The sequence below is a fragment of the Candidatus Binatia bacterium genome, from assembly GCA_036493895.1.
Classification (GTDB): Bacteria; Desulfobacterota; Binatia; order UBA1149; family CAITLU01; genus DATNBU01.
This window is the reverse complement of record DASXOZ010000028.1, coordinates 57,672-153,171: the sequence shown is the minus strand read 5'-3', so window position 1 is coordinate 153,171 and position 95,500 is coordinate 57,672. Positions and strand designations below refer to the sequence as shown.

The 95,500-nt window shown below is 66.9% G+C and carries 85 protein-coding genes (1 of these 85 running past the window's edge); 37 read left to right on the top strand and 48 right to left on the bottom strand.

The features are described from left to right. Nucleotides 1–44: 44 nt before the first annotated feature. Nucleotides 45–1,207, bottom strand: a protein-coding gene (locus tag VGK20_07970) for an IS3 family transposase (protein HEY2773975.1) whose coding sequence is annotated in 2 segments (ribosomal slippage) — nucleotides 45–949 and nucleotides 949–1,207 — 1,164 coding nt in all. Because the reading frame shifts where the segments join, the coding sequence is not laid out codon by codon here. Nucleotides 1,208–1,376: 169 nt separating this feature from the next. On the opposite strand from VGK20_07970, the gene VGK20_07965 reads away from it, so the two are divergent. Next, a complete protein-coding gene (locus tag VGK20_07965) occupies nucleotides 1,377–1,559 on the top strand; it encodes a DUF433 domain-containing protein (protein ID HEY2773974.1) in 183 nt (60 codons plus the stop codon). A 220-nt stretch (nucleotides 1,560–1,779) separates the two neighbouring features. Here the strand turns inward: VGK20_07965 and VGK20_07960 are convergent, their stop codons facing one another. Further along, a complete protein-coding gene (locus VGK20_07960) occupies nucleotides 1,780–2,277 on the bottom strand; it encodes a hypothetical protein (GenBank protein ID HEY2773973.1) in 498 nt (165 codons plus the stop codon). Nucleotides 2,278–2,554: 277 nt separating this feature from the next. Here VGK20_07960 and VGK20_07955 point away from each other — a divergent pair, with 277 nt between their 5' ends. After that, nucleotides 2,555–5,722, top strand: coding sequence for an efflux RND transporter permease subunit (locus VGK20_07955; GenBank protein ID HEY2773972.1), 3,168 nt, complete (start codon nucleotides 2,555–2,557; stop codon nucleotides 5,720–5,722). Here VGK20_07955 and VGK20_07950 read toward each other — a convergent pair. From VGK20_07950 to VGK20_07930, 5 genes are all read right to left on the bottom strand, one after another. Beyond that, entirely contained in the window at nucleotides 5,706–6,614 is a 909-nt protein-coding gene (locus VGK20_07950; protein HEY2773971.1) for a VOC family protein, read from the bottom strand. The genes VGK20_07955 and VGK20_07950 overlap by 17 nt on opposite strands. Before the next feature lie 137 nt (nucleotides 6,615–6,751). Then, nucleotides 6,752–8,329 (bottom strand): GMC family oxidoreductase, encoded by a 1,578-nt coding sequence (locus VGK20_07945; protein HEY2773970.1) that lies wholly within the window; start codon nucleotides 8,327–8,329, stop codon nucleotides 6,752–6,754. 39 nt (nucleotides 8,330–8,368) lie between these two features. Beyond that, nucleotides 8,369–9,157, bottom strand: a complete 789-nt coding sequence (locus VGK20_07940) for an aquaporin (GenBank protein ID HEY2773969.1) — start codon at nucleotides 9,155–9,157, stop codon at nucleotides 8,369–8,371. Nucleotides 9,158–9,198: 41 nt separating this feature from the next. Continuing rightward, on the bottom strand, nucleotides 9,199–11,967 hold the full coding sequence (locus tag VGK20_07935; protein HEY2773968.1) for a glucosidase: 2,769 nt from the start codon (nucleotides 11,965–11,967) through the stop codon (nucleotides 9,199–9,201). 120 nt (nucleotides 11,968–12,087) lie between these two features. Continuing rightward, the gene (locus VGK20_07930; protein ID HEY2773967.1) at nucleotides 12,088–13,203 is read right to left on the bottom strand and encodes a glucose 1-dehydrogenase; all 1,116 of its coding nucleotides are present in this window, start codon (nucleotides 13,201–13,203) and stop codon (nucleotides 12,088–12,090) included. 151 nt (nucleotides 13,204–13,354) lie between these two features. Between VGK20_07930 and VGK20_07925 the strand changes: the two genes are divergently transcribed. After that, nucleotides 13,355–14,731: a glycosyltransferase family 4 protein gene (locus VGK20_07925; GenBank protein HEY2773966.1), complete on the top strand. Its 1,377-nt coding sequence runs from the start codon at nucleotides 13,355–13,357 to the stop codon at nucleotides 14,729–14,731. Continuing rightward, entirely contained in the window at nucleotides 14,728–15,960 is a 1,233-nt protein-coding gene (locus VGK20_07920) for a glycoside hydrolase family 57 protein (protein HEY2773965.1), read from the top strand. The genes VGK20_07925 and VGK20_07920 overlap by 4 nt, the downstream gene beginning before the upstream one ends. 69 nt (nucleotides 15,961–16,029) lie before the next feature. On the opposite strand, the gene VGK20_07915 is transcribed toward VGK20_07920, so the two are convergent. After that, complete coding sequence (locus VGK20_07915; protein ID HEY2773964.1) at nucleotides 16,030–16,293, bottom strand: zf-HC2 domain-containing protein; 264 nt, start codon at nucleotides 16,291–16,293, stop codon at nucleotides 16,030–16,032. Between the two features lie 182 nt (nucleotides 16,294–16,475). On the opposite strand from VGK20_07915, the gene VGK20_07910 reads away from it, so the two are divergent. Continuing rightward, nucleotides 16,476–17,849, top strand: a complete 1,374-nt coding sequence (locus tag VGK20_07910) for an adenylate/guanylate cyclase domain-containing protein (GenBank protein ID HEY2773963.1) — start codon at nucleotides 16,476–16,478, stop codon at nucleotides 17,847–17,849. Between the two features lie 15 nt (nucleotides 17,850–17,864). Beyond that, on the top strand, nucleotides 17,865–19,466 hold the full coding sequence (locus tag VGK20_07905; protein HEY2773962.1) for an FAD-dependent oxidoreductase: 1,602 nt from the start codon (nucleotides 17,865–17,867) through the stop codon (nucleotides 19,464–19,466). A 45-nt stretch (nucleotides 19,467–19,511) separates the two neighbouring features. On the opposite strand, the gene VGK20_07900 is transcribed toward VGK20_07905, so the two are convergent. The 3 genes from VGK20_07900 to VGK20_07890 all read right to left on the bottom strand — a co-directional run bounded on the left by VGK20_07900 (nucleotide 19,512) and on the right by VGK20_07890 (nucleotide 22,899). Continuing rightward, a complete protein-coding gene (locus VGK20_07900; protein HEY2773961.1) occupies nucleotides 19,512–20,177 on the bottom strand; it encodes a sigma-70 family RNA polymerase sigma factor in 666 nt (221 codons plus the stop codon). Beyond that, on the bottom strand, nucleotides 20,174–20,422 hold the full coding sequence (locus VGK20_07895; GenBank protein ID HEY2773960.1) for an STAS domain-containing protein: 249 nt from the start codon (nucleotides 20,420–20,422) through the stop codon (nucleotides 20,174–20,176). Before VGK20_07895 ends, VGK20_07900 begins: the two co-directional genes overlap by 4 nt. Before the next feature lie 488 nt (nucleotides 20,423–20,910). Beyond that, nucleotides 20,911–22,899 carry a sigma 54-interacting transcriptional regulator gene (locus tag VGK20_07890; protein HEY2773959.1) on the bottom strand — a complete coding sequence of 663 codons (1,989 nt, stop codon included), beginning with the start codon at nucleotides 22,897–22,899 and terminating at the stop codon, nucleotides 20,911–20,913. Between the two features lie 140 nt (nucleotides 22,900–23,039). On the opposite strand from VGK20_07890, the gene VGK20_07885 reads away from it, so the two are divergent. Together VGK20_07885 and VGK20_07880 are read left to right on the top strand one after the other, a co-directional pair. Next, on the top strand, nucleotides 23,040–23,927 hold the full coding sequence (locus tag VGK20_07885) for a heme-binding protein (protein HEY2773958.1): 888 nt from the start codon (nucleotides 23,040–23,042) through the stop codon (nucleotides 23,925–23,927). Further along, on the top strand, nucleotides 23,924–25,627 hold the full coding sequence (locus VGK20_07880; GenBank protein ID HEY2773957.1) for an SMP-30/gluconolactonase/LRE family protein: 1,704 nt from the start codon (nucleotides 23,924–23,926) through the stop codon (nucleotides 25,625–25,627). The genes VGK20_07885 and VGK20_07880 overlap by 4 nt, the downstream gene beginning before the upstream one ends. Nucleotides 25,628–25,685: 58 nt before the next feature. Here VGK20_07880 and VGK20_07875 read toward each other — a convergent pair whose 3' ends face one another. From VGK20_07875 to VGK20_07860, 4 genes are all read right to left on the bottom strand, one after another. After that, the gene (locus VGK20_07875; protein ID HEY2773956.1) at nucleotides 25,686–26,159 is read right to left on the bottom strand and encodes a MaoC family dehydratase; all 474 of its coding nucleotides are present in this window, start codon (nucleotides 26,157–26,159) and stop codon (nucleotides 25,686–25,688) included. A gap of 42 nt (nucleotides 26,160–26,201) precedes the next feature. Continuing rightward, on the bottom strand, nucleotides 26,202–27,395 hold the full coding sequence (locus VGK20_07870) for a chromate transporter (protein ID HEY2773955.1): 1,194 nt from the start codon (nucleotides 27,393–27,395) through the stop codon (nucleotides 26,202–26,204). 5 nt (nucleotides 27,396–27,400) lie between these two features. Further along, on the bottom strand, nucleotides 27,401–28,042 hold the full coding sequence (locus VGK20_07865; protein ID HEY2773954.1) for a Fe-Mn family superoxide dismutase: 642 nt from the start codon (nucleotides 28,040–28,042) through the stop codon (nucleotides 27,401–27,403). A 223-nt stretch (nucleotides 28,043–28,265) separates the two neighbouring features. Beyond that, nucleotides 28,266–29,306 carry a chromate resistance protein ChrB domain-containing protein gene (locus VGK20_07860; GenBank protein ID HEY2773953.1) on the bottom strand — a complete coding sequence of 347 codons (1,041 nt, stop codon included), beginning with the start codon at nucleotides 29,304–29,306 and terminating at the stop codon, nucleotides 28,266–28,268. A 207-nt stretch (nucleotides 29,307–29,513) separates the two neighbouring features. Here VGK20_07860 and crcB point away from each other — a divergent pair, with 207 nt between their 5' ends. Together crcB and VGK20_07850 are read left to right on the top strand one after the other, a co-directional pair. Then, nucleotides 29,514–29,900 (top strand): fluoride efflux transporter CrcB, encoded by a 387-nt coding sequence (crcB, locus tag VGK20_07855; GenBank protein HEY2773952.1) that lies wholly within the window; start codon nucleotides 29,514–29,516, stop codon nucleotides 29,898–29,900. 34 nt (nucleotides 29,901–29,934) lie between these two features. After that, nucleotides 29,935–30,294 carry a DUF190 domain-containing protein gene (locus VGK20_07850; protein ID HEY2773951.1) on the top strand — a complete coding sequence of 120 codons (360 nt, stop codon included), beginning with the start codon at nucleotides 29,935–29,937 and terminating at the stop codon, nucleotides 30,292–30,294. Between the two features lie 30 nt (nucleotides 30,295–30,324). Here VGK20_07850 and VGK20_07845 read toward each other — a convergent pair whose 3' ends face one another. Next, nucleotides 30,325–30,774: a PTS sugar transporter subunit IIA gene (locus tag VGK20_07845; GenBank protein HEY2773950.1), complete on the bottom strand. Its 450-nt coding sequence runs from the start codon at nucleotides 30,772–30,774 to the stop codon at nucleotides 30,325–30,327. A gap of 276 nt (nucleotides 30,775–31,050) precedes the next feature. Here VGK20_07845 and VGK20_07840 point away from each other — a divergent pair, with 276 nt between their 5' ends. Next, on the top strand, nucleotides 31,051–32,376 hold the full coding sequence (locus VGK20_07840) for an acetyl-CoA hydrolase/transferase C-terminal domain-containing protein (GenBank protein ID HEY2773949.1): 1,326 nt from the start codon (nucleotides 31,051–31,053) through the stop codon (nucleotides 32,374–32,376). 643 nt (nucleotides 32,377–33,019) lie between these two features. Beyond that, on the top strand, nucleotides 33,020–35,185 hold the full coding sequence (locus VGK20_07835; GenBank protein HEY2773948.1) for a PQQ-binding-like beta-propeller repeat protein: 2,166 nt from the start codon (nucleotides 33,020–33,022) through the stop codon (nucleotides 35,183–35,185). Nucleotides 35,186–35,333: 148 nt separating this feature from the next. Here the strand turns inward: VGK20_07835 and VGK20_07830 are convergent, their stop codons facing one another. The 3 genes from VGK20_07830 to VGK20_07820 all read right to left on the bottom strand — a co-directional run bounded on the left by VGK20_07830 (nucleotide 35,334) and on the right by VGK20_07820 (nucleotide 38,709). Continuing rightward, nucleotides 35,334–36,794, bottom strand: coding sequence for an aldehyde dehydrogenase (locus VGK20_07830; GenBank protein ID HEY2773947.1), 1,461 nt, complete (start codon nucleotides 36,792–36,794; stop codon nucleotides 35,334–35,336). A gap of 116 nt (nucleotides 36,795–36,910) precedes the next feature. Continuing rightward, complete coding sequence (locus VGK20_07825; protein HEY2773946.1) at nucleotides 36,911–37,705, bottom strand: inositol monophosphatase family protein; 795 nt, start codon at nucleotides 37,703–37,705, stop codon at nucleotides 36,911–36,913. Further along, on the bottom strand, nucleotides 37,705–38,709 hold the full coding sequence (locus VGK20_07820) for a VOC family protein (protein HEY2773945.1): 1,005 nt from the start codon (nucleotides 38,707–38,709) through the stop codon (nucleotides 37,705–37,707). The genes VGK20_07825 and VGK20_07820 overlap by 1 nt, the downstream gene beginning before the upstream one ends. Nucleotides 38,710–38,877: 168 nt before the next feature. Here VGK20_07820 and VGK20_07815 point away from each other — a divergent pair, with 168 nt between their 5' ends. Beyond that, on the top strand, nucleotides 38,878–39,903 hold the full coding sequence (locus VGK20_07815) for a phosphotransferase family protein (GenBank protein HEY2773944.1): 1,026 nt from the start codon (nucleotides 38,878–38,880) through the stop codon (nucleotides 39,901–39,903). 2 nt (nucleotides 39,904–39,905) lie between these two features. Beyond that, nucleotides 39,906–40,319 (top strand): DUF6285 domain-containing protein, encoded by a 414-nt coding sequence (locus tag VGK20_07810; GenBank protein ID HEY2773943.1) that lies wholly within the window; start codon nucleotides 39,906–39,908, stop codon nucleotides 40,317–40,319. 94 nt (nucleotides 40,320–40,413) lie between these two features. On the opposite strand, the gene ahcY is transcribed toward VGK20_07810, so the two are convergent. From ahcY to VGK20_07735, 15 genes are all read right to left on the bottom strand, one after another. Continuing rightward, nucleotides 40,414–41,697, bottom strand: a complete 1,284-nt coding sequence (gene ahcY, locus VGK20_07805) for an adenosylhomocysteinase (protein ID HEY2773942.1) — start codon at nucleotides 41,695–41,697, stop codon at nucleotides 40,414–40,416. A 114-nt stretch (nucleotides 41,698–41,811) separates the two neighbouring features. Further along, nucleotides 41,812–42,966 (bottom strand): methionine adenosyltransferase, encoded by a 1,155-nt coding sequence (metK, locus tag VGK20_07800; protein ID HEY2773941.1) that lies wholly within the window; start codon nucleotides 42,964–42,966, stop codon nucleotides 41,812–41,814. A gap of 200 nt (nucleotides 42,967–43,166) precedes the next feature. Continuing rightward, the gene (locus VGK20_07795) at nucleotides 43,167–43,439 is read right to left on the bottom strand and encodes an HPr family phosphocarrier protein (GenBank protein ID HEY2773940.1); all 273 of its coding nucleotides are present in this window, start codon (nucleotides 43,437–43,439) and stop codon (nucleotides 43,167–43,169) included. Further along, nucleotides 43,436–44,329 carry an RNase adapter RapZ gene (gene rapZ, locus VGK20_07790; GenBank protein ID HEY2773939.1) on the bottom strand — a complete coding sequence of 298 codons (894 nt, stop codon included), beginning with the start codon at nucleotides 44,327–44,329 and terminating at the stop codon, nucleotides 43,436–43,438. Before rapZ ends, VGK20_07795 begins: the two co-directional genes overlap by 4 nt. Further along, the gene (locus tag VGK20_07785; protein ID HEY2773938.1) at nucleotides 44,326–44,823 is read right to left on the bottom strand and encodes a PTS sugar transporter subunit IIA; all 498 of its coding nucleotides are present in this window, start codon (nucleotides 44,821–44,823) and stop codon (nucleotides 44,326–44,328) included. The genes rapZ and VGK20_07785 overlap by 4 nt, the downstream gene beginning before the upstream one ends. Before the next feature lie 8 nt (nucleotides 44,824–44,831). Further along, nucleotides 44,832–45,371, bottom strand: a complete 540-nt coding sequence (gene raiA, locus VGK20_07780; protein ID HEY2773937.1) for a ribosome-associated translation inhibitor RaiA — start codon at nucleotides 45,369–45,371, stop codon at nucleotides 44,832–44,834. Nucleotides 45,372–45,411: 40 nt separating this feature from the next. Continuing rightward, nucleotides 45,412–46,908, bottom strand: coding sequence for an RNA polymerase factor sigma-54 (gene rpoN, locus VGK20_07775; protein HEY2773936.1), 1,497 nt, complete (start codon nucleotides 46,906–46,908; stop codon nucleotides 45,412–45,414). 47 nt (nucleotides 46,909–46,955) lie between these two features. Beyond that, on the bottom strand, nucleotides 46,956–47,675 hold the full coding sequence (lptB, locus tag VGK20_07770) for an LPS export ABC transporter ATP-binding protein (GenBank protein ID HEY2773935.1): 720 nt from the start codon (nucleotides 47,673–47,675) through the stop codon (nucleotides 46,956–46,958). An 11-nt stretch (nucleotides 47,676–47,686) separates the two neighbouring features. After that, nucleotides 47,687–48,424 carry an LptA/OstA family protein gene (locus VGK20_07765; GenBank protein HEY2773934.1) on the bottom strand — a complete coding sequence of 246 codons (738 nt, stop codon included), beginning with the start codon at nucleotides 48,422–48,424 and terminating at the stop codon, nucleotides 47,687–47,689. Further along, nucleotides 48,421–49,011, bottom strand: a complete 591-nt coding sequence (gene lptC / locus VGK20_07760; GenBank protein ID HEY2773933.1) for an LPS export ABC transporter periplasmic protein LptC — start codon at nucleotides 49,009–49,011, stop codon at nucleotides 48,421–48,423. The genes VGK20_07765 and lptC overlap by 4 nt, the downstream gene beginning before the upstream one ends. A 6-nt stretch (nucleotides 49,012–49,017) precedes the next feature. Next, a complete protein-coding gene (locus tag VGK20_07755; GenBank protein HEY2773932.1) occupies nucleotides 49,018–50,007 on the bottom strand; it encodes a KpsF/GutQ family sugar-phosphate isomerase in 990 nt (329 codons plus the stop codon). An 8-nt stretch (nucleotides 50,008–50,015) separates the two neighbouring features. Further along, on the bottom strand, nucleotides 50,016–50,858 hold the full coding sequence (gene kdsA / locus VGK20_07750) for a 3-deoxy-8-phosphooctulonate synthase (GenBank protein ID HEY2773931.1): 843 nt from the start codon (nucleotides 50,856–50,858) through the stop codon (nucleotides 50,016–50,018). Next, a complete protein-coding gene (locus VGK20_07745; GenBank protein ID HEY2773930.1) occupies nucleotides 50,858–52,549 on the bottom strand; it encodes a CTP synthase in 1,692 nt (563 codons plus the stop codon). Before VGK20_07745 ends, kdsA begins: the two co-directional genes overlap by 1 nt. Then, nucleotides 52,546–53,379, bottom strand: coding sequence for a 3-deoxy-manno-octulosonate cytidylyltransferase (gene kdsB, locus VGK20_07740; GenBank protein HEY2773929.1), 834 nt, complete (start codon nucleotides 53,377–53,379; stop codon nucleotides 52,546–52,548). The genes VGK20_07745 and kdsB overlap by 4 nt, the downstream gene beginning before the upstream one ends. A 231-nt stretch (nucleotides 53,380–53,610) precedes the next feature. Continuing rightward, entirely contained in the window at nucleotides 53,611–54,441 is an 831-nt protein-coding gene (locus VGK20_07735; protein ID HEY2773928.1) for a matrixin family metalloprotease, read from the bottom strand. Nucleotides 54,442–54,628: 187 nt separating this feature from the next. On the opposite strand from VGK20_07735, the gene gmd reads away from it, so the two are divergent. Continuing rightward, on the top strand, nucleotides 54,629–55,630 hold the full coding sequence (gene gmd, locus VGK20_07730; GenBank protein ID HEY2773927.1) for a GDP-mannose 4,6-dehydratase: 1,002 nt from the start codon (nucleotides 54,629–54,631) through the stop codon (nucleotides 55,628–55,630). A gap of 28 nt (nucleotides 55,631–55,658) precedes the next feature. Here the strand turns inward: gmd and VGK20_07725 are convergent, their stop codons facing one another. Beyond that, entirely contained in the window at nucleotides 55,659–56,369 is a 711-nt protein-coding gene (locus tag VGK20_07725; GenBank protein ID HEY2773926.1) for a sulfite exporter TauE/SafE family protein, read from the bottom strand. A 255-nt stretch (nucleotides 56,370–56,624) separates the two neighbouring features. On the opposite strand from VGK20_07725, the gene VGK20_07720 reads away from it, so the two are divergent. Genes VGK20_07720 through VGK20_07705 form a run of 4 tightly spaced genes read left to right on the top strand, consistent with a single transcriptional unit; the run spans nucleotide 56,625 to nucleotide 61,760 of the window. After that, a complete protein-coding gene (locus tag VGK20_07720; GenBank protein ID HEY2773925.1) occupies nucleotides 56,625–57,308 on the top strand; it encodes a CerR family C-terminal domain-containing protein in 684 nt (227 codons plus the stop codon). Further along, nucleotides 57,305–58,453 carry an HlyD family secretion protein gene (locus VGK20_07715; GenBank protein ID HEY2773924.1) on the top strand — a complete coding sequence of 383 codons (1,149 nt, stop codon included), beginning with the start codon at nucleotides 57,305–57,307 and terminating at the stop codon, nucleotides 58,451–58,453. The genes VGK20_07720 and VGK20_07715 overlap by 4 nt, the downstream gene beginning before the upstream one ends. Beyond that, nucleotides 58,450–60,147 carry a DHA2 family efflux MFS transporter permease subunit gene (locus tag VGK20_07710; GenBank protein ID HEY2773923.1) on the top strand — a complete coding sequence of 566 codons (1,698 nt, stop codon included), beginning with the start codon at nucleotides 58,450–58,452 and terminating at the stop codon, nucleotides 60,145–60,147. The genes VGK20_07715 and VGK20_07710 overlap by 4 nt, the downstream gene beginning before the upstream one ends. Beyond that, on the top strand, nucleotides 60,144–61,760 hold the full coding sequence (locus tag VGK20_07705) for an efflux transporter outer membrane subunit (protein HEY2773922.1): 1,617 nt from the start codon (nucleotides 60,144–60,146) through the stop codon (nucleotides 61,758–61,760). The genes VGK20_07710 and VGK20_07705 overlap by 4 nt, the downstream gene beginning before the upstream one ends. Before the next feature lie 17 nt (nucleotides 61,761–61,777). Here the strand turns inward: VGK20_07705 and hemW are convergent, their stop codons facing one another. From hemW to ruvX, 4 genes are all read right to left on the bottom strand, one after another. Further along, nucleotides 61,778–63,004, bottom strand: a complete 1,227-nt coding sequence (gene hemW / locus VGK20_07700) for a radical SAM family heme chaperone HemW (protein ID HEY2773921.1) — start codon at nucleotides 63,002–63,004, stop codon at nucleotides 61,778–61,780. A 181-nt stretch (nucleotides 63,005–63,185) separates the two neighbouring features. Next, nucleotides 63,186–63,794, bottom strand: coding sequence for a transcriptional repressor LexA (gene lexA, locus VGK20_07695; GenBank protein ID HEY2773920.1), 609 nt, complete (start codon nucleotides 63,792–63,794; stop codon nucleotides 63,186–63,188). Nucleotides 63,795–63,947: 153 nt separating this feature from the next. Further along, the gene (gene mltG, locus VGK20_07690; GenBank protein ID HEY2773919.1) at nucleotides 63,948–65,003 is read right to left on the bottom strand and encodes an endolytic transglycosylase MltG; all 1,056 of its coding nucleotides are present in this window, start codon (nucleotides 65,001–65,003) and stop codon (nucleotides 63,948–63,950) included. Nucleotides 65,004–65,172: 169 nt separating this feature from the next. Next, complete coding sequence (gene ruvX / locus VGK20_07685) at nucleotides 65,173–65,595, bottom strand: Holliday junction resolvase RuvX (protein HEY2773918.1); 423 nt, start codon at nucleotides 65,593–65,595, stop codon at nucleotides 65,173–65,175. 371 nt (nucleotides 65,596–65,966) lie between these two features. On the opposite strand from ruvX, the gene VGK20_07680 reads away from it, so the two are divergent. Next, complete coding sequence (locus VGK20_07680; GenBank protein ID HEY2773917.1) at nucleotides 65,967–67,352, top strand: peptidoglycan DD-metalloendopeptidase family protein; 1,386 nt, start codon at nucleotides 65,967–65,969, stop codon at nucleotides 67,350–67,352. Nucleotides 67,353–67,440: 88 nt separating this feature from the next. On the opposite strand, the gene VGK20_07675 is transcribed toward VGK20_07680, so the two are convergent. Next, entirely contained in the window at nucleotides 67,441–68,223 is a 783-nt protein-coding gene (locus tag VGK20_07675) for a 3'(2'),5'-bisphosphate nucleotidase CysQ (protein ID HEY2773916.1), read from the bottom strand. 278 nt (nucleotides 68,224–68,501) lie between these two features. Here VGK20_07675 and VGK20_07670 point away from each other — a divergent pair, with 278 nt between their 5' ends. Next, on the top strand, nucleotides 68,502–69,893 hold the full coding sequence (locus tag VGK20_07670; GenBank protein ID HEY2773915.1) for a hypothetical protein: 1,392 nt from the start codon (nucleotides 68,502–68,504) through the stop codon (nucleotides 69,891–69,893). A 39-nt stretch (nucleotides 69,894–69,932) separates the two neighbouring features. On the opposite strand, the gene VGK20_07665 is transcribed toward VGK20_07670, so the two are convergent. Both VGK20_07665 and VGK20_07660 read right to left on the bottom strand, forming a co-directional pair. Beyond that, a complete protein-coding gene (locus tag VGK20_07665; GenBank protein ID HEY2773914.1) occupies nucleotides 69,933–70,685 on the bottom strand; it encodes a DUF1566 domain-containing protein in 753 nt (250 codons plus the stop codon). A 74-nt stretch (nucleotides 70,686–70,759) separates the two neighbouring features. After that, entirely contained in the window at nucleotides 70,760–71,254 is a 495-nt protein-coding gene (locus tag VGK20_07660) for a hypothetical protein (GenBank protein HEY2773913.1), read from the bottom strand. A 146-nt stretch (nucleotides 71,255–71,400) separates the two neighbouring features. Here VGK20_07660 and VGK20_07655 point away from each other — a divergent pair, with 146 nt between their 5' ends. The 9 genes from VGK20_07655 (at nucleotide 71,401) to prfB (ending at nucleotide 82,061) form a co-directional block, all read left to right on the top strand. Continuing rightward, on the top strand, nucleotides 71,401–71,901 hold the full coding sequence (locus tag VGK20_07655) for a phosphatidylglycerophosphatase A (protein ID HEY2773912.1): 501 nt from the start codon (nucleotides 71,401–71,403) through the stop codon (nucleotides 71,899–71,901). Nucleotides 71,902–71,955: 54 nt separating this feature from the next. Then, the gene (locus VGK20_07650) at nucleotides 71,956–73,287 is read left to right on the top strand and encodes a competence/damage-inducible protein A (protein ID HEY2773911.1); all 1,332 of its coding nucleotides are present in this window, start codon (nucleotides 71,956–71,958) and stop codon (nucleotides 73,285–73,287) included. Nucleotides 73,288–73,456: 169 nt separating this feature from the next. After that, nucleotides 73,457–74,551 (top strand): recombinase RecA, encoded by a 1,095-nt coding sequence (gene recA / locus VGK20_07645; GenBank protein HEY2773910.1) that lies wholly within the window; start codon nucleotides 73,457–73,459, stop codon nucleotides 74,549–74,551. A 5-nt stretch (nucleotides 74,552–74,556) separates the two neighbouring features. Further along, entirely contained in the window at nucleotides 74,557–75,105 is a 549-nt protein-coding gene (locus tag VGK20_07640; GenBank protein ID HEY2773909.1) for a RecX family transcriptional regulator, read from the top strand. An 18-nt stretch (nucleotides 75,106–75,123) separates the two neighbouring features. Next, complete coding sequence (alaS, locus tag VGK20_07635; GenBank protein ID HEY2773908.1) at nucleotides 75,124–77,766, top strand: alanine--tRNA ligase; 2,643 nt, start codon at nucleotides 75,124–75,126, stop codon at nucleotides 77,764–77,766. Between the two features lie 25 nt (nucleotides 77,767–77,791). Further along, nucleotides 77,792–78,721, top strand: a complete 930-nt coding sequence (locus tag VGK20_07630) for a PhoH family protein (protein ID HEY2773907.1) — start codon at nucleotides 77,792–77,794, stop codon at nucleotides 78,719–78,721. A gap of 20 nt (nucleotides 78,722–78,741) precedes the next feature. Next, nucleotides 78,742–79,212: an rRNA maturation RNase YbeY gene (gene ybeY / locus VGK20_07625; GenBank protein ID HEY2773906.1), complete on the top strand. Its 471-nt coding sequence runs from the start codon at nucleotides 78,742–78,744 to the stop codon at nucleotides 79,210–79,212. Beyond that, a complete protein-coding gene (gene lnt, locus VGK20_07620) occupies nucleotides 79,209–80,867 on the top strand; it encodes an apolipoprotein N-acyltransferase (GenBank protein ID HEY2773905.1) in 1,659 nt (552 codons plus the stop codon). The genes ybeY and lnt overlap by 4 nt, the downstream gene beginning before the upstream one ends. Before the next feature lie 53 nt (nucleotides 80,868–80,920). Beyond that, a protein-coding gene (gene prfB, locus VGK20_07615; protein HEY2773904.1) for a peptide chain release factor 2 occupies nucleotides 80,921–82,061 on the top strand; the annotation gives its coding sequence in 2 pieces (ribosomal slippage) (nucleotides 80,921–80,998 and nucleotides 81,000–82,061; 1,140 coding nt in all). A 51-nt stretch (nucleotides 82,062–82,112) separates the two neighbouring features. On the opposite strand, the gene VGK20_07610 is transcribed toward prfB, so the two are convergent. Next, nucleotides 82,113–82,898 carry a DUF2071 domain-containing protein gene (locus tag VGK20_07610; protein HEY2773903.1) on the bottom strand — a complete coding sequence of 262 codons (786 nt, stop codon included), beginning with the start codon at nucleotides 82,896–82,898 and terminating at the stop codon, nucleotides 82,113–82,115. A 354-nt stretch (nucleotides 82,899–83,252) separates the two neighbouring features. On the opposite strand from VGK20_07610, the gene VGK20_07605 reads away from it, so the two are divergent. The 5 genes from VGK20_07605 to VGK20_07585 all read left to right on the top strand — a co-directional run bounded on the left by VGK20_07605 (nucleotide 83,253) and on the right by VGK20_07585 (nucleotide 89,330). After that, nucleotides 83,253–84,023 carry a DUF4336 domain-containing protein gene (locus VGK20_07605; protein ID HEY2773902.1) on the top strand — a complete coding sequence of 257 codons (771 nt, stop codon included), beginning with the start codon at nucleotides 83,253–83,255 and terminating at the stop codon, nucleotides 84,021–84,023. A 243-nt stretch (nucleotides 84,024–84,266) separates the two neighbouring features. Beyond that, nucleotides 84,267–85,493, top strand: a complete 1,227-nt coding sequence (locus VGK20_07600) for a PEP-CTERM sorting domain-containing protein (protein HEY2773901.1) — start codon at nucleotides 84,267–84,269, stop codon at nucleotides 85,491–85,493. Nucleotides 85,494–85,744: 251 nt separating this feature from the next. Beyond that, entirely contained in the window at nucleotides 85,745–87,502 is a 1,758-nt protein-coding gene (locus tag VGK20_07595) for a thiamine pyrophosphate-binding protein (protein HEY2773900.1), read from the top strand. A gap of 3 nt (nucleotides 87,503–87,505) precedes the next feature. After that, the gene (locus tag VGK20_07590; protein ID HEY2773899.1) at nucleotides 87,506–88,483 is read left to right on the top strand and encodes an SDR family oxidoreductase; all 978 of its coding nucleotides are present in this window, start codon (nucleotides 87,506–87,508) and stop codon (nucleotides 88,481–88,483) included. Continuing rightward, nucleotides 88,473–89,330, top strand: coding sequence for an SDR family oxidoreductase (locus VGK20_07585; GenBank protein HEY2773898.1), 858 nt, complete (start codon nucleotides 88,473–88,475; stop codon nucleotides 89,328–89,330). Before VGK20_07590 ends, VGK20_07585 begins: the two co-directional genes overlap by 11 nt. A gap of 5 nt (nucleotides 89,331–89,335) precedes the next feature. Here the strand turns inward: VGK20_07585 and VGK20_07580 are convergent, their stop codons facing one another. From VGK20_07580 to VGK20_07570, 3 genes are all read right to left on the bottom strand, one after another. Continuing rightward, complete coding sequence (locus tag VGK20_07580; GenBank protein ID HEY2773897.1) at nucleotides 89,336–90,541, bottom strand: aspartate aminotransferase family protein; 1,206 nt, start codon at nucleotides 90,539–90,541, stop codon at nucleotides 89,336–89,338. Then, on the bottom strand, nucleotides 90,538–91,929 hold the full coding sequence (locus tag VGK20_07575) for an acyl-CoA reductase (GenBank protein HEY2773896.1): 1,392 nt from the start codon (nucleotides 91,927–91,929) through the stop codon (nucleotides 90,538–90,540). The genes VGK20_07580 and VGK20_07575 overlap by 4 nt, the downstream gene beginning before the upstream one ends. Nucleotides 91,930–92,039: 110 nt before the next feature. Continuing rightward, complete coding sequence (locus VGK20_07570) at nucleotides 92,040–93,170, bottom strand: hypothetical protein (GenBank protein HEY2773895.1); 1,131 nt, start codon at nucleotides 93,168–93,170, stop codon at nucleotides 92,040–92,042. 98 nt (nucleotides 93,171–93,268) lie between these two features. Here VGK20_07570 and VGK20_07565 point away from each other — a divergent pair, with 98 nt between their 5' ends. Then, a complete protein-coding gene (locus VGK20_07565; GenBank protein ID HEY2773894.1) occupies nucleotides 93,269–93,622 on the top strand; it encodes a tetratricopeptide repeat protein in 354 nt (117 codons plus the stop codon). Nucleotides 93,623–93,688: 66 nt separating this feature from the next. On the opposite strand, the gene VGK20_07560 is transcribed toward VGK20_07565, so the two are convergent. Continuing rightward, the gene (locus VGK20_07560) at nucleotides 93,689–94,012 is read right to left on the bottom strand and encodes a hypothetical protein (protein HEY2773893.1); all 324 of its coding nucleotides are present in this window, start codon (nucleotides 94,010–94,012) and stop codon (nucleotides 93,689–93,691) included. Between the two features lie 197 nt (nucleotides 94,013–94,209). Between VGK20_07560 and VGK20_07555 the strand changes: the two genes are divergently transcribed. Then, on the top strand, nucleotides 94,210–95,004 hold the full coding sequence (locus VGK20_07555) for an SDR family oxidoreductase (GenBank protein ID HEY2773892.1): 795 nt from the start codon (nucleotides 94,210–94,212) through the stop codon (nucleotides 95,002–95,004). A 77-nt stretch (nucleotides 95,005–95,081) separates the two neighbouring features. Here the strand turns inward: VGK20_07555 and VGK20_07550 are convergent, their stop codons facing one another. Further along, on the bottom strand, nucleotides 95,082–95,500 hold the end of the coding sequence (locus tag VGK20_07550) for an O-antigen ligase family protein (GenBank protein ID HEY2773891.1). 1,195 nt of this gene lie beyond the right edge of the window; only the last 419 of its 1,614 coding nucleotides appear in the window; the start codon falls outside the window, past its right edge — the gene reads right to left on this strand; the stop codon is at nucleotides 95,082–95,084.

Genomic DNA, 95,500 nt, shown 5'->3' with positions numbered 1-95,500 from the left:
GTTTGGAATTAACCCGTTTCCGTGGATGGTTGTGGGCTGGGCTGCTACGCAGCCAGCCAGTTTCTCCTCTCGTACTCGGCCGGCGACATGTAGTCCAGTGACGAGTGCCGCCGGCGCGGGTTGTACCAGCCTTCGATAAAGTCGAAGACCGCCATCTTGGCTTCGGCCTGATTGCGGAACCGCCGCTTGTCGAGCAGCTCGCACTCGAGCGTCGCAAAGAAGCTCTCGCACATCGCGTTGTCGTAACAGTCGCCGACCGATCCCATCGACGGACGGACGCCGACTTCTCGGCAGCGAGCGCCGAACGCAATGGACGTATATTGCGTGCCCTGGTCGCTATGGTGAATGACGTCGAGCGGAGCTCTGGTCTGCACGGCCATGTCGAACGCATCCAGGATGAGCGACGTTCGCAGATGCGACGCCATTGCCCAACCGATGACGCGACGACTCCACACATCGACGACAACTGACAGGTACAGAAATCCTGACCACGTCGGAATGTACGTGATGTCTGCAATCCACAGTTTGTTCGGCGCATCGGCGGTGAATTCCCGTTCGACCAGATCCGGCGCCGGCCTCGCGTCTTTGTTGCGCTTGGTCGTATGGTACTTTTTTCGCCGGCTCGCGCCTTCCAAGCCGTTCTGCCGCATCAAACGGGCAACCCGCTTTCCGCCGACACGCTCACTGTGAACCTCGCGCAGCTCGAAGTGCACGCGCGGAACGCCGTAGGTTTCACGCGAGGCGAGGTGGATCGCCTTGATCTTGGTCGCGAGTTCCTCGTCGCGTCTGCGATGCGCAGACGGCGGACGAATGAGCCAGGCATAGAATCCGCTGGTTGAGACTCCCAGCGTCTTGCACAGCACGGCCACGCGATGCTCGGTCCGATTCGCCTTTACGAACCCGAACGCCCCCTCGGCGTCGAGTCGGTCTCCTGAGCGAACCAGACCGCGGCTTTTTTTAGGATCTCGCGCTCCTCGCGCAGACGCCGATTCTCCCGGCGCAACTCTCGGAGCTCGTCCTTTTCCGCCGTCGTCACGCCGTCGTTTCGATCGCCGGCATCGACTTGGGCTTGGAACAGCCAGTTACGGATCGTCTGCTCGCTCGGGTCGAACTCTTTGGCCAGCTCCTTGGCCGACCGGCCTGCCCGGGCCAGGGCGATGATCTGCCGGCGGTACTCAGGCGGATATGCCTGCCTCGTCTTGCCCATCGTGAACTCCTACTTCCCCACCGGGAAAGTGTCCACGAGACCGGGTCAACTCCATAATCGACAATGACGATCGGTGCCCACGTCATGCCGCTTAGTTGGATGAACACACAAGCGCCTAGGTGGAGCAGCGGAAGTACGAGCAAACGCCGATACACGAGGCTCGACGACGGTGGTGGCACACTCCAGTCACGGGAAGGCCGTGATTCGAGGGCTGCGCTATCCGGTCGAGTCCATGCTCGAATACTTGGCTGGCGGGGACTCGATCGACGACGTACTCGCCGGGTTCCCCAACCTGGAACGCGACGATTTACTCGCCTGCCTTCAGTACGCCGTGACGGCGATCAAGCTGTAGACTCTGCACGTCCCCCGCGACGTGAGGTAGTCGCCGACGGTCGCGTAGAACAAATATTTTCGGGGTCACGCGCCGGTCGTGGGGGCAACTCTGCGGGCACCCGGCGATTTCGTGACGTTGCCATCGTAATCGGAACGCGGCCTTACGCGCCGAATGCGATTTCAGGTGCGCGCCAAACCGCACCCTCACGCGATCGTGCCGTCTTCGGCCGGCTGAACCGCTAATTCGCGTCGCTGTCTGCGAGTGCGCGCATTGCGACCAGCGGTTGCACGAGTGCTCCCAGCGCTCCCGCGTAGATTGCCTTGAACCACAGGAACGAGTGCAGATCGAGGCTCGCGATGCCAGCTGTAACGAGCAGCCCCGTCAGCAGCGGAGCCGTGAATACCGTCACCACGAGTCCCATCACCAGGCCGCGCGCGAAGGTAGCGTCGGGAAGACTTCGCAGAACACGATACGATTCGGGCGGCCATCCCGGAGAGCCGACCCGGCCGTCGCGCAGATGCCAGCGGACGATGCGGGTGGCGATCAGGCAGGTGAGCAGCGGCAGGATAATCGTGGTTCCGACCATGTCGCCGAAAATACTTTGGGATCCCCACAGCGGAACCGTCTCGAGATGACGGAATGCGAGCCATGCGATCAGGCCATTGAGCAGGAAATTCACCACGGCCGACCCGGCAATGTGCTCGAGCAACAGGTAGTGGCGCAGGACGGGGGTCACCGCGGTAGTATCACCTCCTGCCGCACGAACGTCCAGAGTTCGCCAGCACGCGCTGTGGAGCTGCGGCAAAAGTCGCACGGCGTCCTGCGGAACTGAGGCGTGTCGCCTCTTTCACCACCAGGGCTTCCAGTAACGGATCCTCGCAATGGAACGATAATTTCTGGAAATATAGCTTTACTATCCGCCGCTCTCCGGGCACGAAGCCAGTCAGCGAAGCGTCGCCCGCCTCGTCGGGGTACGGCAGGGCTTCCTCCGCTCCAGGGTCCCCGAATTTTCTATGCTGAGGGCCATTGTCGAATTCTCGCTGCGGTTTCGCGGAGTCGTCGTCTCCGTCTCCTGCCTCGTGCTGGCTTACGGCGTGTATGTCGCCGACCAGGCGAAGCTCGACGTGTTCCCCGATTTCGTTCCGCCGCAGGTCACCGTGCAGACCGAAGCTCCCGGCCTGGCGGCAGAGCAGGTCGAAGCACTCGTCACCCGCCCGATCGAAAGCGCGATCAACGGTCTCGGCAGCCAGGAGTCTCTTCGCTCCGAGTCGTCCCAGGGGCTTTCTGTAATCACGGTCGTCTTCAAGGAAGGTACCGACGTCCTGCCCGCACGCCAGCAGCTGGCCGAGAGACTCGGTGAGATTGCAGGAAATCTTCCGGCCGGCGTGAAGACACCGAAAGTTTCGCCGCTGGTTTCGGCCACGATGGATCTGCTCAAGATCGGGCTGGTCAGCGACCGGCTCTCGCCGATGGAGCTCCGGACGTTCGCCGACTGGACGCTCAAACCTCGGCTCCTCTCGGTGCCGGGAGTGGCACGGTGCAACGTGTTCGGCGGTGAGGTGCGCCAGTGGCAGATCCAGGTGCTGCCGGAGCAGCTCCTCGCACACAACGTCTCTCTGGAGGACGTATTGGGCGCTGCGCGGCTGGCGAGCGGAGTGCGCGGCGCCGGGTTCGTCGAAACGGAGAATCAGCGGATTTCGATCCAGAGCGAAGGTCAGACGCTGACCGCGGAGGCTCTGGGCAACGTAGTCGTGGCTGCCGGAGCCGGCGGCGTACCGCTGAGACTGCGAGACGTAGCGAGGGTCGTCGAGGGCGCCGAGCCGAAGTTCGGAGACGCGCTCATCATGGGACGCCCCGGACTGGCGCTGACGTTGTCGAGCCAGGCGGGAGCGAACACGATGGAGGTCACCCGTGCACTGGAGGCGGCACTGGACGACCTCAAGCCGCTCCTGTTGCAGGAAGGGATCACGCTCTATCCGGCGATGCATCGGCCGGCGTCGTTCATCGAATCGTCCCTCACCAACATCCGTCACTCGCTGCTGCTCGGCGCGGTGCTCGTCTCCGTGGTTCTGCTCCTTTTCCTCGGGCATTTTCGTACGGCGCTCATTTCGCTTACCGCCATACCGCTGTCGCTGCTGACGGCAATTGTCGTGCTCGACCGGCTCGGGGTGACGCTCAATACGATCACTCTCGGAGGCCTTGCGATCGCGCTCGGGGAAGTCGTCGACGATGCCATCATCGACGTCGAGAACATCCTTCGCCGGTTGCGCGAGAACGTCGCGTCGGCTGCCCCGCGCCCGGTCGTCACGGTAATTCTCGACGCGTCTCTCGAGGTGCGCAACGCCGTCGTTTTCGCGACGTTCGTCGTGGCGCTCGTATTTTTGCCGGTGCTGACTCTCAGTGGCCTGCAGGGCAGCTTCTTCGCACCGCTGGCCCTCAGCTACCTGCTCGCGATCCTCGCCTCCCTCGTCGTTGCCCTCACGCTGACGCCCGCGCTCGCCGTCCTTCTTTTCGGACGGACCTCCGGTTCCGGACCGGACGCGCCTCGGCTCCAGATACGCTTGCGGAATGGATACGAAAGGGTTCTCCGTGGAGTCACGCGCCACTCGACCATCGTCGTCTCGGTGGTGGCGGTGCTGTGCGTGTTCGCGTTGTCCCGGCTCCCGTTTCTCGGCGGCGAGTTCCTGCCTGAATTTCGCGAAGGGCATTTCGTTGTCGGAGTAACTACGGCGCCCGGCACGTCGCTGCCGGAAATGTTGCGCGTCGGAGGACAGATTTCCGGGGAACTGCTGAAAAATAAGCGCATCGCCACCGTGGAGGAGCAGATCGGTCGCGCCGAGCAGGGTGAGGATCCATGGGGCCCGCACCGTGCGGAGTTCCACGTCGAGCTGCAGCCTCATCTTTCGGGTCGCGACATGGAGGCGGTGGAGAATGAAATCCGCGATGTATTCCGCGCGACTCCGGGGATGCAGGCAGAAGTGATGACGTTCCTCGGTGATCGCATCGGCGAGACCATCAGCGGGGAGACCTCGCCGGTCGTCGTGAATCTGTTCGGCGACGATCTCGATGCCCTCGACGCAAAAGCCGATGAGGTTGCCCAGGTACTCGGCACCATCAGGGGCGCCGCGGGGATCCAGGCAAAATCGTCGGGCTCGTTGCCGCGCATTTCGGTGCGATTGCGGGCCGAGAAGCTCACCCAGCTCGGATTTCGCCCTGTCGAAGTGCTCGACGCAGTGCAGACCGCATATGAGGGCACGGTCGTTGCGCAGGTCTATCGCGAGAGTCAGGTGTCGGACATCGTGGTCGTGCTCGATCCCGCGAGCCGCCGTGATCCCGAGGAAGTGGGCGCCCTCTCGCTCAGCAATCCTGCCGGTCGGCGAGTGCGCTTGAGTGACATCGCCGATGTGTCTCTCAGCAGCGGCCGCTTCTCGATTCTGCACGACGGGGGGCGGCGACGACAGGTGGTGACCTGCACGCCGGTCGGTCGCGATTCGCAGTCTTTCGTCGCCGAGGCGCGGCAGGTGCTCGCCGAAAAAGTGCAGTTGCCCGCCGGCATGTACATCGAATTTGCGGGCGCCGCCGAACAGCAACGTGCCGCGACCCGGGAACTTCTGGTGCACGGCGCGATGGCGGCGGTTGGAATCGTCATTTTGCTCACGGTCGTGCTCGGCAACTGGCGCAATCTTCTTCTGGTTCTCCTGAATCTCCCGATGGCGCTGGCGGGCGGTGTGGTCGCGATTTACGTGACGAGCTTCTTCTCCGCGAGGCACGGCGACACGCTGACCATGGGCGCGGTCGTGGGTTTCGTCACGGTGTTCGGCATCACGACGCGCAATTCGATCATGCTCGTCTCCCACTTCGAACGCCTCGTGGCACACGAAGGCCACGCATGGGACACAGCGACCATGATCCGCGGCGCCTCGGAACGACTGGTGCCGATCCTCATGACGGCGGCAGTCACCGCACTGGGACTGCTTCCGCTCGCGCTCGGCAATGGAGAGGCAGGTCGGGAGATCGAAGGACCGATGGCCATCGTCATCCTGGGCGGGCTGTTGACGTCGACCCTGCTCAACCTGCTCGTGTTGCCTCAGCTGGCACTGCGCTGGGCTCGGTGGGATCCGGTCGATCGCGAAGCCGGCTCCAGCATGGCCCGACGAGATCCACTCAGCGAAGCGCCGTAAGCTCGATCGCATGGCCATCATCGTCGCGCACGATCATCGCGCGAACCTGGCCGAGCGTCGGCTCGGTGAGCGTGACCGCTGCGGCGGCGTTTCCGGGCCGTGAACCCCTCCGGGTCGTGTCACCCGGCAACTCATCGACGACCACTGTGGTTTGCCAATACGCGATGTCGTTGGCGCGGATCGGTGTGCCGGGAACGCGGCCGTCGCGTGGCGCGAGGTACTCCAGCAGCTCAATGCCGGGCCCTTCGCGGGGCCTCAGTGTCGTGATGTGCAGGCGCGCGTGCTCGACGTTGTTCAGGTGTTCCTGCTCGGTACCGAAATTCATGCTCTCGCCGGCGACGACGAGGCCGAGCCGGTCGCGATAAAAGGCAAGCGCACGCGTCGTGCTGCCGACGACGATGGCGGTATGGTCGATGCCCAGAAACAACGGAGCGCCCGCCGCGCGGTCGGGGTGCCAGCGCGCCGCGCCCTTTCCCGGCGGGAATTCGAGCAGCTCGAGGAAATGCCCGTCGGGGTCGCGAAAATAGAAAGCGCGGATGCCGGCAGCAGCGGGAATCGATTCGGGAAGCCGCTGTGGCGACGTTGATGCGTATTCGGCTCCGGCGGCGCGCAGCCGCTCGTACGCTGCATCCATGTCGGACACGACGATCGCGACGTGCTGGAACCAGCGGTCGTTGGCGCGCGAGTCCTGCGGAAGCGGGCGGCCGCGCGGTGCAAGGTACTGCGTCAGCTCCAGCGTCTCGTCGCCTAGCCGGAGACGCACAACCTTGAACCGGACTCCGAAGACGCCGGTCAGCTTCTCCCATTCGGGCCCGGCGTTTTCGGTTTCGGAGAGCTTCTCGAAACCGAGGATGCCGGTGTAGAACGCGACCGAGCGGTCCAGATCGGCCACGGTGATGCCGATTCCTGCGACGGACTCCGCGGTGATAGCGAAGGCGCGACCGGGGCCGGCGGCGAGAGTTCCGGCAACCCACAGCGCCGCCAGAAGGCAGTGCCGTCGGCGTCGATTCGGTGCGTCTGTGCGCATCATCAGCCCAAACGGTCGAGCAGGTGATCGCCGACCCTCAAGGCGTTGGCCATGATGGTCAGCGCGGGATTCACCGCCGAGCTCGACGGGAAGAAGCTGCCGTCGACGACATACAGGTTGTCGAGGTCGTGGGCGCGGCAGTTCAGGTTGAGCACGGACCTGTACGGATCGGTGCCGAACCGCATCGTCCCGTTCTGGTGCGCGACGCCGGCGAGCGGAATTCGGCCGGGGATGTAGACTTGCAGCGGGATCAGGTGCTCTTCGAACTCGATCGCGGAGAGAATGCGCTTCAGCTCCACGCCGAGCCGCGCGTGGGCCTTCTCGTTGTTGGCCGTGTACGACAGCGTCACGCTGCCGCGGCCGTCGACGGTGACCCTGTTGTTCGGGTCGGGAAGATCCTCTGTCGTCATCCAGAACGGGACGGCATGTTCCGCCATTTTTTCGAGCGTCATCGTCGGCGCCAGGCGCGGCGCTCCGGCCCTGAGCGTGTTCGCGTCGAAGGATCCCATCAGCGAGATGTGGCCGAGCGGAAACTCGCGTCCTTCGCCGGCATGGTAGAAGTCGTTGAGCCCGATCGTCTTGTGGAAGCGCGTGTCGTGGCGGTGCCGCGACACCGCGAGAAACACCGAGTTCACGTGCGACATGTAGTTGCGGCCGACCATGCCGGAGCGGTTCGCGAGCCCCGCCGGATGCCGGTCGCTCGCCGAGCGCAGCATCAGCGCCGCCGAATTGATCGCGCCGCACGACGACACGACGATGCCGGCACGGTAGGTTTCCTCATGGCCGTCGCGCTCGACGATGACGCCGGTCACTTCCCTGCCCGATACCGAAGTTTCGAGCCGGACCACGCGCGCGCGGTCGAGCAGCCTGACGTTTTCGTGCTCGAGTGCGGGCTCCACGCAGATCACCTGCGCGTCGGCCTTGGCGCGCACCAGGCAGGGAAAGCCATCGCAGGTGTTGCAACGGATGCAGGCGCTGGCGCGCGGGTTCGCTTCGTCGAGCTGGATGCCGACCGGCATCGGGAACGGCCGGTGGCCGAGCCGTTCCATGCCTTCGCGGATCTCGTGGATGCGCGGCTCGCTCGAGATCGGCGGATGGAGATACGGCGCGCTGGCCGGCGGCTCGGTTGGATCGGCGCCGCGCAGGCCGTGCACGTGGTAGAGATGCTCGGCGCGCGTGTAGTAGCTCTCGAGATCGCCATAGGCGATCGGCCACGCCGGCGACACACCGTCGACGTGGCGCACTTCGCCGAAATCGGCCTCCCGCATGCGAATCAGCGCCGCGCCGTAGAACTTCGTATTGCCGCCGACCGCGTAGTGCGTACCCGGCTCGAACCGGCCGCCGTCCTTGTCGAGCCAGTGCTCGCCGCAGTTGTAGCGACCGTCGAGGATCACGGACTGCGAGTCCCAGTTCTGTTTCTCTCGCGGAATCCAGGTGCCGCGCTCGATCAACAGGATGCGCTTGCCCGACGGCGCCAGTCGCCATGCGAGTGTGCCGCCGCCGGCGCCGCTGCCGATGATGATGACGTCGTAGTGGGTCGATTCGCAGGCTTCGGAAGTTCGGTGCAGGACGGGACTCATCGGGTTCTCCTTTATTCATCGCCCTTGCGGGCAACGGTCTCAGTCGCAAGTTTGAGGTGCGAACACGTTCGGTGATGGCGTTTCAGCAGTGCGCTCGGCGGGGGACGAGTCGCGCGGGCGCATCATCCGGAGGTGAAGCTCCGCGGCAGCAAGCATCCCGAGCGGCGGCGCGACGAAGTAAATCCAGGCGCCGGTCCAGGTGCCCGCCACGACGGCAGAGGCCAGCGTGCGGGCCGGATTCAGGCTGGTGCCCGACAGCGGCGATTCGAAGACGATGAAGAACGCGAGCAGCGTCGCGCAGGCAAGGCCGCCGAAAGGCTGCAGCCGCGCCGACGACGAGCAGACGAGCACGGCGCTCATCATCGCGAAGCAGATCCCTGTCTCGCCCAGCAACGCGGCGCCGGGTCCTGCGGGGCCGGGGACCGTGACAGCATAGTGGACGAAAGGACTGGCAATGCCCGGCCCTGCAAGAGCCGCACCCGCCACCACGCCGAGCGTTCCACCCGCGAGCTGGGCGAAGGCGTACGCAAGCCCATCCGCGGTGCCGATGCGTCCGAGCCTCCAGAAGGTCAGCGTCACTGCGGGATTGATGTGTGCGCCCGAGCGTTTCGCCCACGGCGAATAGAAGATCGCCAGCGCCGTTGCGCCCATCGCCGCGCCCATCAGGCAGCGGCGAAGGAACGGGTCGGAAAGAGAGCGGCCGGCTGCCATGCGAAGCAGCGACGAAGGATCTTCCAGCAGCGTTGCGAAGACGCAGGCGGACAGCATGAAGACGCCGAGACCGGCTGCTTCGATCCAGTACGCACCATAGTCGGGTTGTCGCAGCATCGAAGTTTCGATGCCCGCTGCACGACGTGGTTACGGCGCGCCTATTTCACGGTGCGCTCGAGGCAGCGCGTGACGAGCGCCGTCCAGCCTGTCTGGTGGCTGGCGCCGAGCCCGCGTCCAGTCTCGCCGTGGAAGTATTCGTGGAAGAGCACGAGGTCTTTCCAGTGCGGATCGCTTTGATAGCGCGCGTCGTCGCCATGGCAGGGTCGTCGTCCGCTCTGGTCGGCGAGGAAAATCGACCCGAGACGGCGCGCGAGCTCGCGCGCGACCTGCTCGAGGTTCATCACGATTCCGGAGCCGGTCGGACATTCGACCTGGAAGGAGTCGCCGTAGAAATGGTGATAGCGCTCCAGCGCTTCGACCAGCAGGTAGTTGATCGGAAACCAAACCGGCCCGCGCCAGTTCGAGTTGCCGCCGAACAGCCCGGTGTCGGACTCGCCCGGCACGTACGTCACGCGGTGTTCTTCCCCGCCGAGGGACAACACGTACGGCTCGTGCTCGTGCACCTTGGAAACGGAGCGGATTCCCCAGGGCGAGAGGAACTCCTTCTCATCCAGCATGCGCGCGAGCACGCGGCCCAGTCGATCCCGTGACGGAATGGCCAGCAGCCGGTGACCGTGACGGCCGTCGTCGGGCGCGTCGTGCGAGCACATGTACGAAATGTTGCCGGCCAGGTCGCTGCGATTGTCGAGGAACCATTGCATGCGCCGCGCGAAGCCAGGCAGACGCTCGATCGCCGAGGCTTCGAGCACTTCGACGGTAATGATCGGCAGCAGGCCGACCAGTGAGCGAACCTTCAGCGGCCTGCCAGCGCCGTCGGTGTGGAGCTGGTCGTAGTAGAAGCCGTCCTCCTCGTCCCACAGGCCGTTGCCGCCGAGGTGGTTCATCGCGTTGGCGATCGCGACGAAATGCTCGAAGAACTTGCTCGCGACATCCTCGTACGCCGGATCGCCGGACGCCAGCTCGAGAGCCATCGACAGCATCGTCGCGCAGAAGAACGCCATCCAGGCCGTGCCGTCGGCCTGCTCGAGATAGCCGCCGGTGGGCAGCGGTTTCGAACGATCGAAGACGCCGATGTTGTCGAGGCCGAGGAATCCGCCCGAGAACAGGTTGCGTCCCGCCGTGTCCTTGCGGTTGACCCACCACGTGAAGTTCAGCAGCAGCTTGTGGAAGCAGCGCGCGAGGAAGACGCGGTCGCGGCTGCCCTTGTCGCCGGTCATCTTGTAGACGCGCCACACGCTCCACGCGTGGACGGGCGGATTGACGTCGCCCATCGCGAACTCGTAGGCGGGGATCTGGCCGTTCGGATGCATGTACCATTCGCGCAGGAAGAGCTGGAGCTGCTCCTTTGGAAAGTACGGGTCGACTCGCGCGAGCGGGATCATGTGGAACGCGAGATCCCAGGCCGCGTACCACGGGTATTCCCACTTGTCGGGCATCGAGATCACGTCGCGGTTGTAGAGATGGCCCCACTCCGTGTTACGGCCGCCTTGCCTGGACTGCGGCGGTGCAGGCTGCGCGGGATCGCCGTGGAGCCAGTCGCCGACTGCGTAATGGTAGAATTGTTTCGACCAGAGCAGTCCCGCGTATGCCTGGCGCAGCACGCGCTTCGCATCGGCATCGAGGCCCGGCGGCGTCAGGTCGGCGAAGAACGCATCGGCCTCGGCGCGCCGCGCCTCGAGCACGCGGTCGAAGTCTTCACCGAGCGCGACCGCCGGCTCGGCAGCTTCGTTGGCGACTGTCAGTCTCAGGTGCAGCACCTGCTCGCCGCCTGCGGGGATGGCGAGGTGGTAGCGAAAAGCCGCCTTGGTTCCCGGTCCATTCTCGATCAGCGCGGAGCGCTGCCCATCGATCACGTAGTCGTGGAACGCATCTTTGGCGTGAGCGGGGCCGGGCGACCCGAACAATTTTTGGGAATTGGTCTCGTTGTCCGTCAGAAGCAACTCGGGCGCCTTGCCGGCGACCGGCGCGCCCTGCAGCACGAAGCGGCCGAGGCTCGCGTGTTCGGCAACGAAGCGGCCGTCTTCGCGCTCGATCGCCGGTTTGGGCCAGTAGCCTTCGCCGTGGCGTCCCCACGACCAGGTGTTGCGGAACCACAGCGACGGCAGCACGTCGATCGTTGCCGGCTCCGGGCCGCGATTGGCGATCGTCACACGGATCGCGATGTCATCCGGGGACGCCTTGGCGTACTCGACGCGCACGTCGAAGTAGCGATGTTCGTCGAATACGCCGGTGTCGGCCAGCTCGAACTCGCCGTCGTTCTTGCCACGCCGCCGGTTCTCTTCGACCAGCCGGCCGTACGGAAACGCGGCCTGCGGATACTTGTACAGAGCCTCGAGGAACGAGTGCGTCGGCGTCGAGTCGAGGTAGTAGTAACATTCCTTGACGTCTTCGCCGTGATTGCCTTCGGGACCGGTGAGCCCGAAGAGCCTTTCTTTGAGAATCGGATCGTTGCCGTTCCACAGCGCCAGCGCGAAGCACAGCCGTCCCTCGCGGTCGCTGATGCCGAGCAATCCGTCCTCACCCCAGCGATAGGCACGCGAGCGTGCGTGGTCATGCGGGAAATAGTCCCAGCAGGAACCCCACGGCGAATAGTCCTCGCGCACGGTTCCCCACTGGCGTTCGGAAAGGTAGGGACCCCAGCGTTTCCAGTTGCGTGTTCGTGCCGCATCGTCGGCGAGGCGAGCTCGTTCCGCTTCGGCTTTCGGCGCCGATTTCGGCGAGACGCTTGCCTTCCCGTCACCTCGCGAGGCGCGGCGGGCGCCCTTGCCGGTGTCGTTGGAATCGCTCCTGGTTTTCTGGGTCTGCAATTTGCTCACCTCGCAAGGCGTTCGATGATGCTTGCGGCGCCCCGGTTACGCCATTGCCGGCAAGGCTTGCCGCAAGCGAAGCCGCCGGGGCCGCCGGCCCCGAGCCACGGCGGCGGGCTTTCAGCCGAACGTGAGGACATTCTTGATGCCGTCGGGCTTGCCGAGCAGAGGCTCGCGGTAGTCATCGACGCGTCGTCGCGACGAGATCAGGGAATGGACCGCACCCGGCCACAGCTCGCAGAAGCGGGCGAGGTCGCTGACCGCGTGTTCGAACGAAGTTTTTCCAGCATTGACCGTGCCGAATACGACCTGGTTTTTCAGCACGAGACTGCGCATCAGCACATCGGTATCGACCGGGATCGGACCCTTGCGGCCGGGCACTCCGGTAAACACGAAAATGCCGTTGGTGCCGAGCGAGCCCATCGCGTCGAAGGCCACGCTGGAAGCGCCGGCCGCCTCGTAGATCACGTCGATATTGCCGACCTGCTTGCCGAGGTCCTTGACCGGCGTGTCCGCGGCCGAGATGTAGTGCGCGCCGAAGCTTTCGACCAGACGCGATTTGGCCGATCCGTGCGGCTCGCGCGAGTAGACGAACGTATCGAAGTCGTTGGCCGCCAGCGCCATCGCGCCGAGCAGCCCTACCGGCCCCGCTCCGAGCACGACGGCGCGATGGCAATTGCCGCCTTTGGTGCCCGGCACTACCGGGCAGGCCCACGGCAGGCGCTGCTGCACCTGCCAGATCTGCTCGAGCGCCTTCTCGGCGATCGTCAGCGGCTCGACCAGCACGCCGACGTCGCGCAGGCTCTTCGGCAGCACGTTCATGTACCGCTCGTGATCGACGACGAGCTCGGTCATGTAGCCGTGCGCCTGCTTGATGCCGCGCTCGACGAAGTCGCCGGTATAGCAGAAGTCCTGGCGCGAGCTGGTGCAGGCTGCGCATTCCTCGTGATGACAGGGCCGGCGCACCGTCGGCACGACGAGGTCGCCCGCGTCCACCGTCGTCACGTCGGGAGCAGTCTCGACGACCTCGCCGAGGGATTCGTGACCGATCACCAGGTGCTCGCAGCCCTCCGGCGGCTGCCCGTAGTCGAAGCAGCAGATTTCGCGATCCGTGCCGCAGATGCCGACGTCCAGGATGCGAACGCGCACCTGGCCCGGCCCGAGCCGACTGGCCGGCTCGGCGATGTCCTGAAGCGAAATGGTGCGCGAAGTCGGGGAAACGGTGATGGCTTTCATGACCGCTCCGACGCCGCGGCGCGCCGATGGTTTCACGATTCGATGCTGTAACCGCAGCGGGCCGGCGTCATCGAAGTGCGTGTCTCCCCAAGACTCCCACCCCATCAGGCCGGCGTCCGCCCCGGGCGCCGGCTCCCGCCGCGAGCTTCGAGTGCTGAGCTTCGGCTGGGAATTCGCGCCGGTTCTGTCCGGCGGGCTCGGCGTAGCCTGCGCGGGCCTGGCCCGCGCGCTGGCCGACGAGGGAGTGGATCTGACCTTCGTCCTGCCGAAACTTCCGCGTCCCGTCGAAGCAGGCGGCATCCGCGTCGTCAGTGCGCGCGAGCTCGCACCGCAGCCCGAAGCGCCAGCGGCAATCGCCAGCGGCGTTCGCGATGAGCTGTCCGGCGACGCGCCATCCACCCATCAACAGGAGATCCGCTTCGAGTCGCTGCTTGCGCCCTACCAGACCCAGCAGTCGTACCACCATCTCTTCACGACTACGTCGGGCCGTGCGACAGCGGGCAGTGTCGCAGGTGGTGCGTCGACGTCTCCAGGCAGCGCGCGTGCGGATGCTTCCCTCTATGGAGGCGACCTGCTGCGCGAGGTCGAGAGGCTGGCTGCGGCCGCCTCCGCGATTGCGGCGACTACCGCGCACGACGTGATCCACTGCCACGACTGGATGACGTTCGCCGCCGGCGTCGCAGCGCGCAAAGTCTCGGGCAAACCTCTCGTGCTGCACGTGCACTCGACCGAGGGCGACCGCAGTGGCGGCGGCCGCGGCAGCGAGAAGATCCGCGAGCTGGAAGAAGCTGGACTCTGCGCCGCCGACCGCATCGTTGCGGTCAGCGATTTTACGCGCCGCGCGATTCTCGAGCAGTATCCCGCCGTCAGCCCCGACAAGCTGCGCGTCGTTCACAACGGCACCGAGCCGGCCCACGATGCGGCCGCCATTCGCGGACTTCCGCCTCTGGCCGGCGAGCGCCCCGTCGTGCTCTTCCTCGGCCGGCTCACCGCACAGAAAGGGCCGGAGTGGTTCCTGAGGGCCGCTGCGCTGGTGCGCGGGCTGCGTCCGGAAACGATCTTCGTCGTCGCCGGCAGCGGCGAGTTGCTGCCTGAGATGGTCGAGCGTGCCGCCGAGCTCGGTCTTGCCTCGAGTCTCTTCTTCACGGGCTTCCTCAGCGGCGACGACATTTCGCGCGCCTATGCGATGGCGGACGTGTTCGTGATGCCGAGCGTCAGCGAGCCCTTCGGCCTGGTGCCGATCGAAGCGATGCTTCGCGGGACGCCGGCGATCGTCAGTCGCCAGTCCGGCGTCAGCGAGGTGATCCGCCACTGCCTGAAAGTCGACTTCTGGGAGACCGAAGAGCTGGCCGACAAGATCATCGGCGTGATCGACCATGCGGCGCTCGCTTCCAGCCTCGGCGCTGCCGGAAGAAAGGAAGCGCTCAGGCTCGGCTGGCAAGCACCGGCCCGGCGCCTGCTCGAAGTTTTCGATGAGGTCGCCGCGGCAAGCGACGCGACGAGACCGGTAACGGGAGAAACACGATGACCAGACTGTGCCTCTATTTCCAGCTTCACCAGCCCCGCCGCCTGCGCCGGATGCGAGTATTCGACATCGGCAAAACAGCCGCCGCAGTGCGCGGCGCCGCCCGCGCGCAGCTCGCGTCATCGTGGTTCGACGCCGAGCTCGATCGCAGCATTCTCGATGGGATCGTCGAGCGCTGTTACCGGCCGGCGACTACCGTGCTGCTGTCGCAGGCGCGCCGCGCCGACGCTCCGCTGCGCGTCGCGTTCGGGCTCACATCGACGCTTCTCGCGCAGCTCGAGGAGGCGGCCCCGGACGTCATCGACAACATCGGCGAGCTGGTCGCGTGCGGGTCGGCCGAGATCCTCGGCGAGACCTCCCATCACTCGCTGGCCTGGCTGCTCGACACCGACGAGTTCGAGGAGCAGGTCGAACTGCATCGCGAGGCGATCCATTCGCGATTCGGCGTGAGGCCGGTGGTTTTCCGCAACACCGAGCTGCTCTTCGACGACGCCCTGGCGATCTGGCTCTCCGCTCGTGGTTATCGCGCGGTCCTCACCGAAGGCGCGGACCGCATCCTCGCCGGGCGCACCGCGACCGGCATTTATGCCAGCGCGCTCGCGCCGCAACTTCGCGTGCTGCTGCGCCACTACCGCCTGAGCGACGACGTCGGGTTCCGCTTCGGGCACGCCGAGGGCGGCAAGCCGCTGCGCGCCGAGACCTGGGCCGCGTGGGTGGCGGCCACCGGTGGCCAGAGCGTCAACGTCTTCCTCGATTTCGAGACGTTCGGCGAGCACCACGGCGCCGCGTCGCTGGATTTCCTGGCTGCGCTACCGGCCGCGGTCGCCCGCGCAGGGATTTCCATGCACCTGCCGCGGGAGGCAGCGCTGCTGCCGGTCGCCGGTCCTGTCTGCGCCGACGGCGTGATTTCGTGGGCGGACCAGTCGCGCGATGAGAGCGCCTGGCTCGGAAACGCCATGCAGCGCGCAGCATGCGAGCACCTCTACGAGCTGCTGCCGCAGGTCAAGGGCGCGCAAGACAGCGGCCTTCTCGAGGCGTGGCGATCACTGGCCGGCAGCGACCATGCCTACTACATGTCGACGAAAGGCTTCGGCGACGGCGAGGTGCACGCACATTTCCGTCCCTACGAAAGCCCCTACGAGGCCCATCTTAACTTCATGAACGTGCTGGCCGACCTTGCACTGCAGCTCGAGAGCGATGTCGCCGGGCAGCAGCGCAGACGCGCTGCCTGACGGCGGACAACGGCAGAGCCGCGCGCGCTGGCGAAGCAGCGCGCGCGGAAATCGCCTGAGTCGTGACGATCAGCGATCGTGGCGGATCGCGCGCAGGATCTTGTCCTTCAATTCTTCGGGGAGCGCGCCGTCGGCGACGGAGGGATCGTCATCGCGCAGCGCGTCTTTGGCATGGCCGATGGTCAGCTCGTAGTCGCGCAGGTAGCTTCTGCAGTCCTGGCAGGTCTTCAGGTGGCGGTCGAATCGGCCCCGTTCGCGCTCGTCGGTTTCACCCGCAACGTAGTCGGCCAGCCCGCGTACGAAGCACTTGCAATCGATTTCGCCGGGATCCACTCGATCGTCCTGGACGCAACGGACGTCCGGCGAACAGGCTAGCACGCGGCGCTCCGCGTCGGAATACGATCGGTCCGGTGGAAGTCGCAGTCCCGCACGGACAGTCTGATGCCGGGGCGGCCGTGTGGTTACACGGGTTGCAGGTCGCGTAACGCGGGCGTCGCCGCGGCGTCCAAGGCCGCGTGAAGCTGCTACAGACGTTTATCCGCGGCCGGGGCGCCGACAACCTTTCCGAACGAGTGCGCGAGGCGATCGCGCGTACCGAAGACGCCAACGAAATGCTGCTCGGGTGGGTGCAACTCTCCGTCGTCACGCTGCTCGGAGGGCTGTACCTGGCATCGCCGAAAGGGTTCGAGGCCAGCGACATTTCCTTCGAGCCGGTCCCGTGGGTGCTTGCCGGTTACGCGCCTCTGGTCATCGGCCGCCTGCTGCTGGCGCGGCGCCGAAGGCTCGGCCCGGCGATCCTTGCCGCGTCGGTCGTCACCGACATCGCCGTGCTGTTCCTGCTGATCTGGAGCTTCCACATCCAGTACTGCCAGCCGCCGGCGTTCTATCTGAAGGCTCCGACGTTCGTCTACGTGTTCCTCTTCATCGCGCTGAGGAGCCTTCGCTACGATTTTCGCTATCTGCTGCTGGCCGGAGCGACCGCGATCCTCGGGTGGACGGTCCTCGTCGCGTACGCGATCTGGCCCGGCCACGCCGAAATCACGCGAAGCTTCGTCGACTACATGATGGGGTATCGCGTGTTGCTTGGTGCCGAGCTCGACAAGGCCGTCTCGATCGCGATGGTGACCGGAGTGCTTGCGATCGGCACCGTGCGGTCGCGGCGCCTGCTGGCCGAAGCGGCCAGCGAAGGCCAGGCGCGCCGCGAGCTGACCCGCTTCTTCAGTCCCGACGTCGCCAGCAGGATCGTCACTTCGGCCGAGGCGATCCGGCCGGGCCAGGGCGAGCTGCGCGAGGCGACGGTGCTGATGATCGATCTGCGCGGATTCACCCGGCTGGCATCGATGCTTCCGGCAGACCGCGTGATCGAGCTGCTGGGCGAGTTCCAGCGCCGCATGGTCGCGGTGCTGTTTGCCCACGGCGGCTCGGTCGACAAGTTCCTCGGCGACGGGATCCTCGCGCATTTTGGCGCCGCCACCGAGTCCACGACGCATGCCGCCGATGCACTGCGGGCGGTCGACGACATCATCGTCGCCGCCGGCGAGTGGAGCCGCGCAGCAGCGCAGGCCGGGACCGCGGGCCTCGGAATCGGCGCAGCGTGCGCCAGCGGAGAGCTCGTCTTCGGCGCCGTGGGGGATTGCGACCGGCTCGAATACACCGTGATCGGCAATCCGGTGAACCTGGCGGCCAAGCTCGAGAAGCATACCAAGGCCGAGGGGGTGCGTGCTCTGGCGAGCGCAAGCACCTGGGAATCGGCGCTCGCCGCAGGCTACTCGCCGCCAGCGACGAGGCGGAAGCTGGCGCATCGCGAGGTGGCCGGTGCGGCGGAGCCCGTCGATCTCGTCGTGCTCGCCGAGCTCGAAATTCCCGACGAATCCGTCGCCGCTGCCTGAAATCGGAGAACAGCCATGGAACGCAAACGCATCGTCATTCTCGGTGGCGGCTTCGCCGGCGTCTACACGGCGCGACGGCTCGAGAAGAAACTCCGGCGTCTCGGTCGCGCGGCCGAACAGTACGAAGTCGTGCTGGTCAATCGCGACAACTATTTCGTGTTCCAGCCGATGCTGCCGGAGGTGATCTCCGGAAGCATCGGCATCCTGGACACCGTAAGCCCGCTTCGCCGGCTGCTTCCGGGAACGACCATCGTCGTGCGCGAGGTCGAGGAGATCGACGTCGAGACGTCGACGATTCGCACCAGCCCCGGCGTGCATCCGCACCCGAGCACGATCCGATACGATCACCTCGTCCTCGCGCTCGGCACCGTGACCGATTTCCGCGGATTGCGCGGGCTTCCCGAGCACGCGATGCCATTCAAGAACCTCGCGGACGCGCTGGCGCTGCGAAACCACGTGATCGGCGCGCTCGAAGAAGCGTCGGTCGAAGAAGAGCAGGAGTTGCGTCGCCAGCTGCTGACGTTCGTCATCGCCGGCGGCGGCTTCTCGGGCGTCGAGGTCGCGGCCGAGCTCAACGACTTCGTGCGAAGCGTCGCCCGCAACTACCCGACGATCGACCCGAAGGACCTGCGCGTCGTGCTGCTGCATTCGCAGGACCGCATCCTTCCCGAGGTTTCGCCGAAGCTGGCGCTGTTCGCGCAGAAAATCCTGGCGCAGCGCGGAGTCGAGCTGAGGCTCGGCACGAGGCTCGAGGCGGCCAGTGCCGAGGCGGCACTGCTGGCGGGCGGCGAGCGAATCGAGACGCGCACGCTGGTTTCGACGGTGCCGAGCTCGCCGCATCCGCTGGTGGACAGGCTCGTGCTCGCCAAATCCGACAACGGACGACTGCTGGTGACGCCGCAGCTCCAGGTGCAGGGAAGCCAGAAGATCTGGGCTCTCGGCGACTGCGCACTGGTTCCCAATGGCGAAGGCCGCACCTTCGCACCGCCGACTGCCCAGCACGCGGTGCGACAGGCCAACACGCTGGCCGACAACATCGTCGCACAGATCGCGGGCCGCCCGCTGCGCAGCTTTTCGTTCGGCGGGCTCGGCAAGATGGGAGCGCTTGGTCATCGCACGGCGGTTGCCGACGTGCTCGGCATTCAGGTTTCGGGCTTTCTTGCGTGGTGGCTGTGGCGGACGATCTATCTGGCCAAGCTTCCGGGCTGGGCAAGACGCATCAAGGTCGCGACGTCGTGGACGCTCGACCTGTTCCTGCAGCCCGACCTCGTGCAGCTGCGCGCCGGCTCTTCGGGCGGACTGCGTCACGAGCATTACGAGCCGGGCCAGGCCGTGTTCCAGCAGGGTGACGTCGGCGACAGCATCTTCGTGATCGTCAACGGCAGCGCCGAGGTGCTGCGCGAAGAAGGAGCACGCAACTCGCGGCTGGCCTGCCTCGGCGCCGGAGAGGTGTTCGGCGAGATGGCTTTGCTCGGCTCCAGCGTTCGCAACGCGACCGTGCGCTGCCTCGAACCGATGACGCTCCTGCGATTGCCGAGGCGCGACTTCCGCTTGCTCGACGCCTCGTTGCCGGCACTTCGGCGCAGCTTCGAGGAAGTCGCCGCGACGCGAAACTAACAGCCCGCGCAGCGACGGGAGCGAGTCCTGGGTCGGGCTCCTGAATCAGTGGACGGAGCAGGCCGCGACTTCGCCGGCCAGCTCCTTCTGCAGCATGGTCTTCAGCGCCTGCCTGGCGCGGTGAAGGCGGACCTTGACGGCGGCGATGGTGATACCAAGCGCGTCGGCCGCTTCTTCGGTCGACAGATCCTCGATGTCACGCAGCATCAGCACGACGCGGTGGATATCGGGAAGACGCTCGAGGCAGCGGCGCACGAGCACCCGCATCGTCTCGCGCTCCAGCGCGTCGGCCGGCGTCAGGTCGACGCGGTCGTGAGCCTCGACGATACGGCTGCCGTCGGAGGCAAATCGCGGAAGCTCGTTCTCGATCGAGATCTCCGGCCTGCGGCGACGGCTGCGCAGCCGCATCAGCGCGACGTTGACGACGATGCGATGCAGCCAGGTCGCCAGCCGCGATCTTCCTTCGAAGGCGGGAAGAGAGCGGAACGCGAGCAGGAAAGCTTCCTGCACGATGTCGCGTGCATCCTCCTCACTGCGCACCAGCCGGCGCGCGGTCGACAGCATGCGACCGCCGTTGCTCGTCATCAGCTCCTCGAAGGCGTCCTGGTCGCCGGCTCGCAGCCGCGCGAGAAGATCGTCGTCGGTAGCGAGCGGCGCCGCGTAGGCGGCGAGATCTTCGGCCGCGCTGTGGGAATATCTCGATGCGTTCATGAATCGACCTCCTCCAGAAGCTGCTGCACGAACGGAGAAGCACCGACCAGCTCGACGTCGTCGTCCTGGGCAGCGACCAGCGCCGATGCGCCGGACGCGTCGAGGAAGCCGATTCCGGCAAGGTCGATCACGACGCGACGTCGGTCGTGCCGGCAGGCACGGATGACGGTTTCGAGCTCGACCAGGTCGCCTCTGGTCAGGCGGCCCTCGAGCCGAAGTAGCGTCGCGTGCCTGTTTCCGTCCATTCGAGTGATCCTCAGCATTTTGTTCCGGGCTTACGCTGGGAACCGGCGGCAGTTACGTAGCTGTATTGCTGCCGGGCGCTCCGTGCGTCGTGCCCCTCCTTTCGTTTGCAGTCGTTTGAGTTGAGCAAGGCTCGTGCCGGGTTTGCGGCGAGGTCCGAGGCGCCGCGGAAACCTTTACGGATTAGTTACTTGCAGCTTTGCGCCCGAGAGGAGGCACGGTCCGGTCCGGGCCTGCCCACGAGCCGTCGCGGTAGGAACGACGAGATTTCGTGGGAGATCGCTGGCGTCGTGGGCGTCGTGGAGCGCGCTGGGTCGTGGGCGCGCAGGGCGCGCTGGTCGTGGGCGCGCAGAGCGCGCTGGGTCGTGGGCGCGCAGGGCGCGCTGGGTCGTGGGCGTCGTGGAGCGCGCAGGGTCGTGAGCGCGCAGGGCGCGCTGAGGCGTGTCCGCAAGGCACGCGGGCGGCTGCGAGGATGCAGGCAGCGGCGGGGTCAGCGCCGGCGCGAGATCCCGAGCCGCTTCAGGCGGCTGCGCAGCGTGTTGGGATGCAGCCCAAGCATTGCCGCCGCGCCGGCGCTTCCCTCGATGACCCAGCCGCAGCGCTCGAGGCTTTCTTCGATCCGCTGGCGCTCGAGCTCGCCGAGCGTGGGACCGGCCGCCGCCGTGAGCGTCGTCGTGCGCGCAGCGTCCTCGCGGTCGGCGCGCGGCGCCGACTTCACGGCGAGCAGGCTTTCGTCGATCTCGAGCACCGGTCCGTCCGAGACGATCATTGCGCGTTCGACGACGTTCTCGAGCTCGCGGATGTTTCCGGGCCACGGGTAGTCGCGAAGCCGCGCCATCGTCGCAGGGTCGACCTCGGTGAACCGGCGTCCGAGCCGCGCGCCGTAACGCGACATGAAGTAGCGAACGAGCAGCGGGATGTCCTCGCGCCGGTCGCGCAGCGGCGGCACGCGAACGACGAACACATTGACCCGGAAATACAGGTCGGAGCGGAACTTCCCTTCGGCGACGGCCGTCTCGAGGTCGCGATTGGTGGCAGCCACGACGCGCACGTCCACGCGCTGCGGCCGGGTGGAACCCACCGCCTCGAATTCGCGCTCCTGCAGCACGCGCAGCAGCTTGACCTGCACGTCGAGAGGCATCTCGCCGATCTCGTCGAGGAAGAGCGTCCCTTTGTCGGCAAGCGCAAAGCGACCCACCCGGCGCTCGGAAGCTCCGGTGAAGGCTCCTTTTTCGTGCCCGAACAGTTCGCTTTCGACGAGGCCGGCCGGCAGCGCGCCCGCGTTCACTTTGATCAGCGGGCGGTCCTTGCGCCCCGACAGATCGTGTACGGCGCGCGCGATCAGCTCCTTGCCGGTGCCGGTCTCGCCGAGGATCAGCACCGTCGAATCGGTGGGCGCCACTCGCTGCACCTGCTGCATCACCTGGCGAATGGCCGCCGAGGATCCGACGATGGTTTCGAAGTCGTGTTCGGCGCGGATCTCCTCGCGAAGGTACGCATTCTGCTGCTGCAGGCGCGCGCGTTCGCGCTCGGCCAGCACGCGCGCGGTAATGTCCACGATCATCGTGCGCGTGTGCTTGCCGTCCGGCTCGGGCTTGGACCAGCGCTGCACCCATACCGACTTGCCGTTGTCCTTGCGGCGGAGCTCGATCTCGATCGCGCTGCGCTGGCGTCCCTCCTGTTCGGAAGCGAGCGACTCGTGCACGCGGTCGCGGTTGTCCTGCTGCGGCGCGACGAGCGACATCCCGTAAGTGCCCGGCACGTCGCCTGCTGCGAGTCCGAGAAGCTCCATGAACGCCCGGTTCGCGCTGAGGAAGCGCGTATCGGTTTCCTCATAGACGTAGGCGATCGGTGCCTCTTCGAAGAGGTCGCGGAACTGGCGCTCGGAGAACCTCAGCTTGCGTTCGATCTCGATCCGCTCGAGCTCGGCTGCCGCGCGCGACGCGAAGATGCGGAACATCTGCAGCTGCGTCGCTTCGATCGGCATCGGCCGGCGATCGAAGACCGCAAGATGCCCGATGGTCTTTCCGTCGGCGTTGCACAGCGGAACTCCGAGATAGCTCTCGATGCGACGCTCGACCAGGGGCAGGTCCCTCGGGAAGATGCGGTAGACGTTGCTGGCGTGATGGCAGAGATTGCCGCGCACGACGTCTTCGCACGGCGTGCCCGTCAGGTCCCACGCGACGTTGTCCATGAAACGCCCGTCGCCGTAGAACGCGAGGGTCCGCACCCAGGCCGGCGACGAATCGAACTCGGCGACGAAAGCGAACTGGACGTCGATGGCCGCGGCGAGCGAGCGCACGAGCGATTGGAGAAATTCCCCGCCGGTGCTGCGCGAGGTTCCCTCGAGGATCAGCCGAAGCACGTCGGCTTCGCGCAGTCCTGCGAAAGAGCCGGCGGTGGCCGTGCTCGAAGCGACCAGATCCTGGCCGGCGAGCGATGGTTCGCGCTCGGCCTCGTCTTCCCCGTGCCCTCCCACGGCCCCGCAACGTATCATTGATGGTGCCGGGCTGGCGAGACGTGGCGCCGGGGGCGCCGGGCCGGCGTGGACGGCGTCATTCGGACCACTTCTGAAACCTCGTTGTTCCGGCGGCGTCGAACGTGCGGAGGGTTTTTCCAATGCCGCCACTGGTTCTGCAACGCCGGGCCGCACGTCACACTGCGCTGGTCACGGCACTCGTCACGATCGTCTTCGCCCAAGCCGCCGAAGCGCAGCTCGTAAGCCGGCCCGGTCTCACGCTCGCCGGCGCCCGGCAGGTAATCGACGCGGCCATCTCGCTGGCCAGGAAGAACAACGCACCTGGTGCGGTCGTCGCCGTCGTCGACGAAGGGGGCAACCTGATGGCGGTCGAGCGCCTCGACGGCACCTTTGCCGCCGGCGCGAACATTTCCATCGGCAAGGCGCGCACGGCGGCATTGTTCCGCAAGCCGACCAAGTTCTTCGAGGACGTCGTCAACAAGGGACGCACCGCGATGACGGCGCTCGTCGATTTCACGCCGTTGCAGGGTGGGGTGCCGATCGTCTCGGGAGAGACGATCGTCGGCGCTGTTGGAGTAAGCGGTGCGTCCAGCGCGCAGCAGGACGAGGAGATCGCGATGGCCGGCGCGGCAGCCATCGGCGGGACGAACGGCACGGAGCCGGTGCGGTTTTTCGACCGCGCCTCGGTCGACGCGGCGTTCGCCAAAGGCAGCGTGCTCCTCGACGGCGATGGTCGCAATTACATGGTTCACGCGAGCCGGCGCGACAAAGCCGGCATGGTCGAGGTCCACGATCTCGACACCGATATCATCTACGTGCAGGGCGGCTCGGCCACTTTCGTTACCGGCGGGACGGCGCAGGGCCTTTCGCGCACCGAGCCTTTCGAGCAGCGGGGCAACTCGATCGACGGCGGCCAGACACGACAGCTCGCCAGGGGCGACGTCGTGATCGTGCCGAGCGGCGTGCCGCACTGGTTTCGCGAGGTTCCCTCTGCCCTCGTCTACTACGTCGTCAAGGTGCGCCGATGACCCGGCGTGCTCTCCTGCCTTCTGCCGGCCTGCACAGCGTCTTCGCGTTGCGACTGCTCGCTACGGCACTGGTCGTGGCCGCGGTGCAGGCAGAGCCCTGCGCGGCATCGGATGTTCCCGCTTCTGCGCCGCTGGTCACGATCGATCTGGCCACCAAGGACGGCCTTGGCAAGCTTGCCGGATCCTGGCGATACAGTGATGCCGCCGTCGTCGAGACGGCTTTTCGCGGCGCGGGCGGCGACGGCCAGCCCGACGGTGCTCCGGTCACGACGTACGACATCTCGCCGCACGCAGGCGGCGCCGACTTCGACGATTCCGCGTGGCCGATGATCGCGCCCGAGTCGCTCTCGGTCCGGCGCGGAAACGGTCGTCTCAGCTTCGCATGGTATCGCCTTGCGATCACGATCCCCGATCGGCTCGGCGACGTCGCGACGGCCGGCACGACGGCGGTATTCGAGACTTCGGTCGACGACTACGCGGAAGTGTGGATCGACGGGGAGATGACTCGAACCACCGGACAGTCCGGTGGATCGGTGATCGCCGGTTGGAATGCGCCGAACAGGCTCGTCGTCGCGCGCCATGTGCATCCCGGCGAGAAGATCTCGATCGCCGTCTTCGGTGCGAACGGACCGCTGTCGAATCCCCCGACGAACTTCATTTACATGCGCACGGCGAGGCTCACGCTGTACCAGGCTCCCGCCGGAGCGGTCGCCATTGCTCCAGCCGAGGCCAACGTGGAGGTCGAGCGTTCGGATCCGGCCCTGGACGAGGTCGTCGGCCCCAATCCCAAGCTCTACAAGCTCGCCGATGGTTTCGAGTTCACGGAGGGGCCGGTGTGGTCGGCCGACGGTCGCTACCTGCTGCTGAGCGATCCGAACAGCAATGTGATCTACCGATATTCGCCGCCGGGAACGCTGGAAGTTTTTCGGCGCCGCAGCGGCTACGACGGCGCGGACATCGCCGAGTATCATCAGCCCGGCTCCAACGGACTGGCGATCGACGCCGACGGCCGGCTGGTCGTCGACGAGCATGGCCGGCGGCGGGTCTCCCGCATCGAGAAGGACGGAACAGTCACCATTCTGGCGGATCGCTACGACGGCAAGCGCCTGAACAGCCCGAACGACCTCATCTTCCGGTCCGACGGCGCGCTGTATTTCACCGATCCGCCGTTCGGCCTGCCGAAATTTTTCGAAGACCCGCGCAAGGAGCTGCCTTTCAGCGGCGTCTACCGGGTTGCCGGCGGCAAGGTCGACCTGCTCGTCAACGACCTTACGGGGCCGAACGGCATCGCATTCTCTCCCGACGAGAAATTTCTGTACGTCGGCGACTGGGACGACAAGAAAAAAGCGGTGATGCGCTACCCGGTGCTCGCCGACGGAAAAGTCGGCGTCGGCCAGGTGTTCTTCGACATGACGTCGGCGCCCGGAGAGGACGCAATCGACGGCATCGAAGTGGACGTCAAGGGAAACCTGTACGTCTCGGGTCCCGGCGGGTTGTGGGTGCTGTCGGCTTCCGGCACTCACCTCGGCACGATCGTGACGCCTCAGCACGTCCACAACATGGCCTGGGGCGATGACGGCAGGACGCTGTACCTTTGCGCGCGGCGCGGGCTCTACCGGATGCCGCTCGCCATCGCCGGCGTCAGGAGCTTCGGTACTGCAGCTTCAGCCTCCGCTCGAAGCGGCGCCGCTGCCGATTGATCCCATGGACGCACGCGAATGATGACGAGCAGCCGCAGCGCCGCAGCGGGCTGTGCCCTCACCCGTACATGATCCGCGTGATCCAGTCCGCCACCAGCGCCGGTTTCGACTCTCCTTCGATCTCCACCGTCATCGTGCGCGTGGCCTGCACCCATGGCTCCTTCAGCTCGACGCTGGCGAGCACGCTTCGGCAACGCACTCGTTTGCCGACCTTGACGGGGCTGACGAAGCGCACCTTGTCGAATCCGTAGTTCACTCCCATCACCATCCCGGCATAGCGCGCCGGATCTTTCGGGATCGAAGCGTCGAGCCAGGTCAGCAGCGAAAGCGTCAGGAACCCGTGCGCGATCGTGGTGCCGAACGGTGTCGATTTGGCAGCCTCCGGATCGACGTGAATGAACTGGTGGTCGTTGGTGACTTCGGCGAACTGATTGATGCGCGCCTGGTCGACCTCGAACCATTCGCCGACGCCCTCGTCCTGTCCGACGGCGGCAAGAAAAACGGCGTGGGCCTTTTCTGCGTTGGTGCTCATGGCGGCGGACGATACCGAGGGAAGCCGCCGGAGTCGACAGTTTCAGCCGGCCGCCCCGCGCAGCACGATGCCGACGACCCCCGCCGCGACGATGATCAGCGGCTCCGGAATTTTGCGCGCCTGGACGAGCAGCCCGAGCGTCGTGAGCGCAATGAGAATGCTCGGCACGTCCAGCAGCGTCCTTCTGGCCAGCACGAGCGCTGCGCCTGCGATCGCCCCGGTGGCCGCGGCCGTCACGCCGTTGACGAAAGCCTTCAGAGTCGCGTTCTCTGCAAAGCGCCGGAAATGCGGCGCCGGGATGATCGTGAACAGGTAGCACGGAAGGAACGTCGCGAGCGCCGCGACGCAGGCCCCGGCCGGCCCGGCCACCAGATAGCCGATGAACGCCACGGTGATGACGACCGGCCCCGGCGTGATCATCGCGACCGCGACCGCATCGAGGAACTGCTGGTCGTTCAGCCAGTGGAAGTGCATGACGACTCCGCCGTGCAGGAACGGCACGATCGCAAGGCCGCTGCCGAACACGAACGCTCCCGCCTCGGCGAAGTACCACGCGATCGTCCACAGCGTCGACGAATGCGCAGGTCCCGTCATTCCGGTCATCGACCACAGCGGAAGCGCAACGATCGCGTGCGTGGCAACGATGGTCTGTCCCCGGCGCGCCATCTCGAGCAGCATCACCGCGATGCCGCTCGCGAGGAACAGCCAGACGACTTCCGTTTCCGTCCACGCCGTGACGATCGCGCTCACCGCAAACACCGTCCACAGCACGAAGTCTCGGGCCAGCGTCAGCGTGACGAGCTTCTGTACGCTGCGCGCGATGATCGCGAGCACCGAGGCGCCGACGCCGTAGAACACCGCGCGCATCCACGGCAGCCCGCCGAATTGCACGTAGACGGCCGACAGCGCGAGCACCATCAGGAACGACGGAAAGACGAACGCGACTCCGACCAGTGTCGCGCCTGGAATCCCTCCACGAACCCAGCCGAGATAGATCGCGAGTTGTGCGGCCAGCGGCCCCGGGGCGAGTTGTGCCAGCGCAAGTCCCTGGCGGTAATCCTCCTTGGACAGCCAGCGCCGCTCCTCGACGAGATCGCGCTGCATGTAGCCGACCAGCGCGATCGGGCCGCCGAATCCGAGAGTGCCGAGCCGCAGGAAGTACAGGGCCAGCTGCCCGAGCGTGCACGGGCGCAGCTCTTCGGCGGCAACCGCGCCGGCCGCCTGCGACGAGGGCATCGGGCTCACGCCTTCGCGCCTCGAATCGCGGCCGAAGCGCTGCGCGCACGCTCGAGCCGCCGGTTGACCTCGTCCCAGGTGACGTTCGCGAAGAACGCATCGACGTATTTCGCGGCGGCAGCGCCGTAATCCATCTGGTAGCTGTGCTCGTACATGTCGAGCACGAGAAGCGGTGCGCCGAGCGCGAGCACTTGCGTGTGGTTTCCTCCGGCGACGGTGCGAAGCGCGCCGGTGTCGAGCTCATACGCGAGAATTGCCCAGCCGCTGCCGCCGCCGAGGCCAAGCGCCGTCTGGCGCATCTGTTCTTCCCAGCGCGCGGTGGTCCCGTAGGCGCCGGCGATCTCCGCTTCGATCGCGCCCGACCGTTTCCCGTTTCCGCCGAGGTTCGCGAAATACGCCTCGTGCAGCGATTTCGAGTTGCGAAACGCCAGCTCGCGGTCACGCAGGGCCGCGACGATCGGCGGCGGCGTTTCGGAGTTGATCTTCGCGAGCTCCTGCTCGAGGCGGTTCAAGTTGCGCACTGCGCCGCCGTAGTTGTTGTCGTAGTGCGACGAGATCAACCGCTCCGAAAGGCCGCCAAGCGATCCGGCGGCGAATGGCAACGGGACGGTCGCGTTGGTGCCCGCGAGAGCCCGGGGCGTACTCATCGCAGATGCTCCCGTGGCGGAATCATCGGCGGCGAAAGCGGAGCCCAAGTTGCCGGACCCGGCGGCGAGCGCGGCAGTGCCGGCTGCCAGGACGGCGAGCGCCTGGCGGCGCGTCAGGGACGCATCGGGCCCGCGCAGCGCTTCATCGTGAGGCGGCGCGTCCGGCCTTTGCGACACCGGTTCATGAGGCGTTCGATCGTCTTCGCGTGATGCAGTCATGGATTCATCCTTTTGTTTTCGCGAAATAGGCGAGCAGGCTCTCGAATACCGCGCTGCCGCGTTCCAGCCTCGTCTCGTCGTCCTGGTGCAGCGCCGCAATGCCGTCGATCTGCGCAGAGAGTCCCGCCGTCTGCGGGTGCCCGAACTTTCCGTCCTTCAGGTCCACGTCGTGGACCAGCTCGGCGACGCGCGCGAGGCCGGGAACCTGCAGCTCGAAGCGCGAACACAGCACTTCGAACGTACACAGGTCGCCTTCGTGCGTGTACTCGGCCTCGAACATGTCGAAGCGCAGCTCGCTCGGCTGGGACAAGTAGCCCTTGGCGGGCACGAACTTGAATCGGGCGCCGGCATCGATGAAGCGCCGGATCAGCCACGCGCTGCCGATGCGGTCCACCTTGATTCCCGTGCGAGTGACCCAGGTGCGCCCGCGCATCGCTGTGTCCTGCGAGGAAACGGCGTCGGGCGAGCGCTTGCGAGGCGGATCGATCGCATCGCGAAGCGATGCGACCAGGGCGCGAGCCGGCTCGCGCGCGGGAGCATCGAAGAAATCGATCGACAGGATTTCCTCCAGGCGACGCTGAAGACGATGCGCTTCCGCCTCCAGCTGGCGGTGGGTTCCGGCGTCGCCGTCGTGTTTTGCGCGTTTGAGGATCTGGCGCGCTTCGTCGGCGACGACGGCGTAGTCACGGTCCCTGGCGTCGCCGAAAAGCTTCTCCACGTCGCGGTCCGAGAGCCCATCGAGAAGATGGGCCGCCAGCAGTACGGCCTCGCCGCCGGCGCCGGTCACTTCGCGACGGATCCATTCGAAATCCTCGAGCGCCGAGTCGGTGCGCGGCAGCGCGTACACGGTGCTCTTGATCGCGACGGCGCCGACGCGCGCGAGGCGGCGGCCGACCTTGACGCGCAGGTAGTTGGGCAGCGGCGGAATCTGGTGAATCAGCAGCAGCCAGCGGGCCGTTTTGGATGCCGGTCCTGCAATGCGCGCGTCGCGCGAGCGCTGGGGGCCAGCGAGAGAGGGCGCGTCAACAGACCCGGCAGAACCCATACAGAAAAAGATACAACTGAATCATCCATAGCGTCAATAATGATGCAGATGCAGCACCCAAAGGGTGACCCCGGGGCCCCGGCTGGGGGCCGCAACCGCCCGTCGCTGCGATCGATCTGAAAACCTGATAGCAGCGCACACGGGCTCGCAGGCGAACGCTTCCGCCGTGACCGGCATGCCGGCGAGCGCCGCAAAGATGCGAACGCGATGAGTCGATTCCTGCTGATCTGTCTCGGTGGAGCGGCCGGTACCGGTGCGCGCTACCTGCTGTCCGGGTGGGTGATGGACGTGGTTGGTCCCGCGTTCCCATTCGGGACCCTGGCGGTCAACTCGATCGGATCCTTCCTGCTATCAATCGTCCTGTACGCCAGCGTCGAAGCGTCGGCGATTTCGCCGACCGCGCGCCTGGTGCTCGGAACCGGAGTCATGGGCGGCTTCACGACCTACTCGACGTTCAACTACGAGACGATGCGCTACCTGCAGGACGGTGCGTTCGGTGTCGCCGCGCTCAACCTGCTGGTGACGTTCGCGGGGTGCATGAGCGCGGGCATCGCGGGCTGGATGACGGCGCGGTCGCTGTTCGGCACGTTCTGACGATCGTGCCGGCACGCAAGGAGAAAGTGCTGCCATGCGAGTACTGACCGGCGAACAGGTTCTCGTCCGGATCTTCATTGGCGAGTCGGACAGGTGGCATCACCAGCCCCTGCACGTCGCGCTCATCGAGCGTCTGAGGAAGGAAGGCTTTGCCGGCGCGACGGTTTTTCACGGCGTCGCCGGCTTCGGCGCGCGCAGCGTGCTGCACACGACGCACATCCTGCGGCTTTCGGAGGACCTGCCGATCGTGATCGAAATCGTCGACACCCCGGAGCACGTCGAGCGGCTGACGCCGATCCTCGACGAAATGGTCGCCGAAGGGCTGGTCACGATGGAAAAAGTGCGGGTGCTCAAGTACGCGGCCGGAACCCGGCCGCTCAGCCCTGCATCCTGACGGCAGACGACGACTGCGTCGCTGCGCCGATCAGGGCGCTTCGCCCGAGAGCAGCACCTTGCGGGCCTGCGCGACGTCGCGGGTCTCGCGCAGCACCGACTTCTTCAACTGGTCGCGCAGCGGCCGCGCCAGCGCCGACACTGCCGTCAGCAGATCCGAGTTCGGCTCGTCGGGCGCGACGATCGCACAAAGGAGGTCGACCGGCATCGAGTCGATCGACTCGTAGAGAATCGGAGAGACCAGGCGCACGAAGATCGCGTGGGTCTTGCGCAGGCTGTGCAGCCTCGCGTGAGGGAGCGCGACGCCTCCGCCGACCCCGGTCGATCCGAGCGCTTCGCGCGCGAGCAGGGCACCTTCGATCGTCTCGGGCGCGGTTCCTGCCAATGCAGCCAGCAGCCCGGCGACATGGGAGATCGCGCGGGGTTTGTCGACCAGGTCGATATCGAGCAGCACGGCGCCTTCGGGCAACACGTCTTCCATCTTCACTTCACCACCTGTGGTCCCGCTGTGGTCCCGGATCGAAGTCTTGTAGCACACGCCCGGGCGGCGTGCGCCGTGCAGCAGCCGATTTCTTCGCGTCGCGGCGGCGGTCGGCGGGGGCCTTGGCCTCGCCCGGCGCCTGCGGCAGTCTCTTGCGGGCGGATGGCGACGTGAGCGCGAACGCTTGCGAGCGTATCCGATGAAGACGGCAGGGACGTCGCGGCCCGGCCGCACTGCCATTTGCGCGTCTGCCAGGCAGACGCGCCCGGGGAGCCGATGAACGCAAAGCTGCGCGAGAAAACGATTTCTGCGGAAGGAGCCGCCGCGCTGGTGCGGTCGGGGAACTGGGTGGACTACGGCGCGGCGCTGTCCCATCCCGACCTGTTCGATCGCGCGCTGGCGGCGCGCAAGGACGAGCTTCGCGGCGTTCGCATCCGTGCCTGCGTGTCGATGTCGCCGCGCGCGGTCGTCGAAGCCGATCCCGACGGCGAGCACTTCCTCTGGTTCAACTGGCATTTCTCCGCATACGACCGCGGCAAGAACTCGGACGGCCGCTGCAACTACATTCCGATGAACTTCGGCGAGGCGCCGTCGTACTACCGCCGCTTCCTCGACCCGATCGACGTCGTCTGCATCAAGACGACGCCGATGGACGACGAGGGCTGGTTCCACTTCGGCGCGGCCAACTGCCATCTCAAGGCCGTCACCGAAAAGGCCCGCATCCTCGTCGTCGAGACTTCCGAGGCGATGCCGCGCGTGCACGGCGAGCAGTGCGCCGTCCACATCGACGAAGTCGCGCACGTGATCGACGGCGGCGAAAATCCTCTGCCCGAGCTTTCGAACCCGCCGATCACGGAGGTGGACCGCAAGGTCGCGACGCTGATCGCCGGGCAGCTCGAGGACGGCTCCTGCGTGCAGATCGGCATCGGCGGCATGCCGAACGCCGTCTGCGAAATGTTGAAGGACTCGGGCCTGCGCGACCTCGGGATCCACACCGAGATGTTCGTCGACGCGATGGTGCACCTGATCGAATCCGGCGTCGTCAACGGGTCGCGCAAGCAGATGGACCGGGGCCACGTCGTCTTTACGTTCGCCGGCGGCTCGCGTCACCAGTACGACTTCCTCGGGCAATCGCCGGTGGTGCGCAGCTATCCGGTGGACTACACGAACCTGCCCGCGCAGATCGCGCGCAACGACCGGGTGGTATCGATCAACAACACGACGCAGGTCGACCTGCAGGGCCAGGCGGCTTCCGAAAGCGACGGGCACCGCCACCTGACCGGTACCGGCGGACAACTCCAGTTCGTCCGCGGCGCCTACATGTCGGACCGCGGCAAGTCGTTCCTCTGCCTGGCTTCCACCTACGAAAGGCACGGACAGAGAAAGAGCCGCATCGTGCCCACTCTCACGCCCGGCAACATCGTGACGACGCCGCGCACCGACGTGATGCACGTCGTCACCGAGTACGGCAGCGTCAACCTGAAGGGAAAGTCGGTGGCCGAGAGGGCTACCGCGCTGATCTCGCTCGCGCATCCCGATTTTCGAGAGGAGCTGGCGCGCCAGGCCCGCGAGCTGGCGCTGGTGCCGCGGCACTTCTGGTAACCGGCAGGCAACGGCCGCCGGCGCAACGTCGTAACATCCGGTGCGCCGGGCGCCCATCTTTGGGGCAGTGCAACGGGGAGACGAGGGAAGAAACACAAACTCCGGCAGATTTTCCGGGGTTTTGATGCCCGGCCCGCCGGTGAAAGCGGGACTGCCGGAGTTCGGTGGTGTTTGGGTCCCCTGTCAAAGGGGCGACCCAGCGATGTGCTGGAGCGCGGTCCTCCTAAGAGGACACCACCTCACAGTTCACCTTGGACAAATAGATCACTGGATCACCTCCTTTGTTATCGGCGGTGGAAGAGGAGCGGTCCCTGAAACCGCTGTCGCAGAAAGGACCGCCGGTGTCCCCCCTCGACCCCGGTCACCGGCGAAAACCGGCTATGGGGCCTGTGTACGCCCCGACCAGGCAAGCAACCGAGGTGCTCAAAGTACGCTCGCGATGATCGCAAGTCGAGATTTCCCGATGTGCGATCGGGACGGGGTCCGGGCGAAGGGCTCCGCAATGACGGGGTTTTTCGGGGAAAAGTTCCCCGGTGGAGTTAGGTTCTTGCATCGCCACTGCAAGCGCCGTTAGCTTGATGGAGTCCGGGGAGAGGGCGCGAGCATTCCGCACGCGTCGGACGGACCCGCCGCAGAGGACCACATGTCATACCGCAGAAGCATTCTCGCATTCGTACTGGCCTCCGCTGCCGCGATGACCGCCGGCCTCGCCCGGGCCCAGTGCCCGCCCGACTGTCCCGTCAAGGGAGGAGGCGACACCAACACCGACTGCTACGCCGAGCTGGCCAGCGATGCGCTGCACCTGAACTCGCCATTCCACAATCCGGCCAATCCGAAACCCGCCAAGACGATCCGCTGCTTCGACGGTGATCCGGGGTGCGACCTGGACGGAGTCGTCAACAACTCGTGCACGTTCGACGTCGACCTGTGCCTGCGCAACGCCGATCCTTCGCTGGCTTCGTGCACGCCCGGCGACGTCTCGGCAGTCACCGTGGTCGGCAAGGGGCTCGACTCGCTTCAGACGGCGGTTTCCGCGTTGCTGCCGGCAACGACGAATGTCTGCACGACGAACCAGTCCGTTGTCGTGCCCCTGAAGGGGCCGAGCGGGACCGGAGCATTCAAGGCCGCCAAGCTCTCGTTCAAGGTGACGGCGATCAGCGGCACGAGCGAGGACGACGACTCCTTCAGCTTCGTCTGCGTGCCCCGCGACTGGCCGGTCCACAGCTACGACCGCACCAATACCCGCGCCAATCCGCTCGAGACGGCGATCACGAAGGCCAACGTCGCCACGCTCGTGCAGAAATGGAGCTTCGTGCCGCCGACCCTCGGCAGCGGGGAGCAGCCTCACGGCAAGACGATTTCCTCCACCGTCACCGTCGGAGACAAGCTCGTCTACACGTCGTCGTGGAACGGCCACGTCTACGCGCTCAGCAAGAAGACCGGCAAGGTGAAGTGGGACTTTGCGACGCCGAACGGCGCGGCCCAAGACCCCGGCCTCGGCGTGCAGAGCTCGGTGACGATCCTTGCAGACGGGCGCGTGCTCGTCGGCGACAGCCTCGGGTTTGTCTACTGCCTCGACGGCAAGAAAGGGACCCTTCTGTGGACCGCTGATGCCGGCGTGGACGATCCGGCGGCGTCGCATGCGTGGGCGAGCCCGGTTGTCGTCGGCAATCGCGTGCTGGTGGGCATCGCGTCGCACAACGACGCACCGTGCGTGCGCGGAACATTGCTCGCGTACGATCTCGATACCGGCACCAAGCTGTGGCAGCAGTTCACGATGCCCGAGCGCATCTGCTTCAACGACACGGGCAACGAGTGCGCGGCCAACTCCGATTGCACGGCGCCAGGCTCGCCGTGCCTGCTGGGCACCTGCGACAGCCAGCCTCAACATGCGTGCATGACGAACGCCGACTGTCCGTTCACGTTCCTCAAGCCGGGCGAATGCGTCGATCCGCCGCCGGCGACTACCGGCCAGTGCTGGCTCGAGCGCTCGATCACCTGCACCTCCAACGCGGACTGCCCGGCGTGCGTGCCGGCCGTCGGAGGCGGAGTGACGGCGACGGCCAGCGTCTCGCCCGATGGCAAGGACGTCTACATGTCGAGTGTCGGCTGCCTGTCGAGGCCTTCGGTCGGCGACTCCGACAGCATCTTCAAGCTCGACGCTGCCACCGGTGCAGTCGAATGGGTGTACCGCACCGAGGGAATCGAGCAGTTCACGTTCTGGCCCGGAGGTCCGACGTACCACGACTACGGCTTCCTCAACGGGCCGATCCTGGCGGATGTCACCGAGGGAATGGGAACTCACGCCGTGGCCGTCGGCGGAGGCAAGGATGGAACGATGTACGCCGTGGACCAGCAGACCGGCGCGCTGGTATGGCACAACACGATGGCCTCCCCGCCTCCGTTTGCCGGGTTCGGTCTGTTCGACGGTGCGCTCGCTTACGACAAGACCACCGACCGCTTCCTGGCGGCGCTCGACGACATCTCGACGTACTCGGGGACCGACCACATGTTCGGATTCACGGGAGCCGACGGCACCATCGCGTGGTCCGACGAGATCGGCCAGAGCTGGAGCAGCGTCACGGTGGCGAACGGGATGGTGTTCGCCGGCACGTTGTCGGCGAGCGTTCTGTACGCGTACGACATCCAGAGCGGCGCGCGGCTTGCGACTCTGACGGTGCCGGCCGGCACCGTGATGGGCGGCGCCGCGATCGACAACGGCGTGATCTACGTCCCGTACGGCGATCCGTTCAGCAGCAATCTCGCCCACGGCGGCGTCGTTGCGTACGGGCTGCCGCCGGCGCCGTAGGGCGCCCTGCGATGCATGAAAAAAGCCCCGGCGGTGTCGTACCGCCGGGGCTTTTTTTTGCGCAGCGTCGCGGCTCGGGATGGGGGTCAGGCACCGACCAGCCATTCGCGTCGCCGACGAATGACGCGCGGCTGGTGCGTGGCCGTCCTTACTGCCTGAGCGCCGGGTCGTAGCCCCACGGCAGGTTCACCTGCTTCGACTCGAGATAGGCGCGCAGTCCCTCGGGACCGAGCTCGCGGCCGACGCCGGAGCATTTGAAGCCGCCGAACGGAGAGCCGAACTCCATCATGAAGCCGTTGACGGTGTAGACGCCGGTGCGCACGCGGCGCGCGACGTCGAGGCCGCGGCCCACGTCGGCCGTCCACACCGAGCCGGCAAGTCCGTATTCGGAATCGTTCGCGATCGCGACGGCGTCGTTTTCGTCGTCGAACGGGATCAGCACGAGCACGGGGCCGAAGATCTCCTCGCGCGCGACACGCATGGCATTGGTGACGCCGGTCAGCAGCGTCGGTTCCACGTACCAGCCCTTGCCGGGCGACGACGGCCTTCCGCCGCCGACCGCGACGCGGGCTCCCTCGTCGCGACCGATGGCGATGTAGCCTTCGACGCGATCGCGCTGGCGCTGCGTGACCAGCGGCCCGCATTCGGTAGTCGGGTCCATCGGGTCGCCGACGCGCATCGCGCCGACGGCGGCCGAAAGGCGCGAGGCCACTTCGTCGTAGCGCGATCGCGGCGCAAGGATGCGCGTCTGTCCTACGCAGGCCTGGCCGTTGTTCATGATCGCGCCGCCCATCAGGCCGGGAATGGCCGTATCGAGGTCGGCGTCTTCCATGACGATGCACGCCGACTTGCCGCCGAGCTCGAGCGTCACGCGCTTGAGCTGCTCGCCGCACAGCGAGGCGATGCGGCGGCCGGCAGCCGTCGAGCCGGTGAACGAAACCTTGTCGACGCCTGGATGGCGCACGAGGTATTCGCCGACCTCGCGGCCCGCGGTAACGATGCTGACGACGCCCTCGGGAATGCCCGCCTGGATGCACGCGTCGGCCAGGATGTAGGCGTCGAGCGGTGTCTCGGGTGCCGGCTTGACGACGATCGTGCAGCCGGCAGCAAGCGCGGGAGCCAGCTTCAGCATGATCGTGAACAGCGGGACGTTCCACGGCACGATTGCGGCGACCACGCCTACCGGCTCGTGCCGCACGACGCAGGGTCCCATCATTCCCTGCCGGAGCTCCTCGAACGCGAAGTCGCGCGCGAGGCCGGTGAAGTAGTCGAGCACCATGTTGGCCGCCATCGCCTGGCCGAGGTTCGAGAAGCTGATCGGCGAGCCCATCTCGCGCGTGATCGTCTCGGCGATCTCTTCGCTGCGCGATTGCAGGATCGCCGAAAGCTGCGCCATGTGGGCGGCGCGTTCGGCGGCGGCCATGCGCGGCCACGGCCCTTCGTCGAACGCCCTGCGCGCCGCGGCCACCGCGGCGTCGACGTCGGCTTCGCGGCCTTCGGGAACTCGCGCAATCGCCTCTTCGGTATGCGGGGAGATCACGTCGATCGTCGACGACGACGACGGGGAGCGCCACTGGCCGCCGATGAAAAGCTTGTCCTGGGTCTGCATGCCGTTGTTCTCTCTCCAGTCTGGGGTGCGCATTTCGCGCCGCCGGGGACGAAATCCGCCCCTGCTTACGTCAATCCGGTGTCAGGTGAAACGTGTTCCAGTCCGGGTGTTCGGGATCAGGCGTCGAGGGCCTGGACCGCGGCGAAGTGGATCCGCTCGTCGCCGGCCATGACGACCCGGCCGTCGCTTTCGAATCCGAGCGGCTTTCCGTTCCAGTCGGTGATCCGGCCGCCGGCGCCGTAGGCAATCGGGACCATCGCGGCCCAGTCGTGGAGCCCGAGACCGGCTTCGACGACAAGGTCGATCCAGCCGCTGGCCGCCAGGCCATAGTTGTGGCAATCGCCGCCGAACAGCGGGTACTTGACGAGCGGGCGCAGCCGCTCGTAGGCCACCGATTCGTCGCCGCGGAACATGTACGGCGAGGTCGAGTACATCAGCGCGTCTTCCAGGCGCCCGCAGCGACGCGTGTGGCAAGGCATGTCGTTGTGGGTCGTCGGCCTGTTCTCGATTCCGACCCAGCAGTCGTCGACGGCCGGACAATGGATGATGCCGACGACCGGCGTGCCTTCGCGGCACAGCGCGATCAGCGATCCGAACAGCGGGCGCCCGCTCACGAAGGCCTTGGTGCCGTCGATCGGATCGAGGACCCACACGTAGCTGGCATCGGGTCGGTCGCTGCCCTCTTCTTCGCCGATGATGCCGTGGTCGGGACAGGCCTTGCGGATCTGCTCGCGCATCAGCCGCTCGCACTCGCGGTCGGCGATCGTCACCGGAGTCTGGTCGGGTTTGGTTTCGGTGACGAACTCGTTGCGGAAGTAGCGAAGGGAGACGGCGCCCGCAGTCTCGGCAAGCTTGCGGGCTACCGCTGCGTAGCTCTCGAGGTCGCGTTCGGCCGACGGACGTCGCGGCATCAGTCGCCCATGAACGCGATCTGGATGCCGCCGAGTGGAGCCGGCATGCCGGTGATGCGACCGCCCTGCACCGCGCGATGCGGTTCGCTGATCTCGACGCTCGCCATCTTGAGGAACGTGACGGTGGCGTCGATGTTCGCGCTTCCGAACGCCACGCCCCAGGGGCCGCCGGTGATGCGGGTGCCCTGCGCGGCATGGGAAGGTTTACCGTCGCCGCCTTCCGCGGGCTTGAGCGGACCGACGATCTCGAGCAGCGAGGTGCCGGCCTTGAGGAACGCGTAGTAGCGCTCGTTCATCGCCGAGGTGCGCCCTTTCAGGCCGAAGTGCTTCTCGTAGACCTGCGCGGCGGCCTTGGATGCGCTGACCTGCAGCACGACGTGGTCCAGGCGCGTGATCGAATTGGCATGCGACGGCGTCGTGGTCTCCACCGTTTTTTCGAGCCACGTCGCGGCACCCGGCGTCAGCTCCGTCGGGATCTGCACGAGAGCGTCGCCCCAGTCTTCGCACTCGGCGTGAAACTCGCTTTCGGCGAGCTGGCCGATGGCGAGAGCGGAGCGGTGGGGCTCGCGGCACGCCCACGTCCATCCGAACAGGCCTGCACCGAAGATCAGCCGCTCGCGCACGAGGTCGACCACGGTCGTCGGTTGCGCGTGCGTGTCGACGGCGAGGAAGCGGATGCCGCCGCCATCGAGGTCGACGTGTGCAGCGTTGCAGCCCTGCCAGGCGTAGGTCTCGCTCACCGCGAACCCGAGCTTGCGCCACGCCTTGACGGTCGGCCCGAGCGACGGCACGGCGGCCAGCGCGTAGCCGATCGAATCGACGACCTGCTCGGCAGGCACGCGTCGCGACCTGGAGTTGCGGTCGGTCTTTGCGGTTTTTTCGGGCTTTGCAGGCGTTGCCTGCGGCTCCGGCTCGGTGGCGGCTGCTGCTGCGGCCTCGGCGGCCTGCTTGGCCTCGGCTTCCGCAGCCTTGCGCTTGCGCGACTTGAAGAACGGCAGTTTCATGCGGCCAGAAGTCCGCCGGATGCCCCCGTGTTCCCCGAATACGCCGTGCGCGGGAGAGCCGATTGACTGGAGGGATGTAACTCTTTACCCACCGCAAAGACAAGGCGGCCCGTGTCGCCGCGCCACGAGCGCGAGGCACGCAGGCCGCGCCACCGCTTGCGTGAGGCCGTGAACGACGAAGAGCTTCGCTCCGCCCTGGAAGGCTTCCTGAGGAAGCGCAGCGAGCCCGGGACGAAGGTCTGCGCGCTGCGCCAGCTTTCCGGCGGCGCTTCCTGCCGCGTCTACGCGTTCGATTTCGAGCTGGACGGAAAACGCGACAGTCGAGTGCTCCGGCTCGATTCGCCCGGTGCCACCGCTGGTACGAGGAAAGAGGAGTTCGCGCTGCTCGCTCTGGCGCGGCGCGCGGGGATGACGGTACCCGCTGTCCATGAATGCGGAACCGAAGAAGACGGTCTCGGCGGCGCGTTCTTCGTGATGGACCTCGTGCGGGGCGAAGCGCTGGCACGCCGTCTCCTGCGTGACCAGCATTATTCGCAGGCGCGGGCGCGACTGCCCGGCCAGCTCGCGACCCAGCTGGCGCGGCTGCACGCCATCGACGTTGCCGATCCCTCCATCGCCTTCCTGCACGCTCGCGCGGCCGGCGGATCGGGGCCCGAGCGCTTTGCGCGGGCGGAAACCGGCAGGTACCGGCAGATCCTCGATGCGTTCGGCGATCATCCGTATCCGCTGCTTCGCCTCGTGGGCCGCTGGCTCGATCGCCACGCGCCGGCGGCCGGAGTGCCCGCGCTGGTGCACGGCGATTTTCGCGTCGGCAACGTGATGTTCGACGAGACCGGCCTTGCGGCGGTGCTCGACTGGGAGCTGGCCCACGTCGGCGACGCGGTCGAAGATCTCGGCTGGCTCTGCGTGCGCACGTGGCGCTTCGGCAACGATTCGCAGCCGGCGGGCGGCCTGTGCTCGCGCGAAGAGCTGGTGCGCGCCTACGAGAGTGCGGGCGGCCGCGAGGTGGATCCGGTGGCGCTGCGCTGGTGGGAGCTGTTCGGAAACTGGAAGTGGGCGATCATCTGCCGCATGCAGGCAGAGCGGCACAAGACCGGCAAACGGCCCGACCTCGAGCTGGCGGCCATCGGGCGGCGAATCGCCGAGACCGAGAAGGAAATCCTGGCCCTTCTCGACGAAGCGGAAGGACGCTGACGATGCAGGACAAGCCGACGGCGATCGAGCTTCTCGAAGCCCTCGAAGCGTTTCTGCGCGAAGAGGTCGCGCCGCACGTCGAAGGCGGCCTTCGCTTCAAAGTGCTGGTGGCGACCAACGTCGCCGGCATCATCGCAAGAGAGCTCGCGCTGGCGGGGTCGCAAGACCGCGCGCAGCGCGAAAGACTGACGGCGCTGCTCGATCGGGCCGGCGCACGGGATCGCGGGTCGCGCCCCGACAAGCCGGCCGCATCGAACGAGGACACGGCCGCGGCGGTCCGTCGCCTGTTCTTCGAGCTGTGCGAACGGATCGACGGGGGAGAAGCGGATGAAGGTCCGTGGCGAGAGCAGGTGCTTGCCCACCTGCGCGCCTGCGTCGCCGAAAAGCTCGCGGTCGACAACCCGAAAGCTCGCTGACGCTTTTTCGCGAGCGCGACGGGCGGGCTTTCCCGCAGGTCGCTGTGGCACAGCTTCGACGAACGCTGCCCGGCCGGGCCGGGACAGCTCGCGTTCAGGACGTGCCGAACTCCCACGACGACAGGTACTTCTTCTGTTCTGCCGTCAGCTTGTCGATCGTGATGCCCATCGCCGCGAGCTTGAGCGCCGCGACGTCTTCCTCGATGCGGCGCGGAACCGCGTGCACGCGCACGTCGAGCTTGCCCTTCTGCGCGCTCTTCCACGCCCACTCGGCGGCCAGAGCCTGGGTCGCGAAGCTCATGTCCATCACGGAGGCGGGATGGCCTTCGGCTGCTGCGAGGTTGACGAGGCGCCCCTCGGCCAGCAGGAAAATGCGCTTGCCGCCGGCGAGCACGTACTCGTCGACGCAGTGGCGCACGTTGCGGTTGATCTTCTTGGCCATCTTCGCGAGCGCCTTGACGTCGATCTCGATGTCGAAGTGGCCTGCGTTCGAGATGATCGCGCCGTCCTTCATCAGCGGGAAGTGCTTCTCCGCCATCGTGTGCATGTTGCCGGTGACACTGACGAAGATGTCGCCGAAGCGTGCAGCCTGGGCCATCGGCAACACGCGGAAGCCGTCCATCGCCGCCTCGAGCGCCTTCATCGGGTCGATTTCGGTGACGATGACCTGAGCGCCCGCGCCGGAGGCGCGCGAAGCGACGCCGCGGCCGCACCAGCCGTAACCGACGACGACGAACACCTTGCCGGCCACCAGCACGTCCGTGGAGCGGATGATCGCGTCGATCGTCGACTGGCCGGTGCCGTAGCGGTTGTCGAACAGGTGCTTGGTGTCGGCGTCGTTGACCGCGACGACGGGGATCGTCAGGCGGCCGTCGCGCTCGAGAGCCTTCAGCCGGATCACGCCGGTCGTCGTCTCTTCCATCGACGCAACGACGCGCGAGGCGTGCTCCTTCATGTTCGTGTGCAGCAGCGACACGAGGTCGGCGCCGTCGTCCATCGTCAGGTTCGGCTGGCGCTGGACGCCGAGCTGGAGGTGGCGGTAGTAGGTCTTGGCATCCTCGCCGCGGATTGCCCAGGTGGGGATCTGGTCGTGGATCGCCAGCGTCGCCGCAACGTCGTCCTGCGTGGACAGGGGATTGGACGCGCACAGCGCGACGTCGGCGCCGCCCGCCTTGAGCGTGCGCATGAGGTTGGCCGTCTCGGCAGTGACGTGCAGGCACGCCGTCATCTTCGCGCCCTTGAGCGGCTTCTCCTTGCGGAAGCGCTCGGCGATGAGGCCGAGCACCGGCATGTCGCGCCCGGCCCAGTCGGCGCGCTTTTTGCCGGCTTCGGCGAGCTTGGGATCCTTGATGTCGGAGGTTTCGCTGTGTTTGGCCATGCTGCCCTTGCGCGCGTTAGCCCCGCCTGCCGGGGTCGTGGATGAGGTCTCGCGGGACTCGCGTTCGTTTCGTAGCGTCACTGGAGCACTCCGTAGGTGCGGAAGTTGGATCGGTCAGCCGAGGCGCGCGGCGAGGTCGGTTCTCTCCCACGGAAAGAAGCCGTTGTCGCTGTCTCGTCCGAAATGGCCGTATGCCGCCGTCTTGCGGTAGATCGGCCTCTTGAGCTGGAACAGCTCGATGATCGAAGCCGGCCGGAGGTCGACTTCGTTGCGAAGCTTCTGGGCGACGATTGCGGGTGCGACCTTGCCGGTGCCGAACGTGTCGACGTGCACCGAAACCGGCTGCGCGACGCCGATCGCATAGGCGATCTGCACTTCGCAGGCGCGTGCCGTTCCCGACGCGACGACGTTCTTGGCGAGGTAGCGCGCCATGTAGGCCGCCGAGCGGTCCACCTTGGAGGGATCCTTGCCGGAGAACGCGCCGCCGCCGTGGCGGCCCCAGCCGCCGTAGGTGTCGACGATGATCTTGCGGCCGGTCAGGCCCGAGTCGCCCGACGGTCCGCCGACGACGAAGCGGCCGGTCGGATTGACATGATAGACCGTCTCCGAGTCGAGGAAGCGGGCCGGAATGATCGGCTTGATCACCAGCTCCTTCACGTCCGCAGTGATCTGCTCCAGCGTGGCCGACTCCTTGTGCTGCGTGGAGATCACGACCGTGGCGACGCGGACGGGCTTGCCGTCGCGATACTCGACGCTGACCTGGGACTTGGCATCGGGACGCAGGTACGAAAGCTTCCCGTTGTGCCTGAGCTCGGCCAGTTTGGCGACGAGGTGGTGCGACAGCGAGATCGGCAGCGGCATCAGCTCGTCGGTCTGGTCGCACGCGTAGCCGAACATCAGGCCCTGGTCGCCGGCGCCCTGCTCTTCGTGGAGCCCCTGGCCGACCGTCACGCCCTGGGAGATGTCGGGAGACTGCGCTACCAGGCGCGTGATCACCTCGACCGAGTCGGCATCGAAACCCTCGGTGCCGACGTAGCCGATTTCGCGGACTACCTGGCGCGCGAGCTTTTCGTATTCGACCTTCCTGCTGCTGGTGATCTCGCCCGCCATGACGACGAGGTTGGTCGCGCACAGCGTCTCGCATGCGACGCGGCTGTTCGGGTCACCGGCCAGGTGCGCATCGAGCACGGCGTCGGAAATCTGGTCGCAAACTTTGTCGGGGTGACCCTCGGAGACGGATTCCGAAGTGAAGATGAACTCGTCGGCCATGGCCGGCCTACGTACAAGGCGCGGGGTGGGGGGTCAAACGGCCGATTGCAGCAGTGGAGCGAGGTTTTTGATGTTTCAGCAGGCGGGATCGCGAGGCGGGGAGCTTCGAAGGGCGGGGAGCTTCGAGAGTGGTGTCTGGATGTTCGCCGCTCGCCGGCTCGCGGCTCACGGCTCGCGGCTCACGGCTCACGCCTCACGCCTCACTCGGCGAAATTGCGGGCGATGAGGTCGCCGAGCACGGCGACGGCCTGCTCGGCATCGTCCCCTTCGGCCTCGACGACGATGCGGGTGCCCTTGCTCGCCGAAAGGGTCAGCAGGTCGAGCACGCTTCGCGCGTCGGCTGCGCTCGATCCGGCCCGGATCGAGACCCGGCTCGAGAACGGCGTCATCGTCCGTACCACCATTGCCGCTGCTCTGACGTGCAGTCCGAGCTGGTTGCCCACGACGAACTCGGCGCTGGCCTTCTGGCTCATATCGACTCCTTCGCAACGTCCCGGTGTCGCACGATCACGGTGGCCCCGTGCTGGCGAAGCTGGCGCGCGCATTCTTCGGCGATCGCGATCGAACGGTGGCGACCGCCGGTGCAGCCGATGCCGATCGTCAGGTAGGCGCGTCCTTCCTCGGCAAAGTGCGGAAGCAGGAAGCCGAGGAAATCCACCAGGCGCGCGAGGAAGGCGCGGGCCTGCTCGTGGTCGAGTACGTAGCGCGCGACGGGCTCGTCGAGGCCCGTCAGCGGTCGCAGCTCGCCGATGAAATGCGGGTTGGGCAGGAAGCGCACGTCGAACAGCAGGTGCGCGTCCGAAGGGCTGCCGAACTTGAACCCGAAGCTCTTGATCGTGATCGACGGCCCCTGCCAGGCCTCGCCGCCTTCGGCAAAGGAGCGAAGACGGCGCTTGAGGTCGTGTACGGTGAGCGCGCTGGTGTCGACGACGATGTCGGCGGCGCGCTCGAGCGGGGCGAGCAGCTCGCGCTCGGCGCGGATCGCCTCGTGCAGGTCGCGGCCGGCGCCGAGCGGGTGCACGCGGCGCGTCTCGGAGTAGCGCCGGATGAGCGTGGCGTCGTCGGAATCGAGGAAGACGACGGTGACGCGGTGGCCGGCTTTTTCCAGGGCTTTGCGCACCGACGGCCACGCGCCGATGTAGCCTTCGTCGCGCACGTCCATGCCGAGGCCGACGCGGGAGCGGGCACCGTGGGAGCCGGCAAACAGCGCGACGAACTGCTCGACCAGGGCGCTCGGAAGGTTGTCGATGCAGTAGTAGCCGAGGTCTTCGAGGACGTTGATCGCGGTGGAGCGTCCGGAACCGGACATTCCGGTCACGACGGCGACGTCGACGCGCGAGGGCTGGTCGGCCGGCTGCGTCATCGGCAGTCCTTGATCGCGCCGTGCGCAGCGTCGTCCAGTTCCCGTTCGCGCCGCTCGATCACGTCCATGACGTCGCGCTCACTGGCGGCCTCGAGGATGCGCCGTCGCGTCGCGGCGTCCCCGAGCACGCGCGCGACGTGGGCGAGCCAGGCGACGTGGTCGCCGTCGCCGCCGACGGGCGAGACGAGCACCATCAGCAACGTCGTCGGCCTTCCGTCCATCGAATCGAAGTCGATGCCGCGCGGCGCACGGCCGAGGCCGGCGGCGCTCGGGCCGCCCGTCTTCGGCCTGGCGTGGGGGATCGCGATGCCGTCGGCGATCGCGGTGCTGCTTTCTTCCTCCCGGCGCACGAGCTCGGCGACGACAGCGTCGCCGTCGAATTCGGGCCGGCGCGCGACGATGGGCGCGGCGATGCGCGAGAGGACGTCTTTCTTGGCGCCGCCGGCGACGTCCAGGACGATGCAGCTCGGATCGAGGATCGTCGACAGGCGCACTGCGGGCCTCAGGCCGTGGGAACGATCAGTCCGTAGTGTCCGTCACGGCGCCGGTAGACGACGCTGATGGCGCTGGTGGCCGAGTTGCGAAAGACGAGGAACTCCGAGTGGCTCAGCTCGAGTTGCATCACGGCGTCGTCGACGGTCAGCGGCCTGGCCTGCAGGGTCTCGGTCTCGATGACCTTGGTCGAGCCGCTGTCGTCGTGGCTCGAAACCACGTCGACCGGGATCATCGTCGCGATCTCGTGCAGGCTCGCGCGGCCCTTGCGGTCGTTGATGCGGTCCTTGTGCTTGCGAAGCTGGGCCTCGACCTTGTCGACCGCGAAATCGATGCCGGCGTAGAGGTCGGAGTTCTCGGCGTGCGCGGCGATGTCGAACTGCGAGGCACGGATGTGGATCTCCGCCGTGTTGTGCTGGCGGTGGCGGTTGGACGCCAGGATGACGTGCGCCTCGACGGCGTTCTTCAGGTACTTCGAGACGATGCGCTCGACCTTCTCGGCGGCATAGCCGCGCAGCGCGTCGCTGACGTCCATGTGTCGGAATGTCACGTTGACTTGCAAAGAATCGGTTCTCCCTGTGCGACCGGGTTCACCTGCGGCGCGCGTCGTTGGCCGTCAGCGCCACCATCCTCTTTCGCTTGGAAGAGGGAAGGATCCCCAGGCCTTCGCGGTATTTCGCCACCGTGCGGCGCGCGATGTCAATGTTCTCCTTGCCGAGCTGCTCGCAGATGTACTGGTCGCTGAACGGCTGGCGCGGGTCTTCCCTGGCGACGATGTCGAGGATCTTGCGGCGAACACTTTCGGAGGACACGTCGTCGCCCGAGCTCGAATGCAGGCTGCTCGTGAAGAACCACTTCAGCTCGAAAATCCCCTGCGGCGTGTGCACGTACTTGCCGGAAGTCGCGCGGCTGATCGTCGACTCGTGCATGCCGATGTCGTTGGCGACGTCCTTGAGCACCATCGGGCGCAGCGCGGACACGCCTCGCACCAGGAATTCCCGCTGGAAGCGCACGATGCTCTCGACGACCTTGCGCAGCGTACGCTGGCGCTGCTCGATCGACTTGATGAGCCAGCTTGCCGCGCGCACGCGCTCCTGCAGGTAGCCGGTAGCCTCGCCGCCGCCTTCGCGTCCCTTCATCATGCTGCGGTAGTACGAGTTGACCTGCAGGGCGGGAATTCCCTCGTCGTTCAGCGCGACCTGGAAATCGTCGCCGATGCGCACGATGTAGGCATCGGGCGTGATGTAGCGCGTCTCGGTGCCGCCGAAGCCGCGGCCGGGGCGCGGGTCGAGCGAGCGGATGATCCGGTGTGCCTCGATGATCTCGGCCACCGTCGTGCCGAGCTCGCGCGCGATTTTCTCGTATTTCTGGGACTCGAGCTCCTTCAGGAAGCGGTCGGCCACCGCGATGACGTAGTCGTCGCTCTCGTAGCCGATCAGGCGCAGCTGCACGAGCAGGCATTCGCGAAGATCGATGCTGCCGCAGCCGGGAGGCTCGAGCTCCTGGACGATCTCGCGCGCTTCCTGCACCGCCTCCACGGAGGCTCCGGTCAGGAACGCGATCTCCTCGACCGTGCTCGCGAGGTAGCCGTCCTCGTCGAGGTTGTTCGCGATGATGCCGGCCAGGCGCCGCTCGTCGTCGCTCATCGCGAGCAGGCCGAGCTGGTCGACGAGCGCGTCCGCCAGCGTGTCTTCGCGCGCCTTGGCGTTCTCGAAGAGGCGGTCGCGATTGTCGTCGCGGTCCGAGCCGGCTCCCACCGATCCGTGCAGGTCGGCGGAGTGGCGGTCGAGGTACTCGTCGATGTCGAGCTGGCCGACTTCCTGTGCGGCATCGCGCTCGTTCTCGGCGCTGGGCGCTTCGGTAGCCTCGGCCTCGGTGGTCTCGAGATCGCCGGTGCGCTGTTCGGTCTCGCGCTCCGGGACGGTGTCCGTCGATTCCTCGAGCACCGGGTTCTGGCACAGCTCGTCGGCGATCATCACTTCCAGCTCGGGCCTGGAAAGCTGCAGGATCTTGATCGCCAGCCGCAGCTGGGGCGTCATCCTGAGCTGCAGGGTCTGCTTGAGAAGGAGTCGCTGTTCGAGGGCCATCGCTTGTCGCTACGCCGGTTACGCCGGGCGCCCGCTGCCCGCCTCTATCAGAGACGAAAGCGTTCGCCGAGGTATATCTCGCGCGCCTGGCGGCTCGAAGCGATCGATTCGGGGCTGCCCTCCTCGAGGATGCGGCCTTCGTTCAGGATGTAGGCCCGGTCGCAGATCCCGAGGGTCTCCCGGACGTTGTGGTCCGTGATCAGCACTCCGATCCCTCGCGCCTTCAGCTGCGCGATGATGCTCTGGATGTCGATCACCGCGATCGGATCGACACCGGCGAACGGTTCGTCGAGTAACATGAAACGCGGAGAGATGACCAGCGCGCGCGCGATCTCGACGCGGCGCCTTTCTCCTCCGGAAAGGGCCGATCCCATGGTCTTGCGGACGTGCGTGACGCCGAGCTCCTCGAGCAGAGTCTCCAGGCGCTCGCGTCGCTCAGTCTGGTCGATGTCGAGGGTTTCGAGGATCGCCAGAAGATTGTCCTCGACGGACAGGCGCCGGAATACCGACGGCTCCTGGGGCAGGTAACCGATCCCCGCCCTGGCCCTTTCGTACATGGCCAGCGACGAAATGTCCTTGTCGCCGAGCAGGATGCGCCCGGCGTCGGGTTTTTCGAAGCCGACGACCATGTGAAAGGTGGTCGTCTTGCCGGCGCCGTTCGGGCCGAGCACGCCGACCACTTCACCCTGCTTGACGTCCACCGAGACCTGGTCGACGACGCTGCGGCCCCCGTAGCGTTTGACGAGGTCCTGGGCGGCGAGCTGCATCGGGGCGGAAGTCACCTGGCTTTTCCGTTGGGGGTGGTGGCGGGCTTTGCGGGCTCGGTCTTCCCAACCGACTTGCCGCTCTGGACTTCCTTGTTCAGCGAATCTGGCATCAGTATCGCGCGGATCCTACCCGGCGCTGCCGCCGGGCCCGCGCCCTGTTCGCCCGCAGCCGCGCTCGCCGTTGCGGGGGCGCCGCCGCCGAGGACGACGGCCCTCTTCTCGTTGAGGTAGACGACGACCTTCTCGCCGGCAACCGAGTTGGGTCCCGAGCCGAGGCGGGCATTCTGGGTGAGCGTGACGGTCGCGGTGGTCGGCTCGTACTCGGCGACCTCGCCGTGGGCCGACTCGTCGCCGCGCGTGAGCTCGACCGATCCGCGCGCCGTGATCTTCTTCAGGCGTTTCTGTCCGCCCGGCTCGAACGTGACGTCGAGGGAGCGCGACTTGATGCGGGCGCCGGCGTGGTCGACGACGACGTTGCCTTCGTAGTGCAACAGGCCCTGCCCGTAGTTGTACTCCATGCGGTCGGCGCTGATGTCGACCGGCGAGGGAACGTCTGCCATCTCGAGGTCGCGTGCGGCCGTGGCCACCGAGTCGAGCATGTCGTCGGTCTTGTGCGCGGCATCTTCCTTGTGAGGCGCCGCGGCGCCCGCGGGGCGCGGCGGCGCTTTTTGCGTCGTACCCTGCGCGTACGCGGACCCGCCCGCGACGGCGACCGCGAGCACGAGGGCGGTGACGACGACCGCCTTCACGGGGCAGCGTCCTCCTTCGGGCGCAGCGACATTTTCACGTTGGCCGGAACCACGGCGATGTTCTTTAGCATGTCCACCGACATGCCTGTACCCGTGAGTGTCATCTCGGCTGCCTCGACCCGTGCGTCCCCCGGCGCGGTGACCATGCCCGTCTCCCGGTCGTACGTCATGCGCTCGCTGTAGATGCTGAGCCGGCCGATCGTGAACACCACCGACCCGGTGACTTCGACGGTCTGCACCTCGGTGCCTTCGGTGCTGTCGAGGTAGAGCCGCCCCTTCTCCGCCGTCACTTCGCCGATCTGCTCTCCTTCCTGGAAAAACGTTACCTTGGGCTGCATCACTTCGACGGCCTTGTCGTTCTTGAAGTAACTGGCTTCGCTCGCCGAGAGTTCCAGCACCTTGCGGCCTTCGCGCGTGATCACGCGGTGGAAGTTGCGGATGCGCTGCAGCAGCTCGGGAAGAGCCTGGGTGGCCAGGAACGACGGGATCTGCTGCACCAGCGCGCGCCGGCTCATCGAGACGCCGATGCCACCGAGCGCGAGCAGCAGCGCAACCAGGAGAACGTAGCGCCACGCGCGACGGGTCATCGTGCCTCAGGCCACGCTGGCCTTGAGCAGGTCGTGAAGGTGCACGATCCCGATCGGGCGCCGGCTGCCTGTCTCCAGGATGAACAGCGACGTGATCGAGTGCTTCTCCATGATCGCGAGCGCTTCTTCGGCCAGCGCTTCGGCAGCGACGGTCTTGGGCCTGGTGCTCATCAGGTCGGATGCGGTGCTTGCCGACACGTCGCCCTGGCGCAGCAGCGCGCGGCGCAGGTCGCCGTCGGTGATCACGCCGACCAGCTGCTCGGCAGTGCCGTCGTCGACGACGCCGACCGTCCCGAGTCCGCCTTCGGTCATTGCGCGCAGAGTGTCAGCCAGGGTGGCGGTCGGCGCAATCAGCGGCACCTGCGCGTCGGGGTGCATCAGTTCCTCGACGCGCATCAGCTTGCGGCCGAGCGCGCCGCCGGGATGCAGCAGCGCGAAATCGCGGTCGCCGAAGCCTTTGGCTTCCAGCACCGCGACGGCCAGGGCGTCGCCCATCGCCAGCGTGGCGGTCGTGCTCGCGGTCGGTGCGAGGTTCATCGGACAGGCCTCGATGCGCACCCGCACGTCGAGCACGACGTCGGCAGCCTGCGCGAGCGCAGAGTCGATGCCTCCGGTGATCGCGATCAGCGGCAGCGCGAGTCGCTTGACACCGGGCAGCAGCGCCAGCACTTCCTGGGTGCTGCCGCTGTTGGAGATCGCGATGCAGACGTCGCCGCGCGCGAACATCCCGAGGTCACCGTGCACGGCCTCGCCGGCGTGCAGGAAGAAGGAAGACGTGCCGGTCGACGACAGAGTCGCGGCGATCTTGCGGCAGATCTGTCCCGACTTGCCCATGCCTGTGACGACGACGCGCCCCTTGCATCGCAGCACGAGATCGACTGCGCGCGCGAAACCGTCGTCGAGGCGCGAGGCGATTTCGTCGAGAGCCTCGCTCTCGATGCGGATCACGCGTCGGGCCGTCTCGACGGCGGCATTCGGGTCCAGCTTGCGGGCCATCGTCGTTATCAGGAAAGCGCAGCCGTGCGCGCGGAGTGGATGGCGAGGAGGCGGCGCAGCAGCGGCGCCAGGTCGGAAAGATGCAGCGAATTCGGCCCGTCGCTCAGCGCCTGGTCGGGATTCTCGTGCACTTCCATGAACAGCCCGTCGGTGCCGACGGCGACCGCGGCCCTTGCCAGCGCGGGGATGAAGCGGCGCTCTCCGGCCGACTTGTCACCGCCGCCGCCGGGAAGCTGCACCGAATGCGTCGCATCGAAGACGACCGGCGCGCCGGCCTCGCGCATGATCTCGAGCGAGCGGAAGTCACTGACGAGATTGCCGTAGCCGAACGAAGCGCCGCGCTCGGTCAGCAGGATGTTCTTGCCGCCCACCTCGCGCGCCTTGCCGAGAACGTTCTTCATGTCCCACGGCGCGAGGAACTGGCCCTTCTTGATGTTGACCGGCTTGCCGCTTGCCGCCGCTGCCTGCACGAGGTCGGTCTGGCGACACAGCAGCGCGGGAATCTGCAGCACGTCCACGGCTTCGGCGGTGGGCCCGACCTGGTAGGCGTCGTGCACGTCCGTCAGAACCGGAAGACCGGTGGCGCTTCGCGCGTCGGAAAGAATACGCAGGCCTTCGTCCATGCCGATGCCGCGAAACGACGCGTGCGACGTGCGGTTGGCCTTGTCGAACGACGCCTTGAACACGATCGGAACGCCGACCTCGTCGCTCACTTTCGCGAGCGCTTCGGAGTGGCGCATCACCGAGTCGCGCGACTCGATCACGCAAGGGCCCGCGATGAGGAAGAGGCGGCCGGCGCCGACCTCGACGCTGCGCGCGCCCCTGCCGATGCGGAACGGCTCGACCTCCATCAGACTTCGCTCTCCGAGTCCTCGCGAGCACCGACCACGCGAAGCCCGAGCCCGCGCAGCGGCGGCGTCTCGCGGCGCTGCTGCTTGTGCGCCAGCGCAGCCTTGATGAAGCCGCGGAACATCGGATGCGGATCCAGCGGCTTGCTCTTGAACTCGGGGTGGAACTGGCACGCGAGGAACCACGGGTGGTTCGCAATCTCGACCATTTCGACCAGCGATCCGTCGGGAGAGACTCCCGACAGCACCATGCCGCCCTTCTCGATCCGCTCGCGGTACGCGATGTTGAACTCGTAGCGGTGGCGGTGCCTCTCGCTGATCTTGCGCTTTCCGTACGTTCGGTGCGCGAGAGTTCCTTCCTTGATCATGCACGGATAGGCGCCGAGGCGCATCGTTCCGCCTTTTTGCGCCAGCGCCTGCTGTTCGATCATCAGGTCGATCACGGGGTGCGGCGTCTTCGGGTCGGCTTCCGTCGTGTGCGCGCCCTCGAGGCCGCAGACGTTGCGCGCGAACTCGATGACCGCCATCTGCATGCCGTAGCAGATGCCGAAGAACGGAATGCCGTTCTCGCGCGCGTGCCGGACGGTGAGGATCTTGCCCTCGGTGCCGCGTGGCCCGAAACCCATCGGCACGAGCACGCCGTCGGCGCCGAGGATTTCCGGGACGATGCCGCGCTGCTCGACTTCCTCCGAATCGACGTGGACGATCTCGACGGCGCACTCGTTGGCGATGCCGCCGTGCACGAGCGCTTCGTTCATCGACTTGTAGGAGTCGGTCAGCCCGACGTACTTGCCGACCATGGCGATGCGCACCTTGTCGCGGGGATTGTCGATCGTGTGGACGACTTTCTCCCAGGGCATGAGCTTGGGCGCGCCGGTCCAGATGTGCAGCTTGGTCGTCACGCGGTCGTGCAGGCCCTGCTCCTGCAGCGCCAGCGGCAGCTTGTAGATGCTGTCGATGTCGCGCGCCTCGAGCACGGACTTGCGGTCGACGTTGCAGAACAGCGCGACTTTTTCCTTGACCGCCTGCGACAGCGGACGGTCGCAGCGCAGCAGCAGGATGTCGGGCTGGATGCCGAGGCCGGTCAGCTCCTTGACGCTGTGCTGGGTCGGCTTGGTCTTGATCTCGCCGGCAGCCCCGATGTACGGAACCAGCGTCAGGTGCACGAACAGCACGTTTTCGGCGCCGGCGTCGACGCGCATCTGGCGGATTGCTTCGAGAAACGGAAGGCTTTCGATGTCGCCGACGGTGCCGCCGACCTCGCCGATCAGAAGGTCCATGCCTTCGGCGGCGGCGCGGATGCGGTTCTTGATCTCGTCGGTGATGTGCGGAATCACCTGCACGGTGGCGCCGAGGTAATCGCCGCGGCGCTCCTTCGTGATCACTTCGGAATACACGGCGCCGGTCGTCATGTTGTTGCGCCGGCTCATCGGCGTCGAGACGAAGCGCTCGTAGTGGCCGAGGTCGAGGTCTGCCTCGTAGCCGTCGTCGGTGACGTAGACTTCGCCGTGCTGGAACGGGCTCATCGTGCCGGGGTCGACGTTGATGTAGGGATCCATTTTCAGCATCGAGACCTTGAGGCCCGAGCTTTCCAGCAGTGCGCCCATCGACGCGGAGGCCAGTCCCTTGCCGAGGGCAGAGACGACGCCGCCGGTGACGAAGATGTACTTGGTGGGCCTTCCTTCGCTGCTCATGACGATGGCACCTCTTCGGCAGTCGCCGTCCGGCCGGTGCGGCGCGGGCCGGGCGGAGTGGGCGAGTCGGGCGAATCGGGATGCAAAGCCGCCAGCGCGCTGCGCGCGGCGGCCAGGTCTGCGGGAGTATCGACTTCGATCGGCACGGCGTCGCTGCGGCGCACGACTCCGATCGAAATGCCGTTTTCGAGCGCGCGAAGCTGCTCGAGGCATTCGGTCTTCTCGAGAGGCGTGGGCGCGAGCGCGGCAAAGCGCAGCAGCGTCTGGCGGCGGTACGCGTAGATGCCGACGTGGCGCATCGCACCCGCGTACGACGAAGGATCGGAGCGGTCGTAAGGAATCGGCGCGCGCGAAAAATACAGCGCCCGCCCGCCGCTGTCGCAGACGACCTTGACGACCGACGGGTTGTCCATCTCTTCGGAGCTCTCGATCGGCACTGCCACCGTCGCGAGCCCGAGCGCAGGATCGCGCTGCAGCATCTCGATGAGCTCGTCGACCAGCGTGGGGTCGAGAAGCGGAAGGTCGCCCTGGACGTTGACGAGGATTGCGCAGTCCAGGCCCGCGGCGACTTCGGCGATGCGGTCGCTGCCGCTCGGATGGTCGGCTCGGGTCATGACGACCTCGGCCTCTTTCGGCATTGCCGCGCGGACTCTCTCGTCGTCGGTCGCGACCAGCACCCTTTCGGGCAGGCGGGCCAGCAGCGCCCGTCTCCAGACGTGCTCGATGAGGGGTCTTCCGCCGAGATCGGCCAAAGGCTTACCCGGCAGTCTCGTCGACCCGTACCTGGCGGGGATGACGACGACCGCAACGTCGTTCGAAGACTCCTGCATGGGGAGGCGCGGCAGGGACCGCTCCGGACGGGTATACAGAGCCCGGCATCGCGAAGTCAAAGCGGCGCCGGCGCCGGAGCCGGGGCTGCGCACCGCGCTCTCGCTACTGCCGGCGCCGACACCTCGTGCGCGCGAAAAGTGCCATCGCGGCGCCGGCGAGGACCCGGTCTGCGCATCCGTCGCCGGAGCCGCCGTGTCGTGCGACGTTGTCCGGACGCGGGCCCGGCCCGATCAGAGACGGCAGCGCCTGCGAAGTGCCGCGAGGTCCGGCGCCGTGACGGTCGCGTGTTCCTGGGTGTGCAGTGCGTACATCAGCGAATCGGAATCGGTGCTGTGCTCGAGGCCGAGCGCGTGGCCGAGCTCGTGGGCGAGCACCCGCACCAGGTCGTCGCGATCCTGGAACTCGAAAATGTCGATGTGCGTTCCTTCGGAGTTGCGCGTGTAGAGTCCCTGCTCGAACTCGCGCCCCGAGTTGCGGTTGATCGCGGCGATGTCGGTGTTGATCGAGTCGGCCAGCTCGTTGTAACGACGGCGAAGCGTGTTGACGCGCTCCCCGAGATCGTTGAGGTCGTGGCGTTTCGCATCCAGGTCCATGCGCCCGCGGTCGAGCTGCTCGCGGCGGGCCTGGACCTGCACGTCGTCGCCCACGCCGGTCTGCACCTCCCGGTTGAATTCGTCGATCTTCGCGTTGAGCGAAGCTTCGGCTGCGCTGTACGCGGACTTGTCCGACTCGTAGCGCGAGTTGGCCGCGTCGTAGCGGCTTCGTGCATCCGCGGCCGAGGTGCTGGTCGAATCGATGTCGGCCTTGCGACGATTGGTGTCCTGCGTCTGGTCCTGGCGCGTGTCGAACTGGAGATTGACGACCAGCGTGGCTTTCTCGTCGTACTCGAACAGGTTCTGGCCGAGCGGGCCCTCCCACATCGCTTCGGCCTTCTCCAGCGCCGAGCGCAGCTCGCTTCGGGTGACCCGGAAGCGACCGTCGATGGTTCCGATGCGGTAGTGCAGCGGCGTGCCGCACGGCGCGAGGAATACCCTCAGCCAATAGCCGAGGAAAACGAGCATTGCGGCGAGCAGGATCGCGCCCCAACCCGCTCCGTGCCTGCCGCTGCCCATGCCTGACGAAGGTGAAGCGGACCGGCGAACAGGACAAGCCGGACTGCGCCAAAGCGACGGGCAGACTTCGCGCGGCCGGCCCCGACTCGAAATTTGACACCGTCCGGGCAGTGCCGTACTCGCGTCGGCGGTCGTCGTGGCAAAACGCGCGTTCATTACCGGAGTGACGGGGCAGGACGGGTCGTACCTGGCCGAGTACCTGCTGCGCCACGGCTACGAAGTTCACGGGCTGGTACGCCGCACGAGCACCGTGACGCGCACCAGGATCGACCATCTGTACGTCGACCCTCGAGAGCCCGGGGCGCGCTTTTTTCTGCACTACGGCGACATGACCGATGCGCTGAGGCTGCGCGACCTCGTCGACACGATCGCGCCGGACGAGATCTACAACCTCGCCGCGCAGTCGCACGTGCGCGTGTCCTTCGACGAGCCGGCGTTTACCGCCCAGGTGGACGCGCTCGGTGCCGTCAACCTGCTCGAAGCCGTGCGGCGCATGAAGAACCCGGCCAGGTTCTACCAGGCTTCTTCCAGCGAGATGTTCGGCAAGGTCGCCGAAGTGCCGCAGAACGAGAAGACGCCGTTCCACCCGCGCAGCCCCTACGGCTGCGCGAAGGTCTACGCGCATTTCCAGACGGTGAACTACCGCGAGGCGTACGGATTGTTCGCGGCCAGCGGCATCCTGTTCAACCACGAGTCGCCCCGGCGCGGTGAGAGCTTCGTCACACGCAAGATCACGCGCGCGGCGGCGCGCATCAAGCTCGGGCTGCAGCAGACCCTGGTGCTCGGAAATCTCGACGCGAGGCGGGACTGGGGCTTCGCGCCCGACTACGTCGAGGCGATGTGGCGCATGCTGCAGCACCGCGAACCCGACGACTTCGTGATCGCGACCGGCGAGACGCACTCGATCGCCGATTTCCTCGATCGGGCGTTCTCGCTTCTCGATCTGGACTGGAAGCGCCACGTCGTCACGGACTCGCGCTTCGAGAGGCCCACCGAGGTCGACATGCTGCTCGGCGATTCGTCCAAGGCGCGGCGCGTCCTGGAGTGGGAGCCGCGCACGCTGTTCGACGATCTCGTTCGCGTGATGGTCGAGAGCGACCTCGAGCTGGCCAGGCGCGAAGCTTCGCGCGGCGCCTGATTTCCACAGCTTTTTCCCGGCATTGCCGTTACGGCGCGAGCTCGCGCACCACGACGGCCAGCGCCGATGCGCTCGCGACCGCGAGCACGGCGGCGCGCGTGCGGCCGTCGTCGATCCAGGATCGCGTGAACGCCGACAGCGCAAATCCGGCCATCGTTGCCGGCAGCAGCAGCGAGCCGGCGAGCAGCTCGGACGCTCCGAAATGTCCCGCCAGCGCGAGCGCCGGGATCGACATCGCGCTGCCCAGCGCAAAGTACGCATTGAGCGTCGAGCGCAGCCTCGGTCCCTCGTGGTGCTGGTAGAGGAGCGCGACCGGCGGCCCGCCGATCGACGTCATCGTTCCCATCACGCCGGACGCGAATCCGGTGACGAGCAGGTTGCGCGTCGTCAGCGCAAGACGCAGTCCCGAAACGCTCAGCGCGACGGCGACGAGCACGAGCACGCCGAACACGACGCTCGTCTGCTTGTCCGGCAGCCAGGCCAGCGCGGCGGCGCCGAGCGCGACGCCGGGCAGGCGACCGACGAGGCCGAGGAGCACGCCGCGCCGGTCGATGCTCGACCTTTCGCGTACCGCTCCGGACAGCGACAGCAGAAGAGAGCTGACCATGACGGGTCCAGGCACGAGTGCGGGATCCAGCAGCGCCAGCAGCGGGGCCGATACCAGCGCGTAGCCGAACCCGACCGATCCCTGGATCCACGCGCTGACAGCGACGGCGAGGTGGGCGGCTAGCGGGGGCACGAGGCCATCCTGCCATGCCGGCAAAGCTTCGCAGCGCGCGGGCGTGCGCCCGGCGCAGGAACGCACGCCGCAGGACGGGTGATCGCGACCGGCGGTCCTTCCCTTGCCAGACTCGCCTTTTGGGGCGGTCCCGCTACCCGCGGTCGGCGGCGCGCCCGCGTTTGCACGATTCAAACAGATGTTTTAATCCGTCAAACAGGTGTTTGAATGAGTACGCGACTTTCGCGCAACCCCTCGCGCCGGCCCGCCCCTGCGGTGCGAAAATCCACGAAGGCCTCGCCCCCTCTGCCCGCGGCGCGGGCGCGCGGCGACGACGACTTTGCGAAAACCCACGGTCGCCTGCTCGAGGCCGCCGGCGAAGTGTTCGCGCTGCGCGGATTCCGCGAAGGCACCGTGCGCGAGATCTGCGGGCGCGCCGGCGCGAACGTCGCGGCCGTGGCATACCACTTCGGATCAAAAGCCGCGCTGTACGAGGCGGTGATGCGTCGCGCGCAGGAATATGCCGCCGAACGTTATCCGATCGCGGGACTCGGCGATGCCGCGGCCGTCGATGCTGAGGCCGCGCTCGGCCGCTTCGTCGAAACGCTGCTGCGCCGACTTCTCGATACGGGCCGCCCCGCCTGGCACGGCCAGTTGATGACGCGCGAGATGGCCGAGCCGAGCGCCGCGTTCCACATTCTTTCCGAGGAAATGGCCCGGCCGATGTTCGCCGAGTGCGCGGCGATCCTGGCCAGGCTCACCGGCGAAAAGGAGAGCAGCGAACACATCCGCCTTTGCGTCTCGAGCGTGATCGGCCAGTGCACGGTGCACCGCAATGCCAGGGCCCTGCTGAAGGTCATGCACCCCGGTGCATCGATGGACGTAGCGGTGCTCGCGAAACACATCGTGCGCTTTTCGCTGCACGGCCTCGGCGCCCGCAAGCCGCGGAGGCGGTCGTGAACCTGCGCGAGCTGCGCAAATCGGCGCGCGGGCGCGTCGCGCTCGCGGCCGTCGCGATCCCCGCCGGCATTCTTCTGCTGGCCGGCATTTTCCTGTGGGAGCGCTGGTCTGCGTGGGTTTCGACCGACGATGCGTTCATCGAGAGCCGCATCGTGCAGGTCGCGCCGTCGATCGCCGGGCGAGTGCTGACGGTCGCCGTGGAGGACAACCAGCACGTGCAGGCAGGGACGACTCTCGTCGAGATCGATCCGGCCCAGCCTCAGGCACGTCTGGACGCGGCGCGTGCCGATCTCGCGCTGGCGCGAGCGGCCGCCAGCGCATCGCGCGCCGCCCTGGAAGCATCGCGCACGACGACCGCTGCGGCGATGGAGCGCGCGAAGGCAGGACAGGCCGCTGCCGAAGCGAGAGTCACCGAAGCCGAAGCGGAAGAACAGGCAGCGGCGAGCCAGGCCGAGCAGGCCCGCGATGATCTTGCGCGCTACGCGAAGCTCGACAGCCGGTCGGTCTCCGAGCAGCAGCGCGATCTTGCCGCATCGACGTCGAAGGCGGCCGGCTCGAAGCTCGAAGCCGCCCGAAAGAACATCGCCGCCGCGCGCGCCGCCGTCGGCGCTGCGCAGGGAGACGTCGCATCGGCCGAGGCCGCACCGCACGAGATCGCCGTGCGCGAAGCGGAAGTGGCCAAGGCGGACGCCGCCATCGAAAAGAGCGGCGCTGCCGTGCACCAGGCCGAGATCGACCTTGCGTACTGCCACATCACCGCGACCGAGACCGGGCGCATCACGCGCAAGACGGTGCAGGTCGGCAACTACGTGCAGGTCGGCCAGATCATGTTCGCGCTGGTCCCCGACGAGCGCTGGGTAATCGCGAACTTCAAGGAAACCCAGCTCGGCGGCATCCGTCCGGGCGCCGAGGCCGAAGTACGTGTCGATGCGTATCCCGACGCGAAGTTCCGCGGCCACGTCGACAGCCTGCAGTCCGGCAGCGGATCGCGCTTCAGCCTGCTGCCTCCCGAGAACGCGACCGGCAACTACGTCAAAGTCGTGCAGAGGGTGCCCGTCAAGATCGTCTTCGACGAGCAGCCCGATCCTGCCGTCTATTCGCTCGGGCCGGGCATGTCCGTGGAGCCCGAGGTGAGGATTCGTTGAGCACGGCGGGAAGCATTGGCGGCGAGGCGCCCGCGGTGCCCGGCGATCCGGCCGCTCCGGCATCGTCGTTGCCGGCCGATGCCGCGCCGCCCGCGGGCGCAGAAGGCGCACACCCGGCGGCGTACCACAGCTACGCTCCTCACAATCCGTGGCTGATCGCGCTGGTCGCGACGCTGGCAACTTTCATGGAGGTGCTCGACACGAGCATCGCCAACGTGGCGCTGCCCCACATCGCCGGCAGCCTCGGCGCCGGCGTCGAGGACAGCACGTGGATCCTGACGTCGTACCTGGTGTCCAACGCCATCGTGCTGCCGATCAGCGGATGGATGGCAACCCTGTTCGGCCGCCGCAACTTCTACCTGACCTGCGTCGCGATGTTCACCGCCAGTTCCTGCCTTTGCGGCATGGCGCCGAACCTCGGGATGCTCGTGTTCTTCCGCCTGCTGCAGGGACTCGGAGGCGGCGGCCTGCAGCCGAGCACCCAGGCGATTCTCATCGACACCTTCCCGATCGAGCAGCGCGGCATGGGCATGGCGATGTACGGCATGACGGTCGTCGCGGCGCCGGTCATCGGTCCGACGCTCGGAGGCTGGATCACCGACAACTCGAGCTGGCGCTGGATCTTCTTCATCAACGTGCCCGTCGGGATCCTCTCGATGCTGCTGTCGTCGCGCTTCATCAGCGATCCGCCGTTCCTTCCGCGGCGCCGCCGCGGCGAGCGCGGCAGGATCGACTGGATGGGGCTCGGCGCGCTCAGCCTGGCGATCGGCGCCGGCCAGATGATGCTCGACATCGGCGAGCGCCGCGACTGGCTCGAGTCCGGCTTCATCCAGGCGCTGGCTGCCACCTGCGTGATCGGCTTCGTGTTCACCGTGTGGTGGGAGCTTCGCCAGAAGGAGCCGGTGGTGCAGCTTCGCCTGCTGAAGGACCGCAACTTCGGCTTCTCGGTGTTCATCATGCTGCTGTTCGGCTTCGTGCTGTACGGCAGCACCGTGCTGCTGCCGCTCTTCATGCAGACGCTGCTCGGCTACACGGCGCTGCTCAGCGGGCTGGCGGTTTCGCCGGGCGCTCTCGTCATCATGACGCTGATGCCCCTGGTCGGCTGGATGATCTCGCGCTTCGACCCGCGCTGGATGATCTGCTTCGGCTCGGTCGTGATCTCGCTGTCGCTGCAGCTCATGGCCGGCTTCAACCTGGACGCGGGCTTCTGGACGATCACGTCGGCGCGCATGGTGCAGGGCTTCGGGCTGGCGTTCCTGTTCGTGCCGGTCAACACGCTCGCGTATGCGTACGTCGATCCTGCCAACCGCGGTGCGGCCTCGAGCCTGATCAGTCTGGCGCGCAACATCGGCGCGAGCATCGGCATCGCGCTGATGTCGACGCTGCTCACACACCAGTCCCAGATCCACCAGAATTACCTCGTCGCGAACGCGACGCCGTACAATCCCGCGTGGAACGGCTGGATCCAGTCGATGTCCGGCGCGCTCGGCGCGCAGACGTCCGACCGCGTCGAGGCGGTGCTTCGCGCCGAAGCGATGGCTGCGCAGGTCGTTTCGGCGCAGGCACGTGCGCTCGCGTTCGTCGACCTGTTCCGGCTCCTGTCGATCGCATTCCTGATGATCCTCCCTGTTGTCCTCCTCATGCGGAAGCCGCCGAAGATTCCACTCGGTCCGGCCCAGGCGCTTGCCGAATGAAGTGCCGCTTTGCAGGAAAGGGCGCCGTGCTCGTGTTCGCCTGCGTGGCCGCCTGCGGCTGCATCGGCCCGTACGAGAAGCGGCCGGTCATCGAGACGGCGCCGGGCTGGGTCGAGGCGGACGGCTACGCGGGAACGGCTCCCGAAGACAGCCAGTGGTGGCAATCGTTCTCCGACCCGGCGCTCGCGCAGATGGTCGAGCGTGCGCGCACGGCTTCGCCGAGAATGCGCGAGGCTGTCGCACGCGTTCGCGAAGCGCGCGCGCTTCGTGCTGCGCAGATCGGCGAGTTCTTTCCGCAGGGGAATGTCGATGCGGGCTGGAGCAAGTCGCGCATCAGCCAGCACGGGTTCTTCGAAGCCCTTGCCGGTGCGGTGGCCACCGGTCCGGCCGGCGCGGTGTTCCAGCCCATCGGCCTTTATCAGCTCGGATTCGATGCGCAGTGGGAGATCGACGTATTCGGCCACGTTCGTCGCAGCGTCGAAGCCGCCGGCGCCGAGGTCGGCGCCGCGCAGGCGTCGGCGGCCGACGTCGAGCGCACGCTGATGGCCGAGACGGCGCGCGAAGTGATCGAGCTTCGCAGCTTCGACGAGAGGCTGAGGATCGCCGCCGAAAACAGCGAGTCGCAGCGCGAGACCCTCGACGTGCTGCGCGACCGCCGCAGGGTCGGCATCGCCAGCGACGCCGACGTCGCACGCGGGGACGCCCAGCTTTCTGCGACGGAGTCGGTTGCGGCGATGCTGCGCGGCCAGCGCGCCGCGTCCCTGCATCGCCTCGAGACGCTCGTCGCCGCCAGCCCCGGAACGCTGGACGCCGACCTTGCCGGGAAGAGCGAAATCCCGCAGCCGTCGGTTCTTCCCGCCGCCGGGCTTCCGTCCGAGCTGCTGCTGCACCGGCCCGACATCGCGCATGCCGAACGCGAGCTGGCAGCGGCCACCGCACGCGCCGGCGTCGCCCGCACCGAGCTGCTGCCGCGCTTTTCGCTGACCGGCAGCTTCGGCGTGCAGAGCCAGAACTCGAGCGACCTGCTGACGAGCGAGAGCCGCTTCTGGTCCGTCGGACCCGGCGTGCAGTGGCCGATCTTCAGCGCAGGCCGCCTCTGCAATGCCGTCAAGGCTGCCGACGCGAGGACCGAAGCGGCGGCTGCGCGTTACGAGAGCGCGGTGCGCCAGGCGATCGCCGAAGTGGAAACCGCGATGGCCGGGCTCGTTCACGAGCGCGAGCGGGAGCAGGCTCTTCGCCGCGCGGCCGATGACGAGGCGCTTGCGGCCGCCGCCAGCCGCGATCTTTACAAGAGCGGCCTCACCGACTTGCTGCACGTGCTCGACGCCGAGCGATCGCGCTACATTGCCGAGGACGAGCTTGCCGGCAGCCGCACCCGCGTCGCCGAGCAGGCGATCGCACTTTACAAGGCACTCGGCGCCGGCTGGAGCGCCGACGCGGCGCCGGGCAACAGCGCATCGGGGTCAGGCACCGGCGGTGCGGGACCAGGCGCCGTCGCTGCCGGCGCGAGCAATGCAGGGACGAAGGGCGCCGGTGAAAACACGTCCGGCAAGGGCACCAACGCACCCGCCGGCGTAGCGGCCACTCCCGCTGCACCTTCTCCCGGCGCCTGAGCGCGACGCCGCAGCGCTTACGCCAGAAGGCGCGGGATCACCGCGTCGGCGATCTCGAGACCTCGCGTCGTCAGCTTGAACGCCTCGCCGTGCCTTTCGATGAATCCGCCGACGACGAAGTCGCGAAGGGACGGCACCGCGGCCTCGAGCGCAATGCCGAACTGCTGCAGGAACGACTGCGCATCGACTCCGCGCGACAGCCGCAGCCCGACCATCAGGTACTCGGCGATGGCCATTTCGCGGGTCAGCCTCTCTTCGCTCGCGTGCCAGGCGCCGTCGGCCGCCGACATGAACAGCTCGGGAAGGCGCAGGTTCGCGTAACGTCGCCCCCACGACTGCGCCGGTGCTGTGGATGGGCTTGGAGACAGGCTTGGAGATGCGCCGGCAGCGGGGCCCGCGGCCGCGCCGTCCGAGCAGAAACCGTGGGCCCCGGCGCCGAGGCCGAGGTAATCGCGCCAGGTCCAGTACGCAAGGTTGTGGCGGCACTGGCGTCCGGGCCGCGCGTAATTGGAGATCTCGTAGGCCGCCAGTCCGGCCTGCGCGAACGTTTCGCGCGCCAGGTGGAACATCGAGAGCTCGGTGTCCTCGTCCGCCGCGACCACCAGCCCGGCCTTTTTCATCCCCGTCATCGGCGTGCCGTCTTCGTAAGTGAGGCAGTACGCCGAAACGTGCTCGCTGCCGAGCGAGATGGCGGCGTCCAGGTCGCTTCGCCAGTCGGCAATGCTCTGGCCGGGAATGCCGTAGATCAGGTCGCACGAGATGTTGTCGAAGCCGGCACGGCGCGCGGCACCGAACGCATCGCGCGTCTCGTCGCTCGAGTGGATGCGACCGAGAGTCGCAAGGTGCTGCGCGTTGAACGATTGCGCACCGAAGCTGATGCGGCTCACGCCCGCACTTCGAAACCCGCGCAGCTTGTCTTCGCCTCCGCCTTCGAGAGTGCCGGGGTTGGCTTCCAGCGAAATCTCGGCATCGGCCTGGATGCCCCAGAGCCTGTCGAACGTCGCGAGCAGCGTCGCGATCGTCGCAGGCGAGAACAACGACGGAGTGCCGCCGCCGAAGAACACGGTCTCGATGCGCCTGCCTCGCCACGCATCCGAACGCGCCGCAAAAGCCGCCTCTCGCCCGAGCGTCTCGGCGTAGCGCTGCTCGGGCATCGAATGGACGACGTACGTGTTGAAGTCGCAGTAAGGACAGCGGCGGCTGCAGTACGGAAGGTGGACGTAGACGGAGAAAGACTCAGGCATCGGCGAGCGCCCTGCATTGCACGCGCAGCCCTCGGCGCGCAAGGCGGGCACGAAACAGGCCGCCGAACCGGGCAACCTGCACGGGAGAGCCCGCAGGTTGCGGAAAAACCCTGCAGCGAGGCTTTTGCGCAACCTGCCGGGACGGACCGGCGGCGCCGAACGTGCGGCCGTAGCCTGGCGGTCAGTGGTAGCGGCGCACCAGTCCGACCACCGCTCCGCGGATTCTCAAATCTCCGCCTTCGACGACGATCGGCTTGTACGCGGCATTGGAAGGCTGCAGCCGGACGCTGCCGTTCTTCTCGCGGTAGTACCGCTTGACGGTGGCCTCGCCGTCGATGGTCGCGACGACGACGTCGCCGTTGCGAGGGTCTGCCCTCTCCTCGATGACGATGAGATCGCCGTCGAGAATTCCTTCTTCCATCATCGAGTCACCGGCCACGCGCAGCGCGTAGCTGTCGCGCTTTCGCACGAGCGACTCGGGCACGTCGATGGTATCCTTGCTCTCGATCGCTTCGATCGGACGGCCGGCGGCGACGCGGCCGAGAAGCGGAATCGTCACGGACGCGGGGCGTCGCCTGTCGTCGGTGACTTCGATCGCGCGGCTGTGGTTCCACTTGCGGCGGATCAGCCCTTTCGTTTCCAGGTTGGAAAGGTGCTTGTGGACTGTCGCCATCGAGCGAAGCGCAAAGCGCTCGCCGATTTCCTCGAGGGTAGGGGCGTAACCGTTCTCGGCGATGCTCTGCTCGATGTAGTCGAGAATTTCTTTCTGCCGCTTGGTCAGTGTGGCCACCGCGTTTCTCCTTTTCGCAACTTCCGTTGCGCAACTCCCGTTCGACCGGCCTGCGGCGAAATTCGCACAGCCGGTGATCTGGTCGGCCCCATTCCACGCCCCACGACTTCGACCCCGTCAACCCTAGGCGAACATGAGGCGAATCTCAAGTGCTCAGCGAAGCTGCCATCGACGCACGGCCCGATTGTGGTCTTCCAGGCTCATGTTGAACTCGTGGGACCCGTCCCCGCGGGCCACGAAATACAGGTCGCGGGACTTGTCCGGGGCCAGCACGGCCTGGATCGAGGCCTTGCCCGGATTGCAGATCGGGCCGGGCGGAAGGCCCCTCCTCATATACGTATTGTACGGCGTGGCGGTCGTCAGGTGGGCACGCGTCAGGTTGCCGTCCCATGGGGCGCCGGAGTCGATGACGCCGTAAATGACGGTCGGATCGGTCTGCAGCGGCATGCCGTCGCGCAGACGGTTGTAGAAGACGGCTGCGATGTGGGGCCTTTCCGAGGCCAGCGCCGTCTCTTTCTCGACGATCGACGCCAGCGTGACGACGGCGGCGACGCGAGACGCTTCGTCGCCGCCCGCCGCCGCCGCGGTGAGCTCGGCGGGAAGCGACGGCGAGGCGGCGATCAGGGGATCGACGACCTGGTGGAAGCGCTTCCATTGGAGATCGACGACGTCGCCGGCCGACATCCCCGGCACGAGGTCGTAGGTATCCGGGAAAAGGAAGCCCTCGGCGCATCCGGCCGACGACGGCGAGCCCGCCAGCCGCTTCATCTCGTCGGAGCAGGCCACCGCCAGATAAGCGGAAGCGGACACCGCGCCGGCCTGTTCGAGCACGGCGCCGGCATCGCGCAGCGTCAGCCCTTCGGGAATCGTCACCTTGAGGATCGGCTTCGGTGTTCTCGCGAGCTCGGCCAGCACCGACTCGAGCGTCACCGTGCCGGTGAACTCGTGACGACCGTGCTTGATCGCGCGGTCGGTGCCTTTCCAGAACGCGGCGCCGAGGAACACTCTCTCGCTGCCGATCAGACCTGACTCGTACAGGTGCGCGGCGACGTGGCGCAGGCTCTCGCCGGGCAGCACGTCGAATTCCACCTTGCCGGCAAGCTCGACGCTGCGAGCAAGCTCTTCCTTTATGACAACGGTGGCAGTGACGGCGGCCGCGCCGAATGCGACAACGACGACGGCCGTGAAGATGGCGAGCGCCCGTCTCATCGGCCGGCAGATGGAGCGCGATGCGAGGGGCGGCCCATGGTGACGTGCGACAAAAGGTGGAGACCGATGCGCAGGCGGCGGCGTGACGAGGTGGTTGTAGTGGCGAGCTTCACTGCCGTCGCGGCAAGCGGCCGCGCGGATTGGAAATTCGGCGGGGAAGTGGCCGCGTTCACGGGCGGGGCTGGGAGTCGAGCCAGGCCTGCAGGATCAGAGCGGCGGCCACCCGGTCCCGGACTTCCCTGCGGCGATTTCGCCGCATCCCGGTCTCCAGAAGCATCCTCTCGCCCTCGGCACTGGTCAGTCTTTCGTCCTGGAACACCAGCTCCCGGCCGGTCTCGACGACGAACCTCTTGCAGAAGTGGCGGACGCGGTCGGCCTGCTCGCCCTCGGTGCCACGAGGGTTAAGTGGCAGTCCTGCAATGATTTTTTCGACATCGTACGGCTCGAGCATGCGCTGGATTGCCGCGCAGTCGGCGGCCATCGAGCGCCTTTCGACGGTTCCCAGGGGCTGGGCAGTAAGCCGCAGCGCGTCGCTTACAGCCACGCCAATACGCTTGTCTCCCACGTCCAGTGCGGCTAGCCTGCGGCGCATTCGATTGAGGACCGGGTCCTGGGGCGAACGACGGATTGTGGACCCTGACTCCTTACGCTGCGGTCCAGAGTAACGATGCGAGCCGGGCGGGCAATCCCGCCGGGTTTAGTGGGGTCGGTCCCCGGCACAGGGGTCCGCATTGACAGGCTGGTTACTGGTAGGCAACGTAACTTGAACTTGAACGTAACGACGTTCGCGGACTTCCGGCCGAGCGGGCTGTGGTCCAGCGTGGGGTGCGGCTGATGATGGTGGGAACGCTGGGACGGCCGCCGCGGGGCGGTGATGTTGGGCCTGGGCGACTGATCGCCCTCGGCCTGGTCGTCAGCATGGTCTCCTTCGCGGGATTCCGTGTAACGACCGATACCAAACCCATGCCGCCCGCCGACGCGACTTCGTCGGCGACGGGCCCGCAGGAAGTCGTATCGGCTTCGGTTCCTTCTCTTCTTCCTTCTGTTCTTTTCCCCAGCCTCACCAACACCGACCCGAACATCGAGCTTTCGACTACCAGTCCGATCGCAGCTCCCGAGCCGCCTATGCCGGGCCCGGTCGTCTCGTCGGCCGGCACGCCGTCCACGATCGATACCATCGACGCGCTTTCCGACATTCCCGAGTTCCGCGACATCGAGCACCGCTTCGCCACCGGCGAGACCTTCGCACAGGTGCTGGCCGAGAACGGCGTCAGCAACGACAAGGCTGCCGCGTGGATCAAGGCTTCCAGCCGCATCTACGCGCTGAGCCAGATCCACCCCGGCCAGAACCTCGCGATGCGCGTCGACGTCGCAGCCGCCGACCTCGTCTCGATGAAGCTCGACATCGACGTGATGAGCTACATCGTCGCGCGCCGCAAGGACGGAGACGTCGTCGCCGAGCGCGAGTCGGTCGAGATGGGCCGCGTCCGTCGCGTGGTCGAAGGCACGATCGACAGCAGCTTCTACGCGAGCGCCGCGCGCGCCGACGTTCCAGACGAGATCATCTCGGAAGTGGCCGAAGTGCTCGGCTGGGATCTCGACTTCGAGAAGATCCAGGCCGGCAGCCGCTTCAGCGTCCAGTTCGAAGAGCTGCGAAATCCGGACGGAGCCGGCACCATTCCCGGCCAGCTGCTGGCCGTGCGCATCACCGAGGTGAGCGGCAAGATTCACGAGGGCATCTGGTACCAGCAGCCCGGCGAGAAAAACGGCAGTTTCTACACATCCAAAGGCCAGGCCCTCGGCCGCGATTATCTGCGCTTCCCGGTCTCCTTTACGCGCATCTCCTCGACCTTCTCGTTCGCCCGCCTCCATCCGATTCTCAACACGACGCGTCCTCACTACGGAGTCGACCTCGCGGCGCCGACCGGCACGCCGGTGCATGCGGTAGCCGACGGCATCATCGAGATGGCAAGCTGGTACAGCGGCTACGGCCGCTACATCCAGATGCGGCACGACGACACGTACGAATCGGGCTACGGGCACCTTTCGCGCTTCGCATCGAACATCCGGCCCGGCGCTACGGTGCGAAAAGGCGACGTGATCGGCTACGTCGGCTCGACCGGCCTGGCCACCGGCCCTCACCTTCACTACGTGATGTACAAGAATGACCACTACATCGATCCGCTGAGCGCGGCCGCGCCTCGCTCGCACTCGCTGAGTGGAGTTCCGGCCCGTCGCTTCTCCGACCTCGTACGGAAGGTCGACGCAGCCTACGCAGCGGCCGACCGCGCCGGCGGAACGCTGGTGCTCGCTTCCGAAGCATCGCAGTCCGACACCTCGGTCGACTGAGTTCCTCCTCCTGAAAATTTTCCTGCCCGGCAAGCGAACGCTCGCCGGGTTACGATGGCCCGGCAAGCGAACGCTCGCCGGTTTGCGCTCATTGCCCGCTGGTCTCGCGGATCACGTCGCGAAGAGGGCCGTACAGCACCGAGCTTGCGGCAATCAGGCCGGGCAGCAGCGTCTTCGGATTGTTGAAGGTCAGCGGGCGGCCGAAGCGGTCGGTCACGACGCCGCCGGCTTCTTCTACGAGCATGGTTCCCGCGCAGATGTCCCACTCGTTCTTCGGCGTCAGCGAGAATGTCGCGTCGGCTTTTCCCGCGGCGATCAGCGCGAACTTGTAGGCCACCGAGCCGGTGAGCTTCACCTTCATCAGGCTCTTGTAGGCATCCCACTCCCCGCGCTTGTCTTCGCTGCGGCTGGCGAGCACGACGGCGTCGGCTACGCGGCTGTGCGGCGTGCAGCGCACGGGCCTGCCGTTCAGGGTCGTTCCGCCGCCGCGGCGCGCGGCAAACAGCAGGTCTTCGGCCGGATTGTAGGAAACGCCCACCTGGACGACGCCGTCGACGACGAGGGCCACACAGACGCAGAATTCGGGAATGTGCTGGGTGAATTCCTTGGTCCCGTCCAGCGGATCGACGATCCAGACGCGGGACTTGGAAAGACGCTCGGTCGTATCGGCCGTCTCCTCCGACAGCCAGCCGTCGCCGGGGAAGGCGGTAAGGACCGTCTTCTTGATGACGGCGTCGGCCTCGGTGTCGGCGACAGTCAGGGGATTGTCGGGCGCCTTCTCGTGAACCTCGTAATCGCCCTTGTAGTACTTGGCGACGACGGCGCCGCCGGCACGGGCCGCGGCAATGGCAACTTCGAGCTCTGGCTGCATCGGGTTCCTCTGGACGAAATCGGAAGGGCGGGGCCGCGCGGGACGGCGCCGGCCGGCGGCCCGACGAATAACGGGTTCCCGGGCCGGGAACAACGCTGGGGTCAGGCACCAGCCGTACTTTGTGGCTGCAGGGAATGATGGATCGCTGCTGCCACGAGCCTGGCCTGGTGCCTGACCCCAAAAACACGGTTGCACCGCGCGCCGTTCCCGCGGATTCTTTGCGTTCCGTCGCGGCCGCCCGGCCCGGGCCCCGCGACCGACAGACCGGAGACGTCTTCTTGAGCCCGACGCGTTTTCCCGCCGCCCTCGCTGCCGTCCTCGCGTCCGTGCTTCAAGCCGGCGTCGCGACGGCTGCCCCGGTCCAGGTCACCAACTCGAACGCCGACTGCGCGAGCGTCGCGCCGGTCTCGGACTCCACCGGAACCATCGCAGCGTGGCAGTCCGACTGTAACCTTGCCGCGACCAACCCCGACGGCAGCCTCGAGATCTTCCGCGCCGTCGTCGGCTCGGCGCCTGCCCAGCTCACGACCGGCGTGGCATGCTCGAGCACGCGCCCGAGCATGAGCAGCGACGGCAACAAGGTCGCGTTCGAGTCCGACTGCAACCTGACCGGCGCGAACGTCGACGGCAACGTCGAGATCTTTCTGTGGAAGAACGGTGCCATCACGCAGCTCACCAATTCGGTCGGCTGCGACAACCTGGCGCCGTCGATCAACGGCGCGGGCACTTTCATTGCGTTCGACAGCACCTGCAACCTGCAGGGGAACAGCAATGCCGTACGCGGCTCCGGCATTTTCCGCGTCTCGTCGACCGGCGTGCTGACGCGTCTTACCGACAATTCGGCAGACGACTGCGACAGCACCTCGGCGTCGATCAACGGCAGCGGCAGCCTCGTCGCCTTCGACTCGGACTGCAACCTGACGGGCGAGAACGAAGACCGTGCGATCGAGATCTTCACGGTGACGTCGGCCGGCGCGGCAACGCAGATGACCAAAGCGCCGGACGACACGTGCTCGAGCGTACGGCCGTCGATGGACAGCGCAGGCTCCATCATCGCGTTCTACAGCGATTGCAATTTTACCGGCTTCAATGCGGACAACAGCGACGAGATCTTCACGGTCAACGCATCGAAGACCGTCGCGCAGGTCACCAACGTCGGCAGCGGCACTGCGTGCGCGAGCGGCGAGCCGCGCATGGCCGCGTCGGGCACGGCGGTGGCGTTCACGAGCTACTGCCGCCTGAACGAGTTCAACGGCGACGGCAGCATCGAGGCTTTCCAGGCCGGCGTCGGCAGGTCCCAGGGAGGAATTCTCGCCGTCACGGACGGTGGGCCGAACTGCTCGAGCACTGCCGGCGGCATCAGCGCCGACGGAACGCGCGTGATGCTCGACAGCGACTGCAACCTCGCGACGAACAACGCCGACGAGAGCGTCGAGATCTATCGCGCAAACGCATGCGTCTGCGGAGCTCCCGCCACCCGCCGCGCGGCCCCGTCACCGAAAGCCAGCGACGCACTTCTCACGCTGCGATCGGCGGTCGGTGCGTCCTCGTGCGCGCTGTGCGAGTGCGACACGAACAACGACCAGCTGGTGACCGCGAGCGACGCCCTGCGCACGCTCAAGGTTGCGGTGGGCGACACGACGCTGACGCTGACCTGCCCGGCGCCGTAGGCGGAAAGCGGCGAGCCGGGCACTCCGCAGAAAAAGTGCTCAATTCCCCGTTCGCACCGCGCGCACCGACTGGCTGCCGGTCTTCGGGAACGCACCGGCGTAACCGTCGTTGAAGTGCACGAACCACGCGCCCGAGCGATCGTTGATGTACGTGGACGACGTCCAGTATTCGTTGACGGCTGTGCAGCTGCACGTATGAATCGAGCAGCCGGCCACGCAGTTCGAGTCGAACGGCGGCCACGCCGACGGATTGACGGTGCCGACGTCGTCGATGCTCTCCATCTCGGCCAGGTTCGGCAACCTCCAGTCGTGATGGCCGGCAAAACCCGCCGAGTTTAGCGCAGCGATTTTCGAGGAGAACGCCGCGGCCCAGGTGTAGGTAGCGCCGACGTCGTGGATGCTGCCGTCGCTCGACAGCTTCTCCCACATCAGGCCGGTGGCGCCGTCGCTGATCGTGCCGTTGCCGTTGTCGGTGAAGCTGTGGGCGATGCCGTGCTGGAACTCTGCGTCCTGGCCCGTTCCCGCGCACGAGACGAACTTTCCGACCGAATCGTAGCAGAACGTCTGGCCGGTCTGCAGCGGTGTTCCGTCGGGCGGGCACCGAAGCTCGATCGGCTGGCCGACCGAATCTTTCAGCACGGCAAGGGCATCGCTGGCGGTGACGCTGCCCGAAGCGTTGACGTCTCCGCAGACCGCGTCCGCGGCAAGGGCCGGCACTGCCGGCGCGAAGGCCAGGGTCCAGCAGGCCAGCAGTACCGAAGCCGGCGACGGCGAGCCAGTGATCCTTCTCATGTGCGGATGTGCCCTCCTTCAAACGATACCGGGGACAGTAGCACCGGCCGGGGCGCAGATGAATGCGGTTCGCTTCAGAAGCTCTTGTCCCAGAGCTTGCCGCGCAGCGGGACGAACTCGCCGCCGAACAGGAAGACGAGCACCTTGCGGCCCGGCGGCTCGTCCACGTACACGGCGCCGAACGGGTAGATCGCGAATCTTTTGTAGAGCGCGAATCCGCCGGGCAGGTCCACGCCTTCGCGGGTCTGCTGGTTTTCGATCCTGCGCATCTGGATCAGCGCGGGCGCGCGAAAGTACAGGTAGTCCTTGTCTTCGGCCTCGAGCACGTACACGCCGTCCGGAAGCCGCACGCCCTTGGTCGCGCGAGACACCGGCCCGTTGAACCACACGCGCGCTTCGTGGAACGTCATCGTGCGCGCAGGATCCGAGAGCTCACGGACCTCGCGCACTTCGTTGACGATCGGATCCAGAGGCGGAACCAGCAGCGCGCACGACGAAGCGGGCAGTGCGAGCGCCGCAACGGCCACGCAACAGATGCGGTGCACGGCCGGACGCATGACAGGACGCATGACAGGACGCATGAGTGGTGCCGGCGACCGATACCATGCAGCCGGGCGAATGTCCGCCGTGTGCCCAAACGCGTTGTCAGCCGTCGAGGATCTCTCTAGCTTCGCGGCCGCCGGGCGGTGCAGCAGCCCGGCAGACGGGAGACGGATTGGCCAAATCGCAGTCGAATTTTTCGCCGGCCGACGGTCCGGCGGCGCGCATCGCGACGGTGATCGCCACCGGACTCGGCGCCGGACTCTCCCCGGTGGCACCGGGAACCGCCGGAACCGTCGTGGCGATTCCGATCGGCTACGGGCTGCTCGGCCTGAGCCCCTTGCTGCAGCTCGTCGCGATCGCGCTCGTAGTCGCCGTTGCCATCTGGTCGGCCGGGGTGGCCGCCGGCCGCCTCGGTGTGAAGGATCCGGGCCAGGTCGTCATCGATGAGGTTGCCGGCTACCTCGTCGCCGTGGCCCTGATGCCGCCGACCTGGCGCGTGCTGGCCGCCGCATTCTTCTTTTTTCGCGCTTTCGACATCGCGAAGCCGCCTCCGTGCCGCTGGGCCGAGGGCCTGCCGGGAGGGATCGGGATCGTCGTGGACGACCTTTTTGCCGGTCTTTATGCCAATCTGGCGATTCGGGCCCTCGGCGCGACCGGACTGTTTTCGCCATAGTTTCGCACGGGGCTCGCATTGATCCGCGCAATGGCGTAGAAAAGGCGAAACCTCATGGACGGGCCCATCCGGACAGCGGCGATCCTGGCCACAGGCGACGAAATCGTCGGAGGCCGCACAGTCGATACGAACTCGGCGTGGCTGGCCGACCGCCTGTCGGGCGCCGGTGTGGACGTCGTCGCATTCCTGGCGGTCAGCGACGACGTCGACCGCATCGCCTGGGCTTGGAAGAGCGCGATCGAAAAGGCCGACGTCGTGATCTCCACGGGAGGCCTCGGCCCCACCAGCGACGACCTGACCAGCGAGACCGTCGCGTCGGTGGCCGCCGTGCCGCTCCGCATGGACGAAAGGCAGGCCGAGCGCATCCGCGCGATGTTTCGCGCGCGCGGCCGCACGATGCCCGAGAACAACCTTCGCCAGGCGCTGATCCCCGCCGGTGCCGACGTCATCGACAACCCCGTCGGCACGGCCCCAGGCTACCGTCTTTCCGTCTCGAGCGACGGGGGGCGCGCGCACTGCATCGTGCTGCCCGGAGTGCCGCGCGAGATGAAGCCGATGTTCGACGCCGGCGTGCTGCCGTGGATCGCGTCTCGCACCGAGGCGGGCCGCGTCGTCGTCGCGCACACGTTCGCCACGTTCGGTCTTCCCGAGTCTTCGCTGGACGAAAGGCTTCGAGGCGCCGTACCTGCCTCCTGCGGCCGCCTCGCCTTTCGCGCCAGCTTCCCGAAGATTTCCGTACGCATCAGCGTGGCTGGAAGCGAAGCCGACGCGCGCCGCCGGCTCGCCGGACTGGCGGCCGAGGTGCGCTCGCGCATCGCGGAGGTCGTCTACGCGGACGACGATTCGACGATGGAACAGGTGGTCGGCGCGCTGCTGAAGGAGCGCGGCCTGGTGGTCGCTACCGCCGAGTCCTGCACCGGAGGATTGATCGGCAGCCGCATCACCGATGTTGCCGGAAGCTCGGCTTATTACAGCGGCGGGATTGTCGCCTACAGCAACGATCTGAAACAACGTCTTCTCGGTGTGGACGTGAAAACCCTCGAGAAGCACGGCGCCGTCAGCGAACAGACGGCAAGGGAGATGGCCACGGGCGCACTGGCAGCCGGCGCGGCCGACCTCGCCGTGGCAACTACCGGCATTGCCGGGCCCGATGGCGGAACCGCGGAAAAGCCCGTCGGAACCGTCGCGATCGCGCTCGCCAGCGGGGGGCGCAGCGGTGCGCAATCGGTCGACTCGCGTCTTTACCGGTTCTGGGGAGGGCGCGACTGGATCAAAATGCTGACGTCCCAGGTCGCGCTCGACTGGATCCGGCGTCACCTCGTGGGTCTTCCCGCGCTCGAGCCGCGCGACATCGCGCCCGCTCCGCGCGTCGAAAGCAGCGGATGAAACGGCGTTCGAAGCAAGGCAGCGACCGCGCGATGTCCTGGCACAGCAGTTTGTGCGCCGCGCGGTGCGCAGAAGGACAACCATAAGGAGCGGGTCGAACGAGATCGGCCCGGATAGCGCAAAGGGCTGGCAAGGCCAGCCCGGCAGAAGGAAGAAAGGAGACAGGAAGATGTCGACGGAAGAAAAGAAGAAGGCCCTGGAGCTCGCGGTCAGCCAGATCGAGAAGCAGTTCGGCAAAGGCTCGCTGATGAAGCTCGGCGCAGACGATCTTGCCAGGGACATTCCGGTGGTGTCCACCGGATCGCTCGGCCTCGACGTCGCGCTCGGAGTCGGCGGCCTGCCGTGCGGGCGCGTCATCGAGATCTACGGGCCGGAATCCTCCGGCAAGACCACGCTGGCGCTGGAAGCGATCGCGCAGGCGCAAAGGCGCGGCGGCACCGCAGCGTTCGTCGACGCGGAGCACGCGCTGGACGTGAACTATGCGCGCAAGCTCGGCGTGCGCACCGCCGAGCTCCTGATCTCCCAGCCCGACAACGGCGAGCAGGCCCTGGAGATCACCGAAACGCTGGTGCGCAGCGGCGCCATCGACATCCTCGTCATCGACTCGGTGGCCGCACTGGTACCGCGCGCCGAGATCGAAGGCGACATGGGCGAGCCGCAGATGGGCCTGCAGGCACGGCTGATGTCGCAGGCCCTGCGCAAGCTGACGGGCACGATCTCGCGCAGCAACTGCATCGTCATCTTCATCAACCAGATCCGCATGAAGATCGGCGTGATGTTCGGAAACCCCGAGACCACCACCGGCGGCAACGCGCTCAAATTCTACGCGACGGTGCGCCTGGACATCCGCCGCATCGCCTCGCTCAAGCAGGGCGAGCAGGTGATCGGCAACCGCACGCGCGTGCGTGTCGTCAAGAACAAGGTCGCGCCGCCGTTCCGCGAAGCCGAGTTCGACATCCTCTACGGCACCGGCATCAACAAGGAAGGCGAGCTTCTCGACCTCGGCTCCGAGATGAACATCGTCGAGAAGAGCGGCTCGTGGTACTCGTACGGCACCGATCGCATCGGCCAGGGCCGCGACAACGCCTGCGAGTTCCTGCGCGAGCACCACGACATCGCCAACCAGATCGAGGCCAAGGTGCGCGAGTCCGTCGGGCTGCCGTCGTCGGCGCCCGTGCTCAAGGTCGTCGACGGCGGGCTTTCCGAAGCGAAAGACGAGGGCGACAAGACGAAGAAGGCCGCGAAGGCCTCCGGCGCCAAGTAGGCCCGATGCCTCCGGCCGGCCAGGCGCATGCGACCAGCGCGATCGAATTTGCGATCGCGCTGGTCGCCGCGCGCTCCCGAACCGAAAAAAATCTGCACGAGAAGATCCGTGCGCGCTACGGCGCGGAAGAGACCGAAGCTGCGCTCGCGCGGCTTCGCGAGCTCGGCCTGGTCGATGATGCAGCGTGGGCCGAGCGCTTCGCGCGCGACCGCTTCGAGCGCGCGGGGCAGGGGCGTCACCGCATCCGCGCCGCGCTCGTCGTGCGCGGCATCGACGCGGCCATTGCCGATGCCGCGATCCAGCGCGCGGTCGGCGCCGATGACGAAAGGCTGAGGGCCTTGCGAGTGCTCGATGCGCTTCGCGCCCGCGTTGGCGCAGCCGAGGCCGGCGCGAAGGCGAAACGGGGCGACGCGCAGGCGTCGCCGGGCGCCGCCGGCGGCGTCTCGACGAGGCCTCGCCGCGGCGCGGATTCGCTGAAAAACCGACTGTTTCGCCGCATGATCGCGCGCGGTTACCCGGCCTCCCTCGTGCGTGACTTGCTGGACGTTTCCTAGTATTCCGGTCGGCGCTGCATGACTGGAACCGAAGTCCGCAAATCCTTCCTCGACTTTTTCCGTTCGAAGGGCCACCTGATCGTTCCGAGCGCTCCGATCGTCCCGGTCGGGGATCCGACGCTGATGTTCACGAACTCGGGCATGGTCCAGTTCAAGAACGTCTTCCTCGGCCTGGCCGAGCCTCCGGCCTCTCGCGTGGCCGACAGCCAGAAGTGCCTTCGCATCTCGGGCAAGCACAACGACCTCGAGGACGTCGGCCGCGACACCTACCACCACACGCTGTTTGAAATGCTCGGCAACTGGTCCTTCGGCGATTACTACAAGGCCGAGGCGATCGAGTGGGCCTGGGAGCTGCTGACCGGAGTGTGGGGACTGCCGAAGGACAAGCTCTACGCCACCGTCTACAAGTCCGACGACGAAGCGGAGCAGCTCTGGAGGCGCATCACCGACATCGGCCACGAGCGTGTGCTGCGCTTCGCCGAGAAGGACAACTTCTGGGAGATGGGCGAGACCGGCCCCTGCGGCCCGTGCTCGGAAATTCACATCGACCGCGGCGCCGGTTCCTGTGACATGCAGCACGTTGCGGGGCACGTCTGCGCAGTCAACGCCGGCTGCGCGCGCTACATCGAGCTGTGGAACCTCGTCTTCATCCAGTATCACCGTGACGACGCGGGCAAGCTGCACGAGCTGCCGTCCAAGCACGTCGACACGGGAATGGGCCTCGAGCGCGTCGCGTCGGTGCTCGAGGGTGCCGGCGGCAACTACGACGGCTCCTTGTTGCGCCGCCTGATCGCGACGGCCGAAGACCTGTCGAAAGCTCGCTACGGCAACGACCCCGACAAGGACATTTCGTTCCGCGTGCTCGCCGATCACAGCCGCGCGGTGTCGTTCATGATCACCGACGGCATCGAGCCCGGCAACGAAGGACGCGGCTACGTGCTGCGCCGCCTGCTGCGTCGCGCCGCGCGTCACGGCAAGAACCTCGGCCTCGGCGATACGTTCCTGTATCGTATCTGCGACACCGTCGTCGACGTGATGGGCGATGCGTACGAGGAGCTGGTGCGCGACCGCACGAAGATCCTCGACACCGTGCGCGACGAGGAAGAACGCTTCGCGGTGACGCTCGACCGCGGCCTCGTGCATCTCGACAGCGAAGTCGCGCGGCTGGCCATCGGCGTGACGAGGCTGCCCGGCGACGTCGCGTTCCGCCTCTACGACACGTACGGATTTCCGGTCGACATGACCGACGACATCCTGCGCTCGCGCGGCATCGCCGTCGATCGCGACGGCTTCGAGGCGGCGCTCGAGCAGCAGCGCGAGCGGGGCCGCGAAGCCCAGGCTGCGCGCGGCGGCGCGCGCGACTACACGTTGATCGTTGCGGCCTCGCGAGAGCGCGGCGTCGGCTTTGCGGGACCTTTCGTCGATTCGACGCAGTCGCGCATCGTCGCGTTGGCGCGTGGCGGGGAGCTGGTTCCCGCGCTTCGCGAAGGCCAGCAGGGCGAGCTCACGGTGGAGGTCACGCCGTTTTACGGGGAGTCCGGCGGCCAGACCGGCGACACGGGCAGGATCGAGGCTGCCGGCGGCGCGCGCATTCGCGTGCTCGACACCCAGAAGCCTGCGCCTGACGTCATCGTGCACATCGTGCAGGTCGAAAAAGGCGAGCTCGCCGTCGGCGATTCCGTTTCGCTTTCGATCGACGTTGAGCGGCGCCAGGCGATTCGCCTGAACCATTCGGCTACGCACCTTCTGCATGCAGCGCTTCGCCATCATCTCGGCACCGGCGTGCACCAGCAGGGATCGCTGGTCGATCCGTCGCGCCTTCGCTTCGATTTTAACCACTCGGGGCCGGTCGCCGACGAGAAGCTCGCCGACATCGAGTCGGAAGCCAACGCGGCGATCCGCGCGAACTATGCAGTCACCGAAACCGAAATGCCGTACGACGATGCGATTGCGGCCGGCGCGATGGCGTTCTTCGGCGACAAGTACGGCGACGTGGTACGTGTCGTCAAGATGGGCGACTACTCGGTCGAGCTTTGCGGCGGCACCCACGTCTCGCGCACCGGCGACATCGGGCTGGTGCGGCTCGGTTCGGAAAGCGGCGTCGCGGCCGGAATCCGTCGCATCGAGGCGTCCACCGGCGCCGGTGCATTCGAAGCCGTGCGGCGGCGCGACGAGATCCTGCGCGAGATCGCCGCGCTGCTGAAAATTCGCGAGGAAGACACCGTCGTCCGCGTCGAGAAGCTGCTTGCCGAGGGCCGCGAGCTCGAGAAGAAGCTCGCGCGCGCGGCTCAGGGCCAGTCCCGCGACGTCGTCGCCGAGCTTGCCGCTTCGGCGCGTTCCACCGCCGGCGGTGCTCGCGTCGTCGTCTCGCGAGTCGACGGAATCGATTCGAAATCGCTGCGCTCGGTATCGGATCGTCTTCGCGAAAGGCTCGGCTCCTCGGTTGTCGTGCTCGCTGCGGACGCCGACGGTGCGGCTTCGGTGCTGGTCGCCGTCACGCCCGACCTTACGTCGCAGTTCAACGCCAACGAGCTGATCCGCCAGCTCGTGCCGCTGGTCGACGGTCGCGGAGGCGGCAAGCCCGACTTCGCCCAGGCCGGAGGCAAGAACCCCGCGGGAATCCCCGCGCTCCTGGAGAAAGCCCACGAAATCGTCGTCTAGCTTCGAATTCGCCGATTCTCAGCGGTTGCACGAGCTGTTCGGCAGCCATGACGAGAACGTGCGTACGCTGGAAAGGGCCCTCGAGGTTCGCGTGGCCATCACCGAGGACGGCCTGCGCATCGACGGCGAGGATCACCAGAAAGAGCTGGCGGCCCGGGTGCTGCGCGAGCTGTACGGCTTTACCACCCAGGGGCGCACCGTCGGACCCGACGACGTCACGCGCGCCATCGAGATCCTCGGCGCCAGCAAGAGCGCATCGCTGGCCGACATGTACCGGCGGCCGGTTTACGTTTCTCCGCGCGGCAAGGAGATCGCGCCGAAAACGACGAACCAGCGTCTGTACGTCGAGGCGATCCGCACCCACGACCTCACGTTCGGCATCGGGCCGGCCGGAACCGGCAAGACGTATCTGGCGATGGCGATGGCGGTAGCCGACCTGTTCCGCGGAAAATACTCGCGCATCATCCTGACGCGCCCCGCGGTGGAAGCCGGCGAGAAGCTCGGGTTCCTTCCGGGCGACCTTGCCGAAAAGGTCAACCCTTACCTTCGGCCGTTGTACGATGCGCTGCACGACATGGTCAGCCTCGAAAAGGCACAGACGATGATCGAGCGCGGCACCATCGAAGTGGCGCCGCTGGCATTCATGCGCGGGCGCACGCTGAACAACGCGTTCGTGATCCTCGACGAAGCGCAGAACACGACGCGCGAACAGATGAAGATGTTCCTGACCCGCCTCGGGTTCGAATCCAAGGCGGTGGTCACCGGCGACATCACGCAGGTCGATCTTCCGACGGCCCAGGTGTCGGGGCTGCACGACGCGTGGAAGATCCTCGGCAGCATCCAGGACATCGCGTTCGTCGAATTTGGCGATCGCGACGTCGTGAGGCATCCTCTCGTCAAGCGCATCATCAGCGCCTACGAAAAGCTGACGCCGTCGCGGCGCAAGACGTCCTGAGCGAATTCTGCGCACTGGCCATGCCGGTCGAAGTCATCGATGAAAGCGGCGGGCAGGCCGCCGACAGCCTCGTCGCGCAGATCCATGCCGCGGCCGGGGTGATCCTCGGTGCCCTCGGCCACCGCGACAAGGAACTCGGCGTCTCGCTGGTCGACGATGCCCGCATCCGCGCGCTCAACCGCCAGTGGCGCGCGAAGGACGCTGCCACCGACGTGCTGTCGTTCTCCCAGCTCGAAGGCGAGAGCGTTGCCGGACCTATGCTCGGCGACGTCGTGATCTCGCTCGAGACGATGCGCCGGCAAGCCGGCGCCGGCGGATGGAGCGAGGCCGAAGAGACGGTGCGCCTGCTGCTCCACGGCGTGCTTCATCTTGCAGGGCACGACCACGAACGGGATTCGGACGCCGCGGCGATGCGCGCCGAGGAGCGGCGCGTGATTGCGCTGCTTGCCGCACGCGGCATCGCTTGTGCCGCCGACGAGGACGTTGCGTGAGCGTGACAGCAGGCGCGCAGACGGAGGCGGTGGTCCTGACGACGCCGCGCCGGATCGCGCTCGCGATTCTCAGCGGTCTTCTTCTTGCCGCTGCGTTCCCGAGCGCGAGCCAGGGCTGGGCGGCGTGGATCGGCCTGGTCCCCCTGCTGGTTGCGATGCGGGGCCTCAGGCCCTGGCGCGCAGCGGCGCTCGCGTGGATTACCGGCTTTTTGTGGCAGGTATCGACGATCTACTGGATTCCCGCGACGATCAGCAATTTCACGCGCATCTCGCCGCTGATCGCCAAGAGCCTGCTGCTGATGCTCGCAGCATTCTCGGCCTACCCGTTCGTGATCCTCGCGTTCGCCTGCGAGTGGGCCGCTGCAGCCGGCCTGTCGCGCCTCGTCGTCGCTCCGCTGGTGTGGCCGTTTGCCGAGTGGCTGCGCGTCGTCGTGATTGCCGGCTTTCCGTGGAATCCCCTCGGCAACAGCCAGATCGTCTATCCGGTGATGGCGCAGGCCGCCGACATCGGCAGCGTCTACCTGCTTTCGTCGATCCTCGTGCTGGCCAACGCGGCGATCGCGGAGGCCGTTGCCAGGCGCGGCGCAGTGCCACGCGAAGGCAAAGGCAAGGGTGCAGCGGCATCGCCGGCTGCGCGCGCGGTCGCGATCGCTGCAGCGTGCCCGTTGTTCCTGTTCGCCTACGGCACCTGGCGCCTGCACGAGTTGAGCTCGACTGCGTACACGGGCGCAGTGCGCATCGGCATCGTGCAGGGCAACATCGCGCAGGACCAGAAATGGAACGCGACGCTGCGCGACCACATCCTTACGACGTACCTCGATCTTACCGGCAAGGCCGCGTCCGACGGCGCCCAGCTCGTCGTGTGGCCCGAGGCGGCGCTGCCGTTCTACATCCAGCGCGACATGCATTCGCTCGAGCTGACGAAAATCGCGCGCGAGCGCCACATCGACCTGCTCGTCGGCGCACCCGGCATCGAAGAGCACGAAGGAAAGCCGCCGACTCCGTACAACCAGGCATGGCTCGTCCGCAACGACGGCAGCCTCGAAGGGCCCTACGACAAGATCCAGCTCGTGCCGTTCGGCGAATACATCCCGCTTTACGGCCTGTTCGGCATGGTCGATATCGCCGTGCAGGCCGTCGGCCAGCTCGGCCAGGGACAGGACCTGACGGTGTTCGAAAGCGTCGATCTTTCTGCGCCGCCGCAGTCGCAGGCCGGCGCAGCGCCGACCGAGGACGGGCACCCGCGCCAGGCGCGCTTTTCGACGCTGATCTGCTACGAGGGGATCTTTCCGTCGCTGACGCGCCAATTCGCAGCTCAGGGCCTCGATTTCCTCGTCAACATCAGCAACGACGCGTGGTACGGCGACACGTCGGCGCCTCACCAGCACCTTGCGATGGCCGCGATGCGCGCAATCGAAAACCGACTTCCGATGGTGCGCTCGACCAACACCGGCATCTCCGCGTTCATCGACGACACTGGACGCGTCGGCGGCACGACGCCCCTGTTCCAGCAGGCCTACGAAGTCGAGACGGTCAAGACACGCCAGGTGTGGTCGTTCTACCGGATCTATGGAGACGTGTTCCTGTACCTGTGCCAGGCGGCAACGTTGGCCATCGTATTCGTGACCGTTCGCCGCCGCAGGGCCGCCGCCTGAGAGTTGGAGAGTTGGTTGCTCGCGCGCAGCCGTCGTGAGACAGTGCGCGGGTCATGGCGAAGGTCGATCCCGAAATCCGCACGCGAGTGACCGCCCTCGAGGAGAGAGTCGAGCTCCTCGGGCGGCGCCTTTGACGTAGACGCACTCCGGAAGCGCTTCGACGAGCTCGATGCGCGCAGCCAGGACCCCTCCCTCTGGAATGATCGCGAAGCCGCCGGCTCGGTGCTGCGCGAGCGCTCGGGCCTGGAATCGAAGATCTCCCACTTCCAGTCGATCCGTAAAGCGGGCGACGACATCGCCGTCTACCTCGAGCTCGCCGACGAAGGCGACGGGGAAGCGCTGTCCGAGCTGCTGCAGCAACTTGCCGAGTGCGAAAAGAAGCTCGACGAGATCGAGTTGCAGCAGATGCTGTCGGGCGAGTACGACCGCAGCAACGCGATCGTCGAGATCCGCCCCGGAACCGGCGGCACCGAAAGCCAGGACTTCGCCGAGATGCTGCTGCGCATGTACCTGCGCTGGACGGAGCGGCACGGCCTGAAAGCGACTCTGACGGAGATCCAGCCCGGCGAGGGCGCGGGAATCAAGGTCGCCTCGCTGATCATCGAAGGCGAGTATTCGTACGGCTACATGCGCGCCGAGGCCGGCATTCACCGCCTCGTGCGCATCTCGCCGTTCGACAATGCCGGGCGGCGCCATACCTCGTTCGCCTCGGTGATGGTGTGGCCCGAGATCGACGACACGATCGAGATCGACATCCGCGACGAGGATCTGCGCGTCGACACTTACCGCGCCGGCGGCGCGGGCGGCCAGCACATCAACAAGACCGATTCGGCGGTGCGCCTGACGCACCTTCCGACGGGCCTCGTCGTCGCGTGCCAGAACGAGCGCTCCCAGCACAAGAACAAGGCCTTCGCCATGAAGATGCTCGCGTCGCGCCTGTACGAGCTCGAACGGCGGAAGCAGGAGCAGAAAATGGCCGAGCTCGGCACCACGAAAGTGGAAGCCGGCTTCGGCAGCCAGATCCGCAACTACGTGTTGGCGCCGTACCGCCTCGTCAAGGACGTTCGCACCGGCTACGAAGTCGGCAATGCGGATGCCGTGCTCGACGGCGACATCGACGGTTTCATCACCGAGTACCTGATGCAGTCGTCGCAGGGCAAGATCGGCGCCGTACGCGGCGCGGCGGCGCGCTAGGCTGCTACAAATTTTGTAGCAGGACTCGCCGATCGTCCGACCGAACGCTCGTCACCGGCGCAGCCGCACGCCGCGCCTCACGACGATATCGGAGCCGTCCGCGAGAAAGCAGGAAGACGGCGGCCTCCGAAGCGGCTCTTCGAATTCCGGTCCGTACAGAGACCGGACGTCGCAATCGAAAGTGCAAGCCGTACCCCGCCAGACCTTCCAGACCGGATGCTCGACCCGATATTCCATCGTCGCGCCGTCGCGCTGGCGCGAATATCCCCAGTAATGCTCCGTGATGAATCGCTCCTCGGAATCGGGAGCCGGCTGGTACGAGTCACGCTCCACCGTGATGCCGAGACGATGCCGGTTTGCGCGGTGCATCCACCAGTACTCGATCTCGTTGCCCGAATCGCGGCTTCCCATCGCAGTCGCGACATAGTTTTCGTTGTAGACGGCCCTGGCTACCCAGGCCAGGGCGCGCCGCGGGACCAGTTCCTTGAGGAACACCACACCACGCCGTTCTTCTCCCTCGACGATGCGTCGCACGTAGAATCGAAGGTTGACTTCGAGAAAATGACGATGAAGCGGCACCGGAAAACCGAGCAGCCGCGTATCGGTGAAGCGGAACCCGACCATGCTGACGAAGTGGCGACCGTTCCAGGAGTCGAGTTCGGTGCCGGCGGGCACGCAGCCCTGCAGGATTGCAGATTCGACTTCGAAATTGACCATCACCAGCCGCAGCCAGCGTGCCGTGAGAAAACGCGGTGCCGCGAGGCTTTCCGATGCGGGTGCCAGCATCGCACGAGGAGAAGCAGGGCCGACATCGATCGCGTGCGGACTGGAAGTCATCGAAGGAGCTCTCCGCGTTCGCTCGCCGCTTGCGCCGCTGTGATGCAGGTCGCGCGAGACGGCTCCGCGAGGGCAAACTCTATCGTTCGTGGTCCTCTTCAGGCAAACGTACAGCCGCGTGAACAACACGGCATTAGCGCCGCTTCATGGTCTTGCGACGAATCCCTGATTCGCGTTGCGATCGAACCCGATCGATTTGTAGAAGCGATAGACAACTTCGGTCCATGCCGCCGGTTCCCGACCGATTGCCAGCCTTGGAGCGGGAGCCGGTTCCAGTCCCTTGAAAGCGGGAAAGGACCCGGGCAAGGGCGATGCGAAGCCGCGCGACTGCTCCCGAACTCGAGGTCCGAGCCGATGAGCCAGCACCGTTCCCTTGCCGATCGCCTGATGCAGCACCTGAGGCCGAGGCCGGTGCCCGGCTTCGCTCCGCCTGCGTGCGAGCTCGATCGCGGAATCTGGACGCTCGAGCGACAGCTTCGCATGCCCGGCGGCCCCGTGCTGCCGAGCCGCACGACGATCCTGCGGCTGGCGAGCGGCGGCCTCGTCGTCATATCGCCTCCCGCGCGCATCGCCGAAGACGGCGCCGACGACCTCGATGCAATCGGAGAGGTTCGCTACGTCGTCGCGCCGAACTCGTTTCACTACGTGTACTGCGCCGAGTTCCTTCGCCGTTATCCGCGCGCGTCCCTGCTCGTGACGCCGGGGCTGTCGCAGCGCGTGCCGTCGCTGCCCGAAGCGATCGAGCTCGGGCCGCGGGCGCCCGAGGAGTGGAACGGGCAAATCGAGGTCGCCGTTCTCGGTCCACTGCGGGGTCTTTCGGAGACGGCGTTCTTTCACTGCGAAAGCGGGTCGCTGATTTTGACGGATGTCGCGTTCCACATGACGCGCTTCGCGCGAGGGTTCGATCGCGTTGCGTGGCGACTGTCCGGAGTTCCCGCCGGATTCGGACCGAGCCGCACCGCAAGGACCCTGCTGCTGACCGACCGCACGCAGGTCGCGGCTTTCCTGGAACGCCTGCTCGCATGGCCGCTGCGCCGCATCGTGGTGGCGCACGGCGAAGTGATTGCCGAGGACGCCGGCGCCCGGCTTCGCGACGCGTTTCACACGTACCTTGCGGGCGGCTGATCGCGCCGGTTTTCGCGAGCCGGCGGCAGCGCCGCGGCCGCGGCTTCCCGCCGGTCGCGGACTCAAACCTGGGAATCGGAGGCGCCGGTATTCCCAGAGCCGGGAACGCGGCGGCGGCGCGGGGCGCGAACATCGGCAAAATCCGCGGATTTTGCCGCCGGGACCGCGTCCTCCCACGTTGGAATGACGATTGCTCCAATGCGGCCAGGCAAGCCTCGTGCGGCTCTGCAAAGGAGCGGTTCATTGATCTTCTCGCGACGTCCCCATTTCGCGCTGCTCGGCGCCGCTGTGTTCCTCTTCGGGTTTCCCGCGGCGGCAAGCGCGTCGATCACGTTCGGCGAGCTGACCAACTTCGACGTCTTCAACGATACCGGCGAAGACTGCCACGGGTTCGAAATCGAGCTCGACGGCATCAGCAGCCAGAACGTCGTCTACGAGTTCGGACAGCAGCGCTACGGCAACCCGGTCGTCGTCGATTTCGCGGGCGGGGTCTACGTACGCTACGAAAGCGCTTTCGATGCCGGAGCCCAGGCGTTTCTTCAGGCGACGCCCCAGGCTCCGGCTGTCATCACGCCGACCAACGGTCACGCCTGCTGGACCGGCGGCTCCGTCGATTACCTGACGAGCGGTTGCGAGCACTTCGGTGTCTCCCTCACCGCCAGTCCGACGAATACCGTCTATCGATGGCTGGTCGCCGATCCGGCCAATCCCGGAACGCTCAAGGTTTCGGGCACGAGCGTCAACATTCCCGCGCCGGTGTGGAACGTGACGCCGCCGCCTCCGCAGCTTCCTGATCAGATTCATCCTGTCGTCGCGGCCGTCATCGAGCCGCCGGAGCCGCTCGGATTCCAGTTCGGCGATGCGATCTGGATGAAAGTTTTCGTCACCGAGTCCCCCGATCCGGCCGAGCTCGACCACCTGGTTTCCGACGATCCGCGTGTGCCCGACGAAGCGGCCGAGGTGGAGACCGAATGGCAGCTGCTGCAGTCGGAAGTGGGAGTTCCCCACGAGGCGGAAGCTTCGAAACAGATCGGTGAAGGCAACGAGTCGGTGACGCGTCGCTACGAATTCTACGCGTACACCGGCGAATACGATGCGGAGAGCCACGAGGCGAAGCCGGTGAGCGACGGGAATCCGGCGGCCGGCGACCTCGGCAATTATCTCGGTGCGCAGATGGCCGCCGTCAACGTCGGGGCTGTCGTTTCCCCGACCACGACCACGACGACTACTACGACCTCCTCCTCGTCCACGTCGTCGACGGTTCCGGTGGCCATCTGCGGAGATGCAAACGACGACACGCACATCAATGCGGGCGATGCACTGGTCGCGCTTCACGCGGCGGTGGGGTCGGTGGTCTGCGCCCTCGATCGCTGCGACGTCGACCACAGCGGATCCGTGACGGCATCGGATGCGCTTCGGATCCTCAAGGCCGCAGTCGGCCAGCCAATCGTGCTGGACTGCGTGCCCTAGTCTGCGAACTGCCGGCGGAGCGTGCGTTTTGTCGTACGCGCTAACTCCCCGGCCCGCGTGCGGCGGCGCCTCCGCCCGGCAGTTCGCTACTCTTGCGTAGTTGGGGACAGGCACCAGCCTGCTGGTGCCTGTCCCCAACTGCTTTTTCGCCTGCTGCTGCGCGCGCAGACGGCGATCTCATCGTGGAATGAACATTGCTTCATTCGCCACAGGCGCCGCGGTCTGGATCGCCGCGCCGGGGAGGCAGCGCGATGTCCGAGACCACCGGTGGCGCGATCATCGCCGGAATGCTCCGGCAGGAAGGGGTCGAGAAGTTCTTCGGTATCGTCGACGGCACTTATACCCAGCTCTTCGCGCACTGCGTGGAGCTCGGCATCGAGATGGTGTCGCCGCGCCACGAAGCGGTCGCTGCGCACATGGCGGGCGCGTGGTCGCGCCTGACGGGAAAGCTCGGCGTCTGCATCGCAAGCAACGGCCCCGGCGTCGCGAACATGCTTTCGGGAGTCGCGGTCGAGAACGCTGAGGGCAACCGCGTGCTGCTGATCACCAGCTCGCGGCGCAGCGGCATCACGTATCCGGATCGAGGCGGCACCTACCAGTGCTTCGACCACGTCGCGGTCATCCGCGGCATGTCGAAATGGTCCGAGACGGTTTCGTCGTTCTCGCGCCTCGGCGAATTGATGCGCCAGGCGCTGAGGGTCTCGTACGAGGGCCGCCCCGGCGTCGTGCACCTCGACGTGCCGGAGTCGATCCTGAACGGCAGCGGCCCCGCGTGCGCCTTCGAGCTTCCGCGTCGCTATCGATGCTGCGAGCCGTGCGAGCCGAGCCTGGATTCTCTCGAGAAAGCAGCAGAGCTTCTCGCGGCGGCCTCGCTCCCGGTGATTCACGCCGGCGGCGGAGTCATCCATGCCGGAGCCTTCGCCGAGTTGGCCGAGGTCGCGGCCCTGTTGCACTCGCCGGTGACGACGTCGTGGAGCGCTCGCAGCGCCTTCGTCGAAACTTCGGCGCTTTCGTGGCCGATGCCGCACATCGAAGCCTGCACCCGCCTTCGCAACCAGGCAGACGTGATGCTCGTGCTCGGATGCGAGCTCGGCGAGACCGACTGGTGGGGCAAGCCGCCGTACTGGGCGCCGGCTGCGCGCCAGAAGATGATCCAGGTGGACGTCGACGCGGCGTGTCTCGGGCGCAACCGTCCGGCGGAGCTGCTCGTGCACGCCGACGCGCGGCGCTTCCTCGCGCGCCTGGCGCCGCTGCTGAAAGAACGCGTCGCATCGATGCCGCTGGAGGCGCGGCGCGCCGCAGTCGAGCATCTTTCCGTCGACAAGAAGAAAGACCGGGCCGCCCTGGACAGCGTGCTCGACAACCGCGCCAAGCCGATGATCACGGGGCATGTCCCGGCATCATGCCGTCGCGTCTTCGACGACGATGCGGTGTTCGTGTTCGACGGAGGCAATACGGCGGTCTGGGGCCATTTCTTCACCGAGGCGCGCTCGCCGAACTCGATGCTGCATACGGCGCACTTCGGGCACCTCGGGGCCGGCGTCGGCCAGGCGCTGGGTGCCGCGGTGGCGCTGCCCGGCCGCCAGGTGTGCTGCATCATCGGCGACGGTGCGATGGCGTTCCAGATGCAGGAGATCGAGACCTCGGTGCGCTGCGGCCTGGCGCCCGTGTTCGTCGTCTGCTGCGACCGCCAATGGGGCATGGTGAAGATCAACCAGATGATCGCGCTCGCCCAGTCGCGCGCCGCGCTGCCTCATGCGCTCGGACCGGACGGAGACGGAACCATCAATACCGATCTCGGCGAAATCGAATGGGACAAGGTGGCGGTCGCGATGGGAGCCCATGGCGAGAGGGTCTCGGATCCGGCCGATCTCGATGCGGCGCTGCGACGCTGCCTCGCAACGGGCCGTTGCTCGGTAGTCCACGTCGACGTCGAGCCGACCGCGCACCTGTTCGCGCCCGGGCTCCAGCATTTCAAGGACATGCACCAGGAACCGGCAGGAGGCTGAGCGATGAAGGAAACACTGCCCTATCGATCGATCGCGGTCACCGGAGCCTCCGGCTACATCGGCGAGCAGCTCATCCGTGCCCTGGCCGACGACCGCCGCGGCATCGAGACCATCGTCGCCTGCGACATTCGCCTTCCTGCCAGGGAGCAGCGCATCGCGGGCGTGGAGTACGTTCGCGCAGACGTCTGCCGCGACGATTTCGGCGAATTGCTCGGCCGCCATCGCTGCGATCTCGTCGTGCACCTTGCCGCGATCGTCAACCCCGGGCGCGGCATGAGCCGCGAGCTCGAGTACGAAGTGGACGTCACCGGTACCGCCAACGTGCTGTACGGATGCATCGCTGCGGGCGTGCGCAAGATCATCTACACGAGCAGCGGCGCAGCGTACGGATACCACGCCGACAACCCGCAGGTCCTTCGCGAGGAAGACCCGCTGCGCGGCAACGAGGAGTTCGGGTATTCGCACCACAAGCGTCTCGTCGAAGAGATGCTCGCCAAGTGGCGCAGCGGCCATCCCGGGCTGCTCCAGCTCGTGCTGCGTCCCGGCACCATCCTCGGCGCCACGGTGCACAACCAGATCACCGACCTGTTCGACGCCGCCTTCGTGATCGGCGTGCGCGGAGCGCAGACTCCGTTCGTCCTCGTCTGGGACGTCGACGTCGTCGGCGCCATCCTCCACGGCATCCACGAGGGCGGAACGGGGATCTACAACCTTGCCGGCGACGGTACTCTCGGCATGGCCGAGATCGCGTCGCTGCTGAAGAAGCGTTACGTGCCGTTCCCGCCGGCGCTCATCCGGGAGGGTCTTCGCGTCCTGCACGCGGTGGGCCTGTCGCGATATGGACCCGAGCAGGTGGGCTTCCTGCGTTACCGTCCGGTGCTCGACAACCGGCGACTGAAGGAAGAATTCGGCTACGTGCCGCGCAAGACCACGAGGGAAGTGTTCGACCTGTTCGTCGAGGCGCGGGCCCATGCGGCGTGATTTCCATGCAAGAGTCGTCGTCGTGACCGGAGCCGGGTCGGGAATCGGCGCGGCGCTGGCGCGCCGGTTTGCGGCCGCAGGCGCGCACGTCGTGCTGCTCGACCGCGACGAGCACGCTGCCGCACAGGTGGCCGGCACGATCGTGGATGCGCGCGGGCGCGTCGTCGCGCGTCGCTGCGACGTAACCAGCGAAGACGACTGCCGCGCCGCCATCGGCGAAGTGATCCGCGAGTTCGGCGGCATCGATGTGCTCGTCAACAACGCGGGCATTACGCACCGCAGCTGCTTTGCCGAAACGGACGCTGCGGTATTCCGCAGGGTCCTCGACGTCAACGTCTTCGGCGCCCTCTACTGCACGCAGGCCGCGCTGGCGAGCATCGTCGAGCGCCGCGGCCTCGTCGTCGTCACCAGCTCGATTGCCGGACTGGCGCCGCTGTACGAGCGCAGCGGCTACGCAGCCAGCAAGCATGCGCTGCACGGAATGTTCGAGTCGCTGAGAGCCGAGCTTTCCGGGACCGGTGTCGACGTGCTGATCGTCTGCCCGGGGTTCACGCGCACGGGAATTGGTGCCGCAGCGCTGGACGCGCACGGCCGTGCTGCGCTTCATCCCCGGTCCACCATCGGAAGGATCGCGGATCCCGATTCCGTTGCCGCGGCCGTCTTCACGGCAGCGCAGCGCGGGCGTCGTCTGCTCGTGCTGACTGCCGTTGGCAAACTGACGATGCTGCTGCACGCCCTTGCGCCCGCTCTTTACGAGAAGCTCATGACGCGCAGCATTCGCCGCGAGATTGCGCGAGCGGCAGCGCACGAACCTCTCGGGCGGGGCACCAGCCCGGCGGGGGCCTGACGGCGTTACGCGACGCGCGAGAGCGCCCGCTCCATCTTCAGCGTCGCTTCATCGAGCTCCGCCTCGTGGATGACCAGCGGCGGAGCGAGTCGGACGACGCGATCGTCGTGAAGAGTCCAGCCGACCAGCAGCCCTTCGCTGCGGCATTGCTGCGTGAACTGCGCCGTCCGCTTCGGCGAATCCATCTCGATGCCGATGAGCAGCCCGGCGTGGCGAACCTCGCGCACGGCCGGCGCCGCAAGTCGACGCCGCAGCGCTTGTGCGAATGCGGTTCCGAGGCGCTCGGCGCGGGCGGCGAGATCCTGCTCGACGAGAACCTCGAGAGCCGCAAGGCCGGCTGCGCAGCAGACCGGGTGACCGCCGAACGTCGTGACGTGCGACAGCGCAGGATCGTGCGACAGCGCGCGCATCAGTCGCCGCGACGCAACGAATGCACCGAGAGGAAGGCCGCCGCCGAGAGCCTTGGCGAGCACGAGCACGTCGGGCACCACGGCTTCGCGCTCGAATGCGAACAGCCGTCCGGTACGACCGAACCCGGTGAGCACCTCGTCGAATACGAGAAGCGCGCCGACTTCGGTGCAGCGCTGGCGAAGTGCCGCAAGCCAGCCTGGCTTCGGCAGGATGACGCCGGCCTCGGCCTGCACCGGCTCGACGATCACGCAGGCATAGCGCTCGTCGATGCACAGCAGCGCATCGAAGTCGTTGTAGTCGATCCTGGCGACGTCGCCGAGCAGCGGCTCGAACGGCGTCCGATACAGCGGGTTGCCGCCGACCGACACCGACCCCATCGTGTCGCCGTGGAATCCGCCGTTGCACGAGAGCAGCCAGCGCCGCCCGGTCGCCTTGCGGGCAAGCTTGAGTGCCCCTTCGACGGCTTCGGTGCCGGAATTGGTGAAGTAGACGTTGTCGAGCGTCGCCGGCAGCAGCCGCGTGAGCATGCGTGCCAGCGCCACCTGGGCGTGCTGCACGACCTCGCCGTACACCATCACGTGAAGGTGTTTGCCCGTCTGCTCGCGGATCGCGTCGAGAACGCGCGCATTGCCGTGACCGAGCGCGGCCACGCCGATTCCGGCAAGAAGATCGAGGTACTCGCGGCCTCCGGCCGTGCGGATCGTCGAGCCGCTGGCGCTCTCGACGACGAGGCCGAGCGGCGAGTCGGAAGTCTGCGCGACGTTGCGCAGGAAGGCGGCGAGCTGCTCGCCCGGGCTCAAGCCCCGTCCTCGACTCCGCGCCACTCGAGAAGATCGGCAAGGCGCCGCTGCCCGTCCTGGGCCCAGCCGATCGGCGGCTTCTGCATCTGGCCCGGCTCGCAGATCCACGTTGCCCCGAGCTGCGAGAACGTCGATTCAAGGTCTTCCCACGCGCGATGCTCGCGAACCAGGCCGAGTCCGACACCTGCAAGCGGAGCGGATGCAGCGCGCAGCCGCAGCGTGAGCTCGGCGCGATCGGCGACCGAGGCGACGACGACACAGCGCAGCCCCGGTCCGCCTGCCGCCGGAGCCATCGGCCGGTAGTGCACGATCCACCCGTCGCTGCGGCCGCGCAGAAGGTGGCCGCCGCCCTCGCGCAGACTCACCATCTCGCACGCGTCGATGAATGCGCGGCGCCGCGATTCGCAGCCGAGATCGCGCGGAATGCGCGGGTGCAGCGCTTCGATGCGGCTCAGCTGGATGCCGAGCAGGCGGGCGAGCCGCTCGGCGCGGCGCGACGGTCCTTCGACGAAGATCACGTGCGGCGTGAGGCACCCGAGGCCTTCGTACTGGATGATGTCGGCGGCAAAACCTTCCTGCCACTGGTCGGTGTCCGATTCGCGAGGAATGACGCCGACGCTGATGCGCGTGCCGCGCGTGACGATGGGACGGCGCGGGTGACGCGAGACGATGGTGCGCATCGTCGAGTCGGAGCCGGAGAGCTCGACGCGGTGGGCAACCTCGAAGATCAGCTTCTCCATGCCCATGTCGCCGGCGCGCCACGAAGCGGGCACGACCATCGCGGCAAGGTCCCTCGAGAATTCCGACAGCGTCGCGACGAAGGCGGCGGTCAGCCACGGCTGCCGCTCGCTGTCGCGCACGACGCAGACCGAGCGCGCGAGCAGCGCCGAGACGATTGCCGGGATCGACTGGCCCGGAACGTTTCCGGCCAGCGAATGAAAAACGACGCGGGGACCGAGCAGGCGGCAGCGCCGCCCGCTGCCGAGGTCGACGCCGCGTTCGAGCGCTTCGGGAATGGCGACTTCGTCGGTAACGAGACGCGTCAGGGCATCTTCGGTGACGACGCCGAAGATCGAGTCGAGGCCCGTTTCGATCATCGTGCGCGGAAGGCCGAGGTCCCGCGCGAGAAGGGGAAGCAGGCGGGTGCGCGGCGTGTAGTGAAGCTGGGTCCACGCCGTTGCGGCCGCCGCGAGGATCTCGATGATTTCCGCGGTCGTCATCGATTCGATGACGCGGCCGCGCGCGCGGCCGCCTTCGAGGATCGCCCGCTCCAGCGCGGAGGCCGTAGCCGCCGTCGTGCCGGACAGCGCGGAAACGACCGGGTCGCGCAGCGCGCGTGGCGGCTGCTGCGCTGCTCCGGGAATCTCGCCTGGAATCGTAGTCTTCACCTGATTTTCTCGGGGACAGTCCCCATTCCATCGGAATGACGGGGTCAGACCCCATTACATCCCGGTCATGGGGTCAGACCCCATGACATTCATTGCATTCCCAATCCGGCTCAATCCGATAACACGGACATCAGCTGGCTGCAGCCGCGCGTTTCGCTTCCTTCCGCCCTGCCGAGCACCTCGAATCCCGTGGCAGTCTCGACCCCGACGTCGAGGGTCTGCACCGCCGTGACGGCGTCGCAACTGGCGAGATCGACGTGCCGCAGGAGGCCGCGCTCGCCTCGCGGCAGCGGCTCCAGCGTCACCGGATCGACGACGACGGTGCGGGTCCAGCGAGGACCGGTCTTGGCACGGGGGCCGAGGCGTCCGGACCAGCGGCTGCGCAGCGCATCGTCGTAGAACTGCGAGACGAGCTCAGTCATGCCGTACTCCCCGGTGCAGAGATAGGTCGGAATGTGCAGGAATCGCCAGGCGGCGTGCAGCAGCCCGCCTCGCGACAGCGTGCGGGCCCCCTTGCTGCCGCCAGTCTCGACGAGGCGGCTGTCGGCGGGAAGCCGCAGCGCAAGCCCGCGTGCACGCAGAGTTTCGAACACCGCGGTCATCGTGGAGCGAAGCGCGAGCAGCAGAACGGGCCTCGTTGCGGCGGCGGCCTGCTCCAACGACGAAACCGTCGCGTCCAGATCGAGGTTTCCGTCCGCGCCAAGCATGCACGCAACGCTGCACCGGTCCCCGTCGCGCGCGGCGACGGCGTCGGCGACGAAGCTGTACATGTGCCCGAGCGAGGACTGGGGGTGGGTGGCCGCCGTCGGTCCGAGCACGAGCACCGACATCACCCCCGGATTGTCTGGCAGCACCATTGCCCGGAACATTGCCAGCGACGATCGCCGGTACAGATCGTAGCTGCGCGGGCCGAGCGCGCGGTGGCTCCTTCGCCCCGGTCCGGCAGTAGTGCCGCTGCTCGCGAAAACGACGGAACCCGCGTCTTCGGCGACCCCGAGGTCTTCCTTGAACAAGTCGGCCGGCGCCGCTGGAATTTCGTGCCAGTGCCGGACGCAGGCGGGATCTACGCTGCGCAGCTCGCACAGGCGCCGGTAGAGAGGGATGCGCTCGTACTGGTACTCGAACACTTCGAGCGCAACGGCGCCAAACTGCGCGTCATCGCGAGTATCGGGCCCATCGGCAACCACACCGGATGCAATCGATTCGTCGATGAATCGCTCGGCCGTCTCGATTGCCGTCACGGTATTTCCCTGCGACGGATGCAGCGGAGCCGGTAGCGGCGGCGATGCCCCGCCTGCGCGTGCATTGCTCCAGCAAGAGGCCCGGGTAACCTCGCACCGTGAGCGATCCCGCCGACGCCCCCGACATCGAGGACCTGTTCTTCGAAGGCAGCGACCTGCACGGCGAAGGACGCCACGCCGAGGCGCTCGATCGTTTCGAGCGCTGCCTCGCGATCGACCCCGACTACGTCGATGCGCTGCTCGGAAAGGCGATGGTCCACCTGGCCCGAGGACAGTTCGACGACGCCATTGCGTGCGGGACGCGCATCGTCGAGCTGACGCCCGATGACGTGCTCGCGTACACGAATCTTTCGATGTTCTACCAGAGGGCGGGCCGCATCGCGGATGCCGAGGCGGCGGCGGCCAAAGCCAAGGTCCTGGACTGGAAGAGGACGATCGGCGGCAAGCCCTGACAAACGAGAGGGGCCGGGCTTGCAGGAAGCCCGGCCCCTCCGTTTCGAACCGTGCCTTGGGTCCACTTACTCCGTGGCAGGAGCGGCGGCCGGCGCAGCAGCTGCGGGCGCCGCAGCGGGTGCGCTGGCCTTGGCGGCCTTCTCGCAGACTTCCTTGTCGCGCTGGATCTTGGCGAGCTTGGTGCTCATCGTCTCGCGCTCGTTCTCGAGGTCGACGATGCGGTCCTGCTTCTGCTTGACGGTCACGCGCAGCTCGACGGCGTCCTTGTACTGGAGGTAGGCGGCAGTGTAGCCCGCTCCAAGGAGTGTGAGCCCGACGACGAGCCGGGTGGCGGCCTGCCAGGCCTTTTCCCGGAGCTCCTCTTGAGGCGTCTTGCTGAGATCGGTCATGGTTCCTCTCCTTCGTAGCGGGGGAGTGCGGGCGCCGGAGGCGGCGTCGCTGATACCGGGGGGCTATAGCAAACCGGCCGAGTACGTCCAACCGGGAAAGGCTCCAGCAACGTCGAGGGTTTGCGGCCCGGGACTTCCCCCTCTACCGTCGTTTCCGTTCGAGGGACTGCCGAGGGGTAGCCAAGGCGGCCGCAGCCATGAACGCAGGGACGAAACAGTGGGCGCTGGTGCTGGGGGCCAGCAGCGGCTTCGGAGCAGCAACGAGCCGGGCGATGGCCTCGCGAGGCATCCACGTCTGCGGCGTGCACCTGGACCGGCGCTCGACGATCGCGTCGGCCGTCGCGACCCGCGAGGCCTGCGAGGCATCGGGAGTCGAGACCCTGTTCTTCAATTCGAACGCAGCCGATCCCGACAAGATCCGCGAAGTGATGGATGCGCTGGCGGCGCGCTGCGAGCCCGGATGTCTTCGCGTGCTGTTTCACTCGCTGGCCTTCGGCGCGCTCGTGCCGCTGGTCGGCGAGAACGCAAAAGCGTCGGCGACGGCGGCACAGCTCGCGATGACTCTGGACGTGATGGCCGGCTCGCTGGTGCCATGGACCCAGGAGGCGGTGTTCCGCGGCCTTGCCGGCCGCGGAACGCGCATCTTCGCAATGACATCGGCAGGCTCGGCCCGCGCGATGCCGTCGTACGGGATGGTCTCGGCAGCCAAGGCGGCGCTCGAAGCGCTGGTGCGCCAGCTCGCGGTCGAGCTCGGTCCGCGCGGGATCACCGTCAATGCGCTGCGCGCCGGAGTCACCGACACGCCTGCGCTGCGCAAGATTCCCGGGCACGATCACATGATGGAGCTGGCGACGCGCCTCAATCCCGGCGGGCGCCTTACCCGTCCCGACGACGTCGCCGGGCTGGTTTCGCTGCTTCTCGAGCCGCAGGCTTCGTGGGTTTCGGGCTCCGTCATCGCCGTCGACGGCGGCGAGGACGTCTCGGCGTCCTGATCGCCCGCGAATCCTGTCGGGGATTGTCTCCATGACAGGAATGCGGGGAGGACTGTCCCCAACAGCCAGCCGCGGCCTCAGGCGCCGGTGCGCGCCATGCCGAGAAGCACCGGGCGGCGCGAAGCCATGTCTTCCTGTTTGCCGAGACCGCCGAGACGGAACGGCTCCGGAATCTTTCCGGTGGTCGCGTACTCCTCGTGCAGGTGGATCAGCGACAGCGAGATGCCAATCAGGATGAAGAAGAAGTCGTGGTACCACATGTCGGCGAACAGCGAGAAGAACATGAAGCCGATCAGCACCGTGCGCATGCCGGCCACCAGCCAGCCGAGCTTCATCGGCCCGAAGCGCGCTTCGTATTCCCAGCGGATCTCGTTGATGCGCAGGAACGTGTACGCGAACAGCGTCAGGTAGAGAAAAAATACCGTGAGTCCGCCCTCGGCGAGCGCCCACAGGTACGAGTCGTGCGGAGGGCCGACGACGCCGAACGGGTCGACCG

Coding starts and splice junctions, on each gene's coding strand:
- VGK20_07660 (HEY2773913.1), bottom strand. CDS start 71,254: ATGCGTCCTGTCATGCGTCCGGCCGTGCACCGCATCTGTTGCGTGGCC.
- rapZ (HEY2773939.1), bottom strand. CDS start 44,329: ATGACGCAGCCGGCCGACCAGCCCTCGCGCGTCGACGTCGCCGTCGTG.
- VGK20_07595 (HEY2773900.1), top strand. CDS start 85,745: ATGTCCGAGACCACCGGTGGCGCGATCATCGCCGGAATGCTCCGGCAG.
- lptB (HEY2773935.1), bottom strand. CDS start 47,675: ATGCAGCTCGCCGCCCAGGACCTCGTCAAACGCTACGGGGGCCGCAGC.
- VGK20_07895 (HEY2773960.1), bottom strand. CDS start 20,422: ATGGACGGAAACAGGCACGCGACGCTACTTCGGCTCGAGGGCCGCCTG.
- VGK20_07930 (HEY2773967.1), bottom strand. CDS start 13,203: ATGAAAGCCATCACCGTTTCCCCGACTTCGCGCACCATTTCGCTTCAG.
- VGK20_07955 (HEY2773972.1), top strand. CDS start 2,555: ATGCTGAGGGCCATTGTCGAATTCTCGCTGCGGTTTCGCGGAGTCGTC.
- kdsA (HEY2773931.1), bottom strand. CDS start 50,858: ATGGAGGTCGAGCCGTTCCGCATCGGCAGGGGCGCGCGCAGCGTCGAG.
- alaS (HEY2773908.1), top strand. CDS start 75,124: ATGACTGGAACCGAAGTCCGCAAATCCTTCCTCGACTTTTTCCGTTCG.
- VGK20_07885 (HEY2773958.1), top strand. CDS start 23,040: ATGCCGCCACTGGTTCTGCAACGCCGGGCCGCACGTCACACTGCGCTG.
- ruvX (HEY2773918.1), bottom strand. CDS start 65,595: ATGCGCCGCAGGCTAGCCGCACTGGACGTGGGAGACAAGCGTATTGGC.
- VGK20_07590 (HEY2773899.1), top strand. CDS start 87,506: ATGAAGGAAACACTGCCCTATCGATCGATCGCGGTCACCGGAGCCTCC.
- lptC (HEY2773933.1), bottom strand. CDS start 49,011: ATGACCCGTCGCGCGTGGCGCTACGTTCTCCTGGTTGCGCTGCTGCTC.
- VGK20_07680 (HEY2773917.1), top strand. CDS start 65,967: ATGCCGCCCGCCGACGCGACTTCGTCGGCGACGGGCCCGCAGGAAGTC.
- VGK20_07755 (HEY2773932.1), bottom strand. CDS start 50,007: ATGGCCCGCAAGCTGGACCCGAATGCCGCCGTCGAGACGGCCCGACGC.
- VGK20_07865 (HEY2773954.1), bottom strand. CDS start 28,042: ATGAGTACGCCCCGGGCTCTCGCGGGCACCAACGCGACCGTCCCGTTG.
- VGK20_07945 (HEY2773970.1), bottom strand. CDS start 8,329: ATGAGTCCCGTCCTGCACCGAACTTCCGAAGCCTGCGAATCGACCCAC.
- ahcY (HEY2773942.1), bottom strand. CDS start 41,697: ATGGCCAAACACAGCGAAACCTCCGACATCAAGGATCCCAAGCTCGCC.
- VGK20_07810 (HEY2773943.1), top strand. CDS start 39,906: ATGCAGGACAAGCCGACGGCGATCGAGCTTCTCGAAGCCCTCGAAGCG.
- VGK20_07875 (HEY2773956.1), bottom strand. CDS start 26,159: ATGAGCACCAACGCAGAAAAGGCCCACGCCGTTTTTCTTGCCGCCGTC.
- VGK20_07900 (HEY2773961.1), bottom strand. CDS start 20,177: ATGAACGCATCGAGATATTCCCACAGCGCGGCCGAAGATCTCGCCGCC.
- VGK20_07795 (HEY2773940.1), bottom strand. CDS start 43,439: ATGAGCCAGAAGGCCAGCGCCGAGTTCGTCGTGGGCAACCAGCTCGGA.
- VGK20_07640 (HEY2773909.1), top strand. CDS start 74,557: ATGCCTCCGGCCGGCCAGGCGCATGCGACCAGCGCGATCGAATTTGCG.
- VGK20_07880 (HEY2773957.1), top strand. CDS start 23,924: ATGACCCGGCGTGCTCTCCTGCCTTCTGCCGGCCTGCACAGCGTCTTC.
- VGK20_07820 (HEY2773945.1), bottom strand. CDS start 38,709: ATGAAACTGCCGTTCTTCAAGTCGCGCAAGCGCAAGGCTGCGGAAGCC.
- VGK20_07870 (HEY2773955.1), bottom strand. CDS start 27,395: ATGCCCTCGTCGCAGGCGGCCGGCGCGGTTGCCGCCGAAGAGCTGCGC.
- VGK20_07665 (HEY2773914.1), bottom strand. CDS start 70,685: ATGAGAAGGATCACTGGCTCGCCGTCGCCGGCTTCGGTACTGCTGGCC.
- VGK20_07585 (HEY2773898.1), top strand. CDS start 88,473: ATGCGGCGTGATTTCCATGCAAGAGTCGTCGTCGTGACCGGAGCCGGG.
- VGK20_07555 (HEY2773892.1), top strand. CDS start 94,210: ATGAACGCAGGGACGAAACAGTGGGCGCTGGTGCTGGGGGCCAGCAGC.
- metK (HEY2773941.1), bottom strand. CDS start 42,966: ATGGCCGACGAGTTCATCTTCACTTCGGAATCCGTCTCCGAGGGTCAC.
- VGK20_07860 (HEY2773953.1), bottom strand. CDS start 29,306: ATGGGTTCTGCCGGGTCTGTTGACGCGCCCTCTCTCGCTGGCCCCCAG.
- VGK20_07840 (HEY2773949.1), top strand. CDS start 31,051: ATGAACGCAAAGCTGCGCGAGAAAACGATTTCTGCGGAAGGAGCCGCC.
- VGK20_07850 (HEY2773951.1), top strand. CDS start 29,935: ATGCGAGTACTGACCGGCGAACAGGTTCTCGTCCGGATCTTCATTGGC.
- VGK20_07835 (HEY2773948.1), top strand. CDS start 33,020: ATGTCATACCGCAGAAGCATTCTCGCATTCGTACTGGCCTCCGCTGCC.
- VGK20_07560 (HEY2773893.1), bottom strand. CDS start 94,012: ATGACCGATCTCAGCAAGACGCCTCAAGAGGAGCTCCGGGAAAAGGCC.
- VGK20_07920 (HEY2773965.1), top strand. CDS start 14,728: ATGACCAGACTGTGCCTCTATTTCCAGCTTCACCAGCCCCGCCGCCTG.
- crcB (HEY2773952.1), top strand. CDS start 29,514: ATGAGTCGATTCCTGCTGATCTGTCTCGGTGGAGCGGCCGGTACCGGT.
- mltG (HEY2773919.1), bottom strand. CDS start 65,003: ATGAGACGGGCGCTCGCCATCTTCACGGCCGTCGTCGTTGTCGCATTC.
- VGK20_07845 (HEY2773950.1), bottom strand. CDS start 30,774: ATGGAAGACGTGTTGCCCGAAGGCGCCGTGCTGCTCGATATCGACCTG.
- VGK20_07605 (HEY2773902.1), top strand. CDS start 83,253: ATGAGCCAGCACCGTTCCCTTGCCGATCGCCTGATGCAGCACCTGAGG.
- hemW (HEY2773921.1), bottom strand. CDS start 63,004: ATGCCTGAGTCTTTCTCCGTCTACGTCCACCTTCCGTACTGCAGCCGC.
- kdsB (HEY2773929.1), bottom strand. CDS start 53,379: ATGCAGGAGTCTTCGAACGACGTTGCGGTCGTCGTCATCCCCGCCAGG.
- VGK20_07825 (HEY2773946.1), bottom strand. CDS start 37,705: ATGCCGCGACGTCCGTCGGCCGAACGCGACCTCGAGAGCTACGCAGCG.
- VGK20_07610 (HEY2773903.1), bottom strand. CDS start 82,898: ATGACTTCCAGTCCGCACGCGATCGATGTCGGCCCTGCTTCTCCTCGT.
- VGK20_07705 (HEY2773922.1), top strand. CDS start 60,144: ATGAAGTGCCGCTTTGCAGGAAAGGGCGCCGTGCTCGTGTTCGCCTGC.
- ybeY (HEY2773906.1), top strand. CDS start 78,742: ATGCCGGTCGAAGTCATCGATGAAAGCGGCGGGCAGGCCGCCGACAGC.
- VGK20_07940 (HEY2773969.1), bottom strand. CDS start 9,157: ATGCTGCGACAACCCGACTATGGTGCGTACTGGATCGAAGCAGCCGGT.
- VGK20_07675 (HEY2773916.1), bottom strand. CDS start 68,223: ATGCAGCCAGAGCTCGAAGTTGCCATTGCCGCGGCCCGTGCCGGCGGC.
- VGK20_07650 (HEY2773911.1), top strand. CDS start 71,956: ATGGACGGGCCCATCCGGACAGCGGCGATCCTGGCCACAGGCGACGAA.
- rpoN (HEY2773936.1), bottom strand. CDS start 46,908: ATGGCCCTCGAACAGCGACTCCTTCTCAAGCAGACCCTGCAGCTCAGG.
- VGK20_07735 (HEY2773928.1), bottom strand. CDS start 54,441: ATGCTCGTTTTCCTCGGCTATTGGCTGAGGGTATTCCTCGCGCCGTGC.
- VGK20_07830 (HEY2773947.1), bottom strand. CDS start 36,794: ATGCAGACCCAGGACAAGCTTTTCATCGGCGGCCAGTGGCGCTCCCCG.
- VGK20_07905 (HEY2773962.1), top strand. CDS start 17,865: ATGGAACGCAAACGCATCGTCATTCTCGGTGGCGGCTTCGCCGGCGTC.
- VGK20_07745 (HEY2773930.1), bottom strand. CDS start 52,549: ATGAGCAGCGAAGGAAGGCCCACCAAGTACATCTTCGTCACCGGCGGC.
- recA (HEY2773910.1), top strand. CDS start 73,457: ATGTCGACGGAAGAAAAGAAGAAGGCCCTGGAGCTCGCGGTCAGCCAG.